This is a genomic window from Streptomyces sp. NPDC001220 (genome assembly GCF_053597895.1).
Genome location: NZ_JBSFJE010000012.1, coordinates 226889 through 342231 on the forward strand (window position 1 = coordinate 226889; position 115343 = coordinate 342231).

General features: G+C 72.0%; 89 protein-coding genes and 4 pseudogenes (1 of these 93 cut by a window edge). 50 read left to right on the forward strand and 43 right to left on the reverse strand.

What is annotated here, in order from left to right; all coding sequences use genetic code 11:
* Positions 1-9: 9 nt before the first annotated feature.
* Positions 10-1722 carry a sodium/solute symporter gene (locus tag ACWDGI_RS28120; protein ID WP_450763569.1) on the forward strand — a complete coding sequence of 571 codons (1713 nt, stop codon included), beginning with the start codon at positions 10-12 and terminating at the stop codon, positions 1720-1722.
* Positions 1719-2900 (forward strand): sensor histidine kinase, encoded by a 1182-nt coding sequence (locus tag ACWDGI_RS28125; RefSeq protein WP_450763571.1) that lies wholly within the window; start codon positions 1719-1721, stop codon positions 2898-2900. The genes ACWDGI_RS28120 and ACWDGI_RS28125 overlap by 4 nt, the downstream gene beginning before the upstream one ends.
* Positions 2901-3021: 121 nt before the next feature.
* On the opposite strand, the gene ACWDGI_RS28130 is transcribed toward ACWDGI_RS28125, so the two are convergent.
* The 5 genes from ACWDGI_RS28130 to ACWDGI_RS28150 all read right to left on the reverse strand — a co-directional run bounded on the left by ACWDGI_RS28130 (position 3022) and on the right by ACWDGI_RS28150 (position 7792).
* The gene (locus tag ACWDGI_RS28130) at positions 3022-3192 is read right to left on the reverse strand and encodes a hypothetical protein (protein WP_450763573.1); all 171 of its coding nucleotides are present in this window, start codon (positions 3190-3192) and stop codon (positions 3022-3024) included.
* Between the two features lie 272 nt (positions 3193-3464).
* The gene (locus ACWDGI_RS28135; RefSeq protein ID WP_450763575.1) at positions 3465-4415 is read right to left on the reverse strand and encodes a cytochrome c oxidase assembly protein; all 951 of its coding nucleotides are present in this window, start codon (positions 4413-4415) and stop codon (positions 3465-3467) included.
* 181 nt (positions 4416-4596) lie between these two features.
* Complete coding sequence (locus ACWDGI_RS28140) at positions 4597-5622, reverse strand: 6-phosphofructokinase (RefSeq protein WP_450763577.1); 1026 nt, start codon at positions 5620-5622, stop codon at positions 4597-4599.
* A 179-nt stretch (positions 5623-5801) separates the two neighbouring features.
* Positions 5802-6530 carry a type 1 glutamine amidotransferase gene (locus ACWDGI_RS28145; RefSeq protein WP_382530072.1) on the reverse strand — a complete coding sequence of 243 codons (729 nt, stop codon included), beginning with the start codon at positions 6528-6530 and terminating at the stop codon, positions 5802-5804.
* Positions 6531-6553: 23 nt separating this feature from the next.
* Positions 6554-7792: a MurT ligase domain-containing protein gene (locus tag ACWDGI_RS28150; protein ID WP_384484402.1), complete on the reverse strand. Its 1239-nt coding sequence runs from the start codon at positions 7790-7792 to the stop codon at positions 6554-6556.
* Between the two features lie 151 nt (positions 7793-7943).
* On the opposite strand from ACWDGI_RS28150, the gene def reads away from it, so the two are divergent.
* Positions 7944-8483 (forward strand): peptide deformylase, encoded by a 540-nt coding sequence (gene def / locus ACWDGI_RS28155; protein ID WP_450763580.1) that lies wholly within the window; start codon positions 7944-7946, stop codon positions 8481-8483.
* Positions 8484-8584: 101 nt separating this feature from the next.
* On the opposite strand, the gene ACWDGI_RS28160 is transcribed toward def, so the two are convergent.
* Positions 8585-9229 carry a TetR family transcriptional regulator gene (locus tag ACWDGI_RS28160; RefSeq protein WP_450763582.1) on the reverse strand — a complete coding sequence of 215 codons (645 nt, stop codon included), beginning with the start codon at positions 9227-9229 and terminating at the stop codon, positions 8585-8587.
* Between the two features lie 172 nt (positions 9230-9401).
* Here ACWDGI_RS28160 and ACWDGI_RS28165 point away from each other — a divergent pair, with 172 nt between their 5' ends.
* The gene (locus ACWDGI_RS28165; RefSeq protein ID WP_450763584.1) at positions 9402-10628 is read left to right on the forward strand and encodes an acyl-CoA dehydrogenase family protein; all 1227 of its coding nucleotides are present in this window, start codon (positions 9402-9404) and stop codon (positions 10626-10628) included.
* A 111-nt stretch (positions 10629-10739) separates the two neighbouring features.
* On the opposite strand, the gene ACWDGI_RS28170 is transcribed toward ACWDGI_RS28165, so the two are convergent.
* Genes ACWDGI_RS28170 through ACWDGI_RS28180 form a run of 3 tightly spaced genes read right to left on the reverse strand, consistent with a single transcriptional unit; the run spans position 10740 to position 13577 of the window.
* Positions 10740-11261 carry a cupin domain-containing protein gene (locus ACWDGI_RS28170; RefSeq protein WP_450763586.1) on the reverse strand — a complete coding sequence of 174 codons (522 nt, stop codon included), beginning with the start codon at positions 11259-11261 and terminating at the stop codon, positions 10740-10742.
* Positions 11262-11268: 7 nt separating this feature from the next.
* A complete protein-coding gene (locus ACWDGI_RS28175) occupies positions 11269-12516 on the reverse strand; it encodes a cytochrome P450 (protein WP_450763588.1) in 1248 nt (415 codons plus the stop codon).
* Positions 12513-13577, reverse strand: coding sequence for a type III polyketide synthase (locus tag ACWDGI_RS28180; RefSeq protein WP_351698390.1), 1065 nt, complete (start codon positions 13575-13577; stop codon positions 12513-12515). The genes ACWDGI_RS28175 and ACWDGI_RS28180 overlap by 4 nt, the downstream gene beginning before the upstream one ends.
* A gap of 185 nt (positions 13578-13762) precedes the next feature.
* Between ACWDGI_RS28180 and ACWDGI_RS28185 the strand changes: the two genes are divergently transcribed.
* Positions 13763-14416, forward strand: coding sequence for a thiaminase II/PqqC family protein (locus tag ACWDGI_RS28185; RefSeq protein ID WP_450763590.1), 654 nt, complete (start codon positions 13763-13765; stop codon positions 14414-14416).
* A gap of 90 nt (positions 14417-14506) precedes the next feature.
* On the opposite strand, the gene ACWDGI_RS28190 is transcribed toward ACWDGI_RS28185, so the two are convergent.
* From ACWDGI_RS28190 to ACWDGI_RS28210, 5 genes are all read right to left on the reverse strand, one after another.
* The gene (locus tag ACWDGI_RS28190) at positions 14507-14743 is read right to left on the reverse strand and encodes a DUF6213 family protein (RefSeq protein WP_450763592.1); all 237 of its coding nucleotides are present in this window, start codon (positions 14741-14743) and stop codon (positions 14507-14509) included.
* A gap of 24 nt (positions 14744-14767) precedes the next feature.
* On the reverse strand, positions 14768-16153 hold the full coding sequence (locus ACWDGI_RS28195; protein ID WP_450763594.1) for an NADP-dependent succinic semialdehyde dehydrogenase: 1386 nt from the start codon (positions 16151-16153) through the stop codon (positions 14768-14770).
* A gap of 75 nt (positions 16154-16228) precedes the next feature.
* Positions 16229-16696 carry an NUDIX domain-containing protein gene (locus tag ACWDGI_RS28200; protein ID WP_450763596.1) on the reverse strand — a complete coding sequence of 156 codons (468 nt, stop codon included), beginning with the start codon at positions 16694-16696 and terminating at the stop codon, positions 16229-16231.
* The gene (locus ACWDGI_RS28205) at positions 16693-18231 is read right to left on the reverse strand and encodes an ATP-dependent DNA ligase (protein ID WP_450763598.1); all 1539 of its coding nucleotides are present in this window, start codon (positions 18229-18231) and stop codon (positions 16693-16695) included. The genes ACWDGI_RS28200 and ACWDGI_RS28205 overlap by 4 nt, the downstream gene beginning before the upstream one ends.
* A 29-nt stretch (positions 18232-18260) precedes the next feature.
* A complete protein-coding gene (locus ACWDGI_RS28210; RefSeq protein ID WP_450763600.1) occupies positions 18261-19190 on the reverse strand; it encodes an NAD(P)/FAD-dependent oxidoreductase in 930 nt (309 codons plus the stop codon).
* Between the two features lie 78 nt (positions 19191-19268).
* Here ACWDGI_RS28210 and ACWDGI_RS28215 point away from each other — a divergent pair, with 78 nt between their 5' ends.
* The 6 genes from ACWDGI_RS28215 to ACWDGI_RS28240 all read left to right on the forward strand — a co-directional run bounded on the left by ACWDGI_RS28215 (position 19269) and on the right by ACWDGI_RS28240 (position 24548).
* The gene (locus ACWDGI_RS28215) at positions 19269-19844 is read left to right on the forward strand and encodes a helix-turn-helix domain-containing protein (RefSeq protein WP_450763602.1); all 576 of its coding nucleotides are present in this window, start codon (positions 19269-19271) and stop codon (positions 19842-19844) included.
* A 91-nt stretch (positions 19845-19935) separates the two neighbouring features.
* Positions 19936-20904, forward strand: a complete 969-nt coding sequence (locus tag ACWDGI_RS28220; RefSeq protein ID WP_450763604.1) for an NADPH:quinone oxidoreductase family protein — start codon at positions 19936-19938, stop codon at positions 20902-20904.
* The gene (locus ACWDGI_RS28225; RefSeq protein ID WP_450763607.1) at positions 20901-22082 is read left to right on the forward strand and encodes an acyl-CoA dehydrogenase family protein; all 1182 of its coding nucleotides are present in this window, start codon (positions 20901-20903) and stop codon (positions 22080-22082) included. The genes ACWDGI_RS28220 and ACWDGI_RS28225 overlap by 4 nt, the downstream gene beginning before the upstream one ends.
* Positions 22079-23161, forward strand: coding sequence for an acyl-CoA dehydrogenase family protein (locus tag ACWDGI_RS28230; protein ID WP_450763608.1), 1083 nt, complete (start codon positions 22079-22081; stop codon positions 23159-23161). The genes ACWDGI_RS28225 and ACWDGI_RS28230 overlap by 4 nt, the downstream gene beginning before the upstream one ends.
* A gap of 226 nt (positions 23162-23387) precedes the next feature.
* Complete coding sequence (locus tag ACWDGI_RS28235) at positions 23388-24251, forward strand: phosphatidylinositol-specific phospholipase C/glycerophosphodiester phosphodiesterase family protein (protein WP_450763610.1); 864 nt, start codon at positions 23388-23390, stop codon at positions 24249-24251.
* A gap of 102 nt (positions 24252-24353) precedes the next feature.
* Complete coding sequence (locus tag ACWDGI_RS28240; protein ID WP_450763612.1) at positions 24354-24548, forward strand: hypothetical protein; 195 nt, start codon at positions 24354-24356, stop codon at positions 24546-24548.
* Positions 24549-24598: 50 nt separating this feature from the next.
* Here ACWDGI_RS28240 and ACWDGI_RS28245 read toward each other — a convergent pair whose 3' ends face one another.
* The 4 genes from ACWDGI_RS28245 to ACWDGI_RS28260 all read right to left on the reverse strand — a co-directional run bounded on the left by ACWDGI_RS28245 (position 24599) and on the right by ACWDGI_RS28260 (position 29391).
* Positions 24599-25771, reverse strand: a complete 1173-nt coding sequence (locus tag ACWDGI_RS28245) for a phosphodiester glycosidase family protein (protein ID WP_450763614.1) — start codon at positions 25769-25771, stop codon at positions 24599-24601.
* 143 nt (positions 25772-25914) lie between these two features.
* Positions 25915-26280 carry a DUF779 domain-containing protein gene (locus ACWDGI_RS28250; RefSeq protein WP_450763616.1) on the reverse strand — a complete coding sequence of 122 codons (366 nt, stop codon included), beginning with the start codon at positions 26278-26280 and terminating at the stop codon, positions 25915-25917.
* 79 nt (positions 26281-26359) lie between these two features.
* Positions 26360-28702, reverse strand: coding sequence for an FtsX-like permease family protein (locus ACWDGI_RS28255; RefSeq protein ID WP_450763618.1), 2343 nt, complete (start codon positions 28700-28702; stop codon positions 26360-26362).
* The gene (locus ACWDGI_RS28260; protein WP_450763620.1) at positions 28699-29391 is read right to left on the reverse strand and encodes an ABC transporter ATP-binding protein; all 693 of its coding nucleotides are present in this window, start codon (positions 29389-29391) and stop codon (positions 28699-28701) included. Before ACWDGI_RS28260 ends, ACWDGI_RS28255 begins: the two co-directional genes overlap by 4 nt.
* A gap of 174 nt (positions 29392-29565) precedes the next feature.
* On the opposite strand from ACWDGI_RS28260, the gene ACWDGI_RS28265 reads away from it, so the two are divergent.
* The 3 genes from ACWDGI_RS28265 (at position 29566) to ACWDGI_RS28275 (ending at position 33000) form a co-directional block, all read left to right on the forward strand.
* Positions 29566-30795, forward strand: coding sequence for a sensor histidine kinase (locus ACWDGI_RS28265; RefSeq protein WP_450763622.1), 1230 nt, complete (start codon positions 29566-29568; stop codon positions 30793-30795).
* Positions 30792-31466 (forward strand): response regulator, encoded by a 675-nt coding sequence (locus tag ACWDGI_RS28270; RefSeq protein WP_450763624.1) that lies wholly within the window; start codon positions 30792-30794, stop codon positions 31464-31466. Before ACWDGI_RS28265 ends, ACWDGI_RS28270 begins: the two co-directional genes overlap by 4 nt.
* A 202-nt stretch (positions 31467-31668) precedes the next feature.
* Positions 31669-33000, forward strand: coding sequence for an enolase C-terminal domain-like protein (locus tag ACWDGI_RS28275; RefSeq protein WP_450763626.1), 1332 nt, complete (start codon positions 31669-31671; stop codon positions 32998-33000).
* Between the two features lie 160 nt (positions 33001-33160).
* Here the strand turns inward: ACWDGI_RS28275 and ACWDGI_RS28280 are convergent, their stop codons facing one another.
* The 6 genes and pseudogenes from ACWDGI_RS28280 to ACWDGI_RS28305 all read right to left on the reverse strand — a co-directional run.
* Positions 33161-34243 carry a hypothetical protein gene (locus tag ACWDGI_RS28280; protein WP_450763628.1) on the reverse strand — a complete coding sequence of 361 codons (1083 nt, stop codon included), beginning with the start codon at positions 34241-34243 and terminating at the stop codon, positions 33161-33163.
* Positions 34244-34292: 49 nt separating this feature from the next.
* A complete protein-coding gene (locus ACWDGI_RS28285) occupies positions 34293-35426 on the reverse strand; it encodes an SPFH domain-containing protein (RefSeq protein WP_450763630.1) in 1134 nt (377 codons plus the stop codon).
* A gap of 340 nt (positions 35427-35766) precedes the next feature.
* A complete protein-coding gene (locus ACWDGI_RS28290; RefSeq protein WP_450763632.1) occupies positions 35767-36516 on the reverse strand; it encodes an SDR family NAD(P)-dependent oxidoreductase in 750 nt (249 codons plus the stop codon).
* An 11-nt stretch (positions 36517-36527) separates the two neighbouring features.
* On the reverse strand, positions 36528-38138 hold the full coding sequence (gene mdlC, locus ACWDGI_RS28295; protein ID WP_450763634.1) for a benzoylformate decarboxylase: 1611 nt from the start codon (positions 38136-38138) through the stop codon (positions 36528-36530).
* Between the two features lie 396 nt (positions 38139-38534).
* Positions 38535-39137: an NAD(P)H:quinone oxidoreductase gene (wrbA, locus tag ACWDGI_RS28300; RefSeq protein ID WP_450763774.1), complete on the reverse strand. Its 603-nt coding sequence runs from the start codon at positions 39135-39137 to the stop codon at positions 38535-38537.
* Between the two features lie 135 nt (positions 39138-39272).
* A pseudogene (locus ACWDGI_RS28305) lies at positions 39273-39731 on the reverse strand (YceI family protein); the annotation flags it as partial.
* 179 nt (positions 39732-39910) lie between these two features.
* Between ACWDGI_RS28305 and ACWDGI_RS28310 the strand changes: the two are divergent.
* From ACWDGI_RS28310 to ACWDGI_RS28325, 4 genes are all read left to right on the forward strand, one after another.
* On the forward strand, positions 39911-40519 hold the full coding sequence (locus tag ACWDGI_RS28310) for a MarR family winged helix-turn-helix transcriptional regulator (RefSeq protein WP_450763636.1): 609 nt from the start codon (positions 39911-39913) through the stop codon (positions 40517-40519).
* 164 nt (positions 40520-40683) lie between these two features.
* Complete coding sequence (locus ACWDGI_RS28315; RefSeq protein WP_450763638.1) at positions 40684-41160, forward strand: MEKHLA domain-containing protein; 477 nt, start codon at positions 40684-40686, stop codon at positions 41158-41160.
* Between the two features lie 162 nt (positions 41161-41322).
* Positions 41323-41775, forward strand: coding sequence for a MarR family winged helix-turn-helix transcriptional regulator (locus ACWDGI_RS28320; RefSeq protein WP_450763640.1), 453 nt, complete (start codon positions 41323-41325; stop codon positions 41773-41775).
* 129 nt (positions 41776-41904) lie between these two features.
* A complete protein-coding gene (locus tag ACWDGI_RS28325) occupies positions 41905-43125 on the forward strand; it encodes a low temperature requirement protein A (RefSeq protein WP_450763642.1) in 1221 nt (406 codons plus the stop codon).
* A 22-nt stretch (positions 43126-43147) separates the two neighbouring features.
* On the opposite strand, the gene ACWDGI_RS28330 is transcribed toward ACWDGI_RS28325, so the two are convergent.
* From ACWDGI_RS28330 to ACWDGI_RS28340, 3 genes are all read right to left on the reverse strand, one after another.
* Complete coding sequence (locus tag ACWDGI_RS28330; protein ID WP_450763644.1) at positions 43148-44704, reverse strand: GMC family oxidoreductase; 1557 nt, start codon at positions 44702-44704, stop codon at positions 43148-43150.
* 77 nt (positions 44705-44781) lie between these two features.
* Positions 44782-45660 (reverse strand): LLM class F420-dependent oxidoreductase, encoded by an 879-nt coding sequence (locus tag ACWDGI_RS28335; RefSeq protein WP_450763646.1) that lies wholly within the window; start codon positions 45658-45660, stop codon positions 44782-44784.
* 364 nt (positions 45661-46024) lie between these two features.
* A complete protein-coding gene (locus ACWDGI_RS28340; protein ID WP_450763648.1) occupies positions 46025-48898 on the reverse strand; it encodes an AAA family ATPase in 2874 nt (957 codons plus the stop codon).
* Positions 48899-48981: 83 nt separating this feature from the next.
* Here ACWDGI_RS28340 and ACWDGI_RS28345 point away from each other — a divergent pair, with 83 nt between their 5' ends.
* The gene (locus ACWDGI_RS28345; protein ID WP_450763650.1) at positions 48982-49431 is read left to right on the forward strand and encodes a MarR family winged helix-turn-helix transcriptional regulator; all 450 of its coding nucleotides are present in this window, start codon (positions 48982-48984) and stop codon (positions 49429-49431) included.
* A gap of 72 nt (positions 49432-49503) precedes the next feature.
* Here the strand turns inward: ACWDGI_RS28345 and ACWDGI_RS28350 are convergent, their stop codons facing one another.
* The 7 genes from ACWDGI_RS28350 to ACWDGI_RS28380 all read right to left on the reverse strand — a co-directional run bounded on the left by ACWDGI_RS28350 (position 49504) and on the right by ACWDGI_RS28380 (position 57604).
* On the reverse strand, positions 49504-50100 hold the full coding sequence (locus ACWDGI_RS28350; protein WP_450763652.1) for a cysteine hydrolase family protein: 597 nt from the start codon (positions 50098-50100) through the stop codon (positions 49504-49506).
* Between the two features lie 91 nt (positions 50101-50191).
* Positions 50192-51631 carry an MFS transporter gene (locus ACWDGI_RS28355; protein WP_450763654.1) on the reverse strand — a complete coding sequence of 480 codons (1440 nt, stop codon included), beginning with the start codon at positions 51629-51631 and terminating at the stop codon, positions 50192-50194.
* 178 nt (positions 51632-51809) lie between these two features.
* A complete protein-coding gene (locus ACWDGI_RS28360) occupies positions 51810-52727 on the reverse strand; it encodes an NADP-dependent oxidoreductase (protein WP_450763776.1) in 918 nt (305 codons plus the stop codon).
* 381 nt (positions 52728-53108) lie between these two features.
* Positions 53109-53732, reverse strand: a complete 624-nt coding sequence (locus ACWDGI_RS28365; protein ID WP_450763656.1) for a DedA family protein — start codon at positions 53730-53732, stop codon at positions 53109-53111.
* Positions 53733-53889: 157 nt separating this feature from the next.
* Entirely contained in the window at positions 53890-54996 is a 1107-nt protein-coding gene (locus ACWDGI_RS28370; protein ID WP_450763658.1) for an NAD(P)/FAD-dependent oxidoreductase, read from the reverse strand.
* Between the two features lie 153 nt (positions 54997-55149).
* Entirely contained in the window at positions 55150-56706 is a 1557-nt protein-coding gene (locus ACWDGI_RS28375; RefSeq protein ID WP_450763660.1) for a glutamate decarboxylase, read from the reverse strand.
* Between the two features lie 301 nt (positions 56707-57007).
* Positions 57008-57604: a TetR/AcrR family transcriptional regulator gene (locus ACWDGI_RS28380; RefSeq protein ID WP_450763662.1), complete on the reverse strand. Its 597-nt coding sequence runs from the start codon at positions 57602-57604 to the stop codon at positions 57008-57010.
* Positions 57605-57700: 96 nt separating this feature from the next.
* Here ACWDGI_RS28380 and ACWDGI_RS28385 point away from each other — a divergent pair, with 96 nt between their 5' ends.
* Both ACWDGI_RS28385 and ACWDGI_RS28390 read left to right on the forward strand, forming a co-directional pair.
* Positions 57701-59914: an MMPL family transporter gene (locus tag ACWDGI_RS28385; protein WP_450763664.1), complete on the forward strand. Its 2214-nt coding sequence runs from the start codon at positions 57701-57703 to the stop codon at positions 59912-59914.
* A 172-nt stretch (positions 59915-60086) separates the two neighbouring features.
* A pseudogene (locus ACWDGI_RS28390) lies at positions 60087-60272 on the forward strand (NAD(P)-dependent oxidoreductase); the annotation flags it as partial.
* 75 nt (positions 60273-60347) lie between these two features.
* Here ACWDGI_RS28390 and dhaK read toward each other — a convergent pair.
* From dhaK to ACWDGI_RS28410, 4 genes are all read right to left on the reverse strand, one after another.
* Positions 60348-61343, reverse strand: a complete 996-nt coding sequence (dhaK, locus tag ACWDGI_RS28395) for a dihydroxyacetone kinase subunit DhaK (protein ID WP_450763666.1) — start codon at positions 61341-61343, stop codon at positions 60348-60350.
* Between the two features lie 74 nt (positions 61344-61417).
* Complete coding sequence (gene dhaL, locus ACWDGI_RS28400; RefSeq protein ID WP_450763667.1) at positions 61418-62074, reverse strand: dihydroxyacetone kinase subunit DhaL; 657 nt, start codon at positions 62072-62074, stop codon at positions 61418-61420.
* A gap of 22 nt (positions 62075-62096) precedes the next feature.
* Positions 62097-62960, reverse strand: coding sequence for an HAD-IA family hydrolase (locus ACWDGI_RS28405; RefSeq protein WP_450763669.1), 864 nt, complete (start codon positions 62958-62960; stop codon positions 62097-62099).
* A gap of 2 nt (positions 62961-62962) precedes the next feature.
* Positions 62963-63823: a class II fructose-bisphosphate aldolase gene (locus ACWDGI_RS28410; RefSeq protein ID WP_450763671.1), complete on the reverse strand. Its 861-nt coding sequence runs from the start codon at positions 63821-63823 to the stop codon at positions 62963-62965.
* 229 nt (positions 63824-64052) lie between these two features.
* Between ACWDGI_RS28410 and ACWDGI_RS28415 the strand changes: the two genes are divergently transcribed.
* Positions 64053-65570: a hypothetical protein gene (locus ACWDGI_RS28415; RefSeq protein ID WP_450763673.1), complete on the forward strand. Its 1518-nt coding sequence runs from the start codon at positions 64053-64055 to the stop codon at positions 65568-65570.
* Between the two features lie 154 nt (positions 65571-65724).
* Here ACWDGI_RS28415 and ACWDGI_RS28420 read toward each other — a convergent pair whose 3' ends face one another.
* The gene (locus tag ACWDGI_RS28420; RefSeq protein ID WP_450763675.1) at positions 65725-66309 is read right to left on the reverse strand and encodes a hypothetical protein; all 585 of its coding nucleotides are present in this window, start codon (positions 66307-66309) and stop codon (positions 65725-65727) included.
* A 510-nt stretch (positions 66310-66819) separates the two neighbouring features.
* Between ACWDGI_RS28420 and ACWDGI_RS28425 the strand changes: the two genes are divergently transcribed.
* The 26 genes from ACWDGI_RS28425 (at position 66820) to ACWDGI_RS28550 (ending at position 112099) form a co-directional block, all read left to right on the forward strand.
* Positions 66820-68025: a glycosyltransferase gene (locus tag ACWDGI_RS28425; RefSeq protein ID WP_450763677.1), complete on the forward strand. Its 1206-nt coding sequence runs from the start codon at positions 66820-66822 to the stop codon at positions 68023-68025.
* A 144-nt stretch (positions 68026-68169) separates the two neighbouring features.
* Positions 68170-68532, forward strand: coding sequence for a signal peptidase I (locus tag ACWDGI_RS28430; RefSeq protein ID WP_365793256.1), 363 nt, complete (start codon positions 68170-68172; stop codon positions 68530-68532).
* 591 nt (positions 68533-69123) lie between these two features.
* Positions 69124-73125, forward strand: coding sequence for a non-ribosomal peptide synthetase (locus ACWDGI_RS28435; protein WP_450763679.1), 4002 nt, complete (start codon positions 69124-69126; stop codon positions 73123-73125).
* On the forward strand, positions 73122-82712 hold the full coding sequence (locus tag ACWDGI_RS28440; protein WP_450763681.1) for an amino acid adenylation domain-containing protein: 9591 nt from the start codon (positions 73122-73124) through the stop codon (positions 82710-82712). The genes ACWDGI_RS28435 and ACWDGI_RS28440 overlap by 4 nt, the downstream gene beginning before the upstream one ends.
* A 128-nt stretch (positions 82713-82840) precedes the next feature.
* Positions 82841-83713 (forward strand): TauD/TfdA dioxygenase family protein, encoded by an 873-nt coding sequence (locus ACWDGI_RS28445; protein ID WP_450763683.1) that lies wholly within the window; start codon positions 82841-82843, stop codon positions 83711-83713.
* An 828-nt stretch (positions 83714-84541) separates the two neighbouring features.
* On the forward strand, positions 84542-86020 hold the full coding sequence (locus tag ACWDGI_RS28450) for a sugar transferase (protein WP_450763685.1): 1479 nt from the start codon (positions 84542-84544) through the stop codon (positions 86018-86020).
* 82 nt (positions 86021-86102) lie between these two features.
* Positions 86103-87428, forward strand: coding sequence for a nucleotide sugar dehydrogenase (locus ACWDGI_RS28455; protein WP_450763687.1), 1326 nt, complete (start codon positions 86103-86105; stop codon positions 87426-87428).
* A complete protein-coding gene (locus tag ACWDGI_RS28460; RefSeq protein WP_450763689.1) occupies positions 87418-88683 on the forward strand; it encodes a glycosyltransferase family 4 protein in 1266 nt (421 codons plus the stop codon). The genes ACWDGI_RS28455 and ACWDGI_RS28460 overlap by 11 nt, the downstream gene beginning before the upstream one ends.
* A complete protein-coding gene (locus ACWDGI_RS28465) occupies positions 88680-90050 on the forward strand; it encodes a YveK family protein (RefSeq protein WP_450763691.1) in 1371 nt (456 codons plus the stop codon). Before ACWDGI_RS28460 ends, ACWDGI_RS28465 begins: the two co-directional genes overlap by 4 nt.
* Positions 90047-91570: a Wzz/FepE/Etk N-terminal domain-containing protein gene (locus ACWDGI_RS28470; protein ID WP_450763693.1), complete on the forward strand. Its 1524-nt coding sequence runs from the start codon at positions 90047-90049 to the stop codon at positions 91568-91570. The genes ACWDGI_RS28465 and ACWDGI_RS28470 overlap by 4 nt, the downstream gene beginning before the upstream one ends.
* A gap of 3 nt (positions 91571-91573) precedes the next feature.
* Positions 91574-93508, forward strand: a complete 1935-nt coding sequence (asnB, locus tag ACWDGI_RS28475) for an asparagine synthase (glutamine-hydrolyzing) (RefSeq protein ID WP_450763695.1) — start codon at positions 91574-91576, stop codon at positions 93506-93508.
* Positions 93509-93523: 15 nt separating this feature from the next.
* Positions 93524-95710, forward strand: coding sequence for a bi-domain-containing oxidoreductase (locus tag ACWDGI_RS28480; protein ID WP_450763697.1), 2187 nt, complete (start codon positions 93524-93526; stop codon positions 95708-95710).
* Positions 95707-97695: an alginate lyase family protein gene (locus ACWDGI_RS28485; protein WP_450763699.1), complete on the forward strand. Its 1989-nt coding sequence runs from the start codon at positions 95707-95709 to the stop codon at positions 97693-97695. The genes ACWDGI_RS28480 and ACWDGI_RS28485 overlap by 4 nt, the downstream gene beginning before the upstream one ends.
* Positions 97696-97703: 8 nt before the next feature.
* Positions 97704-99245 (forward strand): right-handed parallel beta-helix repeat-containing protein, encoded by a 1542-nt coding sequence (locus ACWDGI_RS28490; protein ID WP_450763701.1) that lies wholly within the window; start codon positions 97704-97706, stop codon positions 99243-99245.
* A gap of 13 nt (positions 99246-99258) precedes the next feature.
* Positions 99259-100503, forward strand: coding sequence for an O-antigen ligase domain-containing protein (locus tag ACWDGI_RS28495; RefSeq protein ID WP_450763703.1), 1245 nt, complete (start codon positions 99259-99261; stop codon positions 100501-100503).
* A gap of 2 nt (positions 100504-100505) precedes the next feature.
* Positions 100506-101747: a glycosyltransferase gene (locus tag ACWDGI_RS28500; RefSeq protein WP_450763704.1), complete on the forward strand. Its 1242-nt coding sequence runs from the start codon at positions 100506-100508 to the stop codon at positions 101745-101747.
* The gene (locus tag ACWDGI_RS28505) at positions 101744-102994 is read left to right on the forward strand and encodes a class I SAM-dependent methyltransferase (RefSeq protein ID WP_450763706.1); all 1251 of its coding nucleotides are present in this window, start codon (positions 101744-101746) and stop codon (positions 102992-102994) included. Before ACWDGI_RS28500 ends, ACWDGI_RS28505 begins: the two co-directional genes overlap by 4 nt.
* Positions 102991-103785: a sugar phosphate nucleotidyltransferase gene (locus tag ACWDGI_RS28510; RefSeq protein ID WP_450763708.1), complete on the forward strand. Its 795-nt coding sequence runs from the start codon at positions 102991-102993 to the stop codon at positions 103783-103785. Before ACWDGI_RS28505 ends, ACWDGI_RS28510 begins: the two co-directional genes overlap by 4 nt.
* A complete protein-coding gene (locus tag ACWDGI_RS28515; protein ID WP_450763710.1) occupies positions 103782-104429 on the forward strand; it encodes a PIG-L deacetylase family protein in 648 nt (215 codons plus the stop codon). Before ACWDGI_RS28510 ends, ACWDGI_RS28515 begins: the two co-directional genes overlap by 4 nt.
* A gap of 6 nt (positions 104430-104435) precedes the next feature.
* On the forward strand, positions 104436-105470 hold the full coding sequence (locus ACWDGI_RS28520) for an NAD-dependent epimerase/dehydratase family protein (RefSeq protein WP_450763712.1): 1035 nt from the start codon (positions 104436-104438) through the stop codon (positions 105468-105470).
* Positions 105458-106741, forward strand: coding sequence for a DUF4910 domain-containing protein (locus ACWDGI_RS28525; RefSeq protein WP_450763714.1), 1284 nt, complete (start codon positions 105458-105460; stop codon positions 106739-106741). The genes ACWDGI_RS28520 and ACWDGI_RS28525 overlap by 13 nt, the downstream gene beginning before the upstream one ends.
* A complete protein-coding gene (locus ACWDGI_RS28530) occupies positions 106738-108045 on the forward strand; it encodes a hypothetical protein (protein ID WP_450763716.1) in 1308 nt (435 codons plus the stop codon). The genes ACWDGI_RS28525 and ACWDGI_RS28530 overlap by 4 nt, the downstream gene beginning before the upstream one ends.
* Positions 108042-108989: a glycosyltransferase family 2 protein gene (locus ACWDGI_RS28535; RefSeq protein ID WP_450763718.1), complete on the forward strand. Its 948-nt coding sequence runs from the start codon at positions 108042-108044 to the stop codon at positions 108987-108989. The genes ACWDGI_RS28530 and ACWDGI_RS28535 overlap by 4 nt, the downstream gene beginning before the upstream one ends.
* Positions 108986-110218, forward strand: a complete 1233-nt coding sequence (locus ACWDGI_RS28540) for a polysaccharide pyruvyl transferase family protein (RefSeq protein ID WP_450763720.1) — start codon at positions 108986-108988, stop codon at positions 110216-110218. Before ACWDGI_RS28535 ends, ACWDGI_RS28540 begins: the two co-directional genes overlap by 4 nt.
* The gene (gene rfbC, locus ACWDGI_RS28545) at positions 110215-110766 is read left to right on the forward strand and encodes a dTDP-4-dehydrorhamnose 3,5-epimerase (RefSeq protein ID WP_450763722.1); all 552 of its coding nucleotides are present in this window, start codon (positions 110215-110217) and stop codon (positions 110764-110766) included. The genes ACWDGI_RS28540 and rfbC overlap by 4 nt, the downstream gene beginning before the upstream one ends.
* 7 nt (positions 110767-110773) lie before the next feature.
* Positions 110774-112099, forward strand: a complete 1326-nt coding sequence (locus ACWDGI_RS28550; RefSeq protein WP_450763724.1) for a glutamate-1-semialdehyde 2,1-aminomutase — start codon at positions 110774-110776, stop codon at positions 112097-112099.
* Between the two features lie 2 nt (positions 112100-112101).
* Here ACWDGI_RS28550 and ACWDGI_RS28555 read toward each other — a convergent pair whose 3' ends face one another.
* From ACWDGI_RS28555 to ACWDGI_RS28570, 4 genes and pseudogenes are all read right to left on the reverse strand, one after another.
* Positions 112102-112821 carry a phosphatase PAP2 family protein gene (locus tag ACWDGI_RS28555; RefSeq protein WP_450763725.1) on the reverse strand — a complete coding sequence of 240 codons (720 nt, stop codon included), beginning with the start codon at positions 112819-112821 and terminating at the stop codon, positions 112102-112104.
* A gap of 225 nt (positions 112822-113046) precedes the next feature.
* Positions 113047-113298 (reverse strand): annotated as a pseudogene (locus ACWDGI_RS28560) (PRC-barrel domain containing protein); the annotation flags it as partial.
* A 93-nt stretch (positions 113299-113391) separates the two neighbouring features.
* Positions 113392-113442: pseudogene (locus ACWDGI_RS28565) on the reverse strand (hypothetical protein); the annotation flags it as partial.
* Positions 113443-113678: 236 nt separating this feature from the next.
* Positions 113679-114509, reverse strand: a complete 831-nt coding sequence (locus ACWDGI_RS28570) for an enoyl-CoA hydratase/isomerase family protein (protein WP_450763727.1) — start codon at positions 114507-114509, stop codon at positions 113679-113681.
* 39 nt (positions 114510-114548) lie between these two features.
* On the opposite strand from ACWDGI_RS28570, the gene ACWDGI_RS28575 reads away from it, so the two are divergent.
* Together ACWDGI_RS28575 and ACWDGI_RS28580 are read left to right on the forward strand one after the other, a co-directional pair.
* Positions 114549-114728, forward strand: a complete 180-nt coding sequence (locus tag ACWDGI_RS28575) for a hypothetical protein (protein ID WP_450763729.1) — start codon at positions 114549-114551, stop codon at positions 114726-114728.
* A gap of 141 nt (positions 114729-114869) precedes the next feature.
* On the forward strand, positions 114870-115343 hold the 5' portion of the coding sequence (locus ACWDGI_RS28580) for a maleylpyruvate isomerase family mycothiol-dependent enzyme (RefSeq protein WP_450763731.1). It continues 279 nt past the right edge of the window; only the first 474 of its 753 coding nucleotides appear in the window; its start codon is at positions 114870-114872; the stop codon falls past the right edge of the window.

A 115343-nucleotide genomic window follows, 5' to 3' on the forward strand; every position in this document is an offset into this window, starting at 1 on the left:
CGAGGTCGGATGAACTCCGGTTACGCCGTCCCGGCCGTCGCCCTCGTGGTCGTCGCCACCGTCCTGGTCGGCGCCTTCGGCCTGCGCATCTCCCGGACCACGTCCGACTTCTACGTCGCCTCGCGCACCGTGGGCCCGCGCCTCAACGCGGCCGCGATCAGCGGCGAGTACCTCTCCGCCGCCTCCTTCCTGGGCATCGCCGGACTGGTCCTGGTGCAGGGCCCGGACATGCTCTGGTACCCGGTCGGCTACACCGCCGGCTATCTGGTCCTGCTGCTCTTCGTCGCCGCTCCGCTGCGCCGATCCGGTGCCTACACCCTCCCCGACTTCGCCGAGGCCCGGCTCGCCTCGCAGCCGGTACGACGGCTGGCCGGGGCGTTCGTCGTCGGCGTCGGCTGGCTCTACCTGCTGCCCCAGCTCCAGGGCGCCGGACTGACCCTGGCGGTGCTCACCGGCGCCCCGGACGCACTGGGCGGGCTGATCGTGGCCGTGGTCGTGGTGGCCACCGTCGCCGCCGGCGGCATGCGCAGCATCACCTTCGTACAGGCCTTCCAGTACTGGCTGAAACTCACCGCCCTGCTGGTCCCCGCCCTCTTCCTGATCCTCGCCTGGCAGGGCGCCGGCGCCCCCACCCACGCCTTCGACGAACCGGCTGCCTTCCGCGACCAGCGCACCGTCGCCGTCCAGGACACCCTCGACCTCAGGCTGGACCGCCCCCTCGGGGTCACCGTCACCGGTACCGTCGACGGCCGCCCGCACCAGGACGCCCGGGTCACCCTCCCCGAGGGAACCCACCGCATCACCGCCGGCACCCGTCTGACCTTCGCGAAGGGCACCCGGGTGCCCGCCACCGACCGGGGCACCAACGGCGGCATGTCCACCTCGCTCGCCGAGAGCCGCGAGGAACGCCCGCTGTACGCCACGTACGGGCTGATCCTCGCCACCTTCCTCGGCACCATGGGCCTGCCGCACGTCGTCGTCCGCTTCTACACCAGCCCGCACGGCGTCGCCGCCCGCCGCACCACGGTCGCCGTCCTCGCCCTGATCGGCCTCTTCTACCTGCTGCCGCCCGTCTACGGCGCCCTCGGCCGGCTCTACACCCCCGAACTCACCCTCACCGGCAACGCGGACGCGGCCGTCCTGCTGCTGCCCGACCGGGTCGTCGGCGGCGTCGGCGGCGATCTCCTCGGCGCCCTGGTGGCCGGCGGTGCCTTCGCCGCTTTCCTGTCCACCGCCTCCGGACTGACCATGGCGGTCGCCGGCGTCCTCACCCAGGACGTCCTGCCGGCACGCGGGGTGCGGCACTTCAGACTCGGGACCGTACTGGCCATGGCCGTTCCGCTCGCCGCCAGCGTGGTCGTCGGCGGGCTGCCGGCCGCGGACGCCGTGGGGCTCGCCTTCGCGGTGTCCGCCTCCTCCTTCTGCCCGCTGCTGGTCCTCGGCATCTGGTGGCGGCGGCTGACCCCGCCCGGCGCGGCCGCCGGGATGCTGGTCGGGGGCGGCTCGGCGTTCTGCGCGGTGGCCGCGACGATGGCCGACTTCCCGGGCACCGGGAACCTGCACGCCCTGCTCGCCTGGCCCGCCCTCTGGTCGGTGCCGCTGGGCTTCCTCACCATGATCCTGGTGTCCCTGGCGACGCCGGGCCGGGTTCCGCCGGGCACGGCTGCGATCCTGGCCCGCTTCCACCTCCCCGAGGAACTGCGTGCGGAGGTGAAGGCGTGACCGGATTCCTGGCCGGTCTCCTGGTGGCGGTACTCCCGCTGCTGGCCGCCGGCTTCTGGCTGGGCCGCCGCACCGCACGCCCCGAGAGCCTCGGCGGTCTCGGCACCGCCGTCGAACACGCCACCTTCGAGACCCTGCACACCGCGTCCCTCGCCGCACCCCCGCTGCGCGCGGGCCTGACCGAGGAGACCGCCCGCCGGTCGGCCCGCCGGCTGCGCACCCTGCTGGGCACCGACGCCCTCTGCCTCACCGACCACGAGAACCTGCTGGTCTGGGACGGCGTCGGCGACCACCACCGCACCGAGATCATGGAACGCCTCGCCGGACCGCTGGAGTCCGGCCGCGGCGAGGCCTTCCGCCTGAACTGCGAGCATCCCGACTGCCCGGTCCGCTGGGCGGTGGTCGCGCCGCTCACCGTCGACGACCGCGTCCACGGCACCCTGGTGGCCTGCGCCCCGCGCGAGTCCGCCGTCCTGGTCCGGGCGGCCGGCGAGGTCGCCCGCTGGGTGAGCGTCCAGCTGGAACTGGCCGACCTGGACCGCTCCCGCACCCGGCTCATCGAGGCCGAGATCCGTGCCCTGCGCGCCCAGATCTCCCCGCACTTCATCTTCAACTCGCTGGCGGTGATCGCCTCCTTCGTGCGCACCGACCCCGAGCGGGCCCGTGAACTCCTCCTGGAGTTCGCCGACTTCACCCGCTACTCGTTCCGCAGGCACGGTGACTTCACCACCCTCGCGGACGAGCTCCACGCCATCGACCACTACCTGGCGCTCGTCCGGGCCCGCTTCGGCGACCGCCTCACGGTCACCCTCCAGATAGCCCCGGAGGTACTGCCGGTCACCCTGCCCTTCCTCTGCCTCCAGCCCCTGGTCGAGAACGCCGTGAAGCACGGCCTGGAGGGCAAGACCGGCACCTGTCACATCCAGATCACCGCGCAGGACGAGGGCGCCGAGGCCCTGGTCGTCATCGAGGACGACGGCACCGGCATGGACCCCGGCCTGCTGCGCCGCATCCTCGCCGGCGAGACCAGCCCGTCCGGCGGCATCGGGCTGTCCAACGTCGACGACCGGCTCCGCCAGGTCTACGGCGACGACCACGGCCTCGTCATCGAGACCGCCCCCGGCGCGGGCATGAAGATCACCGCCCGGCTGCCCAAGTACCAGCCCGGGGTGCACTAGCCCTCCGCGGTGTGCGGTGGCCTGCTGCGGCGCCGTCGTGGCTGGTCGCGCCCACGCGGCGGCAGCCGCACATTCAATACAGCCCCGCGCCCCCTTCGGGGCGCTGTGCGCGGCCGGTGTGTCAGTTGCTCTGGGTGACCACCATCGCGAGGGTCAGCAGCCCCAGCACCACCCACCCGAACCAGAGCCAGCCGTTGCTGCCGAGTGCCACCGTGTAGGCCGTCACCACCACGAGTCCGCCTACGGTGAGGACCCCCATCGCCTTGGTGGAACCGTTCGCAGAACCGGGCATCGCGACACCCTCCTCATGGTCCGACTCCCTCCATGGTGCCCCCGTTCTGCCTCCGTACGGCGCACACGACGAAATGAGCCCCTGTCTTCCACATCCCCGCACCGGCCCAGGAGGCCGCCCGGTACCCAAAAGGAGCGAATCCGTACCGCCGGGGGAGAGGCCGCCGGCGGTGACCGGGCGGCCGTCCCGGGCTCGCGCCCGTCACGCGGCGCGTGCACCACGCGAGCGGGCGCGACGGTTCCTGGGACGGCTGCCGCCGACAGGAAGGCCCTTCAGCCCTTGCGTGCGTTCAGTGAGGCCAGATAGGCGTTGTACGCCTCGAGCTCCTTGTCGCCGTCCCGGTCCGCGGCCCGGTCCGTGCGCCGGGCCTGCCGCTGCTCGGAGCCGTACCACTGGAACAGCAGGGCGATCAGCACCAGCACGGAGGGGACTTCGCTGAACGCCCAGGCGATACCGCCGGCCGCGGTCTGGTCGGAGAGCGCGTCGATGCCGAGCGAGGCGGGCGGGTTCTTGAACGTCTCGACCATCGGCTCCGACGCCATCATCAACGCGATACCGAAGAAGGCGTGGAACGGCATGCCCGCGAACAGCTCCAGCATCCGCATCAGGTACCCCGGCCGGTGCGGTCCCGGATCGACACCGATGATCGGCCAGAAGAAGACGACACCGACGGCCAGGAAGTGCACCATCATCGCGATGTGCCCGGCCTTCGACCCCATCAGGAAGTCGAACAGCGGGGTGAAGTAGAGCGCGTAGAGGCTCGCGATGAAGAGCGGGATCGTGAAGGCGGGATGGGTGATGATCCGCATGTACCGGCTGTGCAGCAGGGCCAGCAACAGCTCGCGCGGTCCCTTGCGGCCCTTCCCGGCGACGGGCAGCGCACGCAGCGCGAGCGTGACCGGGGCGCCCAGCAGGATGAAGATGGGCGACAGCATGCTGATGACCATGTGCTGCACCATGTGCACGCTGAACATGACCATCCCGTAGTCGTTCAGCCTGGTGCACATCACCAGCATGATGGTCAGGACGCCGACGACGAACGACACCGTGCGTCCGACGGACCACGCGTCCCCGCGCCGCCGCAGCCGCACCACACCCCACCCGTACAGCGCGAGCCCCGCGACGCAGGCCACGAGAAAGAAGGGATCCGCCGACCACTCCAGCCCCCGCCCCAGCGTGAACGGCGGCAAGTCCATGGTCATGCCGTGCCCGCTGTGATCCATCCGGCGGCTCCTGATTCGTGGGGGGTTGTGCAGTTTCTTCGGTCCCCCAGAGTAGAGCTGCCCCCGGGCGCCGCTGCGACCGGGGGCACTGGAGCGCCCCCTCAGGGGCGCGGGGAACTGCGCGAGCAACCACACACGACCCGCACCCGGCGACGAATCGGCACCCCCTACGGCGCTGCCCCTAAAGCACGGTCTCCGCCTCGTCGTACCGCTCCGCGGGAACCGTCTTCAACGTCTCCACCGCCTCGGCCAGCGGCACCATCACGATGTCCGTGCCCCGCAGCGCGGTCATGTGACCGAACTCCCCGCGATGCACGGCCTCCACCGCATGCCACCCGAACCGCGTCGCCAGCACCCGGTCGTACGCCGTCGGCGTGCCGCCCCGCTGCACATGCCCGAGGATGACCGGCCGCGCCTCCTTGCCGAGCCGCTGCTCCAGCTCGATGGAGAGCTGCCGGGCGATCCCGGCGAACCGCTCGTGGCCGTAGATGTCCTTGCCGCCCTCGTCGAAGGCCATCGTGCCCGCCTTCGGCTTGGCCCCCTCCGCCGCGACGACGATCGCGAACCGCTTCCCGGCCTCGAACCGCTCGCCGACCCGGCGGGCCAACTCCTCGATGTCGAAGGGCCGTTCCGGTACGACGACGGCGTGGGCGCCGGCCGCCATGCCGGAGTGCAGGGCGATCCAGCCGGTGTGCCGGCCCATGACCTCGACGACGAGGACCCGCTGGTGGGACTCGGCGGTGGTCTTCAGCCGGTCGAGGGCCTCGGTGGCCACACCCACGGCCGTGTCGAAGCCGAAGGTGACGTCGGTGACAGCGATGTCGTTGTCGATGGTCTTCGGCACGCCGACGATCGGCAGGCCGGCGTCCGACATCAGCCGGGCCGCCTTCAGCGTGCCCTCACCGCCGATCGGGATGATCGCGTCGAGGCCGAGTTCGGCCACATGGCCCCTGGCCCGCTCCACGCCGTCCCGCAGGTGCGAGGGCTGGACCCGGGAGGAGCCGAGGATCGTGCCGCCGCGGGCCAGGATGCCGGCCACGGCGTCGAGGTCGAGCTTGAGATAGTCGCATTCCAGGAGGCCCTTCCAGCCGTCCCGGAAGCCGATGACCTCGTCGCCGTGGTCGGCGACGGCACGGTGCACGACGGACCGGATGACGGCGTTCAGGCCGGGGCAGTCGCCGCCGGACGTGAGGACACCAATGCGCATAGCCCGAAACAACCTTCTTCACGTGGGCCGAAGACCGGACCACGCTGTCCGGCTGACATCGCCGTCACCCTACCGGCGGGAGGGGGTCCGGCCGTACCGGGCGTCCGCCTGCTGGACGCGCCCGCACATGTGAGCGGACACCCTGTCAGGCGGGCCCGGAATCGACCACTCCGGTCCGGTCAGGCGGGCTGCTGCGCCGACGCGATCCGCTCGGTGCGCAGGGCCTCGTACCACCGGTCGTCGATCGGCGGCAGCGCGTTCACGTCGAGCGCGAGCTTCAGCAGCAGGTCCGCGATGAGCGGGTTGCGGGCGAGCACCGGCCCGTGCATGTACGTGCCGAAGACGGTGTCGTTGTACGCGCCCTCCGTGCCGTCCCCGGTGCCGTTGCCCCGGCCCAGCTGGACGCGGGCGAGGGGACGGGCGGTGGGGCCGAGCTGGGTGACGCCCTGGTGGTTCTCGAACCCGGTGAGCTGGGGCAGCCCCAGACGCGGGTCGATGTCGGCGAGGACGTCGCCGACGCACCGCTCCCCGGTGCCGCGCACGGTCGTCACGTCGAGCAGGCCGAGGCCGGGCTCGCGCTGACCCAGGTCGTTGATGAACTCGTGCCCGAGGATCTGGTAGCCGGCGCACACCGAGAACACGATCGCGCCGTTCTCCACGGCCCGGTACAGGTGCCCGTCGCGGCGCAGCCGCTCGGCGGCGAGCCGCTGCGGACGGTCCTCACCGCCGCCGATCAGGTAGATGTCGCCGGAGGTCGGGATCGGCTGGTCGCTGCGCACGTCCAGCCGGGCCACGTCGAGACCGCGCTGCCGGGCCCGGCGCTCCACGACGAGCGCGTTGCCCTGGTCGCCGTAGGTGCTGAGCAGGTCCGGGTAGATCCACACCAGCCGCAGTTGGTTGTCGCTCATCAATGATCGTCCTTCGGGGTCAGTCAGTTGCCGACGCGGCGGCGCAGATCCTGGAACGCGGTGTAGTTCGCGATGACCTCGATCCGGCCGGGCGGGGCCATCTGCACGGCCTGGTCGAGGGAGTCGCAGACCTGGAAGTGCTGGTTCGCGACCTCGAGACGCACCGCGAGGTCCAGCTTGCGGTCGCCGAGCACGAAGATCGGGTGGCCGGTGAGGCGGGTGTAGTCCACGTCCCACAGCCAGGAGGTGTCGGTGCCGTCCGCGCCGCGCGCGTTCACGGAGAGGATCACCGGGGTCGGCGGCGGGTCGATCAGCGAGAACGTCTCCAGCCAGCCGGCCGGGTTCTTCGCGAGCAGCAGCCGCAGGTCACGTCCCTGGAACTGCACGACGTCGTACCGTCCCGCGACGGCCTGCACCTGGTACATGCGCTCCAGGGCGACCTGCGGCGGCACCCCGAAGACGGCGGCGACGGCGGCCGAGGAGGCCGCGTTGGCCTTGTTGGCGCGTCCCGGCAGCTGGAGGTGGATCGGCCAGGCGGACCCGTGCGGGTCGAGCACGTGGTCCCCGGACAGCACCCAGCTCGGGGTCGGCCGCCGGAACCCGCACTCACCGCAGAACCAGTCGTCGCCCGGGCGCTGCATCACACCGCCGCAGGACGGGCAGGACCAGGCGTCGTCCTTCCACATCTGCCCGGCGGCGACCCAGATCACGTTGGGGGAGGAGGACGCGGCCCACACCACCAGCGGGTCGTCGCAGTTCGCCACGATGACGGCCTTGGAGCCGGCCAGACCCTCCCGCCAGTTCTCGGCGAGCATCCGGGTCTCGGCGGCCCGGTCGAGCTGGTCGCGGGAGAGGTTGAGCAGCGCGATGCACTTCGGGTCGGTGTCCCGGGCGACCCCGGCGAGGTACTTCTCGTCGACCTCGATGACGCCGAACTTGGCGTCGGAGCCGCCGGCCAGTGCCGAGGTGATGCCGGCGGGCATGTTGGCGCCGAGCGCGTTGGAGACGACCGGCCCCGCGGCCTTGAGCGCCTCGGCGATCAGCCGGGTGGTCGTCGTCTTGCCGTTGGTCGCCGAGACGAGCGTGACGTCCAGGTTCTGGGCGAGCCGGGCGAGAAGGTCGGGGTCGAGTTTCAGTGCGACCCGGCCGCCGATCACGGATCCGCTGCCGCGTCCCGCGGCGCGGGACGCCGCCGCGACCGCCTTGCCCGCGGTCACGGCGATCTTGGCCCGCGGCGTGAGCGGGTCCGAGTTGCCTGCCATCAGTTCTCGATCCTCCTTGACTACGCGCCGCGCATCAGCCATCCGGCAACGTGGTGTGCACCTCAGCCTATCGAGATCCATTCGCACACCCGAATTCCGGCCCTCGCCTGCGCGGCGGGCAGGGGCCGATTCGAACCGTACCCTTGCGGCCATGCGACAAGGTTCCATTCCGGGCGCCCGTGGGCGGGTCCGGCCCCTCACCCTGCTCGGCGACCCCGTCCTGCACACCCGCTGCCCGGAGGTCACCGACTTCGGCCCCGAACTCTCCCGTCTGGTGGAGGACTTGTTCGCGACGATGTACGCGTCGGAGGGCGTGGGCCTGGCGGCGAACCAGGTGGGGGAGCCACTGCGGGTGTTCGTCTTCGACTGCCCCGACGACGAGGACGTACGGCATCTGGGCCATGTGGTGAACCCCCGCCTGGTGGCGGCGGACGGCGTGACGATCCGCGGGCCGGAGGGCTGCCTGTCCCTGCCGGGCCTGGAGGCGGGGACGGAGCGCTACGACCACGCGGTGGTGGAGGGGTTCACGGCGACGGGGGAGCCGATCACGATCCACGGCACGGGCTTCTTCGCGAGGTGCCTGCAGCACGAGACCGACCATCTGGAGGGCCGCGTGTACGCCGACCACGTCACGGGCTGGCGCAAGCGCAGACTGATGCGACAGGTGGCGAAGTCCTCTTGGCGCCGGTAAGCGGACGCGCCTCAAAGGGGCGCTGGGGGTACCCCCAGGCCGAAGGTTGGGGGAGGAACAGCGCGACAAGCCCCCACCGGCCGTGAGACGACGTACGGCCTTCAGAACCCAGGACCTCCGATTTTGTCCCCCGCCGCCGCCAGCCGCCCCCACAACAGATCAGCCAAACTCTTCACCAACTCTGCACGAGTGCACGGCCGCTCCCCGAGCCACCAGTCCCCGGCCGCATGCATCATCCCGACGATCCCGTGCCCCCACACCCGCGCCAGCTGCTGACTGTTCGGCCCCAGATCCAGCCGGTCCTCGATGACCTGCGCCAGCTCCTCACTCATCCGCCGCAACAGCGGAGCCGAGTGTTTTCCCACGTCGAACCCCTGGTCGGACCCGGTGCTGCCCTCCGCGGGATGCATCAGGAACCGGTACACCTGGGGCCGCGCCTCGATCGCCGCGAGGTAGGTGTCCAAGGTCGCCTCGACCCGCTCACGGCGCTCCGCGGGAGCGTCCAGCGCGTCCCGGAGCGAGTTCAGCAGCGCGTCCGTGTGCCGCTTGGCCAGGGCCGCGTAGAGGCCGCCCTTGTCGCCGAAGTGGCGGTAGAGGATCGGTTTGGTGATGCCGGCCTCCGCCGCGATCGCGTTCATCGAGGCCTGCGGGCCGTCGCGCAGCACCACCCGGTCGGCGGCCTCCAGCAGCTCCCGCCGTCGACGGTCGGCGGACCTCTGCTGTTCGGTCCGCTGTGTGGTGTCCATGTGCTCTCCCCACCCCGTGCTGTTTCGGTGACGCCTGCGCAAACTAACACCTGACAGCCGACCCATCTCGAACTGGCTGCCGAGGTGACCTTGGGAGTTGACTTTTCCTACCGACGAGTAACAGACTCGGGTTACCGCTAGTAACACATTATGCGCTGCCGCTGGAGGGGTCATGGCCGAGTTCACCATGGAACTCAACGACGAACAGAAGGAGGTCCGGGACTGGCTGCACGGCTTCGCCGCCGACGTCATCCGCCCCGCGGCCGCCGAATGGGACGAGCGTGAGGAGACTCCCTGGCCGGTCATCCAGGAGGCCGCGAAGGTCGGCATCTACTCCCTCGATTTCTACGCCCAGCAGTACTTCGACGCCACCGGTCTCGGCATACCGATGGCCATGGAGGAGCTGTTCTGGGGCGACGCGGGCATCGCCCTCTCCATCGTGGGCACGGGTCTGGCCGCCGTCGGCGTCCTCGCCAACGGCACCGAGGAGCAGATCGGCACCTGGATACCCCAGATGTACGGCGACCCCAACGACGTCAAGGTCGCCGCGTTCTGCTCCTCCGAGCCCGACGCCGGCTCCGACGTGGCCTCCATGCGCACCCGGGCCGTGTACGACGAGGCCAAGGACGAGTGGGTGATCAACGGCACGAAGACCTGGGCGACCAACGGCGGCATCGCCAACGTCCATGTCGTCGTCGCGGTCGTCGACCCGGAGCTCGGTTCCAAGGGCCACGCGTCCTTCATCATCCCGCCGGGGACGCCCGGACTGGCCCAGGGCCAGAAGTTCAAGAAGCACGGGATCCGTGCCTCGCACACCGCCGAGGTCGTCCTGGACGGCGTCCGGGTGCCGGGCTCCTGCCTGCTCGGCGGCAAGGAGAAGCTCGACGAGCGCCTCGCCCGTGCCCGGGAGCGAGCCAGGACGGGCGGCGAGCGGGTCAAGAACGCGGCGATGGCGACCTTCGAGGCGAGCCGCCCCGCGGTGGGGGCCATGGCGGTGGGTACCGCGCGAGCCGCCTACGAGGTCGCCCTCGACTACGCCAAGACCCGTGAGCAGTTCGGCCGGCCGATCATCGACAACCAGGGCGTGGCCTTCCAGCTCGCGGACATGCGGACGTCGATCGACGCGGCCCGGCTGCTGGTGTGGCGTGCGTCATGGATGGCGGTGAACGGGAAGCCGTTCACCGCCGCCGAGGGCTCGATGTCGAAGCTGTTCGCCAGCGAGACCGCGAAGAAGGTCACCGCCCAGGCGATCCAGATCCTGGGCGGCAACGGGTACACGCGGGAGTATCCGGTGGAGCGGATGCACCGCGACGCGGCGATCTACACGATCTTCGAGGGGACGAGTGAGGTGCAGCGGCTGGTGATCGCCCGGACGTTGTCGGGGATGCCGATCCGGTAGCGCCGACGGGGGTACGGTGCGTTGCGGACGGACGGCCGTCGGTGGCCGGTCGCGCCACGCGGCGGAGCCGCATATCGGCAACGCCCCGCGCCCCCAGGCAGGTGGGCCCTGTCACCGGTGTTTCAAAGGCGTGAGTTGCTCGATGTCGTAGCGCTTGCGGAGTTCCTCGATCGCCTCGTGGTCCGGGGGGCCGTCGCCTCCCAGGATCTCCAGGAGTTCCTCGAAGTAGCGCTCGTGCGCGGGGGGCGGGGAAGCCTGGAAGAACATCCGCGCCGGGGTGTCCGTCGGGTTGGCGAAGGCGTGCGGGCAGCCGGGGGGCACGGCGATCAGCGTGCCCGGGGTTGCCCGCACCACCCTCGTGCCCGAGGTCGACTCCCACTTCTGCCAGTTGTCGGGAGTGCGGATGCGGGGCTCGAAGGCGAGAACGTCCAGTTCGCCTTCGAGGACGTAGAACAACTCCTCGCTCTGCGTGTGCACATGGGCGCCCACGTCGAAGCCCGGCGGGACCTCCACCTCGAAGGTGGAGGCCATCCGCGAGTGCGTGCCCGTCACCTTGAAGGTGACGCGCTGGGCCGACGACTGGACCACGCGCCCGTGTCCCGGTGGTACGAGGAGTCCCTCGGTCGTGGTCATGGGCCACTCACCAGGTCACCGGAAGTGCCTCGGGTCCCCGGATCAACGCGCCCTTTCTGAAGGGGACCTGGTCCGGAGGTACGGCGAGCCGCAGTCCGGGGAGCCGGTCGACCAGGGCGTCGACCAGGAGTTCCTCCTCCAGCCTGCCGAGCTGGCCGCCCGGGCAGTAGTGCGGGCCGAACCCGAAGGACACATGCGGGTTGGGACTGCGGGCGAAGTCGATCGTCTCGGGGTCCGGGAAGACCTCCGGGTCGCGGTTGGCGGCCAGGTACGAGACGTAGATCGCGTCGCCCGCACGGATCCGTACGCCCTTGATCTCCACGTCCTCCGTGGCGATCCGGGACAGTCCCACCGCGCTGCGGTGCGGGATGTAGCGCAGCAGCTCGTCGATCGCCCTGGGGCGGATCTCCGGCTCGCTGCGCAGCCGGTCGAGGAGGTCGGGGCGGGTCAGCAGCAGGTAGAACATCTGCCCGCTGTTGTTGGTGACCGCCTCGCCGCCGATCTGGAGGAGGACCGCGAGACCGACGGCCTCCTCCAGCGTGACCTCGCCGCGGCCCACGGCCGCGCCCAGCAGGGAGGCCACGTCCTCGCCCGTACTGCCCTCGCGCAGGGCGATGAGGTCGCCGAAGTAGGCCCCCATCTCGCGCTTGGCCTTCTCGCTGACCTCCTTGCCGTGGCTGGAGGACAGGATCAGCTGGGTCCAGATGTGCATGGTGTGCCGGTCGGCGGCCGGAACGCCCATCACCTCGCAGATCACCGCGATGGGGAAGGGGCTCAGGACCGTCGCCGTGAGATCGGCGGGCGGGCCGTCCAGGACCAGCTCGTCGACGAGCTCGTCCAGCATCCGGCGCGCCTTCTCGCGGACCCGCTCCACGCCCTTGGAGGTGAGCGCGGAGGCCACCGACCGGCGCAGCCGGGTGTGGTCGGGCGGGTCCAGGAAGCCGACCGCGCCACGGTCCGGGATGAAGTGCGGGGCGAGCCGGGTGACCGGCTGCTCCATCACCGCCTCACGGCTGAACCGGGGGTCGTTGGCCACCACCCGCACGTCGTCGTACCGGGTGACCAGCCAGGCCCAGCCCTCGCCGTTGGGCAGTTGGATCCGGGTGACCGGACCCTCCCGCATCAGCTCGGCCAGGGTGGGGTCGAAGTCCACCCCCGTCAGGTCCAGCACCGTCCAGTGCCGGACCGGACAGGTGGCCTCACCGGCCGCCTCGTCGGCGGAGTCGAGTGGTTCGGTGAGCGTCATCTCGGTCAAGCCGCCTCTTCGTCCGAACGCCGCCAGCGACCCAGCGACATTTCCGCGGTGATGCCGGGACCGAAGCCGGCCAGCAGGCCGCGCGCCTGGTGCTCGGCACCGCCCTCGTCGAACATCCGGCGCAGAGCGTCCAGGACGACGGCGCTCGCGATGTTGCCGTACTCGGTGAGCGTGGCCCGGCTGAACCGGAACGCGTGCGGATCGACCTGGAGGAACTTGCTCAGGTCGTCCAGGATTCGCGGCCCGCCCGCGTGGACTATGTAGAAGTCCAGGTCGGACGCGTTCCAGCCGTGCAGTCCCGCGAGGTCCTGGAGGGCCGGCGCGAGCGGCTCCATGGTCGCCGGGACCCGCTTGTCCAGCAGGAAGTGGAACCCGGTGGCCCGGACGTCGTACATGATCCACTCTTCGGTCTTGGGGATCAGGTACGAACCGTTGCGTTCGAGCTCGACGCCGGTGCCGCCCTTGCCGCGGACCACGGCGGCGGCTATGCCGTCACCGAAGAGGCCGTTGGAGAGCAGCGAGCCGACGCCGAGGTCGGTCGGCTGGTAGCACAGCGAGCAGAACTCGCAGGCCACGATGAGCGCGTTGGCGTCCGGGTACGCCGAGCAGAAGTCGTGCGCCCGGTTGATCGCCGCTCCGCCGGCCGCGCAGCCCAGCTGCGCGATGGGGATCTGGCGGGTGGTGGAGTCGAAGTCCATCTCGTTGATCAGCCACGCCGTGAGCGAGGGCATCATGAAGCCCGTGCACGAGACGTAGATGATCACGTCGATGTCGCTGGTGAGCAGCTCGGCGTCGTCGAGCGCTCGTTGGATGACTGCGGGGACCCGGGCCTTGGCCTCGACCTCGTAGAGCTTGTTGCGCTCCTCGAAGCCGGGGTGCTTCAGGGTTTCCTCGATCGGCTGCACGATGTGCCGGGTGCGAACGCCCGTGTTCTCGATCAGTCTCAGCGCCAGTGGCAGCTGCGGGTGGTTCTCGTGGTGGGAGCGCGCCAGTTCCAGCGTCTCCTCCATCGTGATCACGTACTCCGGGACCGACACTGAGGGTTTGCACAAAGTCGCCATGAACCGTGCCTGCTTTCAGCCTTCCGGCGGGTTTGGGCCCGACCGGTCAGAGAGGTGGTTCACCTCAGGAGGTGGTTCCCTCACGATCACCCGTGAGGGCGATGATCTCTCGCCGGACTACTCCGAACCGGTGACCCCGTGTCAGGGTCGGATCAGCGCAGAGGTATCCAGACGAGGAGGACGCGATGCCCGGCACGGCCGCGGAAATGCTGAAAACGACCAGGTCAGAGCTTGCCCCGGACCCGAACGCCAATCCATTGGTCCCCCTCGTCGCCAGCGGCCGGGCGAGCCTGGGGACACTCGCCGCACTTGCCCTGGAACAACACCACGTGATTCCCGCCGACCGGCGCGCGTTCGTGCATCTGGCGCAGCGCGCCGCCGGGGAGCCGGAGGCCGCCGGGTTCTTCACCATGCTGGCCGAGGGCGAGGAACTGGCGGCAGAGCGGCTGGGCGCGTTCACCGAGGCGTGCGAAGTGGATGAGCAGCGCAGGCAAGCGTACGAGCCCCTACCGGGCTGCCAGGCGTACCCGGCGTACATCTCCTGGCTCGCCCTCAACGCGTCCCCGACGGACGCCGTCCTGGCCATCACGGCCAACTTCGCCACCTGGGGCACGTATTGCGCCCGCATCGCCGAGGGGCTCCGCGCCCACTACGGCTTCACGGACCAGGCCTGCGCGTTCTTCGACTTCTTCGCGACACCGGCTCCGGCCCTGGACCAACAGGCGGAGGCGGCGGTGGCGGCGGGACTGAGCACCGGCCGGCTGGATGAGAAGCGGGTGTATGGCTACGGGCGCCTACTCCAGGCGTACGAAATGATGTTCTGGAACTCGCTCAGCTGAACCGACCTGCCTGTAGGGCGCGGGGCTGCATCGATGTGCGGCTACCGCCGCGTGGGCGCGACAAGCCACACTCGACCCGCACCCGCCAACTCAGCTGTTCTGCCCACTGCTGTGGGCGATACAAGCCACGTCGATCCGATCGGCAAGCTTGGCCAGCTCAATGGTCAGCGCGGCCACCGTGTCCTCGTCCAGCCCGCTCTCCCCGGCCTCCACCAGCCGGACCCACCGCCCGCCCATGGTCCGCAACAACTTACTCACGTCGGCGGCGGTCACCTGCAGGGTCCCGCGGTCGTCGACGATCAGAGGCAGAGTCACTTCCCGGTTCACACCCGGATCGTAGCCGCGCAACCCTCACGCACCCTGCCAAACGGTGGTGATGTTGCAGAACTCCCGGATTCCGTGCCCGGACAGCTCACGCCCGTATCCGGATCGCTTCACGCCCCCGAACGGAAACGCCGGGTGGGAGGCGGTCATGCCGTTGACGAACACGCCACCGGCCTCCAGATCCCGTACGAACCGGTCCACCTCGGCCTCGTCCCGCGTCCACACGTTCGAACTCAGGCCGAAGGGGGAGTCGTTGGCGATGAGGACCGCCTCGTCCAGGTCCGCGGCCCGGTAGAGCGTGGCCACCGGCCCGAACGCCTCCTCGCGGTGGATGCGCATGTCGCGGTGGATCCCGGCGAGCACGGTCGGCGGGTAGAACCAGCCGGGCCCCTCCGGCCGCTGCCCGCCGCACAGCACCCGCGCACCCGACCGCTTCGCGTCGTCGACGAGTTCCTCCAGGTCGGCCCGCCCCTGTTCGCTCGACAGCGGCCCGACGTCCGTGCCCTCGTCCATCGGGTCGCCCGTCCGCAGGGCCCGCATGCCCGCCACGAACCGCTCGGCGAAGGCGTCGTACACGTCGGCGTGCACGATGAACCGCTTCGCGGCGATGCACGACTGCCCGTTGTTCTGCACCCGAGCGGTCACCGCGATCCGTGCGGCGCGGTCGATGTCCGCCGAAGGCATCACCACGTAGGGGTCGCTGCCGCCCAGTTCCAGTACCGTCTTCTTGATCATCTCACCGGCGGTGGCGGCGACCGCGCGCCCCGCGGGCTCGCTGCCGGTGAGCGTCGCGGCCCGCACCCGCTCGTCGCGCAGGATGTCGTCGACCGCGCCGGAGCCGATCAGCAGGGTCTGGAAGCAGCCCGCCGGGAAGCCCGCCCGGTGGAAGAGGTCCTCCAGATACAGGGCGGTCTGCGGCACGTTCGACGCGTGCTTGAGCAGGCCCACATTGCCCGCCATCAGCGCCGGCGCGGCGAACCGGATCACCTGCCAGAGCGGGAAGTTCCACGGCATCACGGCCAGCACCGGCCCGATGGGGCGGTAGCGCACCCGTACCCGGGACGCGCCCGACTCCTTCACGTCCGTCTCCGCCGGCTCCTCGTCGGCCAGCAGCTCCTCCGCGTGGTCGGCGTACCAGCGCATCGCCTTCGCGCACTTCGCGGCCTCCGCGCGGGCCTGCGCCAGCGGCTTGCCCATCTCGGTGGTCATGGTGCGCGCGATGTCGTCCTGGTCCGCGTCCAGCAGGTCGGCGGCCCGGTGCAGCAGCCGGGCCCGCTCGGCGAAGGCGCTCGCGCGGTAGGTGCGGAACGTCGCCTCCGCCAGTTCGAGCCGGCGTTCGAGTTCGTCCTCGTCCATGGCCTCGAAGGTTTCGAGCGTCTCGCCGGTCGCCGGGTTCACCGTCGCGATGGGCATGGCTGACCTCCCTGGGAGCGGGTTTGCTTCGACCTTCGCGCGCGTCCCGGTCGACCGCAACGCGTGCGCAGCTGTTCAGTCCGTGTGCTCCGCCAGCCGGTCGAGAAACGCCGCCTGCGCCTTGACGATCACCTCGCGGGCCCGGTCGGGTGCGAGCCAGGCCACCCGGTCCAGCTCGGGGAACTCCTGGACCCGGCCCGAGCGCGGCGGCCACTCCATCGTGAAGGTCCCTGGGTCCAGGGCGGCCGGATCCAGGTCCGCCTCGATCGCCCACACCGTGACGATCTTGCCGTTGCTCTGTCGGACTTCCCCGAGGGCGATCGCCTCGCCGTCCGGCGGCGGCAGCCCCAGCTCCTCCTGGAACTCCCGGCGGGCCGCCTCCCAGGCCGTCTCACCGGGCTCGTACTCGCCCTTGGGGACGCTCCACGCACCCGCGTCCTTCTTGGCGAAGTAGGGCCCGCCCATATGGCCGAGCAACACCTCGACGCCGTGCTCGGTGTACCGGAACAACAGCAGTCCGGCGCTTCGCTTCGGCTCCGTCAACGCCGTACCTCCGGGTGGGCGGCCAGCAGGGTCTCCACCGTATCGGCCTCCTGCGGCCGCTTGTCCTCGCGATAGCGGATGACCCGGGCGAACCGCAGGGTCACACCGGCCGGGTAGCGGGAGGACCTCTGCAGGCCGTCGTAGGCGATCTCGACGACGAGTTCGGGGCGTACGGTCACCACCCAGCCGTTGTCCGAGACCTCCAGTTCTTTCAGCCGGGCGGTCTGCCACTCCAGCATCGCGTCGGTCATGCCCTTGAAGGTCTTGCCGAGCATGGCGAAGCCGCCGTCCGGGGTGCGGGCGCCGAGGTGGAGGTTGGAGAGCCTGCCGGTGCGGCGGCCGTGCCCCCACTCGGCGGCCAGGACGACCAGGTCGAGGGTGTGCACCGGCTTCACCTTCAGCCAGGAGGCGCCGCGCCGGCCCGCGCTGTAGGGGGCGTCCAGGGCCTTGACGACCACGCCCTCGTGGCCGCGTTCCAGGGTGGCGGCCAGGAACTCCTCGGCGGCCGCGGTCCGGCCGGGCCCGGACACCAGCGCCCGGCGGACCCGCATCGGCTCGGGGACCAGCCGGGCCAGTTCCGCGTGCCGTTCGGCGAAGGGGAGGTCGAGGAGGTCGTGGTCGCCGACCGAGAGCGCGTCGAAGAAGACGGGGGAGACCGGCACTTCCCGGGCGGCCTTCGCCACGTCCGTCCGGGAGCCGACCCGGCCCGCCGTCTCCTGGAAGGAGCGCGGGCGGCCGTCGGCGTCGAAGGAGATCACCTCGCCGTCCAGGACGAACCGGTCGCCGCTCAGCTCTGCTGCCGCGGACGTCACCTCGGGCAGCCGTTCGGTGATGTCGTCGAGGGTGCGGGTGAAGACCCGTACGGTGTCCCCGTCCCGGTGGACCTGGACCCGGATGCCGTCGAGTTTCTCCTCGACCACACAGGCGCCCAGCTTGCCGACCGCCTCGGCGACCGAGGAGGCGGTGTGCGCCAGCATGGGCAGCACCGGGCGGCCGACGGTCAGCCGGAAGCGGGCCAGGGCCGGCGGGCCGTCCGCGAGCAGGGCCTCGGCCACCGCCTGGAGGGACCCGGCGAGCATCACCGCCCGGCGCACGTCGGCCGCGTCGGCGCCGGTCGCCTGCGCGAGCCCCTCCACGGCCACCGCGTCCAGGGCGCCCTGCCGTACCTCACCGGTGATCAGCCCCAGCAGGAAGCGCTGCTCGTCGGCGGTCGCCGCGCCCATCAACTCGCCCACGATCCGGGCGCGTTCGGCCTGTGAACCGGGCCCGGCGACCTTGCCCAGCCCGGTCAGCCGGGTATCGACCTCACGGACCGTGAGGGACGGCTCGGCGGCCGGCGGGACCGGTCGGCTCAGCACCTTCCAGCCGACGCCGAGGCGGCCCTGCGGGAGACGGCCCGCCAGATAGGGGATGACGACCGGTACGTCGTCCGGGGCCGTCTCCCGGAAGAGGTCGGCGAGCAGTGCGGTCTTGCGGGACCGGGCCGCGGTGGCGGCGACCTCCCGGGACACTTCGGCGAGCCGGGTCAGCAGCATGCAGCCATGGTGCAACGGCCGGCTCCGGACTACACCCGCACGGCGGCGTCCAGGTCCGCGAAGAGCAGCTCGCCGTTGATCGCCGCGCCGGCGCGGTAGCCCCGGCTGGCCGCGTTGACCACCTGCTCGGCGAAGCCGCTCGCGTTGCCCGCCGCCCACAACCCCGGCACGGTCGTCTGCCCCCGCTCGTCGATCACCGGGTAGGCGCCGAAGGGGGTCTGCGCCAGCTCCGCGCCCAGCCCGACCAGCAGGTCGTTCCGCGGGACCGGGCGCGGGGCGACGAACAGGGCCTCCCGCGCGTGCACGCCGCCGTCCGAGAGCCGTACGCCGGTGAGCCGGTCGTCCTCGACGCGCAGCCCCGCGACCTCGCCGGGCACCACCCGGACCCCGGCCGCGGCCAGCCGCCGCAGGTCGTCGTCGGACAGCTCGGTCCCGGCGAGCTGGTGCAGGAACAGCGTCACGTCCTTGGACCACTGGGTGACCATCAGCGCCTGGTGCACGCTCATCGGGGTGGTGGCCAGTACACCGAAGGCCTGGTCGCGGACCTCCCAGCCATGGCAGTACGGGCAGTGCAGCACATCCCGGCCGAACCGCTCGGCCACTCCGGGCACCGGCGGCAGCTCGTCCTTCAGGCCGGTGGCGACCACCAGCTGCCGGGCCCGGACCTGGCGGCCGCTCGCCAGCGACACCGTGAAGTCGCCGTCCCTGGACGCCTCCACCGCCCGGTCCCGGACCAGCTCCACGCCGTACCGCGCGATCTCCTCGCGGCCGGCGGCCAGGAACTCCCCGGGCGGCATGCCGTCCCGGGACAGGAAGCCCTGCATATGGGCGGCGGGGGCGTTACGCGGCTCGCCCGCGTCGACGACCAGGGTGCGGCGCCGGGCCCGGCCCAGGACCAGCGCGGCGGACAGCCCTGCCGCACCGCCGCCGACGACGACCACTTCGTACGTATCGGTCATGGTGACCACCTCCGTCGGCGACGGTCGCGCACCCGTGTCCGGATTGACAAACCTCTTTGCCGAAACTGCAATACGTCCATGACTACGGACGACGTTCTCGCGGGAGTGGGCCCCCGGCTGCGCAAGCTCCGCAAGGAGCGGGAGGTCACGCTCGCCGCCCTCTCCGAGACCACCGGCATCTCGGTCAGCACCCTCTCCCGGCTGGAGGCGGGGCTGCGCAAGCCCAGCCTGGAGCTGCTGCTGCCGATCGCACAGGCCCACCAGGTGCCCCTGGACGAACTGGTCGGTGCCCCGCCCGTCGGTGATCCCCGGGTGCGGACCAAGCCGATGGAGCGGTACGGCCGCACCTTCTGGCCGCTGACCCGGCAGCCCGGCGGCCTGCAGGCCTTCAAGGTGGTCGAACCGAAGCGGAAACCCGATCCCGAGCCGCGTACCCATGAGGGCTACGAGTGGTTGTACGTGCTGTCCGGGAAGCTGCGGCTGGTGCTCGGCGAGCACGACGTCGTCCTGGCGGCGGGGGAGGCGGCCGAGTTCGACACCCGGGTGCCGCACTGGTTCGGGTCGACGGGGGAGGGGCCGGTGGAGTTCCTCAGCCTGTTCGGGCCGCAGGGGGAGCGGATGCATGTGCGAGCACGGCCGAGAAGTACGGCGTGACGCGTCCGGCGTACCGCCGGCTGTTCCCTCAGCGGCAAGCGACCGCTTAGTATGCGATGGACCCCGACGAAGCAGTCTGTGGAGGCACCGCATGCAGGCATGGCAAGTGCACGAGAACGGCGAGCCGAGCGAGGTGATGCGGCTCGAGGAGGTGGAGCGGCCCACGCCCGGCGACGGTCAGGTCCTGCTCAAGGTGCGTGCCGCCAACATCAACTTCCCCGACGTGCTGATGTGCCGGGGCCACTACCAGGTGCGCCCGCCGCTGCCGTTCACGCCCGGCGTGGAGATCTGCGGTGAGACCGAGGACGGGCGCCGGGTGATCGCCAACCCCGTGCTGCCGTACGGCGGCTTCGCCGAGTACGCGGTCGCGGACGCCGCCGCCCTGCTGCCCGCGCCGGACGCGCTGGACGACGCGGAGACCGCCGCCCTGCACATCGGCTACCAGACGGGCTGGTTCGGACTGCACCGCCGGGCCGGGCTCCAGGCCGGCGAGACGCTGCTGGTGCACGCCGCCGCCGGCGGGGTCGGCAGCGCGGCCGTACAGCTCGGCAAGGCGGCCGGGGCCACGGTGATCGGTGTGGTGGGCGGCGCCGACAAGGCGGCCGTGGCCCGCGAGCTCGGCTGTGACGTCGTCGTCGACCGGCGCGCCGAGGACGTGGTCGCCGCCGTGAAGGAGGCCACCGGCGGCCGGGGCGCCGACGTGGTCTACGACCCGGTCGGCGGCGAGGCGTACACCCAGTCGACCAAGGTCGTCGCCTTCGAGGGCCGGATCGTCGTCGTGGGCTTCGCCAGCGGCACCATCCCGAGCCCGGCGCTCAACCACGCCCTGGTGAAGAACTACTCCATCCTGGGCCTGCACTGGGGCCTGTACGCCACCAAGAACCCCAAGCTGATCCTGGAGTGCCACCGGCAACTCACCGAGCTGGCCGCCAAGGGGGCCGTCAGGCCGCTGGTCAGCGAGCGGGTCCCGCTGTCCGGGGCCGCGGCGGCCGTGCAGCGCGTCGGTGACGGCGTCACCACCGGCCGGGTCACCGTCGTACCGAAGGGAGCCGGGGAATGACCGACACCGCCGAACTCCAGCGCCGTACAGCCGAGTTGCTGGCCGCGCACCCGCCCGCCACGACGGACCGGCTGGACTTCCTCAAGGCCCGCTTCGACGCCGGACTCGCCTGGGTGCACTACCCGGAGGGCCTCGGCGGCCTCGGCGCCCCGCGCTCCCTCCAGGTCGTCGTGGACGCCGAACTGGAGGCCGGCGGCGCCCCCGACAACGACTCGCGCCGCAACGGCATCGGACTCGGCATGGCCGCGCCGACCATCCTCAAGTACGGCACCGAGGAGCAGAAGCAGCGCTACCTTCGGCCGCTGTGGATCGGCGAGGAGGTCTGGTGCCAGCTGTTCAGCGAGCCCGGCGCCGGCTCCGACCTGGCCGCGCTCGGCACCCGCGCCGTCCGTGAGGGCGACCAGTGGATCGTCAACGGGCAGAAGGTGTGGACGTCCGGCGCCCACAACGCCCGCTGGGCCATCCTGATCGCCCGCACCGACCCGAACGTGCCCAAGCACGCCGGCATCACCTACTTCATCTGCGACATGACCGACCCGGGCGTGGACGTCCGGCCGCTGCGGCAGATCACCGGCGAGGCCGAGTTCAACGAGGTCTTCCTCACCGACGTCCGCATCCCGGACTCCCGCCGCCTCGGCGGGACCGGTGACGGCTGGCGGGTCGCGCAGACCACGCTGAACAACGAGCGCGTCGCCATCGGCGGTATGCGGCTGCCCCGCGAGGGCGGCATGATCGGCCCGGTCGCGAAGACCTGGCGTGAACGCCCCGAGCTGCGCACCCACGACCTGCACCAGCGGCTGCTGAAGCTCTGGGTCGAGACCGAGGTCGCCCGGCTCACCGCCGAGCGGCTGCGCCAGCAGCTCGTCGCCGGACAGCCCGGCCCCGAGGGCGCCGGCATGAAACTCGCCTTCGCCCGCCTCAACCAGGAGCTCAGCGGCCTGGAGGTGGAACTGCGCGGCGAGGAAGGCCTGTTGTACGACGACTGGACCCTGCGCCGGCCCGAACTGGTGGACTTCGTCGGCCGGGACGCCGGGTACCGCTACCTCCGCGCCAAGGGCAACAGCATCGAGGGCGGGACCAGCGAGGTCCTGCTGAACATCGTCGCCGAGCGCGTGCTGGGCCTGCCGGCCGAGCCGCGCACCGACAAGGACGTCGCGTGGAAGGACCTCGCCCGATGAGCACACAGCCCGACCTGCTGTACTCGGAGGAGGAAGAGGCGCTGCGGGCCGCGGTGCGGGACCTGCTGGCCGACCACTGCGACGCGCCGGGCGTCATCGCCCGCACCGAGACGGACGCCCCGCACGACCTGGCGGCCTGGAAGGCCCTCACCGAGGGCATGGGCCTCGCCGGACTGCTGGTGCCGGAGAAGCAGGGCGGCCAGGGCGGCTCGCACCGTGAAGCCGCCGTCGTCCTTGAGGAGTTGGGGCGGGCCGTGGCGCCCGTGCCGTATCTGAGCAGTGCGGTGGTGGCCACGGAAGCGCTGCTCGCCTGCGGCGACGAGGAACTGCTCGGGAAGCTGGCGTCCGGGCGGACGATCGGTGCGCTGGCCGTGGGGCTGCATGTCGCTCCGGGGGCCGACTTCAAGGCCGTACACGTCGAACAGGGCCGGCTGCACGGTGAGCTGACCGGGATCGCGGATGCGGTCGCCGCGGACGTGCTGCTGGTGCCGGGGGACGACGGGGGGCTGTACGCCGTCGAGGCGGCGGCGGTCACCGTCACCCCGCAGGTGTCCTTCGACCTGACCCGGCCGCTCGCCTCGGTGACCCTCGACGGGGCCGTCGGACGCCGGGTGGGCGACGCCGAGCCCGCCGTGCGGCGCGCGCTGCGGGCCGGGGCCGGGCTGCTGGCCTCCGAGCAGTTCGGTCTCGCCGAGTGGGCGCTGACCGAGACCGTGCGGTACCTCAAGGAACGCAAGCAGTTCAACCGGCCGGTGGGCGGGTTCCAGGCGCTCAAGCACCGGCTCGCGCAGCTGTGGCTGGAGGTCGTGAACCTTCGGGCTGCCGCTCGGGGGGCCGCCGATGCGCTGGCCTCCGGCGGGGACGCCGATGTGCTGGTGGCCGTTGCGCAGGCCTATGCGGGGCCGGTGGCCGTACACGCGGCCGAGGAGGCGCTGCAGTTGCATGCGGGGATCGGGATGACCTGGGAACATCCGATCCATCTGTATCTGAAGCGGGCCAAGGCCGATTCGATCGCCTTCGGTACGGCCGGGGCGCACCGAGAAGCCTTGGCCGAACTGGTCGATCTTCAGGGGCCGTGATCCAGCGGCTGTTCGGTGTGGGTGCGTGGGGGCTGGTCGGCACACGCGGCGGAGCCGCATGTTCGATACAGCCCCGCCCCCCTCACGGGGCGCCTTCACTGCGGCCCGCATGAAATGAACCGGGGGTGGCAGTCCAGCCAAATCCCTGCGCAGACGCACCAATTGGGCTCTGCTCGAACGCATACTCCCTTCGGTCCCTCAAGGCCCTACAAGGGAGGCAGAGCACATGGCCCTCACCACCCGTCGCAGAGCCCTCACCACCCTCGGCGCCGCCCTCGCGGGTGCCGTCGCGCTGCCCGGCGCGCAGGCCTGGGCGGGCGGCGGTCACCGCGGACCGCGTCCGCTGTGGCGTGCCCACGCCCACAACGACTACGAGCACACCCACCCCCTCTTCGACGCCCTCGACCACCGCTTCGGCAGTGTCGAGGCCGACATCTTCCTCGTCGGTGACCAGCTCCTCATCGGCCACACCGAGGACGACCTCGACCCGAGCCGCACCCTGGAGTCCCTCTACCTCGACCCGCTGGCCCGGATCGTGAAGGCCAACCACGGTTTCGTGTACCGGGGTCGGCGTCAGCCGCTGCAGCTGCTCATCGACATCAAGACCGAGGGATCGTCCACGTACCTCGAACTCGACCGGCATCTGCGGCGCTACCGGCACCTGTTCACGACGTACGCCCACGGCCGCGTCACCCCCGGTGCCGTCACCAACGTCATCTCCGGTGACCGTGCCGCGCGTACGCCGATGGAGGCACAGGCCGTGCGCCGGGCCTTCTACGACGGCCGGCTCACCGACCTGGGCACCGCGGCGCCCGCCTCCTTCGTCCCGCTGATCAGCGACAACTGGCAGCTCAACTTCAGCTGGCTCGGGGAGGGCGCGTTCCCCGAGGCCGAGCGGCAGAAGCTGCGCGCCATCGTCGGCCAGGCGCACGACCGCGGCCAGACGGTGCGTTTCTGGAACACCCCCGACGTGGCCGGGGCCGCCCGCGACGCGCTGTGGAGCGAGCTGCTCGCCGCCGACGTCGACTACTTCAACACCGACGACCTGGCAGGCCTGGAGAACTTCCTGGACACCCACCGGGCGTCGTAACACCACCCGATCGGGGGACGTGTCGACCGCACGGGCCTCCCCTCCGCTACGCCACACTTGCGGCCGAACGCCCCGAAACGGGCGTGGCGGAGGAGGTTCGCGATGGCCGTTTCCATCTCTGTGGTGCTGCTGCTTCTGTTCCTGGCGGTGCTCTTCATGCGCCAGGGCGGGCTGAAGATCTCGCACGCCCTGGTCTGCATGCTGCTCGGTTTCTACCTGGCCAGCACCAGCATGGCGCCCACCATCAGCAGCGGGCTCACCGCGACCGCCGACCTGGTGAGCAGTCTGAAGCCCTGAGCCGGCGGTCGGAGGCCGCCGGCTCAGGGCTTTCGGTCCGTGGCTTCCGGTCAGGGTGTCGAGAAGACCCCGATCCCGTTCGCCACGGGGCGTTCCGGGCTCTCGGTCGGGTGGTTGAGCACGCTCACCGTGCGGTCGCCCGGGGAGCGGGCCACCAGCGTCGTGGAGCCGCCGCCGTCCAGGCTGAACGCGTCGGCCGCACCCAACCTCCGCATCTCGTCGGCCACTTCGGCGATGGTCATGCCGCTGCGGTAGGCCGCCGCGCCGTCCAGCGCGAGCAGCAGGAGCTCGCGTCCACCGCTCGTGTAGCCGGCGGCGGTGCGGACCGCCGTGGTGGTGTCGTCGAGTCCGGCCGGCGGTTCACCGTTGCGCAGCACCGGGTAGCCGCCGACCGCGAACCGGTAGGGGACCTTGGAGGCGGACGCCACCATCTGCCTGCGCACGGTGACCCGTTCGCCCTTGGTGAGCTCGCGCAGCTTGTCCGCGCCGGCCTCCCGGCCCAGCAGGACCGTCGTACCCGCCGCGATGGCACCGCTGCCCGGGCTGTCGGCGGTGGCGACGACCCTGCCGCCGCGGATCCGCACCTCGTAGGTGTCCGTGCTGCAGCCGGCCGCCCGGCTGGTGTCCGAGCCGCAGGTGGCGCGCTTGCGGGAGGCCGAGCCCCAGGCGGCGGTGTAGGCGCCGACGGAGTCCTGCGCCAGCGCGTACTGGTTGAGCCCGCGCAGCGCGAGGTTCCCGCCGGGGGTGCGGACGGTGCCGGTGAGCGTCAGCCGGTCCAGCCGGGCCCGGCGGTCCACGCCGACGCCGAGCACGTCGGTGGTGTCGGTGCCGGGCGGCAGCGAGGGGCCGAACCGCTGGGCCGTCGGCACCGCCGCCTTGAGCACCCGGCCGTGGGCGATCGCCGGGCCGACGCTCGCGCCGGTCGCCTCGACGCCCGGGTGCTGGGTCTCCGTGATGTTGAAGAAGTCGCCGTTCACGCCCGCGACCGCGCCCGCCGTGTCCGCCATCGTGGACACCGGCGACCGGGCGGCCACCGCGCCGGGGTCGAGGAGGTCCACCCGGACGTGCGGATCGGTCAGGTCGACGGTCAGCAGATGGGCGTGGACCGTGCCCTTGGCCGCCGGCACGTCGAACTGCCGGTAGGTGACGCCGGACGCGATCCGTCCGGTGTCCGACACGGCGCCGGCCGGTGCCGCCCCCGCGAGGGCCGCACCGGCCAGCACGCCGGACGTCGTGAGAAGGGTGAACAGAGTTCGGGTCGTTGCTGCGTAGCGTCTCTGACGATGCGTCACCGCACCCCCTGATGTCTCGTCAAGTACCTCAGGACTCAGGGAAGTGCAGCAGACGGGAGTGACCGGCGGGGCCGCTAGACGTCGACTACGCGAGAACGGGTGAGGAAACGCACCCCCTCGGGTGCCTCCAGCGAGAATCCGCTGCCCCGTCCGGGGACCACGTCCACGATCAGCCGGGTGTGGCTCCACACCTCGTACTGGCTCCGGGACATCCAGAAGGTGACCGGCTCCTTGACGCCGTCCACCGCCAGCTCGGCCAGCAGCACGTCGGAGCCGCCGGTGCGGAACTCGCCGTCGGGGTAGCACATCGGCGCGCTGCCGTCGCAGCAGCCGCCGGACTGGTGGAACATCAGCGGGCCGTGCTCGGTGCGGAGCCGGCGCACCAGCTCGGCGGCCTGCGGGGTCAGCTCGACACGTGGCGGCGCTGGCCGGTCTTCCATGGTCACCCTCCTGGGGCCGGGGTGTCGGATTCCCCCAGTCTCACCTCTCGTCACCGACCGGTCCAGAAGCGGTCGTTGACTACTCGGTGCGCAGCGCCGTCGCCGTACGGACCCGGGCCGCCCAGCCCGCCGGGAGCAGCGCGCCGAAGACCGCGATCACCGTGCCGCCCAGGGCGAGGAGGAGCAGTTCCGGTGTCCGGTAGACGTCCAGGACCACGTCCGGCAGGCGCAGTCCGGCGCTGTCACCCATGGCGGGCATGACCGTACGGTGCACGGCGAGACCCAGCGGGACCCCCAGCGCCCCGCCCGCCAGCCCCGGCAGCACGACCGAGGCGATCACCAGCGTCACCGTCTGCCGGGGTGTCATCCCGAGCGTCTTGTGGATGCCCAGGTCCCGGATGCGCTCATGGGTGTCGAGCACGACCCCGCCCAGCACCCCGAGTCCGGCCACCGCCACCAGGATCAGGGTGAGCGTGGCCGCCAGCGTGTCGAGAGCGACCACGCCGTCGCTGCCGTTGACCGACTTGGAGTCGGTGGCCGTGACGTCGAACGGCTCGAGCGCCGCGTCGAGGTGAGCCAGGTACGCGTCGGCGTCGGTGCCCGGGACGAGCCGCACCGCGTGGTCGGACGGGTGCAGGTCCGGCGCGGCCGTCCGCAGGGTGGCCAGGTCGGTGAAGACCCGCATGCCCTGCTGGCCGATGTCGAAGACCTCGCCGACGATCCGAATCCGCACCGGCGTGCCGTTCACCGTGACCGTGACCGTGCCGCCCACCTCGGCTCCGCTCGCGGTCAGGAACGGGGCCGGTACGACCGCCTCGCCCGCCGCGTGGATCCATCGGCCGGAGACCATGGTGAACCCGCCCCAGGAGGCGTCGCCGTCGTAGGCGAACACCGGCACGTCCCCCGTCACCCCGGCGACCTTCGCCTCGGCCGTGACGCTGCCGTACTGGTCGCGGGTGCCCGGCTGGGCGGCGATCGCGGCCCGCACGGCGGCGGCCTCGTCCGCCGTCACCCGTGTGCTGCCCGGCGGCACGCGCCCCGGACCTCCCGGCTGCCGGGCGGTCACGGTCACGTCGGCCGCGTTGTGGTTCTTGGCCGCGATCACCTCGCCCAGGGACGCGGCCATCCCGACGGCGAAGGTGACCGCCGCCGTGCCGAAGACGACCGCCGCGACCATCGAGGCGGCGCGGGCGGGCCGGTGGAAGGGCCGGACCAGGCCGAGGCCCACCGCCCGCGGTACCGGCAGCCGCGCGGCCAGCCGTGCCGCCGTACGGCCCCGGCCCGCCGCCGGCGTGCGGCCCACGGCCAGCGCGTCGACCGTGCGCAGCCGGCCGGCCCGCCAGGCGCTGAGCCACGCCGTGCCGGCCACCACGCCCAGCACCCCGCCCACGACCGCCAGATCGACCCCGGCGGAGACCCCGAGCCCGACCGACCCGTACACGGCCGAGGTGTCCGCCAGTAGCGGGGTGGCGAGCAGGTGCCCGGCGGCCAGGCCCAGCCCGGTGCCGATCCCGGCGGGCACGAGCGCCTGCGCCACATATGCCCGGACGACCTGCCCCGGAGTGCAGCCGACCGCCTTGAGGACGCCGATCCGCCGCAGCCCGGTGCCCACCGCGCCGGCCACCACGTTCCCGACGACCAGCGCCGACATCACCAGCCCCAGCACCCCGAAGGCGACGAGGAACGGCACGTACAGGGCGGTCTCGCGGGTCGCGAACTGCCGTACGGCGAGCCAGGACCGGGCGCCCGAGAGCGCTCCCGCCGGTACGGCCGCCGCCACCGCCGCACGGTCCCGGGCCACCTGCGCCTCGGTGGCGGCGTGGGCGAAGCGGTACAGCACCTGATAGCCGTCGGCACGACCGGACGCGGTGAGCCCGGCGATCTGCGCCGGCACCACCCACGCGTCGGCGGTACGGCTGACCGAGCGGGCCGTGCCCACCACGGTGAGCGTCGGACTGCCGGGCAGGTCCGGGAAGTCCAGCCGTTGCCCGAGCCGTACGGGCGGTCCGTCCGGGTCCGTCGCGAGCACGATCTCGCCGGTCCGCCGCGCCCACCGGCCCGCGGTCACGGTGAGCCGGTCCACCGCCCCGCCGGGTCCGGCCCGACCGACGACCGACAGCGCGCCCGCGCCGTCCGGCGTGGCGGTCGCCGTCGGGAACGGACCGGACGACCCCGTCACCCCGGACGCGTGTGCGGCGGACGCGAGTTGGGCCGGGCTGGCCCGGTGCGCGTCGAACTGCGCGGTGAGCTGGGACCCGTGCTGCTTCCCGAACGCCTTGTCGAAAGGCGCGCGGGAGGCCACCAGCAGCGCACCGGCCAGCACGGACGCCGTCACCGCCAGCAGCGCGGCCAGGGCGATGACCAGCGTCTGGGTACGGCGCCGGGCCATGCCCGACCGCACGACCCGGACCAGGGCGCTCATCGGACCGCCTCCGTCCTGACGTCGGTGCTGATCCGGCCGTCGGCGAGGTGTACGGTGCGCCGGGTGCACGCCCTGGCCAGATCGTGGTCGTGGGTGACCAGGACCAGGGTCTGGCCGTCGGCGTTGAGTTCCCTCAGGAGACGGCTGACGTCCGCGCCGGACGCGGAGTCCAGCGCACCGGTCGGCTCGTCGGCCAGCAGCAGCGCGGGCCGGTTCATCAACGCCCGGGCCACGGCGACGCGTTGCCGCTGGCCGCCGGAGAGCCGGCCCGGGTAGGCGGTCGCATGCGCCGCGATGCCCAGCGCTTCGAGCAGCTCCGCCGCCCGGCGGGCGGCCTCCCGCCGTCCCGTTCCGGCGAGTCGGGCGGCCAGCACGACGTTGTCGGCGACGGTCAGGTCGTCCAGCAGGTTGAAGAACTGGAACACCATCCCGACCCTGGTCCGCCGGTAACGGGCCGCGCCCGCCTCGCCCAGCCGGTCCACCCGGACGCCGTCCACGGTCACCGTGCCCTCCTCAGGACGGTCCAGGCCGGCGATCAGGTTCAGCAGCGTCGACTTGCCGCTGCCGGAAGGCCCCAGCACCGCGACGGCCTCCCCGGGTGCCACGGTCAGGGTCACGTCCAGCAGCGCGGCCGGTCCGGCGTCGTAGCGCCTGGTCACGCCCCGCAGTTCGATCAGCGGTGTCGTCATCGGTGGGTCTCCGTCCCTCGGTGGCCGCCGACGCTAGGGAACGGGCCGCGCCGGGCACGACGGGCGCGGGGCGTAATCGCCGTACCGCGTCGGAGGTAGCGGCGGCGGGGTCATCCGCGAGATGTAGTCCGGGGAGGGATGCCAGGGGCCCTGGGGGGTGCCGAGAATAGGAGGATGACGACGACCTGGGCGCCCGGCCCGCTGGTACGACTGCGCGCACTGGCGGAGCCGAGCGGTCCCGTGCCCGAACCCACCGTGCGCGGGCGGCTCTTCGACGCCGCCCTCGCCCTGCTCGTCCTCGTCTGCGAGGTCCAGTACGCGGTGGACCCGGACGACCCGACCGGGCGGCACAGCACGGTGGGTCTGATCTGCCTGGCGTTCCTGGCTTCCGTGCCGCTCGTCTGGCGCCGCCGCCACCCACTGGCCGTGCTCTGGATCGTGCTGGCGGCGAACGCGGCCACCCCGGGTGACGTCACCCGGCTCACCTTCTACGCCTGTGTCGTCGCCGCCTACAGCGCCGCCGCCTACAGCCGTTACCGGGCGGCGGCGAGGGCCTCGCTCGCGTCCGCCGTGCTGCTCAGCCTCACCATCGGCAGATCGGTGCCGCACACCCCGTTCGGCGTCGAGCCCACCGTTCCCACCCAGTACGTGCCGCTGATGATCTCCGCCCCGCTGGTCCTGGCCACCCTCGGACTGCGCACCTGGAAGGTCCGGGCCGAAGAGAGCCGGGCCCGGCTGGCGGAGCTGGAGCGGCGGCGGGCGGAGGAGACGCGCCGGGCCGTGGAGCACGAACGGGCCAGGATCGCCCGGGAGTTGCACGATGTCGTGACCCACAACGTCAGCGTGATGGTCATCCAGGCCGGGGCCGCCCGGAAGATCATGGACAGCTCGCCCGAGCAGGCGCGCGAGGCGCTGCTGGCGGTGGAGGCGGGCGGGCGTACGGCGATGGGGGAGCTGCGGCAGGTGATGGGACTGCTCACCATGGACGATCCCGGCGCGGCGGCCCTCGATCCGCAGCCGGGCCTCGACCGGCTCGGACCGCTGATCGACCGCACCCGCGACACCGGAACGCCCGTCGAGCTCACGGTGTCCGGGACGGTCCGGCCGCTGCCCGGTGGCGTGGAGCTGACCGCCTACCGGGTGGTGCAGGAGGCGCTGACCAACGCCCTGAAGCACGCGGCCGGTGCGAAGGCGAGCGTGCGCGTCGAGTACGGCGACGACGAACTGCGGGTCGAGGTCACCGACTCCGGCGGCACCCGCGGACCGGGCGCCGCCACGGGCAACGGGCGCGGCCTGATCGGGCTGCGTGAGCGGCTCGCCGTGCACGACGGCACCCTGAGCGACGGACCGCTACCGCTGGGCGGTTACCGGGTCCGCGCCCTGATTCCCCTGGAGAGCGCGTGAGTTCATCGGTGAGTCCGCCACGGGTCGTCGTCGTGGACGACCAGGCTCTGGTGCGCACCGGCTTCCGGCTGATCCTCACCGCCGACGGCATCGAGGTGGTCGCCGAGGCCACCGACGGCCACCAGGCCCTGGACGCGGTCCGGCGTACCCGGCCCGACGTCGTCCTGATGGACATCCGGATGCCCGAGCTGGACGGCCTGGAGGCGGCCCGCCGGATCCTCGCCACCCCTGAGCCGCCCCGGATCCTGATGCTGACCACCTTCGACCTCGACCGGTACGTGTACGCGGCGCTGTCCGCCGGAGCCAGCGGCTTCCTGCTCAAGGACGTCACCCCCGAGCACCTGACGGCCGCGGTCCGCACGGTCAGGGACGGTGACGCGCTGCTGGCGCCCGCCATCACCCGCCGCCTCGTCGAACGCTTCGCCCGCGTCGGCGCCGACAGCGCCGCACTCCATCGCGACCTCGGCCAGCTCACCCCGCGCGAACTCGACGTCCTGCGCCTGCTCGCCCAGGGGCTGTCCAACGCCGAACTCGCCGCCCGCCTCCACCTCTCCGAGGCCACCGTCAAGACCCATGTCTCCCGCGTCCTCGGCAAACTCTCCCTGCGCGACCGCGCCCAGGCGGTGGTCGTCGCCTACGAGACGGGACTGGTCACGCCGGGCGGCCGGTAGGAGCCCCGCCGCACAGCGCCGTGGACTCCGCCAGCCGGGGTGCCAAGCCTCCGTCTCCGTATGTAGACGTAGTCTCTGTACACGGGCATCATTCATGGACATGGATGTGGCGCCCGGTTCACCAGGGGAACCGGCACGCCTCCACTCATGGCCGTCGGCGTGGCCGTGGTGTGCAAGCCCCTCTCCGGTAAGGACGTTCCCCATGAGCCAGCCCGTCGTCACCCGCTTCTCCGTGTACCCGGTGGCGGGCCGGGACTCCATGCTGCTCAACCTCTCCGGTGCCCATGCCCCGTTCTTCACCCGCAACGTCCTGGTCGTCGAGGACTCCGAGGGCCGGACGGGGCTCGGTGAGGTGCCCGGCGGGGAGGCGATCACCCGAACGCTGCGGGATGCCGAGTCCCTGGTCGTCGGCGCGCGGCTGGGTGACCACAAACGGGTGTTGCGGGCCATGGGGGAGGCGTTCGGCGGCCGGGACGCCGGGGGCCGCGGCGAGCAGACCTTCGACCTGCGGACGACCGTGCACGCCGTCACCGCCGTCGAGTCCGCCCTCCTCGACCTGCTCGGCCAGCACCTGGAGGTACCTGTCGCCGCCCTGCTCGGCGACGGCAAGCAGCGCGACTCGGTACGCGTCCTCGGCTACCTCTTCCACGTCGGCGACCCCGACCGCACCGACCTGGACTACCTCCGCGAACCCGACGCCGACGTGGACTGGTACCGCATCCGCCGGGAGGAGGCCCTGACCCCGGAGTCGATCGTCCGGCAGGCGGAGGCGGCCTACGACCACTACGGCTTCCGGGACTTCAAGCTCAAGGGCGGGGTCCTGGCGGGCGCCGAGGAGGTCAAGGCCGTACAGGCGCTGAAGGAACGCTTCCCCGAGGCCCGGATCACCCTCGACCCCAACGGCGCCTGGTCCCTGCGGGAGGCCGTCGAGCTGTGCCGGCCGCTGCTCGGCACCCTCGCGTATGCCGAGGACCCCTGCGGGGCCGAGGGCGGCTACTCCGGGCGGGAGATCCTCGCCGAGTTCCGCCGGGCCACCGGACTGCCCACCGCGACCAACATGATCGCCACCGACTGGCGGCAGCTCACCCACGCCCTGGCCCTGCAGTCGGTCTCCATCCCGCTCGCGGATCCGCACTTCTGGACCCTGAGCGGTTCGGTACGGGTGGCACAGCTCTGCCACGAGATGGGGCTGACCTGGGGATGCCACTCCAACAACCACTTCGACATCTCCCTGGCCATGATGGCCCACTGCGGCGCCGCTGCCCCCGGCGACTACAACGCCCTGGACACCCACTGGATCTGGCAGGAGGGCCGGGAGCGCCTCACCGTGGCGCCCCCGAGGATCGTCGACGGCGAGGTCGCCGTCACCGACGCCCCGGGGCTCGGCATCCGCCTCGACCAGGACCGGCTGCTCGCGGCCCACGCCCTTCACGAGGAGCGGAACCTCGGCGCGGGCCGGGACGACGCGACCGGGATGCGCTACCTCGTGGACGGCTGGACCTTCGACGCCAGGCGGCCCTGTCTGGTGCGCTAGCCGCACGAGGGCTGTCAGCCCGGCAGGCTGGGGCGGGCCGACCTGCGTGTAGCGCCCGGACCGGGGCCGGGAGCCGTCGATGTCGGTGACCCCGAGCAGCGCACCCGGCCCGGCTCCGATCAGTGCCCGCCCGTCCGGAGCCCGGCCGCCGCCGGCGTCCTCAGTTGCGCAGCATCACCACGAGCAGCACCACCAGGGCGATCAGCAGCGCGCCGCCCACCGATGCCAGGGTGATCTTCACCGCGCTGTACGGCCGTTCGCCGATGACCTCGCCGGTACGGGCGTTGACCATCACCGGCCACGCCTTGCCGGCGTGGAGGTAGGTCAGGAACCAGACGGGCAGCAGCACCAGTTTGTAGGTGAGGCCGCTGTAGGAGGTGGACATCGAGTGCACCCGCTGCTCGTCGCCGCCGATGTCCCGCCGGCAGTCGGCGCGGATCACCGGCGCCATCCGCGCCTTCGCCGACTCCAGGCCGGCCTCCGGCTCGACGTCGTACCGGACGGTACGGAAGCCCGCCAGGTACTCCTCCTGGTAGGGAACCGTCTCCTCCAGCGGCCAGGGGGCCAGCTTGTCCAGTTCCTTCTCCGGCACCTGGCCGCTGCCGGGCACCAGCACGTCGTCGAAGAACCGGCCGACCGTTCCGGACCTGCGGTGCCAGCGGGTGTGCCGCACCCGCCGGGTGTTGCCCTCGGAGTCCTTCTCCTCCACCCAGTAGTACTCGCCGCGTTCGCCGGTGTACCGGGTGGTGGTCTCGGCGTCGTACGTCCAGTGCGGCAGATAGCTGCCCCGGAAGGTCTCCGCCTCGGTGACCTTCTTCAGCTCGTCGGGCGCGAACCAGCGGGATCTGGTCCACTGCGCCAGCGCGTCACGGGCCTGCTCGCGGCCCACCCCGAAGGGCAGTACCGCCTCGGGTACCACGCGCTCGGTGGCGGAGGCGTCCGCGACCAGCGGGGTGGCGCAGAACGGGCACTTGTCGCTGAGCGTGTCGCTCTCGGTCACCGCATGGCAGCCGGGGCAGGCGTACACCTTCACCCGGCCCGGCGCGGATGCCCGGCGGGGCAGCGCGGCCAGCTCCTCGATCGGGTGCTCGGTCACCTGCCGCGGTACCGGCGTGATGTCCTGCTCGTGCTCGCAGTACGGGCAGCGCAGCGCGTACGTCCCGGGCGCGTACTCGCTGACCCCGCCGCACGCCTCGCACTGGAACGCCCGGTCGGGCGCCGGCGCGACATCCTGATCCGTCAACTCACTTCTCCTTGTGCCCTGGTGCCGGGAGGTTTCCGGAGGGCGGATCTCAGCCCTGCGGGGGCAGCGGCGGCGGGACGTCGGCGAGCAGCGACGCCAGCTCCGGGACCTGGTCCGCGGGCTGCCAGGCGGCCTGCCCGCTGCGCCAGACCAGCGTCGTACGGGTCAGATTGCCGGTCGCCACCTGCCCGGCCAGCGCGCTCTCGTCGTACGGGCCCTGCTGCTGTCCGCCGACGGCGATGAACCAGCGCGGTGCGGTGGGCAGCGGCGGCGGGACGTCGGCGGGGGCGGGTGCGGGCTGCGCCGGGGCCTGCGTCACCGGGACCGGGGGAGCCGCCGTACCGGACGTGCTCTGCACGATCCGCTGGCCCAGCGCCATGCCCACGCCCAGCCCGAGGGCGTCGCCGCCGGTACCGGGGTTGGCGGCGGCGATCGGAATCGCGTCGGCCGCCTGGAGCTTGGCGTAGTCGTCCAGATTGCCGGTGATCGTCATCCGGGAGCGGGTGTCGATCGCCGCCTCGACCTCCGGCGGGACGCTGATGTTCTCGATGTAGAAGCGGGGGATGGCGATGCCGGTCGAGGCCAGCTCCAGGGTCAGCGCCTTGGCCAGCTGCTGCCCGATGCCGTCCTGCCGGGCGGCGAGGTCCAGCAGGGGCACGCCCGACGAACCCAGCGCGGAGCCCAGCTTGGAGACGATCAGCTGCCGCAGGTGCTCGCCGACCTCCTCGGTGCGGAACTGCGGGTCGGTGCCGACCAGTTCGCGCAGCAGTGCGGCGGCGTCCACCACCTGGGCGGCGAAGGTGCCGAAGGCGCGCACCCGGACCATGCCGAACTCGGCGTCCCGCAGGATCACCGGGTTCTGGGTGCCCCACTTGAAGTCGGTGAACTGCCGGGTGGTGACGAAGTAGACCTCGGCCTTGAACGGCGACTCGAACCCGTGCTTCCAGCCCTTCAGCGTGGACAGGACCGGCATGTTCTGGGTCGAGAGGGTGTACGTGCCGGGCGGGTAGACGTCGGCCAGCCGCCCCTCGTTGACGAAGACGGCCACCTGCGACTCGCGCACCACGAGCCGGGCGCCCATCTTGATCTCGTTGCCGTAGCGCGGAAAGCGCCACACGATGGTGTCCCGGCCGTCGTCGGTCCACTCGATGATGTCGATGAACTCACCGCGGATGCGGTCCATCAGCCCCACAGCAATCCCCCACTCCCCGCGCTCCGGAGACCGCCGCTCCCCGGCCGGCCCCGGAACGGCGGCGGCGCGGTGATCAGGCGATCAGCCGACAGTATGCCCAACGGGGTCGGCGCGACTACGGGCGGGTGGGGACCGGCCCCGGCCGGGCGGAGTCCCCGGAGCACGACCGACACGGGAAGCCGCCGGACCCCGTGCATCAGCAGGCCCGGTGCCCACTCCAGGTCGGCCTCGGCTCCGCGTCCTCGACTTCTCCCGCCGAACCAGTTGCTCCCTTCGGCAAGCATTATGGTCAAGTGGGATTGCGCCAAGGAGAGTTGACCGTGAGGAGCGGCTAGAAACTGGCCCGCGTTCCGCCGTCGACCGTCACCATGGCGCCCGTCACGTACGACGCGGCGGGCGACAGCAGGAAGGCGGCGGTGCGGCCGAACTCCTCCGGGGTGCCGAGGCGTCGCAGCGGAATGCCCGCGGCGGTGCTGTCGGCGTCACCGGTGATCGACTGGAGTTCGAGGGTGCGGTCGGTCCCGATGTGGGCCGGCACCAGGCCGACCACGCGGACGCCCCGGGGGCCGAGTTCCCCCGCGAGGGTCTTCGCGTAGCCGGCCAGCGCCGGGCGCAGGGCGTTGGAGACGACGAGGCCGGGGATCGGCTCGTACACCGAGGTGGACAGGACGAAGCCGATCACCCCGCCCTCGCCGAGCTGCGCGGCGACCGCCCGCGACAGCCGCACCGCGCCCAGGAAGCCCGACTCGAAGGCCGTACGCCACTGTTCGTCGTCGATGGCGTCCGTGGTGCCCGTCGGCGGGCCGCCGACGCTGATGAGCACGCCGTCCAGCCCCTTGAACGCCTCGTGTGCCGAGGTGATCAGCCGGTCCGGGGCCCCGGGGTCGGCGTTGTCGGCGACGACGCCGACGGCCTGCCCGGGGCCGCCGAGCTCCGCCTCGGCCGCGGCCAGCGAGTGCGTGCTGCGCCCGCTGACCACCACCTTCGCCCCGCCGGCGGTCAGTTCGCGGGCGGCGGCCAGGCCGAGGCCGCGGGTGCCGCCCGTGACGATGTAGACGCGGTCCTCGAGTCCGAGATCCATCACTGCTCCCGTTACAGCATCGCCTTCTGGGGCTGGGTGGCCACCACGATCACGGTGGTGGTGTCCGCGCTCAGGGCCGCCTTGAACTCGCGCTGCAGGTCCTCGGTCGTCTCGACGTCGACCGCGTGGCAGCCGAAGCCGCGTGCCACGCCGGCGATGTCCAGGCCGGGCAGGTCGAGGCCCGGGACACCCGGCGTCTCCTCCAGTACGGCGAACGACTTGAGGATCGAGTACTCCTGGTTGCGCATCACGACGTAGACGATGGGCAGCCCATGCTGCGCCGCCGTCCAGACGGACTGCACGGAGTACTGGAAGGAGCCGTCGCCGATCAGTCCGACGACCGGCCGGGTCACGCCCCGGTGCCGGTCTGCCAGGGCCACGCCCACGGCCGCCGGCGCGCCCCACCCGATGCCGCCGCTGGCCGTGGCGAAGAACGAACCGGTCCGGGTGGTGGGCAGCCACTCGATCTGCTGGGCCATCGTGGAGGTCGACTCGTTGACGATGACCGCGTCGGCCGGCTTGACGCTGCTCAGGGCGGCGTAGACCTCCGGCGGGGTCAGCGGGCTGTTCGGCGCCTCCGGGAGCACCCGGGGACGTTCCATCGGCTGCGGGGCGGTCCGGGCGGTGCCCTCCTCGACCGCGTCCAGGAGCTGCTCGATCGCCGCCTTGGGGTCGCCCAGCAGGCTGTCGCCCACGCGCGCGGACGCGGCGACGTCGGGGTTGCCGGTGATCTGGAGGAGCTCGGTGCCCTCCGGCAGGTAGGGGCCCGGGACGTAGGGGTAGTACCGGAACACCTCTGCGCCGATCACGACGACCAGGTCGTGTCCCGCGAGTCGGTCGCTGATGGTCTTCACCGACATGCCGAGGGGGCCGCGGAAGAGCGGGTGGTCCTCGGGGAAGGAGGCGCGGTCCAGCAGCGGGGAGCCGTAGACGGCCGCGCGCAGTCTCTCCGCGAGCGCGACGGCCACGTCCCAGCCGCCGGCCTTGTCGACCTCCGGCCCGAAGACCAGCGCGGGACGGCTGCTGGCCGAGATGCGGTCGGCGAAGGTGCGCAGCCGGTCCGGGTCGGGCAGCACCCGGTCGCTGAAGGTCCGGGTGCGGGTGAAGCCGGACAGCGGCCGCTTCCAGTCGTCCATGGGGATCGACAGGTAGACGGGACCGGCGGGCGGCTGCAGTGCCATCGCGTAGGCCCGCAGGAAGGCCTCGGGCACGTCCTCGGCGCGTGCGGGTTCGTACGACCATTTCACCCACGGCTTGGGCAGCGTGGTGGCCTCCCGGTTGCCCAGGTAGGGCTCGCCGATCAGCAGTTCCCGGTGCTGCTGCCCCGAGGTGACGATCAGCGGGGTGCTGCCGTGGTAGGCGGCCACCAGATTGCCCACGGCGTTGCCCAGCCCGGCCGAGGAGTGCACGTTGACCAGCGCGGGCCGGCCGGTCACCTGGGCGAAGGTGTCGGCCATGGCGATCACGGAGGCCTCCTGCAGGGCCAGTACGTAGGTGAAGTCCTCGGGGAACTCCTGCAGGAACGGCTGCTCGGTCGAACCCGGATTACCGAAGACGGTGGTGAGTCCGAGGGAGCGCAGCAGGTCGTAGGTCACGCTGCGGACGGTGGCTTGCTCGGTCATGGCAACCTGCCGGTTCTCGTGGCGGGCCCGATATCGGGATGATCACCCCCATACTGGCCGGGGTGCGGCCGCCACGCCTTCCGTCCGATGACTGAAGCGTCTGCTGAGACGACGGCTCCGGCCCGGCTCGGCCGGACGCGGGCACCCGTCGCAGTTCGGGCGTCAGTCGGATGACCGAAGCCGGATCACCTTGGGCCGTCGGAGTGTGGACTCAGCCGTCGGGTGCTACGAACACCTTCATGACCTCGGTCGATCGGAGGGTGCCGACGGACCGCAGCGCCTCACCGACCGGGACGATCTCGGCGAGGCATGACCGCGGTCAGGCATCCACCGTGACCCGGCCGGGTGCCGGCGGCAGCTCCGCCGCCGGCACCCGGCCGTCCGCGTCACCGACGGTCACGCGGCCTTGAAGCGCGCGGTGACGGAGGCGACCCGCTTGCCCTGGTATTCGGCGGCGCTCCGGGCGGTGTCGTCGACCGGGATCGCGCCCTGGCCGTTGACGTGGCTGGTGCCGTAGGGGTTGCCGTCGACGAACTTCACCGGGTCGGTGTAGCCGGGGGTCACCAGGATGCCGCCGAAGTGGTGGACGGAGTTGTAGAGCGCGAGCAGCGTGGACTCCTGGCCGCCGTGCGCGGTGGCCGTGGCGGTGAAGCCGCTGTAGACCTTGTCGGCCAGCTTGCCCTGCGCCCACAGGCCGCCGAGCGTGTCGATGAACTGCTTCAGCTGGCTGGCGATGTTGCCGAACCGGGTGGGGGTGCCGAAGACCACGGCGTCCGCCCACTCGATGTCGGCCGCGGTGGCGACCGGGATGTCCTTGGTGGCCGCGGCATGCGCCGACCAGGCGTCGTTGCTCGCGATGGCCTCCTCGGGCGCCAGCTCGGACACGCGCAGCAGCCGTACCTCCGCGCCCTCCTTGCGGGCGCCGTCGGCGACCGCCTCCGCCAGCTCGTGGACGGTACCGGTGGACGAGTAGTAGATGACGGCGACCTTGGGAGCCATGGGGAATTCCTCTCGCTGTGCTGTGGTCTCGGCGGCGGACGCCGCCTTGCTTCCGGCGGCGTGAGCCGCCTCGGTGCCGACGGCGGAAGCCGTCGTGGCGCCGGAGGTGGGATGGGCGGTGGCGGACAGGGAGAGCCGCAGGTGACGTGCCGCGAGCCCCTTCGCCGCGGTCAGCCCGTGGCGGTACCGGTCGACGGTCGCGGAGGCCGAGATCTTCAGCGAGCCGCTCTCGACGGACAGCGCGTCCACCGTCAGCTCGACCGGCGCGCGGTGACCGCGGACGGTGAGGTGGCCGTGGACCACCCAGACGCCGGCCGTGTCCCGGCTCACCCCGGTCGACTCGAACCGGATCCCGGGGTGGCGCTCCGCGTGCAGAAAGGCGGGGGAGCGCACGTGGTCGTCCCGGCGCGGAGTCCCGGTGTGGAAACTGCCCGCGTCGACGACGGCGGTCACGGCCGACTCGGTGACCGGCTCGGCGATCGTGATGCTCGCCGACTCCACCCGGAAGGTGCCGTCCACCCTGCCCAGGCCGAACATGTGCCGCGTGCTGAAGCCGATGGACGACCGCTCCGGATCGACCGCGTAGGTCCCCAAGGGGGGGCAATGGGACGTTCATGCCCTGCTGGCCTCTCGGTTGGCGTCGCGCGGCTGGTCCGCTACGGCGCTGTTGCTTGCCTTGGCAAGCATCCTGGCGCGCCCCTAAATGCTTTGTCAAGCAAGTAATGATGTGCTTCAGTGGTAGGACCGGGGCACTACGGAAGGGAGGCCGGTACATGTCCGCACAGTCACCCGAGCCCAGCTGTCCGCTGAACACCGACGAGGAGCGACTCTGGCGTGCGCTGCAGAGGATGCTGGTCGCTCTTCCGCGGGCGCTCGACGAGGACCTGCTCTGCGCCACGGGCCTGTCGCTCACGCAGTACATCGTCCTGATGCATCTCTCCGAGGCCGAGGACGGCAGCATGCGGATGACCGAGCTGGCCTCGGCGGCCGCCCTGTCCGCGAGCCGCATCACCCGGGTGGTGGAGAACCTGCGCGACCAGGGCCTGGTGACCAAGCGGCGGCACTGCACGGACGCCCGCGGATACGTCACCGCGCTCACCGAGGCCGGCCGGCAACGGCTGCTCGGCGCCTATCCGGCGCACCTCGCCAGTGCCCGCAGGCGCGTCATGGACCAGGTCGATCCCGCTCTGGTGCGGCGGCTGGCCGACCAGGTGGGGTCGCTGGCCGAGCCCCTCCTCTCCCCGTACGAACGGGGCGCGGGCCGCAAGGAGAGTCCCGCGAACTGGGTCGCGGCCGAGGCCGAGGCGGCCGCGGCGGCCGACGCCGAGGAACCCCCCGGGTACCCGGCGGCGGCCTCCGGCTACCGGGAAGCAGTCATCTGACCCAAGCCGGGACCGGGGGGCCGAGTACAGCTCGACCTCCGCCCTCTGGAGGCACCCTTGCTGAAGGGGCTGCACCCACCCGCTGTCACCGCGCGGCCACGGGTCGGTCGCCTTGGCCGCGCTGTGGAACCATCCCGTCGGGAAACGACGAAAGGTGGTCACCGATGGTCCGGAACTTGCATGAAGAGCACCGGCGGGGGCCGGGCTTCGCACACCTTCTCCTCTCCAGTCATCAGCGGTTGACCGGCACCCCTTTGTGTCCCTCGGTGTTCCCCGACCCGGAGGAAGCGGCCCGCCGGCTCTACGAGTCCGCGCCCTTCGGGCTGCTCGCACACGACGCGGGTGCGGATCCGGTCTTCGTCTATGCGAACAGGACCGCGCAGAAGTGCTTCGAGTACGGCTGGGAGGAGTTCGTCCGGCTCCCGTCCCGGCTGTCCGCCGACCCGGACCGGCAGGGTGACAGGAACGCCCTCGTGCGATCGGTGACGGAGCGCGGATTCGCCTCCGGTTACCGAGGGGTGAGGATCGCCCGGTCCGGCCGCAGGTTCTGGATAGAGGACGTCACGATGTGGAACCTCCTCGACCTGGACGGCACCTGCCACGGCCAGGCGGCGGTCTTCCGTTCGTGGACGGACATCTGACGGGCGGCCCGCGGGGCGCCCGGTCCCCTTTCGGCTCCGTCGCCGAGATCGTCGAGCAGGCCCCGAGCGCCTCGGCCGGAGGCTGTCCGGCCGGCCCCCGAACAGCCCCTGACGTGGTCCGCAAGGTTGAGACTCCTTGCTTGAGCACGCTATCGTGATGTGATGAGTGACGAGGATCCGCTGACCGCCCAAGAAGAACGCTTCTGGCGTGCCCTGATGCGCGTCATCGTCGCGCTGCCGCGCTCGCTGGACGACGATCTGCTGCGGTCCACCGGACTCACGCTCACCGAGTACGTCGTCCTGATGAACCTCTCGGAAGCCGAGAACCAGGAGCTCCGGATGACGGACCTCGCCTCGGCCACCGCCCTGTCGGCGAGCCGCATCACCCGGGTCGTGGAGGCGCTGCAGAACCGCGGCCAGGTCGTCAAGCGGCGCTACGAGGGTGACGCCCGCGGCAATGTCGCGACCCTCACCCCGGAAGGGCTCAAGCGCCTCCAGGACGCCTACCCGGTGCATCTGGCGAGCGCCCGCAAGCGGGTCGTCGACCTCCTCGACGGCAGGTCGGTGCCGGCCATGGTGCGGCAGTTCGAAGCGGTGGTGGAGAAGCTCGACTGAGCTTCGCGGGCCGGGATCGGTCGACCCCCGGCTGCTAATATACGGGTGTAAAACAGCGCCGGAAGCGCACCTCCGGCCCGCGACCCGGAGAGAAGTCATGCAGCAGCGACCTCGGCCGAGACCCCGGGCATGACCCCGAACCCGGAGAGCCAGGAGCGGTGGGCCCGGCTGCGACGCCAGTTGTGGCGGCCGCCGAGGGTCCACGGCGACCAGCCCCGGCACCGGGTGGTCGGCCCGCTGGAACTCTTCTACGACCTCGTCGTCGTCGTCCTGGTCGCCCAGGCCGCCCACCATCTGGCTGCGCATCTCTCCTGGCACGGTCTCGGCGAGTTCGCCGTGGTCTTCGCGCTGGTCTGGATCGCCTGGCTCAACGGCACGCTCCACCACGATCTGCACGGCCACGACGACGCCAGGGGCCGCAGCCTCTTCCTCCTGCAGATCCTCGTCCTCGTCCCGCTCGGGGCCTTCATCCCCGAGGCCGGCGGCGCGGAAGGCGCCCACTTCGCGATCAACGCCGGCATCCTGTTCGCCGTCCTGGCCGCGCTCTGGTTCCTGGCCGGACGCGGCAGCTCCGCCGAGTTCCGCAGACCCACCCGGCTGTACGTGATCGGCACGGCGGCCTGCGCGGTCGTCCTCTTCGCCAGCGCCGGCCTGCCGGCCGACACCCGCCTGCTGACCTGGGGACTGCTGGCCCTCGCCTTTGTCGCCGGGTTCGCCTGGATGCTCCTCGCGGCCGCTCCGGCCCAGGAAACGGCGCTCGCCCTCACCGACGCGCTCGTCGAGCGGTTCGGGCTCCTCATCATCATCGTGCTCGGCGAGACCGTGACCGGTGTCGTGGACGGGCTGGCGAGCGAGCCGACCACCGTCATGAGCCTCGCCGTCGGGCTCGTGGCGGTGGTGGTCGGATTCGGTGCCTGGTGGACGTACTTCGACTTCGCCGGCCACCGTCCGCCCCGGCGCACCCGCACGGTGACCCTGGGCTGGATGCTCACCCACCTGCCGCTGACGGCGGCGGTGACCGCCATGGGGGCCGCGATGGTCGGCCTGGTCGAGCACGCCCACGCCGACCGCACGCCCGTCGCGACGGCCTGGGTGGTGTGCGGGGGCGTGGCCGTCGTACTGGCCGCGACGATGCTGCTCGCGTCCGGCCTGGAGGCCTGGCGGGACGAGCGGGAGCTCTACCGTCCGCTCGCCGGCACCTGTGCCGCCGTGGCCCTCGCGGCCCTGGCCCTCGGCGCCGCCCGTCCCGCACCGCTCCTGCTCGGGTCGGCGCTCGTCGTTCTCCTGGGCGTTCCCTGGGGCCTCGCCGTGGCCCGCCGGCTGGGCCGCGACGAGACACCGGACCGCTGACCCGCGGCGGCCGACAGCGTCCTCAACCGCCGTACACCCGGCGGGCGATGTGCTCCGCGATCATGATCGTGGTCGCGTTGGTCACGGTCGACGGCACCTCCGGCATGATCGAGGCGTCCACCACCCGCAGCCCGGCCAGCCCCTTGACGGCGCCGGTCTCGTCGACGACGGCCCACCGGTCCTCGGGTCCGCCCATCGGGGCGGTGGACGTCGGGTGGCCGTAGGTGGCGACACCGGTCTCGATCGCCGCCGCCAGCTCCTCGTCGCTGCCCACGGCATCGCCCGGTACCAGTTCCGCCACCACCGCGCCCGCGAGGGGCGCGCTGCGCGCGAGGCGGCGCACCAGCCGCACCGCCTCCAGCATGCGACGCCGGTCCCGGTCCGTCGCCAGGTAGTTGTCGTCGATGACCGGGGCGGCGTGCGGATCACGGCCCGCCAGCCGCACCGAGCCGCGCGACTCCGGCCGGGTGACGGCCGCCGCCAGCACCATCGCCCCGCCGGTCGGGCTGAACGAGCCGTCCAGCAGATGGGTGCCCACGACGGCCAGGTCCAGCTCACCGGGGAGCGCATCCCGCGAGGCGAGCCACAGATGGGCGGCGAACGCGGACGTCATGCCCTGGTGCTCGGGCGCGAGCGCGAACAGCGAGTGGAAGAACGGGTGGTCCTGGAGCCGGCGCCCGACGGGAAGGTCGGCGACCACGTCGATGCCGAGGTCCCGCAGATCCTCGGCCGGGCCGACTCCGGAGCGCAGCAGGATGGCCGGGCTGCCGTACGCGCCGGCGCTGAGCACCACCTCGCCGGCCCGGTGGACGGTGCCCGACGCGTCGACGACACCGCGCGCCCTGCCGTCCTCGACGAGCACCCTGTCGATTGTGAGGCCGCTCAGCACCGTCAGATTGCGGCGGCCGCGCACCTGCGGCGTCAGGTACACCAGCGCGGTGTTCTGGCGCACCCCGTCGACGATGTTGACCGGGTAGGCGCCGGTGCCGTCCTGCCGGTCGCCGTTGAAGTCGTCGTTGCGCCGGAAGCCCAGGCCGGCGGCGCTGTCGACGAACGCCCGCATGGGGGAGGTGAGTTCCTCGTAGGTCCACTGGCGGATCGGGAGGGGGCCGGTCCGTCCATGGTGGGCGTCGGCGCCGGACGGTGTGTTCTCCAGGTCCCGGAAGGCCGGCAAAACCTCCTCGTAGGACCAGCCCTTGATGCCGTACCGCTCGCTCCAGGCGGCGAAGTCCGCGGCCCGCGCCCGGATCGCCACACCGGCGTTCACCGCGGAGCTGCCGCCCATGACCCGGCCGCGCGGCGCCGCGATGCCCGGGGCGCGGTCGGTGGCCCGCGCGCTGTAGCCCCAGTCGTGGTCGGGGTCCGCCAGCAGGTGCGGGGTCAGCAGTCCCGCGGGGACCCGGCCGGCGGGGTAGTCCGGCCCCGCCTCGATCAGCAGGACGGTGCGCCGCGGGTTCTCGCTGAGCCGGGCGGCGAGCACGGCGCCCGCGGAGCCGCCGCCGACGATGACGACATCGGTCTCGGGGCGGCCGGGGTGGCCAGGGTGGCCGGGGTGGTCGGGGTGGTCGTTCGTGGTCATCTGAATCTCCTTGTCATGTGTATTGCTTCGGCAAGCAAATAAAACACTGTACGGGGCTCTCGCGGTGTGACCGGTGGTCAGATCCGCGCCGCTTCCGGTACCACCCGCTCGCCCAGCAGCCGGAGGGCGGCCTGCTGGTCGGCGCCGCGGACCGGGCCGATGACGTGGCCGATGCCGATGCGGTCCAGCCGCCGCAACTCCGCCAGCAGCGCCGGGACATGCTCGCCGTGCGCTCCGGGGTCGAGGGGGAGCAGGACCGTCTTCTCGATCTCGGCGTAGTCGCGCCCGACCTCGTCGCAGTGCCGGCGGAGCACGTCGAGTTTGCGTGCGAGGTCCGGGCCGTGGAAGAGGTTGCAGGCGTTCCCGTACTCCGCGACGAGCCGCAGCGTCTTCCGCTCGCCGGAGCCGCCGATGAGGATCGGCGGATGGGGACGGCGCAGCGTGCCCGGGGAGTTGAGGGTGCGTTCGAGGCGGTAGTGGCGGCCGGCGAAGGGCTTCTCGTCGTCGCTCCACATCTGCAGGCAGATCCGCAGGGTCTCCTCCAGCCGCTCGAACCGCTCCGCGACGGGCGGGAACGGCAGCCCGAGTCCGCGCGCCTCGGCGAGGTTGAAGCCCGCGCCGACCCCGATGCCCAGGGCGGCGCGGCCTTCGGAGAGGACGTCGAGCGTGGTGATCATCTTGGCCAGCAGGCCGGGTTCGCGATAGCCGGCCGAGGTCACCAGGGCGAGCAGCTCCGCCCGCTCGGTGGCCGCGGCCAGATAGCCCAGCGTCGTGTACGCCTCCAGCATCTCCTGCTCGGAGGGGCCCACGATCCCGATCTGGAAGAGGTGGTCCATGACGGCGATCCGGGTGAAGCCGAACTCCTCGGCGTTACGGGCGAGTTGTGCCACGTGACGGGCGATGCCCGCCGGGCCGCCGGGCTGGGTGAAATCCGCGATGGCGATGCCGAGGTTCATGCGGGCCTTCCGTGCCGTGGGCCGCCAGGGCTGTCGCCGTCGAGTATGCCGGGGCCACTATGTGCTTTGTCAAGCAAGGAAATTGGATGATCGGTCAGCCGCCGAGCGGCTGCGTGCGGTGCCTGCGGCGCACCTCCGAGGAGGCGAAGACCGCCGAGATGCCGTGGACGATTGGCGACGGCCAGCAGGCCGCGCGAGAGCAACGCGTTGGGCGAACTGAGCATGGAGTCCTCCGCGAACGAGGGTGCCGTGGCGCCGACTTCGCCTCGGCCTGGGAGCGCGTGACGGGCGGAGGCTGTCGGCGTCGCGGTCCGGTACCACCCGTCATTCGACTGGTTCCGCTACTGCGACCGCGACGCGTGCGCTACGGCGTCTCGTCGTCCTGTTCCGCGGCGGACATCGCCTCCAGCGCGCCGCGCAGAGCTGCGCGTGAGGTGATACCCAGTTTGGGATACACCCGGTACAGATGGGAGCCGACCGTGCGGTGCGAGAGGAACAGCCGCTCGCCGATCTGCTTGTTGCTCAGGCCGGTCGCCGCGAGCTCGGCGATCTGCAGTTCCTGGGCGGTGAGCTGATCCGGCGCCGTGTCGGGCCGGACGACGGAGACGCCGGTGGCGCGCAGTTCGGCGGCGGCCCGCTGGGCCATCGTCTCGGCGCCGATCCGGTCGAACGTCTCCAGGGCCGCACCCAGTTGGGTCCGGGCCCCGGCCATGTCGTGGGTGCGGCGCAGCCACTGGCCGTACGCGAACTGGATGCGCGCGTGGTCCCAGGGCCAGCGCGCGGTGTCGGGAAGGGCCAGGGCGGCCTCGAACAGGGCGCCGGCCTCCGCGTCGTCGGCGGCCACGGCGGCCGCCCCCGCCGTGATCAGCTCGGTACGCGGCCCGATCCGCGGAATCCCGGCCTCCTGGGCGGCCCGCACATGCGCCCGGGCGTCCTCGACACGGCCGGTTCGGACCGCCGCCTCCACGAAGTCCAGGACCATCCACCGGCCCGGCACGCCGGAGGTGGGGGCACCGGGCGGCCCGATCCGCGCCGCCTGGACGAGGGCCTCCTCGTAGTCGCCCTGCCCCATGGCCGCGAGATTGCGCGCCGACCGCGCGTAGCCCTCCGTCACGTCCATGCCGCGCGGCGCCGCCCAGGTCGTGGTCTCCTCGCTGCGGACACGGGCGAGATCCGCGTTGCCGCGCAGCGCCGCGCCCGAGGCCAGCACGGCCCGGAGCTGCCGTTCCCAGAACTGGTACCCGTACGCCGAAGCCAGGTCCAGCCCCTCCTGGGCGAGCCGTTCCGCCTCGTCCCACTGCCCGTGCACGTAGGAGTCCTGGCAGAGCAGCAGCAGCGCGGGGATCACCATGCCGATCGCGCCGCCGTCCCGCTCCCGTTCGATCATGCGCAGCAGCAGGCACCGGTAGTCGGACAGGGCGTCGAGGGCGACGGCGGCGAAACCCAGCGGGACGATCTGCCAGGGGGCCGCGTCGACGGGCAGCTCGGCGAACGCGTCCGCGAGGCCCTCCCGGATCGCGTCGGACTTGCGGGTGGGATCGACATACGCGTCGTAGCACAGCCGGAACGTGCCGACCGCCGACGGCGGGAACCGGGCCATCGCGGTGTCGAGCAGCTTCCACGGCTCGGGTCTGAGGGTGAAGAGGCTGACCAGCAACAGGGTGTACAGGATCCCCAGCCGGTCCCAGTCGCCCTTGTCCGTCTCGCAGGCGACATGGTCGAGGGCCTGCGCCAGCAGCCGGTAGGCGGTGTCGACATCGCCTCCGTCATGGGTGAGCAGATGGGCGGTGGCGGCGAAGACCAGCCCGGTCGGGGTGTCCGGGGTCTGCCCCGCGTCCGCCAACAGCCGGTTCACCTGGTCGAGTTGGCCGGTCATGGTGGCGAGGAAGGCGGCCTCGACCAGACGGCGGGACCGGTCGACCGGATGCGGACTGAGCTCGCCGGCCCGCACCAGCGCCGTGACCGCGGCGGACGCGGCGATCCGCCGCCGGTCGGAGAGCAGTGCGCCGGCCGGCGCCGGCCGGTCGGCGGGGGATCCGGTGCCGCGCCGCCAGGCGGTCAGCGCGGCCTCGTCCAGCGCCCGCGCCACCGACTCGTCGGGCGCGGCGGCGGCCTCCGCGAGATGCCAGGCCCGGCGTTCGGGATCGTCGGCCAGGGCGGTGGCCAGCGCCTCGTGCGCGGCCCGGCGTTCGCGCGGCGGAGCCAGCTCCCTCAGGGCCGTGCCGATCAGCGGGTGGCAGAACGTGAGACCGCAGCCGGCCGCGGGCGCGCGGACCAGACCGGCCCGCTCGGCCGGGACCAGGTCGTCGAGGTCGGCCGAGCCCTGCGCCGCGGAGCGCAGCACGGTGAGCCCGGCATCCGCGTCCAGGGCGGCCAGCAGCATGAGCCTGCGGGTCGGCGCGGGCAGCTCGGCGAGCAGCCCGGCGCAGGTCGCCGCCAGGCGTCGGGACAGCGGGAGGCGGTCGGGCAGTGGATCCTGGCCGGCGCGCTGCCGCTCGGTGAGCGGCACGGGCAGTTCCTGGAGCGCCAGCGGGTTGCCGTCGGCCTCGGCCAGCAGCCGTCGGCGCACCACGGGGGCCAGCCCGGGGGAGCAGGCGTCCAGGACGGCGCCCGCCGATCGGGTGTCGAGCGACTCGACCGTGCGCTCGGGAAGTCCGGACCGGCGGAAGAGGTCCTCGGTCCCGGTCCGGGAGGCGGCCAGGAAGACGATCGGGGCATCCGCGATCCGTCGTACGGCGAATCCCAGGACGGCCGCGCTGGCCTCGTCGAACCAGGCCACGTCGTCGGCGATCAGCAGCAGCCCGCGCTCCGCGGTGGTCAGCTCCAGGAGGGCGAGCAGCGCCGTCGACACCAGGGGCTCCGGAGCCGGACTCCGGGCCAGATCGAAGACCTGGTGGAGGGCGTCCCGATGGTGTTCGGCCAGCCGGTCGACGTCGTGGCGGACCGGGTACAGCAGCTGGTGCAGCGCCGAGAACGCGATCTTGACCTCGGCCTGTGATCCGGCGGCGCGCAGCACCCGCATCCCGTACGCCGTGGCCCGTGCCGCGGCGGCGTCCAGCAGCGCCGTCTTTCCCACCCCCGGCTCGCCGTGCAGCAGCAGACCGGAGCTGCCCTGGCCGGGACCGGCGAGCAGCGAGTCGATCAGTGCCAGTTCGGCCTCACGCCCGAGCAGCTGGACCCCGCTCGACGGCGATCGGCACGGCTCCTCGGTCTGACGACGCCTTTCGGAGGTGCTCACCGTTCGAATATAGCCCTCGCAAAATGCTTGACGGCGCAAATAGTTGATCAAAATGCCGGGTGGGCGCTGGGTAGGGTGGACCGATGACCAGTGACCCAAGGCCCGAGGCCGAGGTCGCCGCCGAGTTGATGAAGGCGATGACCCGGCTGCGCGCCCGGCTGCGCACCGAGTCGGCCCCCAGTGACATGCGGTGGAGCTGGTCGCAGTTGACCACGCTGGGCCGCATCGTCGAGGAGGGTCCGGTCACTGCCAGCGAGCTGGCGCAGGCCGAGCACGTGCGCCGCCAGTCGATGGCCGAGACGCTCGCGTCGCTGCGCGCCGGGGGCCTGATCGCCAGCAGCAAGGACCCGGGCGACGGCCGTAAGACCCTCATCCACGCCACGCCCGAGGGGCGGGCCCTGTTCGGGATGATCCCGGTCGCGCGGGCGACCTGGCTCGGCGCGGCGATCGACGCGCATCTGCGGCCGGAGGAGCGGGAGACCCTGCTCCAGGCCGCGGCGATCATGAACAGGATCGCGGACAGCGGGCGGTGACGGCCGAGCAGGCAATCCGGGACACGGCAGAGGTGCCCCTCCGGACGGGAGGGGCACCTCCGCCGTCCGGCCTCAGGCGGACTTGGTCAGTGCCTGCAGCTCACCGGTCTCGATGACGTGTGCCTGGCTCGGGAAGACCTTCTCCGTCAGGACCCGGTGGACCTCGGGGTCCGGGTCACCGGTCGCGTCCTTGAGGACGTAGAGCCCGAAGTCGTCGTCGGCCGCCTGCCGAAGGGTCGTCAGCACCACCCCGCCGGTGGACAGTCCGGCGAGTACCAGGGTGTCTATGCCCTGCTCGCGCAGCAGTTCACGGACGTCGGTGGTGCCGGCGAAGGCGCTGATACGGGTCTTGCGCACGGTGATGTCCCGCTCCCGCACCTCGAACGACTCGTGCAGCGCGGCCTCGGGGCTGCCGTCGGCGAGGAACCCGCTCCGCGCGACGGGGGTGAAGGACTTGTTGAGCTCGGGCACGGCGGCGAAGTCCGCCGGGGCGAAGGCGACCCGGACGTGGACGACCTGGACGTCGTTGGACCGGGCCCAGGACAGGGCCGCGTGGGCGCGGGCGAGCGCCTGGTCCGGGTCGGGGACGGCGGCGAGGACGGCCGGCTGGAAGTCCATGAGGAACAGGGCCGTGCGGGCGGGGTCGAGGTGCGGGACGGTGGTGGTCATTACCTGAACTTTCTTGTCTTGCCGGGCGGTTACGGGCGGTTACGGGTGGTTTCGGGTGGTTCCGGAGGGTTCGGCCGGTCGGGGAGAGTGGTCAGGGGGTGGGGTGCCGGTCGGTGTGTGCCAGCTGCCGGTCGAGGACCGTCATCACGAGGACGACGGCGGCGATGCCGACCAGCGCCCAGGAGATGTGCCGCAGGCCCGTGTCGTCGACGTGCGTGTGGAACGCGGTGCCGGTGATGGCCGCCGAGGCGATGGAGCCGATGTAACCGAAGGTGCGCAGCAGTCCGGACGCGGTGCCGACGCTGTCGTGCGGCGCCTCCTGGTACAGGACCGTCTGGTTCGCCACCGTGCCGGCCCCGGAGGTGAGGCCGAACACCGCGGTGATCGCGACCACCACGGCCACGGGCGTGCCGCCGTCCACGAACACGGTGGCGACGGCCCCCACGAGCAGCAGCACCGCGGAGACGACCAGCGGTGCGCGGACCCGGCCGCGCCGGGACACGACCCGGGCGGAGACCGCCGACAGGACTCCCATCGGGACGAGGACCAGGCCCGACTGGTAGGCGGTGAGTCCCCGGGAGGCCTCCAGCCACTGGGTGAGCCCGTAAAGGATCACGTAAGTGCCCAGCAGGGTCAGGCCGTTGCGCAGGTAGGTACGGGTGAGCGCGAGGTTCGAGGCGAGCAGTCGGACGTTCAGGAACGGGTTGGCGGCGCGCAGCTCCCAGGCCACGAGGACGGCGGCGATCACGACGGACAGGCCGAGGGCCGGCCACTCCGGGCTGGGCAGCGAGGACAGGAACACCAGCAGCGCGGTGAGCGCCCCGCCGAAGCCGGCGATGCCGGCCAGGTCGAGACGGGAGACGAGGGTGCGCGCCGACCGCCCGCGCACCCGGTCGGTGTCCTCGGGGATCCAGACCGCGACCATGACGAAGGCGGCCACGGCCACGGGGACGTTGATCCAGAACGCCGTCTGCCAGCCGAGCCGGCCGATCAGCAGGCCGCCGACGGCGGGTCCGACGGCGACGGTGGCGGCGCCCGCGATCGCCAGACCGCCCAGGACGCTGCCGGGCGGATCCTGCATGCCGGTGTCCCGGGCCCGGCGGCGGATCAGCAGCATCGCGGAGGGGTAGCCGGTGGAGGTGCCGGCCCCGATGAGCACCCGGGCCGCGACCAGGGACGGCATGTTCCGGGCGGCCGCGCCGAGGACACCGCCGGCCAGGACGAGGAGGATGCCGGCGAAGAACACCCGCCGGGGCCCGAACTCCTCGGCCAGCCGGCCGGCCGCGGGCTGGGCTATCGCGCTGGTCAGATACAGGCTCGATATCAGGATCGCGGTGCCGCCCACGGAGGTGTGCATCGCGGCCGCGATCGCGACCAGGGCCGGCGCGATCACCGAGCTGTTGATCGGGTTGAGTACGGCGCCCATGTACAGCGGGGTCACGAAGGAGGCCCCGAAGGGCTTGCCCGGCGGAGCCTTCTCCTGCTGTGCCTTCCCCTGCTGTACGGAGGCGGCGTCGGCGGTGGTTCCCAAGGTGCTGCTCCTCCCGTCCCGCATGTGCGGCCCGCAGAGTTAGGCAGGCTACCTGTCAAACTATAGCAGGCTGCCTGCCTATCTCGGTGGGAGGAGACCCCCGGCCGTCCGCCGGGCCCGCGAGCACGGGCCGGGTCCCGGCGGGGTCAGGGCCCGTCCGGCGGACCAGGTCGCGTCCCTAGGGCCGGAGCACGATCTTGCCGTGGGTGTGCCGTCGTTCCAGGTCGCGGAAGGCGTCCCGCACCTGCTCCAGCGGGTAGACGCGGGCGATCGGCACCTCCAGCTCCCCGCGCGCCGCGAGCCGGGCGAGTTCGCCGACGACGACCGCGGACGCCGCCGAACCCTCCCCGTAGGTCCGCGCGCCCACCTTGGCCGCGGCCTGCCAGTCCCGGATCGTGTTGATCCGCTCGGGCCGCACACCCAGCTCCACCGCCAGCTCCACATAGCCGTCGCCGAAGGTGTCGACGAAGGCGTCGATCTTCCCGCCCGCGGCCCGCCGGATCCGCTCGGCGACGCCTTCCCCGTACGTGACGGGGACGACGCCACGCTCCGTCAGCCAGGCGTGGTTCCGCTCGCCCGCCAGCCCGATCACCGTCGCGCCCCGCCGCCGCGCCAGCTGCACGGCCAGCGACCCCACGCCGCCCGCCGCACCGGAGACCACGACCGTGTCCGCCGGCCCTGGATCCACCGCGAACACACTGGCGTACGCGGTCGTGCCGGCCACGTACAGCGACCCGGCCACGTCCCAGGACAGCCCCCGCGGACGGGAGACCACGTTCACGTCGTCGACCACGACGAACTCGGCGTGGCTCGCCCGGCCGTGGGTGAAGCCCAGGACCTCGTCGCCCACCGCGAAACCGCGTACCTCGGGGCCGACCCCGGTCACCACGCCGGCCAGATCGCTGCCCTGCCCGGAGGGGAACGACGCCGGCCAGCGTCCGTGCCGTGCGCCCTCGCGGATCATCACCTCACCGGGCTGGATCCCGGCCGCGCGGACCTCGACCAGCAGCTGTCCGGGGCCGGGCTCCGGCCGCTCCACCTCCTCCACCCGCAGCACATCGATCCCGCCGTACGTGTGGAACCGCACCGCCTTCATCGCGTGATCACCGCTCTCCTCCGGTTCGGACAGGCCTCGACGGCCCTGTGCCGCATGCCGCACAGCGACCGTGCCGGCGCATTCAACGGCCCGGGGGCGGGGCTGTCTTCCCGGAAAGGTGATCCGATGACGGCGGTGGCGCGGTCGGGCCCCGGTGCCGCCGGGCGCGGTCGCGAACGAGATGGTGCGCCGGGTGAACGAGGTGGTGCGCCGGGTGAACGAGGTGGTGCGCCGGGTGAACGAGGTGGTGCGGGGGGCGAACGAGCGGGTGCGCCGGGCGACCGCTTCGACGCCGGGCCGCGCGCCCTGCTCGGCGCCGACCGCCTCACCGACACCGCCACGGCTCCGCACAGCCCGGCCCGCTGCGGACCCTGGGCCGGGTCACCGGGGGCGTCGTGACCGGCGCGCCTCGGCCAGCGCGGGCAGCAGGGACAGGACGACGATCACGCCGATCAGCGGCAGCAGATAGCGGTCGATGTGCGCGACCGACGAGCCAAGGGCGAACCCGGCGAGTACGAAGGTCTGCGACCAGAGCACACCACCGACGGCCTGCCAGAGGGTGAACGGCCGCACCGGCACCCCGAGCGCCCCGGCCGCCGGATGCAGCACCGACCGCAGCAGCGGCACGAAGCGGCCGATCACCAGCGCCTTGCCGTACCCGTAGCGGGCCAGCAGCCGCTCCGCGCGGGCCGCCCCGGACTTCACCCGCCGACTGGAGGTCCGGGCCAGCAGCGGCCGCCCGCCGTGCCGCCCGATCAGATAGCCCACCTGGCCGCCCGCCACCGCCCCGACGGCCGCGCAGACCAGCACCTGCCACAGCTCCAGCCGGGGCGGCTGGTCCGCGGTCGCCGCGCACAGCACGCCGGCCGGGAAGAGCAGGGTGTCTCCCGGCAGGAAGAACCCGACGACCAGCAGCCCCGACTCGGCGAAGATCACCACCAGTACGGCCAGCGCACCGAAGGCGGCGAGCAACGAGGCACTGTCCGTCGGATTGACGGCGATCACCGTCCTCGCCTCCCCGTCCCGTTCGCCGGTCGCTTTCCCTCAAGTGTCACGTGACGGCCGCCGGGGCGCCCGGAAGCGGGCGGGGAGTCCGCCCGGCGTACGCCCGTACGACGACATGGCCGGGGGCGCCGGGCGTCGTACGGGCGTCCGGGTGCGGTCAGGTCGAGGGGTAGCCGAGCTGGCGTCTCATATAGGGGGTCATCAGTGTCTTGGCCTTGGCCATGGCGGTGGCCCGGGTGCCGAGGACCGCGCTCTCGCCGAGCGGTACGGGCAGCACGGTCACCCCGTCGGCCGGGCCGAAGGGCACGATCAGCGGGGTGCGGCGGACGGCCCGGTAGGCGCGCGGCTTCTTGCTGTGCCGTCCCGAACTGCGCAGGTAGGAGAGGATGTTGTGGGCCGCGACCTCGGCCTGGGCGAGCGCGGCCGGGGTGACCTTGAGCTCGCTGACGTCGTTCACGTCACCGACCGCGAACACGTCCGGCCTGCCCTCGACCCGGAGCGTCCGGTCGACCTTGACGTGTCCCGTCCCGGTCAGCCAGTCGCCGTGCCCGGCCAGGCGCAGCCAGAGCGTGTTGGGGGTGGTGCCGGTCGCCCAGAAGGAGAGGTCCGCGGAGAGGACCTCGCCGTGGGCGTCGCGGTAGGTGCCGAATTCGGTGCCGGGGGACATGAAGGCGTTCAGCCGGACCGTCACGTCGTGGGCCGCCAGCCAGGTCCGGGCCTTGCGGCCGGCGCGGGCGCTGCCCGTGGAGTGCAGCAGCTCCTGCCCGGAGTGCGCGAGGGTGACCCGGGCGTCCGGCCGGGCCAGCCGGATCTCGGCGCTGAGTTCGACGCCGGACGGCCCGCCGCCGACGACCAGGACGTGGTCGGCGGCGGCGATGTTGTGCTGGTGCTCGGCGAAGGACTTCGCCGCCTCGTCGGGGGTGGAGCCGACGAAGCGGGCCGGTTCGGGATAGTCGGCGCCGGTGGCGACGACCAGCACGTCGTACGGCAGCCGGTCGCCCGTGGCGAGGGTGACCCGGCGCTCGACGGTGTCGACGCGGATCGCCTTGCCCACCACCACACGGCCGTTGGCCAGCAGCCTGTCGTACGGGATGAACGGGGCGCCCGTCCACTCCGGGCGCACACCCGCGCGCAGGGAGGCGACGCGGTGGAAGAAGACCTCCTTGCGGTCCACGAGCGTGACATGTGCAGCCGTGTCCAGCTTTTTCGCCAGTCGTATGCCCGCGTAACCGCCGCCTATCACCACGACGTTGCCGTCCCGCACAGTGATTCTCCTGAGGCAGGTGGGGGGAATGGCGGCGAGCCTAACACTTGAAACATCAAGTGCAGGGTGGGTTCTGTGAGAGTGCTGTAAAGACGCCCGCGGGCGGTGCGGTCCGGCTGTCCGGCGGCGTCCGCCCGCCGTCTCGAACCGCCGTCAGGGGGCGGCCGGCACGGCCGGCGGCGGCGTGGGTGCCGGGCGTCCGCCGTGCAGCCGGCGGGTGACCTCGGTCAGGTCGGCGATGAACATGCCCGCGAGTTCGGCCGTGAACCCGGTGCGTACGACGAGACGCAGCACGGAGACGTCCTGGCAGGGCGCGGGGAAGGTGTACGCGGGCAGGTGCCAGCCGCGGGCGCGCATCGCCTGGGAGACGTCGAAGACCGTCAGGCCCTCGGTGCCGGGCGCCAGGCGGAAGGCGAAGGCGGGCAGTTCGGACCCGTCGGTGACCAGTGCGTAGGGCGGGATGCCCTGGATGCGCATGGCCAGGGCACGGGCCGTCGTACGGTTCTGGGCCGCCAGGTTGCGCAGCCCCTCGAAGCCGTACCGCAGAAAGCTGTAGTACTGCGCGACGACGTGCGCGCCCGGGCGGGAGAAGTTGAGGGTGAAGCTGGGGGAGCGGCCGCCGAGGTAGTCGACCTCGAAGACCAGGTCGTCGGGGAGGGCCTCGGCGTTGCGCCACAGGGCCCAGCCCAGTCCGGGGAAGACGTGCCCGTACTTGTGCCCCGAGGTGTTGATGGAGGCGACGCGCTCGAGCTGGAAGTCCCAGAGCAGCCCCGGGTCGAGGAAGGGGGCCACCATGGCTCCGGACGCGCCGTCGACATGGACGGGGATGTCGGTGCCGGTGGCGGCCTGGTATCCGTCCAGGGCCAGGCAGATGTCCGAGACGGGCTCGTAGGAGCCGTCGAAGGTGGACCCGAGGACGGTGACGACCCCGATCGTGTTGTCGTCGCAGTAGGCGGTGAGCGTGTCCGGCGTGAGGTGGTAGCGGCCCGGCTCCATCGGGACGTAACGGGGCTCCACCTCGAAGTAGTTGGCGAACTTCTTCCAGCACACCTGGACGTTCGCGCCCATCACGATGTTCGGGTGCGCGGTGTCCTTGCCCTGGGCCCGTCGACGGTCCTGCCAGCGGCGCTTGAGCGCGAGGCCGCCGAGCATGGCCGCCTCGCTCGAACCGGTGGTGGAGCAGCCGCGGACCTGCTCCGGGTACGGCGCGTGCCAGAGCCGGGCGAGCATCCGTACGCAGCGCTCCTCCATGGCGGTGATCTGCGGGTACTCCGCGCGGTCCGCGAGGTTCTTCTCCGCGGTCTCCGCCATCAACTGCCGTGCCTGCGGTTCCATCCAGGTGGTCACGAAGGTGGCGAGGTTGAGCCGTGCGTTGCCGTCGAGCATGAGCTCGTCGCGCACTCGACGCCCGACCAGCTCGGGCGAGGACGCGTTCGCGGGCAGTTCGTCGACCGGCAGGAGCAGGTGGTCGACGGGCGGGAGCAGGTGGTCGACGGGCGGCAGCGGGTGGTCGACGGGCGGGAGCAGGTGGTCGACGGGCGGGAGTTGGCGGTCGGCGCGCGGGAGCGCGTGATCGACGGGCGGGAGGCGGTGGTCGGCGGGCGGGCGGGTGGCTTCGGGTTCGGGTTCGGGTTCGGGTTCGGGTTCGGGTGTAGCGGTCAGGGTGTCGAACTCGGGTGCGGTCATGACGTCGGTATGCGGGATGGGCATGAGTGCCTCGATGCCTTTCTGGTCCGTACGGCCCCGTGCACTCCGAAGCTAGATCGCTTTTCGGTCCGGCATCTGTGCCGATTACACCGATCCAGTGATCGATTTGCGGACTGATGAACTGGATTTTCCCATCCACATACTGGCCGGGCCGGCAGCGTGCCCCGACAGGCCGAACGGCGGTCCCGGGCACCGGGACGCGGCCACGGCACACGCGGCCGTCCGCTTCGGACCGCTCCGGGACACGGCGTCGCCGGTCCACGGCCGCAGGCGACCGGGCGGGTCGTTCGCGCCGTGCCGGCGTTCAGGCGCTCGGGTCGGTGACCCGGCGGGGTGCGGGGAGGGCGGTGAGGCCGGCGCGCAGGAAGGACATCGCCGTCTCGATGTCGCGCTCCTGCGGGGTGTGGCACATCACCTCGCAGACGACGGCCGCCGCCGCGGCGGCAGCCATGCGCGGGCCGAAGTCGTCCGGCGCGTCCCCCCGCTCCTCGGCGAGGATGCGTGTGCCCTCCTGGATGACCTCCGTCAGGCGGGTGTTGGCGACCGCCTTGACCTGCGGGTTGAGATCGAGCATGCGGTCGTAGAGATCGTCCAGCTCACTGTGGTCGGCGGCCTCGGTCCGCAGCCAGCGTTCCAGCGAGTCCACGATCGTGTGCCCCTCCGCGCGCTCCCGCAGCGCCGTGCCCAGCCGGTCGGTGAACGCGTCGAACCGCGAGGTCGCCAGCTCCAGCTTGGAGGGGAAGTACAGCGTGACCGTGCGCGGTGAGACCTCCGCCGCCTCGGCGATGTCAGCGATCGTCGTCGCCTCGAAGCCGCGGTCGGCGAACAGCCGGTAGGCCGACCTGAGGATCGCCTCCCGGCGGCGCGCCTTGGAACGCTCTCGCAGACCCTCGCTCATCATGACCGGCACTTTACCATCGGACGCGTATTTACAGTCCGCTGTAAAAATGCCGTACGTTGTCACTGGCCGAGTGGGCGAGTGAGAGGGAAGAGGAACATGGCGTCACGCCTGTACACCTGGGGGCGATGGGCAGTGCGCCGTCGCGGCCGGGTCATCGCGGTCTGGGTGCTGCTGCTCGCCGTCGTCGGTGGTCTCGGAATCACCCTGCACGGCAAGGCGACCACCGAGTTCTCGGTGCCCGGGATCGAGTCGCAGCAGGCCCAGGAGCTGCTGAAGAAGGAGTTCCCGCAGGCCTCGGGCGGCGTGGCCCGGGTGGTCTTCGCGGCCCCCGAGGGCGGTCGGCTCACCGCACCCGGGACCCAGGCGGCCCTGGAGGCGAGCCTGAAGAAGGCGGCACGGGTGCCCGGCGTCCTGGACGTCTCCGACCCGCTCAAGGCCAGGACGGTCGCCGCGGACCTGCGCATCGGCTACGCGGACGTCCGCTTCCGCCGGCAGGCCAGTGACGTGCCGCAGACGGCCAAGGACGCCCTGGACCGCGCGATGTCCCAGGTCCGCCACGCCGGTCTCACCGTCGAGTTCGGCGGCTCGGCGATGGACGCCAAGACCGAGGTCGGCGGACCGGCCGAGGTGGTCGGCGTCGTGGTCGCCTTCGCCGTACTGGCCCTGGCACTCGGCTCGCTCGTCGCCGCCGGACTGCCGCTGCTGACCGCCCTGGTGGGCGTGGCCATCGGTGTCCTCGGCGTGCAGTTCGTCTCCCGCTGGGTGGAGATGACCAGCACCGCCACCGTGCTCGCCCTGATGATCGGGCTGGCCGTGGGCATCGACTACGCGCTGTTCATCATCTCCCGCCACCGCGAGCAACTCGCCGATCCCGAACAGGAGGTGGCGGACTCGATCGCGCGTGCCGTGGCCACGGCCGGCGGGGCGGTCGTCTTCGCGGGGGCGACGGTGATCATCGCGCTGGCCGCTCTCGCGGTCACCGGCATCCCGTTCCTGACCGTCATGGGCCTGGCCGCGGCGGCCACGGTGCTGCTCGCCGTCCTCGTCGCCGTCAGCCTGGTACCCGCCGTCCTGAGCCTGTTCGGCGAACGGCTGCGGCCCCGCGCGCGGCGGACCGAGCCCGCCGACGGCCGCCCGGGGCGGCAGCGCGTCCCCGGCTCCTGGGGTCTGGCGTGGGGCCGCGCGGTCACCCGCAAGCCCCTGCTCGTCCTCCTGGCCGGCACCGTCGGGCTGCTCGCGCTCGCCGTGCCCGCCCGCGATCTGCGCCTCGGCCTGCCCAGCAACGCCTCGCAGCCCGTCGACAGCACCCAGCACAAGAGCTACGACCTGCTGACGGAGGGCTTCGGGCCCGGCTTCAACGCCACGCTGACCGCCGTGGTCGACATGAACGGAATCCCGGCCGCCGACCGCACGTCCACCGTGAAGTCGCTCAGCAGGACCCTCGCCGGTGACCGCGGGGTGGCCGTCGTCGCCCCGGCGGTCACCAACGCGGACTCGACCCTCGCCGTCGTCGCCGTGGTCCCCAGGACCGGCCCGGACGCCCAGGCGACCACCGACCTGGTGCACCGGCTGCGCGAGAACGCGGCCACCGTCGGCAGGGCGGGCGGCACCCTCTACATCGCCGGTACGACGGCCGCCGCGATCGACGTCGCGGGCAAACTGTCGGACGCGCTCCCGCTGTTCGTCGCCATCATCGTGATCCTGGCGCTGCTCCTGCTGACCGTCGCCTTCCGGTCCCTGCTCGTCCCCGTCAAGGCCGCCCTCGGTTTCCTGCTGTCGGTCGCCGCCTCCCTGGGCGCCACCGTGTGGGTCTTCCAGGAGGGCCACCTCAACGGCGTCCTCGACATCCCCTCGGCCGGCCCGGTCACCAGCTTCCTGCCGGTCCTGCTCATAGGCGTGCTCTTCGGACTGGCCATGGACTACGAGGTCTTCCTGGTCAGCCGCATGCGGGAGCACCACGAGCACACGGGGGACGCCGCCGGGGCGGTCACCCAGGGCGTGGCCCGCAGCGGCCGGGTGGTGAGTGCCGCCGCCCTCATCATGGTCGCGGTCTTCGGCGGGTTCGTCTTCAACCACGATCCGATCATCAAGTCCATCGGCTTCGCCCTGGCGTTCGGCGTCCTGGTCGACGCGTTCGTGGTCCGCATGACGCTCGTACCGGCGGTGATGGCCCTGCTCGGCCGCCACGCCTGGGGCCTGCCCGGATGGGTCGACCGCATCACGCCGGACGTGGACATCGAGGGCGCGAAGCTGCCGCGCCACGCACCCGTGGAACCGGAGCGCAGGGAACACGAGGTGGCCGCGGGCTGACCCGGACTCCATGACGGGGGCCGAACGGCAGGCGGCTCGGTCCGTTCGCCCCCTGGGCGGTGGGTACCCTGATCGCCGCGCAGATCATCGCCTTCCGCACGCTCCCCGGTGGAGTCGCCGCCCCCGCCCGCCAGTTCGGCGCCCGCGTGCTCGCGGGCGACACCCTGTTCCCGACGTGTTCGAAACCGAGCCGCTGCCCGCCGACGACCCCTTGCGTTCCCTGCCGAACGTACTCGCCACCCCGCACCTGGGTTACGTCAGCGAGAGCAACCACCGCACCTTCTACTCGCAGGCGGTGGCGGACATCACCGCCTTCCTCGCCGGTACCCCCGTCCGGCAGCTGACGGCGTCGGGGTGACGGTGAGGTCGCCGGACGGCCCCCCGGTTGGGTCCTCCGGCTCGCGTCGTGGGCGCAGTCGTCGACCGCGCGAGTTCAGAAGACCCGGATCGGGATCTCGGCGGGGTCGGTGAGCAGATCGAAGATCTCGTCGTCCAGCCGGACAAGGGTGACGGAGGCGCCGGCCATGTCGAGCGAGGTGCAGTACTCGCCCACGTAACTGCGCCCTACCTCGATGCCACGCTCGGCCAGCTGTTTGTGGGCCAGGCCGTACACCAGGTACAGCTCGCCGATCGGGGTGCCGCCGAGGCCGTTGACCATCAGCGCGACGCGGTCACCGGAGGAGAACGGCAGGTCGTCCACGACCGCGCTGACCAGCTCGCGCACCATCGCGTCCGCCGACCGCAGCTTCTCGCGCCTGCGGCCCGGTTCGCCGTGGATGCCCACGCCCATCTCGACCGAGTCGTCGGGCAGTTCGAACAGCGGTGAGCCCTTCGCGGGCGGTGTGCAGGCGGTGAGCGCCATGCCCATGGTGCGGGTGACGGAGTTGACCTTCTCCCCGATCCGGTACACCTCGTCGAGGTCCGCGCCCCGCTCGGCGGCCGCGCCGACGGCCTTCATCACGAAGAAGTTGCCGGCCACCCCGCGCCGGCCGACGGTGTACGTCGAGTCCTGTACGGCCACGTCGTCGTCGATGAAGAGGGTACGGACGGTCACCCCGTCGGCCTGGGACAGCTCCTCGGCCATCTCGAACGCCATACGGTCCCCGGTGTAGTTGTTGACCAGCAGCAGCACGCCCCTCGGGGAGGCGACCAGCTTGACCGTCTCGTAGACGAAGTCGGCGGGCGGCGCGGCGAACACGTCGCCCGGACAGGCGGCGTCGAGCATCCCCTTGCCGACGGTCATCACGTGCGCCGGCTCGTGACCGGATCCGGAGCCCTGCACGATCGAGACCTTGTTCTCCTGCGGGGCATCGGCACGCATGATCAGGTTGTACTCGGGCACGTACTTCAGCGTGCCGGGGTTGGCCAGGGCCAGTCCCTCCAGCATCTCCGCGACGTAGTCCTTCGGGTCGTTGACGAACTTCTTCATGCCGTAACTCCTCCTGGTCCTGCCGGTCCCGGGTGCCGGGCGGCGGTCCGGGCGCCCGGGTCCGGTGCCCGCGGTCAGTCGCGTGCGTCCCACTCGGCGGCGACGCGCTCCGCCATGACCGCGACCGCCACCGCACCCGGGTCCGGCGAGCCGATGCTGCGCTCACCGGTGTAGCTCTGGCGGCCGCGTCGGGCCTGCATGGGTGCCGTCGCGTCGGCCGCGGCACGGGCGGTCGTGGCGGCCAGGGCGGCCAGCTCCGCACCGCCGGCCGCCGGTTCCCCGTCGGCCAGTCGCCGCTCGAGGGCGTCGGTCATCGGTATCAGCGCGTCGAGCAGCGTCTTGTCACCGACGTCGGACTTGCCCCGCGCCTTGATTCCCTCGGCGGCGGCCCGCAGCATGGCCACCGCGTCGGCGGCGCTCAGCTCCGGCCGGTCCTTCACGGCCCCGGCGGCCCGCAGGAAGGCGGTGCCCCAGAGCGGCCCCGAGGTGCCGCCCACCCGCTTGGAGATCACGAGGGCGACCTTCTTCAGGAGTTCGGCCGGCGGCTCCGAGACGAGGGAGTCCCAGTCGGCGAGCACGATCTCGAAGCCGCGGGCGAGCGAGTATCCGAAGTCCCCGTCGCCCGCGACGGCGTCGAGGTCGCTGAAGGCCCTCTCGTTGTCCACCGCGGTCCGGGCCAGGGTCCGGACGACGAAGGCGAGGTCGTCTGCGGGCGTCGATGACGATGGCATGACTCTCCTGACTGCCGCGACGTCAGTGCGGTCGGGGACGGGGAGCGGGCTGTCCGGAGGCGGGCGGGGCGGCCCTGGGCGGATCCGCTGGGGAGCTGCCCGCGTCGCCACCGGTGCCGAGCAGCGCGGCGAGGTCGGCGAGCCCCACCCAGGGCCCCGGGCGGACACCGAGCGGATCACTCAGCACACGGCTGACGACCTCCTCCGGCGGCGGATCGCCCAGCGAGGTGACCACCAAGGAGGCCCCGGTGAAGTCCTCCTGGCCCGTGTAGGCGCTGGTCGTGACCGCACAGGCGAGCCCGGCGCCGAGCGCGGCCAGCAGCCCGTTACGGCTGTCCTCGATCACGACGACGGTCGCGGGGTCCAGGTCGAGCCGCTGCAGGACGCATGCGTAGATGTCCGGGGCCGGCTTCTTCCGCTGGACCACGTCCCCGGCGAAAACACCGAAGTGAGGGACCAGTTCCGGGCCCATGGCGAGTTCGAGCACGCTGCGGACGGACGCCTCCGCCGAGGTGGAGGCGACCGCGAGCGTCCACCCGGCCTCGTGTGCCGCCGCGGCGACCCGCCGCACGCCGGGCCGGGGCGGAATGCTCCCGCCGCCGATGATGGCCGTATAGATCTGGGTCTTGCGCCGGTGCCAGGCCGCGACCTGCTCGTCGAGTGCGGCCGGGTCGGAGGGCAGACCGGCGGCGGCGACGAAGTCCGGGGTCAGCAGCGTGCGCATGCGCTCCTTGCCGCCGCCGATCTTCACCTTCTCCGCGTACTCCTCGTCGCTCCACCGCACCGGCAGGCCGAACTCCTCGAACGTCCGGTTGAAGGCGGGCAGATGACCGTCGCGTTCGGTGTCGGCGAGAACGCCGTCGCAGTCGAAGACGAGCGCGGGCACGGCTACCTCGCCTGCCCGGCACTGCCGAAGAGCCTCATCAGCGAACCGGCCAGGTCGATGACGTCCTGGCGGACGTCCCGGAAGAGCGACGGCGGATCCCACTTCTGCCGCTCCTCCGCCGTCCGCAGGAAGGCCAGGTTCGACTTCATGTACGTCTCCTTGAGGGCGGTGGAGATGTTGACCTTCGCGCACCCCCGGGAGATCAGGTCGCGGAACTGCTCGTCGGAGAGCCCGCTGCCGCCGTGCAGTGCGATGGGTACGGGGTAGGCCGCCACGATGTCGGACACGCGCTGCGCGTCGAGCACCGGCGCCTGCTTGTACGACCCGTGCGCGTTGCCGATCGCCGGTGCGAAGACGTCGACCCGCGTGGTCCTCAGGAACTCCAGCGCGACCGCCAGGTCCTGCCGCTCGGCGGCGGTGTCGCTGCCGACCCCGTCCTCCACGCCGGTGATCGACTCGATCTCGCCCTCGACCGCGGCGCCGAACGCACGAGCCTCCGCGACGACCTCGACGGTCTGCCTCATGTTCTCCTCGACCGGCAGCCTGGAGGCGTCGAAGAGCACCGAGTTCCATCCTTGCCGCAGGCACTCGGTGATGACCTCGCGCTCCGGACAGTGGTCCAGGTGCAGGGTCACGGGCACCTCGATGCCGGCGGTCATCGACGTCCACATGGCATGGAGCACGTCGCTGCCGATGGACCTGACCGTCTTCACCGAGGTCTGCACGATGAGCGGCGAGGCGTTCTCCACCGCGGCCGCCAGCACGGCCTCCAGCGTGAGGTCGTTGAACACGTTGATGGCCGGTACGGCGTAGCGCTCCTCGAAAGGCTTGGCGAGGATCTCGGTCAGCGGTGTCACACCCACGACGCCTCCACGTCTTCGCCCCCGCCCTCCCATTCCACGTCAGCCCCTCACCCGCCGCCACTTTTGGCCATCCCGGCATCGAGGCCCCGGGTCCGGATTCTCGGGCGGGGCAGGGCACAACCCTCGGGCCCCGTCCCCGGTCCAACATCGCGGCGGTGGGGCAAGGGCCCTCGCCGTACCCCCGCGACTCCATCCCGACCGGCCATGCCGAGATCTCAGGAGCCACGAAGTGCGCAGTACGCGTTCCACCACGAGAACGTCCAGAACCCCCCGCGGCCGAGCGAGCCTGCTGTCCGGGCCGGCCGCGGCGACCGTACTACTGACCATCGGCGCCACGATCACCGTGACCGCCACTCCGGCGGCCGCCGCTCCCGCGGCCGTGGCGGCGGCCCATGACGACTTCAACGGCGACGGCTACCCCGATGCCGTGATCTCCGCCCCCGGCGGCACCGTCAGCGCCCAGAAGGGTGCCGGCTACGTCGCCGTGCTGTACGGGTCCGCGAGCGGCCTGTCCACCTCCCGCCGGGCGACGTTCAGCCTGAGCACCCCCGGCATACCGGGGCTCGCCCAGACCGACGACGGTTTCGGACGGACCACCACCTCCGGAGACCTGGACGGCGACGGCTACGCCGATCTCGTCGTCGGCATGCCCGGCAGGGACATCGGGACCACCACCGACGCCGGGGCGGCGGTCGTGCTGTGGGGCTCCGCGAACGGGCTGCAGGCCACCGGCGCCCAGCTGCTGCAGGACAGCGCACCGTCGGTGCGCGGACACTTCGGACTGGGCCTGGCCACCGGCCGCTTCCACGGCTCCGGCACCGAACTCGCCCTCCTGACCGGCAAGGCTCTGCAGACCTACGACTTCGAGACCGGCGCCGGCGGCACACACACCTTCCAGGCCACTCCCATGGACTGGAGGTGGTCGGAGGACTTCACCCCCACCGGCCTCACCTCCGGCGACTACGACCAGAGCGGCTCCGACGACGTGGTCCTGCTCGGCACCCTCACCGACTGGGAAACGGTGAATCCCGTGGCGACGTTCGGCGCGGCCAGCTACCTTCGCGGCGGCCCTGACGGGCTGACGTACGGCCGCGGGCTGCGCGGCGGCCCGGTGGGTGCCTCCGGCGACATCAACAACGACGGCTACCCCGACGTGGTCTTCGGTTCCCCGACCGACAGTGACGACCTCAACGAGGTCCTGGTCGACGGCGGCACCGTCGACGTCTTCCTCGGCGGGCCCGGCGGCCTGAGCGGTCCGGACGCCGACCAGCACTTCGACCAGACGACCATCGGCGCCTCCGGCGACGACAAGATCGGTGACCGCTTCGGTGGTGCCGTCACCGTGGCGGACGTGAACGGCGACGGCTACGCCGACGCCGCGATCGGCGCACCGGGCAACGACATCAACAGCCTCACCGACCCGGGCACGGTGTGGGTGGTGCGCGGTACCGCCAACGGACTCACCCCGCGCGGCCTCGTCAGCTACAGCCAGAGCACGCCGTCCGTTCCCGGCGACAACGAGGACGGCGACTGGTTCGGTGGCGCCCTCCGGCTCATCGACGCCAACAAGGACGGCAAGGCCGAGCTGATCGCCTCCGCGCCCGGCGAGGACACCAACGACGGCGCCGCCTGGGTCTTCCCCGGCACGAGCAACGGCCCCGCCGGCAGCGGATCCTGGTCCTTCGGCGGCGGCGCCCTGAGCGCCCCGGTGCCCGACGCCCGTTTCGGGGACACCCTGGCCCCGTAGCGGTGGCCGAGGCTCGATCCGACACCGCGCTCGGGCCGACACCCTGATGATGAGGCGGCCTCCCGCGTCGCGTTTCCGGGAGGCCGCCTTGCCCATTCGCCACGGGGGGTTTCGCGAGCCGCGTGCGGGAGCCGTCGAACGCCCCGACGGGGAGTCAGCCCGAGGGGGTGTTGTAGTTGACGATTCCGTCCACCATGAGGGCGACCGCACCGGTCAGAGGGCTGGCCGTGCCATTGGCCACGACGTCGGGCAGTCTGTGCGCCTCGCCCTCGGTGACCGCCACCATCCCCCAGAACGCGTTGAACCCCGAAGGATCCGCCGGCTTGTCGGCAGCCGCCCCCACGGTCAGGACGCCGCCCGCCTCGGCCACCGCCAGCGCGCCCATCTGCCGCAGCGTGTCGGGATCCCGCTCCTCGGTGGCCACTACGCTCCACCCCGTCCTCTCTGTGTGCCGCAGCGCGGCGAGGAGCTTGCCGGCCGTGTCCGAGCCGGTAACAACGATGTCAGGAAGGACGAGGGCCACCGGTCCGTGCGTCATCGGCAGGGCAGAACGGATCGCACCGTCGAGACCTGGTCCGAACGACTCGTCCTGGAAGACGAAGACCATCTGGAAGGTCTCGGCATAGCGCGCGAGATGACTCACCGTGTCCAGCTTGTGCGTCCCGAACACGACGACCAGACGCACTCTGAGCCCGCTTTTGGCCAGTTCGACGACGGATTCCAGACTGCGGTCGAGCACGGTGACCCCCGGAGCCAGACAGTGCAGCTCCTTCGGGTAGGGCGCCCCGAAACGTGCTCCGAATCCGGCGCAGGGCAGGATGACCGAAACATCAGGGGCGGGCACGGACGAACTGTGCATCGGGTAGCTCTCCGGTGGTGTTGACGAGCGGGGGGACCTTGCGCACCTCGTCGGGCGCGGGCGACCCCGAGCAGACCGACGCTGCACCGTCTGCCCCCCAAGGCACCCTGGCGCTCACCGTAACCACTGAGGACGGCCCCCAGGAGAGAAACGCAGCGTTGATCGGCCGGACCGTCCGCGATGTGGCCCGGCGGACGCCCGCCACTGCCCCCGAGGACACAAGTCCGCGCCGGAGCGGCCCAGTTGACGCACCGCCAGGTTCAGCACCACGCGACCTACACTGCTGCCGCATACCCGTCCCCACCTACGCGTCGCGGCGACGGGCAGCGCTCGACGCCTGGGCGGAAACGGGCTGAAACGCATGGCAGGCACGACGAAGGAGGATGCGGAATGCGGGTGCTGTTGTCCACGTACGGGACACGTGGCGATGTCGAACCGCTGGTGGCACTCGCGGTGCGGCTACGGGCGCTCGGTGTGGGGGTGCGGATGTGCGCCCCACCGGACGAGGAGTTCGCCGAGCGGCTGGCGGGTATCGGGGTGCGACTGGTGCCGGTCGGGCCACCGGTGCGGGAGTTGATGCGCGGGACGACCCTGCCGTCGGCGGCGGACCTGTCCCGGTACCGGACGGAGTTGGTCGAGGCACAGTTCGACGTGTTCCCCGAGGCGGTCGACGGTTGTGACGTGCTGGTGGCGGCCGGCCTGGCACAGGTCGCCGCACGGTCCGTGGCCGAGGCCGCCGGCATCCGCTACGTGTACGCGAGCTATGCCGCGGTCCACCTGCCGTCGCCGCACCATGCGCCACCACCACGGCCGGGCTGGCCGGAGCCGGCGGTGACGGACAACCGGACCCTGTGGGCGCTGGACGCCGAGCAGGTGAACGCACAGTTCGGCGAGGCGCTCAACGGCCACCGGGCGGCGATCGGTCTGCCACCGGTGGACAACGTCCGCGACCACGTCTTCACCGACCGGCCGTGGCTGGCGGCGGACCCGGTCCTGGGACCGTGGCGGCAGGCCCCGGGCCTCGACGTCGTACAGACGGGTGCATGGAACCTGGCGGACGAACGCCCGCTCCCGGCCGACCTGGTGACGTTCCTCGACGCGGGCGAGCCGCCCGTCTACGTGGGCTTCGGCAGCTTGCGCCCGTCGCCGGACATCGGCCGCATGGCCGTCGAGGCGATCCGCGCCCAGGGGCACCGCGTGCTCGTGTCCCGAGGCTGGGCGGACCTGGATCTGGACGACGACCGGGACGACTGCTTCGCCGTCGGCGAGGCCAACCACCAGCGCCTGTTCGGCAGGGCGGCCGCCGTGGTGCACCACGGCGGCGCGGGAACGACGTTGACGGCCGCCCGGGCGGGCACGCCACAAGTGGTGATACCTCTCCAGCTGTCGGACAACCCGTACTGGGCCGGCCGGGTGGCGGACCTGGACATCGGTGCGGCGCTCGACGGTCCGTCTCCGACCGTCGAATCCCTGGGCGTCGCGTTCAAGACGGCCCTGTCACCCGAGACCCGGGCGGGGGCGAAGGCTCTGGGCGGCCGGATCCGTACCGACGGAGCGGAGGTGGCCGCGAGCCTGCTGGCCGAAGCGCTCCGGTAGGCGAGGCCGGACCGACGGGAAGAAGCCCTGGCCGGGGCGAGGCGGATCCGGCCGGGGCTGCGACATGCGCCGAACGTCGCCCCGTTCCGGAAGCGTTGATCGCGCCGCGGCCGACGCGGTGGACGGCTGCTAGCGTTCCGGCGCATGGAAGACGGCGTGTACGTGGGCAATGCGGGCAAGGACGCGACGGTGGACCGGGGATGGCTGCTCGGGCACTTCAAGGAGCACGGCGATCCTCGCCACAGTCACGCCGTCGAGGTCAAGTGGGGTGTCCACCCACGGGGTGAGCGACGGGTTCAGTGGGTGAAGGGCGAGGTGCGGACAGCTCTCCTGGTTCTCATCAGCGGCCGCTTCCGCGTGGAGTTCCCCGGTCGTAGCGTGCTGCTGGAAGAGCAGGGCGACTACGTCGTCTGGGGCCAGGGAGTTGATCACTCCTGGGCCGCCGAGGACGACTCCGTGGTGCTGACCCTGCGCTGGCCTTCTGTGTCCGGCTACGCCGCACCATAGGAAGCCCGAAGAACCTCACGTTCGTCAGGTCGGACAGCGAAAAGCCGCACTTCTGTCCAAACATCTGTGAAACCGATGGCCGGCGCCTGTTCGGGCATTGAGAGTACCCAAATTTTCTGTCAATAGCGCATTGCGATCGGCTGTTTTCGGGTCGGCCCTTGATGTCTTCCGTCGGCCGGACGTGGGGTCCCCGTGCCGCCGACAGAGTGTGGCGCGGGTCACTGTTGACCACCTAATCGGTATCCATTTAATATCGGCGGAAATGAGCCACCGCCGGGGTGGCCGGAAAAGACGGACACTTCCTCAACCGCTCCTTCGCATGCAACTGACGCAGTTTTATGGAGTTCTGGCAAAGGAAAGGCGCTGCCCCAAGGTACGCGCGAGGCGCCGCAACCCGCGAGGATATCGACCCTGAACCCGGCGTGGGGCGCCGTACTTCTCGCGCATCGGCTCCGCAAGGGAATTGCCCGCGCCGAATCGCTCGAAAATGACCATGCCGGGCCCACCCGCACGCGATTTGCGTGAACCATTGATCCTTCGGGGACGCGGAATCCGATTTCCGCCGCGTTCTCTTCTCGTGAAGGGTAATCCGTGTCTTCCCCACGAATCACAGTCACCCATCACCCGGACAAAGGAACACCTTCCGCCCCCCTGTCACTGGCGCAGGAGCGGCTGTGGGTCATGGCGCGCATGGACGGAGACGCCAGCGCCGCCTACAACGAGCCGATGCCCTTCGACATCCGGGGGCCGCTGGACCGGGACCTGCTCATCCAGGCGCTGCACCGGCTCGCGGCCCGGCACGAGGCCCTGCGTACCCGCCTGGTGCCCGCCGGCGGGTCGGCGCTCCAGGTCGTGGATCCGCCGGAGACCGGGTTTCCGGTGACCGTCGAGGATCTGACGGGACTGCCCGACACGGCCGAGCGGTTCGCGCGGATCCGGCAGGAGGTGGAAGGCACCCCGTTCCGCCTGGGCGAGGAGCCCATGGTGCGCGGCTGCCTGGTGACGCTCGAACCGGACCACCACGTACTGCTTCTGATGGCTCATCACATCGTTTTCGACGGCTGGTCCCGTTCCCTGCTGCTGCGCGAGCTGGGCCTGGTGTACACCGCGCTCCAGCAGGGGCGGGACGCGTCGCTGCCGGAACTGACGTGGCAGTACAGCGACTACACCCGCTGGCAGTGGGACTGGATGTCGGGGGAGGAGCCCGCCGCGCACGCCGACTACTGGGCCGCCGCGCTGGCCGACGCCCCGGCCGTGCTCTCCCTGCCCACGGACCGGCCTCGCCCGCCCGAGCAGGTCTTCCACGGCGACCGGCTGCCCGTGACCGTGGACGAGGAACTGACACAGGCTCTGCGCGACCTCGCCGCCGACAACGATGTCTCCCTGTACGCGACCGTTCTGACCGGCTGGTCGGTGCTGTTGTCCCTGCTCTCCGGGCAGGACGACATCGTGGTCGGCGCCCCCACGTCGAACCGCCGACGCGGCGACGTCGAGGGCCTGATCGGCTTCTTCGTCAACACCCTCGCCCTGCGCGCGGACCTGTCCGGCTCGCCCAGCGTCAGCGACGCCCTGAAGCGGGTGAACCAGCGGATCCGTGACGCCCTCGCCCACGTGGACCTGCCCTTCGAACGGGTCGTGGAGCTGGTCAACCCGCCGCGGAGCCCTGCCTACACGGCACTGTTCCAGACCATGTTCGCCTGGGTCCCCTCCATGCGCAGGGAGCTCGAACTCCCGCACGTGAAGGTCGAGTTACGACAGGACGCGGCCCATGTCCCGGCGAAGTTCGACCTGGTCCTGGCCCTGGCCGACGAGGGCCGGCAGCTTACCGGGGAGATCGACTACGCGGTGGCGCTCTTCGACCGGGCGACCGCCGAACGGTACGTACGCCAGTTCCTGCGCGTGCTGCGCCTCATGACCCAACGGCCCCAGGCCGGGATCGCCGACCTGACCCTGCTGGACGAGGACGAGCAGCGCGAACTCCTCGCCACCTTCAGCGCCGGGCCCGCCCCGGCCGTAGCGGCACCGACGGGCCTGCTGGAGCGGTTCGAGGCGCAGGTGCGCGAACGGCCGCGGCAGCCCGCCGTGGTGGCCGACGACGCGGAACTGGACTACGCCACGCTGGACCGCCGGGCCAACCGGCTCGCCGCCGCGCTGATCGCCCGCGGTGCTGGGCCCGACCGCGTGGTGGGCCTGCACGCCGGACGCACGGCCGAACTCGTCGTCGGTGTCCTGGGCATCCTCAAGGCCGGGGCCGCCTACCTGCCCCTCGACCCCGGACAGCCCCCGGAACGGCTCACCGCCATGGTGAGCGACGCCGCACCGGTGGTCGTGCTGACCGACCAGGCGGACGGCGCCGGCGGTGACCTGCAGCGGTGGGAGAACCTGGCGAAGGTGGAGGCCGAGGGAGCGCGCGACGAGGCGCCGGGCGTCGACGCGGACCCCACCCGGCTCGCCTACGTCATCTACACCTCGGGATCGACCGGCCGCCCCAAGGGCGTGGCGGTGACGCACGGCAGCGTCGTCAATCTCTTCGACCACTGGCGTGAACTCATGGGAGACGCCTCCGGTGAGGCGTCATCGGCCTGGTCGAGCATCGGCTTCGACGCGTCGGTCCACGAGCTCCTCATGCCGTTGACCACCGGCGCGGTGCTCCACCTGGTTCCCGACGCGCTGCGGGGCGATCCCGGAGCGCTGATGGGCTGGCTGCGCGAACGCGAGATCACCCAGGCGTTCCTGCCACCGTCCTACGTCCTGTGGATCGACGAGGATCCGGCCACGCGACTGGCCGGGCTGAGCCTGCGTCAGCTCCTCACCGGAGTGGAGTCCCTGCCCGAGAGCGCCTTGCACCGCATGCGCGAGGCGCTGCCAGGCCTGCGCGTCTGCTTCGGCTACGGCCCGACCGAGGCGACGCTCTACTCCACCGCCTACACCGACCCGCAGCCGTACGAGCGGTCGTGCCCCATCGGACGGCCGCTGCGCGGCACACGCCTGTACCTGCTCGACGACCGTATGCGCCCGGTACCGGTGGGGGTTCCCGGTGAGGTCTACCTCGGCGGAGCGAGCCTGGCCCGCGGATACCTGAACCGGGCCGACCTCACCGACGAGCTTTTCCTGCCCGACCCGTTCGTGACGGGCGAACGCGTCTACCGCACCGGCGACCTGGCGCGCTGGCTGCCGGACGGCAACGCCGAGTACGTCGGCCGCCGCGACGACCAGCTCAAGCTGCGCGGCTTCCGCATCGAACCCGGCGAGGTCGAGGCGGCCCTGTTGGCGGTGCCCGGGGTGCGGGAGGCGGTGGTGCTGGCCGACCGCGACACACCGGGCGGCCCCCTCCTGGTCGCCGGGGTGGGATGTGACGCCGAAGCCACCCGGACGGCGTACGAGTGGCGCGCGGCCCTCGAAGACCGCCTGCCGGACTACATGATCCCGGTCGTGGTGGCCGAGTTCCCGCGGCTGCCGTTGAACGGCAACGGCAAGGTGGACCGGGCGGCGGTGCTGCGCGCCGCGGCAGCAGCCCGCTCGGAGCGGGTCAACACCGCCGCGCCCCGCGACCACGTCGAGATGGCGCTGTACCGGATCTGGCGGCGGGTTCTGCTGCACCCGGCCATCGGAATCGGCGACAACTTCTTCGAGCTCGGCGGCACGTCGATCTCGGCGATCAAGATGGCGTCCGCCGTCCAGGAGCAACTCGGCGTGACACTGCCGGTCCGGGACGTCATGCTGCACCCCACCATCGAGGCGCTCGCCGAGCGGGTGCGCGGCAACGGCGCCGAGGCCTCGCCGTCCGCCGAGCCCAGCAGCCTGGTGGAGTTCCGCGCCGGCAACGGCGGACAGCGCGTGGTGTGCGTGCATCCCGCCGGCGGCACGGCGTTCTGCTACCTGCCGCTGTCCACGGAACTGCCCGACGACGTCGGGGTGGTGGGACTTCAGGCGCCCGGCATCAACCCCGGCGAGTCCACCCTGCCCGGTGTCGAGGCGATGGCCCAGGAGTATCTGCGGCTCGTCGACCCCCACCCGGACGAGGCACTGGTGCTGTGCGGGCTGTCCTACGGGGGCCTGATCGCGTACGAGATGGGCCGCCACCTGGTGGCGGCCGGACACGAGAGGGTGAGCGTGGTCCTGCTCGACACCCATGGCGCGCAGGACGAGGGGCAGCGTGCTGCGATCGCGCCGGTCGGCATGGCGGAGTTCCGGGAGAAGCTGGTGCGCTTCAACGGCATGTACCCGGGTATCGACGACGACCAGGTGGCCCGCTACCTGACCGTGTACAACCACCACCGGGAGACGGCGCGCGACTACGCCGTACCCGAATCGCCGGCCCGTGTCGTGCTGATGCAGGCGACGGCCGTGGAGGACGAGGACGGCGGGGACGGCGGGGGCGCAGCCGCCCGCCTGCGCGCTTTCTGGCGGCACCGCGTCCGCGGTCCCTTCGTGGTCGAGCCGGTGGCCTGCGGTCACTGGGACATGTTGGAGAGCGACGAACTGCCACGCGTCGCCGCCGTCCTCGCCGCCGAACTGGACCGGCCGGCAGCCGCGCCGGGTGGCACCGGGACGGCGCGCACGACACTTTCCGGCACGTCGGAGGCACGATGAAACCGCGCGTCGAAACCTCCTCCGCCGACGTGGCCGAGAACCCGGGCGATCCGGTCGGGCTCGCCCTCGCGATACACCGTCAGGCCCTGCGCTCCCCACAGGCGGAGGCGGTCGCCGACGGCGACGTGCGGCTCGACTACGCGACACTGAACGCGGCGGCCGCCGCCGTCGCGCAGGCCCTGGGCCGCCAGGGCGTGACTCCCGGGCAGGCCGTGGCGGTGGCGCTGCCGCGCTCGTGGCGGCTGGTCTGCGTGATGCTGGGCATTCTGCGGCTGGGCGCCCAAGTGGTCCCGCTGGACACCCAGAGTCCCGCCGAACGCCGCCTCTTCATCCTGCGGGACTCCGGAGCGGCCGCCCTGGTGCACGCCGTCCCCGAGAGCGGCGCCGAGCCTCCGCCCGGCGTCAAGGCGCTGGCCGTGGACGCTCTGCTGCCCGAACTCCCGTACGCGGCCGCCGCCGTGCAGGATCCGGCCGAAGCCGACGAGGTGTCCTTCCTGTTCTACACCTCCGGAACGACCGGACGGCCCAAGGGCGTCGAGGTCCGCGACGCCGGAGTCATGCGGCTGGCCCGACCCGGCTACATCCGTGTCGAGCCAGGCCTGCGCTATGCCTGTCTGGCGAATCCGGCGTTCGACGCGCTGAGCTTCGAGGTCTGGGCGCCCCTGCTGACCGGTGGTTGCTGCGTGGTCCTGCGCGACGGGGACGTGCAGAGCCCCGAGCGGCTCGCCGCGGCACTGCGGCGCGAGCGCGTGGACACCGTCTTCATCACCACCGCGCTGTTCAACGCGACGGTCACGGCCGTGCCGGACTGCTTCGCCGCGGCCGGCGAGGTTCTGGTGGGCGGTGAGCAGCTCGACCCCCGGGTGATGCGCCGCTGGTACCGGGACAACGCCGGCGGCGACACCCGTCTGTTCAACATCTACGGGCCGACGGAGTCCAGCACCTTCGCCCTGTGCCATCCGATCCCGCGGGACTTCGACGGTGACGTGGTGCCGATCGGCCGGCCCCTGCCGGGGACCGACGCCGTCCTGGTGGTGCCGGGCCAGGAGAGGCTCGCCGCGCCCGGTGAGGTCGCCGAACTCCTGCTGAGCGGCGCCGGACTCGCGGCCGGGTACCGCAACCTCCCCGAGGAGACCGAGCGGCGCTTCGTGCGGCTCGCCTGGCTCGACGGCGGCAAGGAGCGGTACTACCGCACCGGTGACCTCGTACGGGCCGACGACGAGGACCGGGTGGAGTACGTCGGACGAACCGACCGCCAGGTCAAGGTCCGTGGTTTCCGGATCGAGCCCGGCGAGGTGGAACGGCATGTTCTCGCCCACCCGGCGGTCCGGCGGGCCCACGTGTGCACCCGGCGCGCGGGCCAGGAGGGCCCGAACGAACTGCTGGCGTTCGTCGTCCTGCAACAGGAGCTGTCCTACGAGGAGTTCGACAGCCACCTCGCGGCCCACCTGCCCGCCTACATGCGCCCGCACCAGATCCATCTCGTGGCGGAGCTGCCGCTCAACGCCAACGGCAAGGTCGACCAGGCCGCGCTGCTGCGGCAGGCCGGCCGGCCCTGGCGGCCGGCCGCCTCCGACGGACCGGCCCCGACGGAGACGGAGCGCGAGGTCATCGAGCTGGCCGAGGAGATCCTGGGCACCACCGGTATCGGGCTCGGTGACCGGTGGATCGCCGCCGGCGGCGACTCGTTGAAGGCGCTGCGGTTCTGCTTCGCCGTCCGGCAGCGGTGGGGCCGCGACCTGACACAGGCGGCCGTCCTGCACGGCGACCTGGCCGCGATCACCCGGGCCGTCACCACGGCCGGCCCCGGCGGGGCAGGCGCCTGTCCGGCACCGGTGGTCGCGGGTGCCCGCTCGGCGTCCGCGACGAGCGAGCAGCAGCGGCTGTGGCTCCTGCAGCGCCGCGCGCCGGGCTCCCGGGCGTACTCCGTCAACCAGGCCTTCCGCGTCGACGGGCCCGTCGACACCGCTGCCCTCCGGCGGGCACTGCGGACCCTGGTGGCACGCCACGCGGCACTGCGGACGGGCTTCGCCCTCGGGCGGCAGGGACTGCGGCAGACAGTCGGTGAACCGTACGACCCCTGGCACGAGCCGGGCGCGCAGCAGGCATGGGACGAGGAAGAGGCGCGACGCTTCGCCGACACCTTCTTCACCGAGCCCTTCGACCTCGCCGTGCCCCGGATGCTCCGGGCCTGCTGGCTGCCCCGTGCCGGCGGCGGCACGCTTCTGCTGCACCTGCACCACATCGCCGTCGACGGCTGGTCGCTGAGCATCCTGCTGCGGGACCTGTCCGCCGACTACGCCACGGCCATCGAAGCCGATGCCGATGCCGGAGCCGAAACCGGAGTTGATGCCGATGCCGATGCCGATGCCGATGCCGATGCCAAGGCCGATGCCAAGGCCGATGCCAAGGCCGATGCCAAGGCCGGAGCCGGAGCCGGAGCCGGAGCCGGAGTCGATGCCGAAGCCGATGCCGATGCCGATGCCGAAGCCGAGGCCATTGCCGAAACCAACGCCGAAACCGGTCGGGACACGGCCCCGGCGCCGACCCCACTGGACTTCGCCGCCTGGCAGAGCGGCTGGTTCGCGAGCGCGGCCTACCAGGCACAGCGCGACGAACTCCTGGCCTATTACCAGGCCTTGGCGGAGCCCCGGGAACCGCTGCCCGCCCAGGACGCGGACCCGGCACCGCGGGCGCGGCTGCTGCACACGTCGCTCGACGTGGTGCGCCGGGCCCAGGTGGACCGGCTCTGCGCCGAGTTCGGGCTGACCCGCTTCCAGGTGCTGCTGTGCGTGTTCTCCTGGAGTCTGTACGGCGTGACCGGCCTGGTCCGCCCGCGTGTCGCCGCCCCGGTCGCCAACCGCCCGGTACGCGAGTTCGCGGACAGCGTGGGCATGATGGCCAACACCGTGCTGCTGCCGGTGGCCGTGGTGCCCGGTGAGGACCTGCGCTCGCACCTCGCCCGGGCCGGGACCGGCACGGGGCAGGTGCTGCGGCGCCAGGACGTGGCGCTCGCGGACGTCCTGACCGGCTGGGAGGCCGTCGGCGACGACACCCCGTTCGATCTCCTGTTCGTCCTGGAGAACACCGACTTCGGGGCGCTGCGGCTGCCCGGCTGCGTCCAGCGCCCCCTGTGGTGGGCCGCGCCGGAGGCCAAGTGCCCGCTGACGGTCTCCGTGGTCGAGCATCCCGACGGACTCGACGTGCTGTGGGAGTACGCCGAGGACCGGTTCACCGGTGAGGCCGTCGAGGCGATGGCCGAACTGTTCCGGCGGGGCGTGGACGCGCTCGCATCCGGTGGCCGCTCCACCGCGCGGGAGCTGGTCGCGCCGTACCGGCGGTCCCTGCCGGAGCACGGGCGCGGACCTGCCCCGGAACCGGGCTTCACCACGATCGCCGAGGGCTTCGCACGGCAGGTCGCCCTAACCCCGGACGCTCCCGCGTTGATCACGGCCGACGGGAGCACCCTGAGCTACGCGGCGCTCGACTCCCGCGCCGCGAGCCTCGCCGCGGAACTGGCCGACCGTTACCCGATCCCGGCCGACGGCAGCCCCTGCCGGGCGGCCCTGTACCTGGACCCGTCCGCCGAGCACGTGGTGGCCCTGCTGGCACTGGCGCGGCTGAACGTCACCGCCGTCCCTCTCGACCCCTCCTACCCGGTCGAAGCGCTGCGCCGCGTCCTGGAGCGGGTCGACCCGCTGTGCGTCCTGGCCACGCCCGGCGGCACGGCGGCGCTGGAGGCGCTGCTCCCGGACGGCGTGGTGTCCCACCTCGTCGCCCTGGCGGACCCGGCGCCGAGGGAAGGTCACGGCGCGGGCGCGCCGTACGACGGCCGCACGCACGAGGGCCGCACGTACGACGGCCGCACGCACGAGGGCCGCACGTACGACGGCCGCACGCACGACGGCGCCCGACCGCTGTACACCCTGTTCACCTCCGGCTCCACCGGCGTCCCCAAAGGCGTCCAGATCCACGACCGCACGTTGTGCGACCTGATCCGGTGGCAGTCCGGCCCCGGCGGCCTGACCGCCCCGGCGGCCACCCAGCAGTTCTCGATGCTGGCGTTCGACGTCTCCTTCCAGGAGATCTTCGGGACGCTGTGCACCGGCGGCAGCCTTCAGCTCGTACGCCCCGAGTGGCGCCAGGACGTCCCCGCGCTTCTGGAACGCCTGGAGTCCGCGGGCACCGAGCGGATCTTCATGCCCTACGTGGCCCTGCAACTGCTCGCCGAGTACGCGGTGCGTCTGGGCAGCTTCCCCTCCCGGCTGCGCGAGGTCGTCACCGCGGGCGAGCAGCTGGTGTGCACCGACACCATCCGTCGCTGGTTCGCCGGACTGCCCGGCGCCCGCCTGTTCAACCACTACGGGCCGACCGAGACACACGTCGTCAGCGCCCTGTGCCTGGAGGGCGACCCGGGGCAGTGGCCCGAGCGGCCCGCCATCGGACGCCCGGTGGCCGGCGCCGACCTGCGCGTGGTGGACGCCCAGGGCGACCCGGTTCCGGCCCGGTGCACCGGTGAGCTGCTGATCGGCGGCACCATGGCGACCCGCTGCTACCTCGACGAACCCGCTCTCGACGAGGCCCGCTTCGTCGAGGTGCCCGGTGCGGGCCTGTTCTACCGCAGCGGCGACCGGGCGTGGTTCGACAGCGAGGGCCTGCTGCACTACGCGGGCCGCGACGACCAGCAGATCAAGGTGAGCGGGCACCGGCTGGAACTCGGCTCCGTCGAAGCGGCCCTGCTGCGCCATCCGGCGGTGGTCAACGCCGTCGTCGCGCGTGACGGCGACCGGCTGACGGCCTGTCTGGAGGTCCGCGGCGAGACCCCGTCCGCCGACGAGCTGAGCGCGCAACTGTCCGCATCGCTGCCCTCCTACGTCCGTGTGGACCGCTTCCGGAGACTGCGGACGCTGCCGCGCACCCCCAGCGGCAAGCTGGACCGGCAGGCGGCGCTCCGGGCACCGGGCGAGGAGATACGCCGTTCGGTCCGCGCCCGCACCGGGCTGTCGGCCGAGGAGCAGCGGCTGACCGCGGCCTTCGAGGAGGTCACGGGGGCGACGATCGAACCGGACCAGACCTTCTTCGAGGCGGGCGCCTCCAGTCTCGCCCTCATGCGCTTCCATCTGCGCTGCACGACGGAACTCGGTCTACGCTTCGGGGTCGCGGACCTGTTCGAGCACGTCACGGTCCGCTCCCTGGCCCGCCACCTCGCCGCCGGCGACCTCACCGGCCCCCGGACACCTGCCGTGCCGGCCGGGGAAGACGGTCGGACCCCGGAGCCCGGCGAACCGATCGCGGTCGTCGGCATGGCGGTGCGGGTGCCCGGCGCCCCGGACCTGGCGGCCTTCTGGGACCTGGTGGTCTCCGGCGGCACCGGTATCCGCCGTGTCGACGCACCGGAGGGCGTCATCGGCGCGCACAGCACCCTCGACGGGCCGCTCGACTTCGACCCGGGCCACTTCGGCATCAGTCCCCAGGAAGCGCGCCTGATGGACCCCCAGCAGCGCCACCTGCTGATGGCCTGCGTGCAGGCACTGGCACACGCCGGGGTCGGGGACACGTCGGCCGCGCGCGTGGGCCTGGTGGCCGGTGCCGGGGAGAACACCTACTTCCGGTCCCTGCTGCGCGAGGCGGACCCCGGCCGGCTGCCCGACGGATTCGAGCTCGCCCTGCACCACGAGAAGGACTTCCTGACCACCAAGGTGGCCTACCACCTCGGGCTGACCGGTCCCGCCTTCAGCGCCCAGACGGCGTGCTCCAGTTCCCTGGTCGCCGTGCACCTCGCGGCCGGCCTGCTCAGGCAGGGCGAGGCCGAGGTGATGCTCGCCGGGGGAGTGCTCGTCGACCCCGGTCTGACCGGCGGCTACCGCTACCGCCCGCAGCACATCTTCTCCGCGGACGGCGACTGCCGCCCCTTCAGCGACGACGCGACGGGGACGGTCGGCGCGAGCGGCGTCGGCGTCGTGGTCCTCAAACCGCTGCGGCGGGCACGGCGCGACGGCGACACCGTCTACGCACTCGTCACCGGCTCCGCGATCAACAACGACGGCGCGGCGAAGATGAGTTACACCGCGCCGTCCCTGGTCGGGCAGCGCGAGGTGATCCGGACCGCCCTGGCCCGCGCCGGACGCACGGGTGCCGACCTCGGCTACGTGGAGGCGCACGGAACCGGAACCCGGCTCGGCGACCCGATCGAAATGGCCGCGCTCCGCCAGGCGTTCGACGTGAGCGAGTCCGGCCGCTGCGCGCTCGGCTCGGTCAAGAGCCAGCTCGGCCACATGGGAGCGGCCGCCGGGGTGGTGGGCCTCGTGCGCGCCGTCCTCGCCGTGCACCACGGGAGCGTCCCGCCCCACCGCAACTTCCGCGCCTTCAACCCGGAGATCGGCCCCGACCCCACCCCCTTCCACGTTCCGGCCCGGGCGACGTCCTGGCCGGGAGGACGCGCACGGGTGGCCGCGGTGAGCAGCTTCGGGATCGGCGGCACCAACGCCCACGTCATCGTGGAACAGGACACCGGGACCGGGACCGGCACCGCCGCGACCGGCGTCGTACCGAAGTGCCTGGTGCTGTCCGCCTCCAGCGTGGAAGCCCTCGCCCTGGACGCCGCCCGGATCGCCGACTACCTCCGGCTGCGGCCCGACCTCTACGACTCCGTGCTGCGCCATCTGCAGAGCGGACGTGCGGCCCGGCGGCTGCGGACCGCGGCGCCCCTCGCGGACGCCGCCGCCGCCGAGCACTGGCTGCGCGCGGTGGCCGCGGGAGAGGTCCCGCACGGCACCGCGGACCCGGACGCCGCGCCGGTCTCCGCCGTCGGCCGCTCGGCCCACGACCTCGCCGGGGACTGGACCGCCGGAAGACCCGTCGACTGGCAACAGGGTCCCGCCCCGGCGCCCTGGGACTTCCCGCCCCCGTCCTTCGCGCTCGCGGAGTACGACTTCGACCGCACCCCCAAGGCCCTGCCCGCGCGACCCCGGCGGCTGCCCCGGGCCGACTGGCTGCACCAGCCGCACTGGGTCCGGCTGCGCCGCGCCGCCGCCGCGGGCACCACCGCACCGGAAAGCCGCGCGCCCCTCGTGGTCGTGGTGGCCGCCGAGAGCACGCCGCAGGCGGCGTTCGCGCCGTTCGAGGCCGTGGCGTCACGCGTGGTACGGGTACACCCGTCCAGTGCCTTCGCCCGCAGGGGGCCCGACGTCTTCGACGCCGACCCGGCCGACCCGGCGTCCCTGCGCCTGCTGTTCGACGCGCTGTCCGGAGCCGGACCCGACGACGCCCTGGCCGACGCGGAGTGGGTACACGCACTGCCGTTGCAGGTGACGGGGCGGGTCGGCCCCGACACGCTGGAACACGCCCGCCACGCCTGCCTGGACACCACGGCGGCCCTGGCCCGGGCACTGTCCGGGCGGACCGGCTCCCCGCGCGTGTGGTGGCTGTCGTACGGCGCCCGGCCCGTGACCGGGACGGTCGACCGGCCCGAACTGGCGCTCCTCGCCGGGCCGGTCGAGGTCGCCCCCCAGGAGGGGGCCCTGGACGGCCACTGGCTGGACCTCCCCGACGGCGACCTCACCCGCTGGGCCACTCACGTGGCCTCGGCCGTCGCCGCAGCACGCCCAGCCGCGCATCCCGGCGGCCCGGCCCTGCCCCGGCAGCTCGCGCTGCGGCAGGGCTACTGGTGGCGACCGGGCACCACGCCCGTACCGGCGCCGTCCGGCACCGGGCCCCTCGTACCGTCCGGTGCGGACACGGTCCACCTGATACTGGGCGGCACGGGCGGCGTAGGCCGCGCCGTCGCCGCCTCGCTGCTGGAGCACACCGGCGGCCGGGTCCTGCTGCTGTCGAGGAATCCGCGGCTGCCGGCGGAACTGACCCGCTGGGCCGACCGCGTCCGCCTCGTCCCCGCGGATCTGGCGGCGCTCCCCGTCGACGAGGTGACGGCGGCCGTCGCCGGGCACACCGCGCGGCTGGACGGCGTGATCCACGCGGCGGGCCTCGGATTCGGGGGGCTGCTCGTCCGACGCGACGGCACGGCGATGCGCGACGCCGCCGCGGCCCGGGAGCGGGGCGCACTCGTCATGGAGCACCTGATCGAGACCTTCCGTCCGGAGACCGCGGTCTACTGCTCCTCGATGTCCGCCCTGCTCGGCGGCGTCGGCCAGAGCGACTACGCGGCCGGCGCGAGCCTCCTCGACGGCTTCGCCCACCACCGCGCCCACGAGACGGAGACGACCGTCCGGATCGGCATCGACTGGGACATCTGGAGCGAGACCGGAATGGCGACCCGGGTCCTGGACACGGACAGCCGCCATCAGGCCCACCTGGCGGTCGGTCTGACCGTCGAGGAGGGCAAGGCGGTCTTCGCCCACGCCCTGGCCCTGCAGCTGCCGCAGCTCCTCGTCTCCACCACCGACATCGATGTCTCCCGCGCGTTCTACACACCCTCCGCGGGCGACCCGGCGGAACCGCTCACCCCACGGCCCGGGCCGGCGCACCGCACGGACGGCGAGGCGGGTGCCCCGGAACCGGACAGCGCCGGGGAACGGGCGGCCGCGATGGCTCGGGTGATTCAGGATCTGCTGGGTGTGGACGAACTGGACCCGGACGACTCGCTGTACGACCTCGGCGCCGACTCGCTGACCCTGATCAGCGTGATCGCCACCATCGAGGAGGACTACGGAGTCGAGTTCGACCTGGCCTCCTTCAGCCACCGGGTCAGCCTCACCGAGATCCTCAAACACATCGAGACGGCCCTCACCTCCGCCGACCCCGCCACCGGCGTGGCCGGGAGCAGCGCCCCCCGGGTCGTCCTCGACATCTGGCAGGAGGGAACCGGCTCGGCGGTCCTGTGCCTGGTGCACCCCGTGGGCGGAGACATCCAGGCCTACCGGTCCCTGGTGGCGGCGCTCGGGCCGGCCCCGACCGTGTGCCTCATCGCCGATCCGGCACTGCGCGACGCCGCGATGCCCGCCTGGTCACTGGCCGAACGCGCCCGTCACTACGACACGGAACTCCGTGACCGCTTCGGCGGCTCCGACCACCGGCTCCACCTGGCCGGGTGGTCCTACGGTGCCCGGGTGGCCATGGAGATGGCCGGCCTGGCGGAGTCGGCCGGGCGGCCGTTGGAGGCGCTCCACCTGCTGGACCCGCCCCCGCCGCGGGCGGACGCGCTGGTCGCCGCCTACGACGAGGCCCACCTCGAGAAGGTGTTCGCCGCCGAACTCGGCACCGGTGCCTCATCGATGCCGGCGGAACACGCGCAGGCGTACGCGGAACGACTGGCCCGCTGCTGCCGGGCGAACCTGCGCAGCCTGGGCGAGCACCGGGTGCGGCCGCTCGCCTTCGTCCCCACGTTCCTGTGGCTGGCCGGACAGCCCACGGCCGGCCTGCCCGCACCCGGCGACCCGCACGAGACGGACCGGCAGTGGAGCGCCTGTCTGCCCCCCTCCGCGGTACGGCGATACCTGCCCACCGACCACTACGGCATCGTGGCGGCACCTCATGTGCACCGGGTGGCCGAGACCATCAGGGCAGCTCTGGCGGCCCCGGCGGCCGGTGCCCGGACCAGCCGCGAGCAGGAATCGGAGCGCGTCCGGTGAACCCCTGGCTCGATCCCGACGCCCTGCGAGGCGGCCGACGGGATCCACGGCAACCCCCGCCCTCGGCCGCGTGATCCTTGCCGAACCGCCCGGCCACGGCCGGTAACCCCACCCCCTCTGGAGGCGTCATGGAGTCATACGAACGCGAAGCACTGGAAGCGGTGACCACGCGTCCGGTGCGCGCCCACCGCACGCTCACGGTCGAACGGATCACCCCCGTCCTCGGTGCGGAGGTCTCGGGCGTCGACCTGTCGCAGGAGATCCCGGCGGAGCAACTCGACGAGATACGCGCGGCGTTCCGCGATCACCACGTCCTCGTCTTCCGCGATCAGACGATCACCGCCGAGGACCACAAGCGTTTCGCCGCCGCCTTCGGTGAGCTGCGTCCCGTCAACCCGCCGCCGCCCGAGGGCGATCCCTGCATCCTGGAGATCCGCACGACGTCGGCCGCGGCGGACGTGGCGGGCAACGGGTGGCACGCCGACGGCACCGCCGACGCCGAACCGTCGTTGGGGTCGATGCTCTACATCACCGAGATCCCCGAGCCGGGCTGCGGCGGCGACACCCTCTTCGCCAACATGCACCTGGCCTACGAGATGCTCTCGCCGGCCATGCGCTCCCTGCTGGACCCGCTCACCGCCATACACGACGGCGCCCAGGCCCTGGCCGGTTACACCCCGCCCGCGGACTACGTCATCCCCAGAAGCGAGCACCCGCTCGTCGCCCGGCACCCCGAGACCGACCGCAAGCTGCTCTACGTCAACAGGGCCTATACCAGCCGCGTTCCGCAGCTCTCCGCCCAGGAGAGCCGGGCCCTGCTCGACATGCTCTTCGACACCATCGCGTGCCGGCCGGTCCTGCACTGCCGTGTCCGCTGGGCCCCGGGCACCCTCGTCTTCTGGGACAACCGGTGCGTCCAGCACCACGCGACGTACGACTACTACCCCTACGCCCGCTACGGCCAGCGCGTCGCCATCAACGGCGGCCCCGTCAAGGGCTGACGGTGCGCCCGGCGGCGGCGTCGTGCCGGGCCCGGCCGACGGCGTGCCGGTGCGCGCGCGATCGCGGAGCCGACGGCGCCGACCCGGTCGAGGTCGGCCTCGGTCGCTGCCCATGCGAGCAGAGATGTGAAGATCGGTTCACATGTGCCGTCGCCCGTCCGCTCCGCATCCGTCGCCCCGTGCCCACCGACGGAAATCCGCCGAACAGGCGCTGAACATGGCCGAGTTGGCGGTCCCGGGACGCCCGGGGGTTTCGCCGGTGCCGGCAGCTCGGTGAACTCGTGTCGTCCGAGGTCACACGGCATGTCTCCGGTCGCCGAGTCCTCCACGGGCGGCTGCCCGTTTGTTGACTCGGCTTCAAATCTTGAGCACAAATTCCACACGGCCCTCTCTTCAGACGGGCATTGATGGTCTAGATTGACCGTGCTTCGCATGCTGGGACACGAGGCGACAAATGATGATCTATGGGTCGGTCGATACAGACGGCCAGTGGCAGCGTGTCCGGTGCCAGACGTGGGGGTGATCAACTCCTGGGGCCCGAGAGGGGCTTCGGGTGCGGGGAGCACCCGAGGTCTCGACCGGCTCCCGCGCACCTCGGGAGCCTGGCACGGCATGCAAGTCCGCCGCGACAAGGGCGGGTTGTTCGAGTAGCGCTGAAGTAGCCGGGATGTCATACGCGGGGGGCGGGGGCCACCCGTGGAAGGAACGGCGCGGCGCGGGGAGCCGGGGGGCTTTCCGGGGGCGGAAGCATACGGGGGGAGGGGGCCTCCCGACGGTGGGAACCGTGTCAGGGCACCATGTCGAACCACTGGGGACCGGGGGGTTTCTGTGCGGCAGGGGGGACTAGTCGGCCCTTTTCCGTCGGCGCGCGAGCGTCTGGCGGACGGGTCAATCAGCAGGCCGGCGATCGAGTGGGAACAGCGGTACCGCCGTACCGTGATCATCAGCGACACCGTGGCCACCGCCTTCGTGGTGGCGGGGATCGGCGAATTCTTCGGGGCCCGGGACGCGGCCAACTGGCACGAGAAGTGGGGGATCCTCGCCTTCGGCACCGAGCTGCTGGTGCTGTCGGCGCTCGCGGTGGGAAGGTCGTGGGCTCCGGCCGTGCTCGGTCAGGGCGCCGAGGAATTCCGCCGGCTCGGACGCTCACTGTTCGCGGCGACCGTCGTACTGGCGCTCGGCGGGATCGCCCTCACCTCGCGCAACATCAAGCTCTGGATCTTCGTCGCGATCCCCGCGATCGCGCTCGTCACCATGACCGCGCGGTATCTGCTCCGCCTCTGTCTGCACAAGCGGCGGAAGGAAGGGCGGTGCCTGAGACCGGTGCTCGCTGCCGGAAGCCCGGCCACCGTGTGCGACCTGATCAGCCGAACCCGCAAGTACCCGCACATCGGCTGGCGGGTGGAGGCGGTGTGCACGACGGACGGTCGCGGGCTCGACGGTGACGAACTGGACGGAGTGCCGGTCGTCGGCCGGCTGTCGGACGTCGCCAAGCATGTCCGCCACGACGGCTACCGTGTCGTCGCGGTGACACCGGACCCGCACTGGACACCGGAACGCCTGCAGCGGCTGGCCTGGAACCTCGAAGGCAGCGATGCCGAGATGGTCGTGGCCCCGGTGCTGATGGAGGTGGCCGGTCCGCGGCTGCACGTCGACGCGGTGCTCGGGATCCCGCTGCTGCGGGTCAGCCTGCCGACCTTCACCGGGGGCCGCCGGGCGATCAAGGAGGTCGTCGACCGGGTGGGCGCGGCGGTCCTGCTGATGCTGTTCGCGCCGCTGATGGTGGTCGCCGCCCTGCTCGTGCTGGTGGACAGCCGGGGCGGGGCCTTCTACCGCCAGCGCAGGGTCGGCAAGAACGGCCGGGAGTTCACGATTCTCAAGTTCCGCACCATGGCCGTAGGGGCCCACCGGGCACGTGCCGAGCTCGCCGACCGCAACGAGGGCGCGGGACTGCTGTTCAAGCTCCGCCGGGACCCGCGGGTGACCCGGGTGGGAGCGGTGCTGCGCCGGTACTCGGTCGACGAACTCCCGCAGCTTTTCAACGTGCTCACCGGAGCGATGTCGCTCGTCGGGCCGCGGCCTCCGTTGCCGGAGGAGTGCGCCGAGTACGGCCCGGACATCCGGCGGCGGCTGCTGGTCAAGCCCGGGCTCACCGGCCTGTGGCAGATCAGCGGACGCAGCGACCTGCCGTGGGAGGAGGCGGTCCGCCTCGACCTGCGGTACGTGGAGGACTGGTCGCTCGCCCTCGACACGGTGATCTTGTGGAAGACGATGCGTGCGGTGCTCCACGGGCAGGGGGCCTACTGATGCGCGGGGGGCTGCGGCTCAAGGGTTCCGCCGACGCGCGGACCGCAGGCCACAAGGGCCTGCCTGGGGGGAGAGACGGGTCATGAGAGTCAGCGTTTTCGGGCTCGGCTACGTGGGCTGCGTGTCAGCCGCGTGCCTGGCCGGCATGGGGCACGAGGTCATCGGGGTGGACGTGAACCAGGTGAAGGTCGACCTGGTCAACGACGGCAAGGCCCCGGTGGTGGAGGAACGTATCGGCGAGCTCATCGCCGAGGTCGTGCGGACCGGAGCGTTGCGCGCCACCTGCGACGTCCGCGAGGCGATCATGGACAGCGAGGTGTCACTGGTCTGCGTGGGTACGCCCTCGGAGCCCAACGGCAGCCTGTGCACCACGTACCTGGAACGGGTCGCCGAGCAGATCGGCGCGGTGCTGGCCGAGGGGGCCGAACAGGGGCGTCGGCACACCGTCGTGTTCCGCAGCACCATGCTCCCGGGCACCTGCCTGAACCTGCTGGTACCGATCCTGGAGAAGAACACCGGCGGCACCGCCGGGGTGGACTTCGGGGTCGCGGTCAACCCGGAGTTCCTGCGCGAGGGCACGAGCGTCCGGGACTTCTTCGACCCGCCCAAGACCGTCATCGGCGAGCTCGACCCGGCGAGCGGCGACACCGTGCTGTCGCTGTACGAGGGCCTGCCCGGCGAGGTGTTCCGGGTACCGGTCCCGACGGCCGAGGCGATCAAGTACGCGGACAACGCCTTCCACGGTCTCAAGATCGGCTTCGCGAACGAGCTGGGCGCGGTGTGCCAGGCGCTCGGGGTGGACTCGCACCAGGTGATGGACGTGTTCCTGGCCGACCGCAAACTGAACATCAGCCCCGCCTACCTGCGGCCCGGCTTCGCCTTCGGCGGCTCCTGCCTGCCCAAGGACCTGCGCAGCCTGGTCCACGCGGCCCAGCGGGCCGACGTCTCGGTCCCCATCCTCGCCCACGTGCTGACCTCCAACTCCGACCATCTGCAGCGCGCGGTGGACCTGGTCGAGCGCACCGGCAGGCGCCGGGTGGGCCTGTTCGGGCTGTCCTTCAAACCCGGCACCGACGACCTCCGCGAAAGCCCGCTCGTCGAGCTGGCGGAGAGGCTCTTCGGCAAGGGATACGACATCAAGATCTACGACGCGAATGTGAGCCTCTCCCGGCTGCTCGGCGCGAACCGCGAGTACATCGAGAGCCGGCTGCCGCACCTCGCGCAGCTGCTCGCGGACTCCGTCGACGAGGTGCTCGAACACGCCGAGGTGTGCCTGGTCGGGACCAGGGACCCGGCCGTGCTGTCGGCGCTGCCCCATGGCGAAGGACCGGTGATCGTCGACCTCATCCGCCTTCCCGACGCGGAGACGCGCCGGACCGAACCGGGGTACATGGGCCTTGCTTGGTAACGCAGTCAGCGGCGACGGTTCCGGCCGGCGCGCGCTGATCCTGGTGGAGAACCTGTCGGTGCCCTTCGACCGGCGGGTGTGGCAGGAGTGCACGACGCTGCGCGACGCGGGCTGGACGGTGCACGTCATCTGTCCGCAGGGGAGCAAACGGGACACGGAGCCGGAGGCGGAGATCGACGGGGTGCGGATCCACCGCTACCCGTTGCGCGCGGCCACCGGAGGGCCGGCCGGTTACCTGAAGGAGTACGGATCGGCGCTGTGGCACACCGCCCGGCTGGCCCGCAAGGTCGGCCCGGTCGACGTGGTCCACGCCTGCAACCCGCCCGACCTGTTGTTCCTGCCCGCCCTGTGGCTGAAGCGGCGCGGCGCACGGTTCGTCTTCGACCAGCACGACCTGGTACCCGAGCTGTACCTCTCCCGGTTCGACCGCGGCGAGGACCTGCTCTACCGCGCCGTGTGCGCACTGGAACGACGGACCTACCGGGCCGCGGACGTGGTCCTCGCCACGAACGAGAGCTACCGGGACGTCGCGGTGCGCCGTGGCGGCCGGCGGCCGGAGGACGTCTTCGTGGTGCGCAGCGCGCCCGCGATCGAACGCTTCCAACCGGTGCCGCCGGAGCCGGAGTTGAAGAACGGCAAGCCTCATCTGCTGTGCTACCTCGGTGTCATGGGCCCTCAGGACGGCGTCGACTACGCCTTGCGGGCCCTTGCCGAGCTCCGCGACGGGCTCGGCCGGACCGACTGGCACGCGGTGTTCGTCGGCTCCGGCGACGCCTTCGACGCGATGGTGGAGCTGTCCCGGCGGCTCGGGCTCGGCGACCAGGTCCAGTTCACCGGGCGCATCCCGGACGAGGAACTGGTGCGCTACCTGTCCACCGCGGATGTCTGCCTTTCCCCCGACCCGCGCAATCCGCTGAACGACGTGTCGACGATGAACAAGGTCCTCGAGTACATGGCGATGGGCCGGCCGATCGTCTCGTTCGACCTGAAGGAGGCGCGCGTCTCCGCCGGAGACGCCGCCGTCTACGCGCCTGCCAACGACGAGGCCGAGTTCGCCGAGCTCATCGCGCTGCTCCTGGACGATCCGGAGAAGCGGACCCGGATGGGCAAGATCGGCCAGGAGCGGGTCAGCGGACCGCTCTCCTGGCAGAACTCGCAAGCGTCGCTGCTCGCCGCCTACGCCGCCGCCTGCCGAGACCACACCCCGGTGCCGGCGGCCGATCCGGTTCGAACAGGGAAGAGGCAGCGCAGTTGAGCGAGGAATCGATACGTCTGGTCACCATCGGACGGATTTTCCGTCGGCGCTGGCGGCTTCTGGCCGTCTTCGCCGTCGTGGGCGCGCTCGTCGGCTATGGCGCCTCGGTGGTGTTTCCGCCGCGGTACACGACGTCGGCGTCGGTCCTGCTGCCCGGGCAGTGGGAGGAGCGCGAGCTGCTGACCCAGGTCGACGTCGCGACCAGTTCGACGGTGGTCGACCGTGCGGCCGCCTCACTCGGCTGGAACGGCGTCAGCGGTGCCGATCTGCGGGACCGCGTGACCGCCACGGCCGCCGACGGGAACATCATCAAGATCTCGGGTACCGCCGAGACCCCCAAGCGCGCGCAGCAGCTCTCCGACCAAGTTGCCCAGCAGTTCGTCAAGTTCGCCGCGCGGATCGTGGGCGGCGGCACCGACTCCGCGGCCGCCACGGAGTCCGAGGCGCTGCGGAAGCAGGTCGAGGAGACCAACCGCCGCATCACCGACCTGGCCGACGCGGCCGATCCGGGACAGACCGTGGAGGGCGTGCAGGCCCGGACGGAGCTGGAGAAGCTGAGCACCTCGCTGGAGGAGGCCATCACGAAGCTGGACGAGGCCGACCCGGCGACCAACAAGGCCGGCATGGTCGTCATGGGCCCGGCGGCCCGGCCGACCGGCGAGGCCCCGCCGACCAGGATCCAGCTCATCGTCGCGGGAGCGCTGCTGTTCTTCCTGCTCGCGGTCATCGGCCACCTCGCCGCCGCACGGATGAATCGCCGACTGCGCACCGAAACGGAGATCGCCGCGGCGCTGGGCTCGACGCTGCTGGGCACCGTCGACGTGCCCGGTGAACGGCGCGGCGCGCAGCGGCCGGACGGCGGTGGCCGACCGGGCTGGATCCGCCGACTCCTCGGCGTCGGCACCCCGTGGGACCTGCCGACCCCGCAGCGGTCCGACGACGAGGCCGGCCGACGGATCCGCTACCGGCGGGTGTGCGCTCGTCTCCGGGACCAACTGTCCTCCCCCCGGCGGCTGCTGGTGGTCGTACCGGACGGTGACGAGATCGCCCGCCGGGCCGCCGGACAGCTCGTCGCCGAGGCCAAGGGCGATCCGCAGCTGCGGGTGGTGGAGGTTTCGGCGGACCGGCCGATCGTCCCGGACCGCGACACCGAGTCCGGTGCCCTGGTCGTCCTCAGCCCGGGCAGCTGGACCGCGGAGGAGCTCGCCGGGATCGCCGAGGCATGTGCGGACGGCAGGCACGAGGTCCTCGGCATCGTCGTCGCCGACCCGGTCCGCGCCCGTGAGACACGGTCTGCCGGCCCACCTCCGGACGACGCCACACTCGCGCTCGCGGTCCGCGGCCAGGCAACGGGAGGTTCAGCGTGACGACGAGCACGACTGCGGAGTCGTCGGCCGCGACTCCGCTTCTCGACCTGCAGGCGCTGGTGGTGGCGGTGCGCAGGCGCCGCCGTCTCTGGTACGCCATGGCGTTTCTCGGCCTGCTGGCCGGCGCCGCGCTGGCGGTCCTGATGCCGCCGTCGCCGACCGCGGTGACCGAAGTGCTGGTCGCGCACGCGGAGGACCAGCCGAACGACACCGGAACCCTGATCCGCACCGACGTCCAGCTGCTGGGCACCACGCAGATCGCCGGCAAGGCCCTGCAGTCCCTCAAGTCCCCGGAGAGACCCGAGGACTTCATGCGGGACTACCGAGGCACCGGGCTGACCAACAACCTGCTGCAGATCACCGTGACAGGCGACAGCGACGCCCAGGCGGTGGCCCGCGCCAAGGCGCTGGCCGACGCGTTCGTCGCCGACCATGTGCAGCGGATGCAGAAGACCGCGCAGGCCGAAGCCCAGGCCCTGCTCGACCAGCGTGACCGTATGCGGGACGAACTCGCCCAGGTCAACAAGGAGATCGGAGGCCAATCGGCGGACAGCGACCCGAAGGTGTCGGCGAGCCTCGAGTCGCTCTTCGCCCGCCGCGCCGAACTCAACTCGCGCATCGCCGACTTCGACGAGCGCGCCGCGGACGCGCGGACCGGCACACCCCAGGTCGTCGCCGGCACGCAGATCGTGGACAACCCGCGCGCGCTGCGGCACTCCCTGCCCAAGGCCCTGGCCACCGACGCCGCGATCGGGCTCGTCCTCGGGCTCGTCCTCGGGCTCGCGCTGGCCGCGGTCGGCACGGTGGTGGCGGACCGCCCGGTGCTGCGCCGGGACATCGCGGCGAACCTCGGCGCCTCGGTCATCGCGGAGCTGCCCCGCCGGAGGGGAAGGCCGTGGCAGCGCCGCCGCACCCGGTTGACCCGCGAACGGCTCACCGCGACCCTGGCCCGCACCACGCTCGGTTCCACGGAACCGGTGTCGCTGCTGGAACTGGGCTGCGCGCGCGGTACGAGCGTGCTCGCCCTGGATCTCGCCAGGACCGTGGCGGCGGAGGGACCGGTGACCGTCATCGACGGTCTGCCCCGCCCGCAGCTCGCGGGCCGCCGCCAGAAGCCGGGAGACCCGAACGTGGTCGGCGGCGAGCGTGCCGCGACCCTGTCGCCTCAGGAGCGCCGGATCGGCGTCGGCTCGGTGGCACCCGGAACGGCCTGGACCGACCTCCGGTACCTCGGCACCCGGACCGTGCTCGTGGTGCGTGCCGGACACGGCAGCGCCGCATGGCTGCACACCGTCGCCCGACAGCTCGCGGACCAGCGCATTCCGGTGATCGGGGTGGTGCTGATCGACCCCGATCCGCGTGACCGGACCGACGGCACCCTGTGGGACGGGCTGGGAACCGCGCTGCGCGGCCGGAGCGAGCGGCCGGCCCGGCAGGCGGGGGCGGCGGCCCAGCGGCGGACGGAGCGGCAGCCGGTGTGGGCCGCCCGGGGCCCGGACAACGACCAGGAGGTGCGGTAGGACATGTGTGGCATCGCAGGCACCTACCGGTGGCCGGACGGAAAGGTCGTGACCGACCGGCTCACCGACACCCTCGCCCACCGCGGTCCGGACGGGGCGGGCAGGTACAGCCACCCCGTACGTGACGGCGAAGTGCACCTCGGGCACCGCCGGCTGGCCATCATCGACCTGTCCGACACCGGCGCCCAGCCGATGGTCTCGGACGGCCTCGTCCTGACCTACAACGGCGAGCTGTACAACGCCCCCGAACTACGTGCCGAACTGGCGGCCACCGGGGTGCGCTTCCGCGGTACCTCCGACACCGAGGTACTCCTGGAGGCCTGGCGGCGCTGGGGCACGGACTGTCTGCCCCGGCTGCGCGGCATGTTCGCGTTCGGCATCTTCGACGAGCGCACCGGTGACCTGGTGCTCGCCCGCGACCAGCTCGGCATCAAGCCGCTGTTCCTGCTCCGGCGCGGCGGGGGCCTGGTGTTCGCCTCCGAGCTCAAGGCGCTCGCCGTCGCGACCGGTCGGTCGCTGGAGGTGGACCACGCGGCGCTGGTGGCCTCGCTGCTGTACTACTGGGTGCCGGACTCACGGTGTGCGTTCCGCGAAGCGGAGAAGCTGCCGCCGGGGAGCTGGCTGAGGTGCCGGCCCGACGGCCGGGTGGAGCGCGGCCGGTTCTGGAACCTGAAGGACGTCGCCGCCGAGGGCCGGGAGCGGGCCCGGGCCGGCGAGCAGCCGGACCTGGCCGCCATCGTCGAGGAGTCGACCCGGCGCCACCTGCTCTCCGACGTCCCCGTGGCGACCTTCCTCTCCGGCGGCCTCGACTCCAGCTACCTGACCGCACTGGCGGCCCGCCACCAGCCGGGGATCTCCGCCTACACGATCGGGTTCCGCGCCGAGGACGCCAGGTTCGAGGCGATGCCGGACGACCTGCGGTACGCCCGGCAGGTGGCCGAGCGGTTCGGCGTCGACCTGCACGAGATCGAGATCGCGCCGAACGTGCTCGACCTGCTGCCGCGGATGACGTACCACCTGGACGAGCCGATCGGCGACCCCGCCGCCATCAACACGTACCTGATCTGCTCGGCCGCGAGAGAGGCCGGGGTGAAGGTGATGCTCTCGGGGATGGGCGCGGACGAGCTGTTCGCCGGCTACCGCAAGCACCTCGCCAACCTGATCGCGCTGCGCTACCAGCGCGTCCCGGGGCCCCTGCGGCGCGGGGTGTCCGCGGCCGTGGACCGGCTGCCGGTCGCCACGGCCCGCCGGGGGTACCGGTCGGTGCGGTTCGCGAAGCGGTTCCTCTCGTTCGCAGGTCTGCCGGAGGAGACCGCCTTCCGGCGCAGCTACACCATGTACGACCAGGACGAGTTGCTCGCCCTGCTCGATCCGGACCTGGCCGGTACGGTCCAGGACGTGCTGACCGAGCACGCGGACGTCTACCAGGACAACGACCTCGACGACTTCGTCAACCGCATGTGCCTCACCGACGCCCGGATGTTCCTGCCGGGCCTGAACCTCACGTACACGGACCGCTCCAGCATGGCCGCCTCGACCGAGGTACGCGTGCCGTACGTGGACGTCGAGGTGGTCAGGGCGGCGTTCGCCGTCCCCGGCGATCGCAAGATCGTCGGACGGCAGGGCAAGGCCGTCCTCAAGGAGGCGGCCACCTCGATCCTGCCCCGGGAGATCGTGTACCGGCCCAAGGGCCTGTTCAGCGCCCCGCTGCGGGCCTGGATGAGCCGGGACCTGGCACCGCTGGTGCGCGAGGTGGTCGACGACGGTGTGCTCGTCAACTCCGGTTTCCTGCGCCGCGACGCGCTGGCGCGCATGGTCGCCGAGGACGCCGCCGGGCAGCGGGACTACTCCAAACATCTGTGGCACGTACTGACCCTCGAGTACTGGTATCGCGACGCGACCTCTGGCTCCGCCCAGAGCACTCGGTCGACGGCTTAGGAATCAGGAGTTCCGGTGAAGCAGGTTGTACAGAACTACAAGAGCGGCGAGCTGGCGGTGCTCGACGTTCCGGTACCGGGGTGCAAGCCGGGCGGAGTGCTGGTCCGCAGCGCCTACTCGCTGATCTCCACCGGGACCGAGCTCATGAAGGTGTCCGAGGCCGGCATGTCGATGCTGGGCAAGGCCCGCTCCCGGCCGGACCAGGTGGCCAAGGTCATGCAGAGCGTGGCCACCAACGGGGTGCCCGCCACCTACCGCAAGGTGATGGGCAAGCTGGACTCCTACACGCCGCTGGGCTACTCGCTGTGCGGGGTCGTCGAGCAGGTCGGCGCCGGCATCGACGACGTGAAGGTCGGCGACCTCGTGGCCTGCGCCGGCAACGAGCACGCACTGCACGCCGAGCTGAACTGGGTGCCGAAGAACCTCTACACCCCGGTGCCGGACGGTCTCGCGCCGCGCCACGCCGCCTTCGGCACCGTCGGGTCGATCGCGATGCAGGGCGTCCGCCAGGGCGAGCCGCAGCTCGGCGAGGTGGCCCTGGTCATCGGCCTCGGCCTGATCGGGCAGCTGGTGGTCCAGCTCCTCGGCGCCTCCGGGGTCCGCGTCGTCGGCGTCGACCCGGACCCGACGCGCTGCGAACTCGCGGAGCGCCTGGGCGCCGCGGCCTGCGGCGACCCCGCGTCCGCGGCCGTGGAAGCCGCCGTCGCCGAACTCACCGACGGGCACGGCGTGGACCAGGTGTACCTGGCCGCCGGCGGCGGCAGCAACCAGCCCGTCGAGCTGGCCGCCCGGCTCTGCCGGGACCGCGGCCGGGTCGTCGACATCGGCAAGTGCCGCCTGGACCTGCCGTGGAACGCGTACTACGAGAAGGAACTCGACGTCCGGTTCTCCCGCAGTTACGGCCCCGGGCGTTACGACCCCGAGTACGAGCTGGAGGGACGCGACTACCCGATCGGCTACGTGCGCTGGACCGAGCGCCGCAACCTCGCGTGTTTCCTCGACCTCGTCGCCCGCGGCAGCGTCGATGTGGAGCCCCTGGTCTCCCACGTCGCCGACTTCGACGACGCGGTCGACACGTACCGGCGGCTGAAGGACGGCGAACTGAAGGCCGTGGCCGTGCTGTTCCGGTACCCCGAACCGGCGGCGGAAGGAGAGGCGGAGGCCCCGTCGGTGGCCGTGCCCGCGGTCCCCCGCAGCGGCGGAACGTCCGCCCCGGCCCGGGCCGCCAAGTCACCGGTGCGCCTCGCGTTCGTCGGCGCCGGAAACTACGCGACGTCGATGCTGCTGCCGCACCTGGCACAGCGCGACGGGGTCGAGCTGTCGACCGTCGTCACCACGACGGCGCTCTCCGCGGCCAACGCGCAGCGGAAGTTCGGCTTCGCCGAGGCGACCACCGACCTCGACGCCGTGCTCGGCGACAAGTCGATCGACGCGGTGTTCGTGGTCACCCGGCACAGCTCGCACGCCGAACTGACCCGCAAGGCACTGCTGGCCGGCAAGACGGTGTTCGTGGAGAAGCCCCTGGCCCTCACCGAGGACGAACTGGCCGGGGTACTCGCGGCGGTGGAGGAGTCGGGCAACGACCGGCTGCAGGTGGGCTTCAACCGGCGGTTCGCGCCGCTGCTGCAGGAGGCCAGAGGGCGGTTCGGCGTCCGGACCGGTCCGGCGAGCCTGCGCTACCTGGTCAACGCCGGCCGGCTGCAGCACGGCAGCTGGTACCTCCAACAGGGCACGGAGGGCTCGCGGTTCGGCGGCGAGGGCGGCCACTTCATCGACACGGCGAGCTGGCTGCTCGAGGCCGACCCGGTCTCGGTCTACTCGGTGGCCACGTCCGGCAACGACGACCTGCAGGTCGTGCTGCGCTACCCGGACGGGTCCACGGCCACCATCAGCTACGTCACCACCGGCGCGCCCGGCTTCCCCAAGGAGACCCTGGACCTGGTCGCGGACGGCAAGGTGCTGCGGCTCGACGACTTCGTCCGGGCCTCGGTGTATGACCGCAAGCGGTGGGTCAGTTCACGGCTGCCCAAGGCCCGGGACAAGGGCCAGAACGCCGAGCTGGCCGCGTTCATCAAGGCCGTGCGGACCGGCGGCCCGATGCCGGTGCCGCTCGAGTCGCTGGTCGCGACCACGGCGGCCACCCTCGCCGTGCGGACCGGCCTGGCCGGCGGTGCGCCGGTGACGTTGGCGAGGGCACGATGACCATGAGCGCGGGCTGGTACCTGCGGCGGCTGTCCCGGATGGGGCCGCGCGAGGTCGCGGGCCGGGCGGGCGACACGCTGCGCAGACGGCGGTGGCGGTCCGATCCGCCGGACTGCCCGAGCGTGACCGGCGCCCGGTTCACCGCCGTACTGCCCGCCGGGACGATCGCCGCGGTGCCACCGGACGCCGCGAAACGTCTCGTCGCCGAGGCGGACCGGCTGATGTACGGGCACGTCGAGTATTTCGGGGTGGTCCGCGACGACCTCACCGACCCGGACTGGTGGTGCGACCCGAAGACCGGGCGCCGGGCTCCGTGGGGCTACGCCTTCGACGTGCCGTACCGCGACGAGGACGCGGTCGGGGACATCAAGCAGATCTGGGAGCTGTCCCGGCACCAGTACCTCACCGTGCTCGCCGCCGCCTACGCGGTCACCGGGAACGAGCGGTACGCCGAGCGCGTGGCCGAGCATCTGCGGTCGTGGTGGACGGCCAACCCCCCGCTGCGGGGCGTGCACTGGATCAGCGGCATCGAGCTGGGCATCCGGCTGCTGTCCTGGGTGTGGATCCGCCGGCTGCTCGACGACTGGCCGGGTGCGGCCGGACTGTTCGAGGACAACCCGGTGGCGCTGAACCAGATCTGGCACCACCAGCGCTGGCTGGCCGCCTTCCCCAGCCGGGGGTCCTCGGCGAACAACCACGTCATCGCCGAGGCCGCCGGGCAGCTCGCGGCGGCCTGCGCGTTCGGCTGGTTCCCCTCCTCGGGGCGCTGGCGGGCCGACGCGCTGCGGTCGCTGGAGCGGCACCTGCGCGGCAACACCTTCGCCTCGGGCCTCAACCGCGAGCTGGCCACCGAGTACCACGGACTCGTGCTGGAACTCGGCCTGGCCGCGGTGGCCGAGGCGGATGCCGCAGGCGTGCCCGTCCCGCCGTCCGTCCGGCTGGTGCTGCTGCGGATGACCGACGCCCTCGCGGCCGTCGTGGACAGCCGGCTCCGGCCGCCGCGCCAGGGGGACGCGGACGACGGGCACGGTCTGGTCGTGGACGGCACGGGCACCGACCGCTGGGCCTCGCTGCTTGCCACCGGCGACGCCGTGTTCGGCCGGCTCGACTGGTGGCCGGCGGTGACCGGCACCGATGTGCGCACCCCGCTGCTGGCCGCGCTCGTCCGGCCGTACCCGAAGGACGGAACCGTACCGGCCGCGTCCCGCCCGGCTCGCCGGCCCGGCCACTTCGCCGACGCGGGGGTCACCATCCTGCGCGGTCCGGAAGAGATCTGGTGCCGCTGCGACGGTGGTCCGCACGGCTTCCTGTCCATCGCCGCGCACGCCCACGCGGACGCGCTGTCGGTGGAGGTCCGGCACGACGGGGTCGATGTGCTCGCCGACCCGGGAACGTTCTGCTACCACGGGCAGCCCGCGTGGCGGCAGTACTTCCGGTCGACCCTCGGCCACAACACGCTGCGGTTGGACGGCGTTGACCAGTCCGTCTCCGGCGGCCCGTTCCTGTGGACCCGGCATGCCCGCACCCGCGTCCTGGCCGCGGACACCTCCGGCGAGGGCGTGGCTCGCTGGTGTGCCGAGCACGACGGGTACCAGGGCGCCGTGCACCGCCGCCGGGTGGAGCTGACGGCCGCGAGCCAGGAGCTGAAGGTGGTCGACGAGGTGCGCGGCCCGTACCGGGCCGTGCAGTTGGCGTTCCACCTCGGCCCGGCGATCGCCGCGGACCTGGTGGGGAACCGGGCGGTGCTCACCTGGATCCGGGACGGCGAGGGGCGTTCCGCGGTGCTCGACCTGCCCGGTCAGCTGTCCTGGCGGGCGCATCGCGGCGAGACCGACCCGCCGCTGGGCTGGTACTCCGCGGGATTCGGGCGCAAGGAACCCACCACGACGCTGGTCGGCACCGGCACAGGCACCGGCACCGGCCCTGCCACCGGCTCCGCCGAGGGCGCGGACGGGTTCACCACCGTGCTCAGGTTCCGCGGCTAGGGGGACGCGTGGGGATCAAGAGGCGGCACTGGGCGTGGGCGGCGGCACCGCTGGCGCTGGCCCTGCTGACGGCGACCGGCTGCGAGAGCACGTCGGACGCCCCGGCAGCGCGGCCGACCGCCGCGCCGTCCACGTCCACGTCCGCGGCCCGAGCCGTGGCCCGGGTGTGCGCCAACCCCGCGGCCGGGCCGGCGAAGGCGCCGGCGGGCGCGGTGACGGTCGACCCCGCGGTGGTCGGTGACCTGGCGTCGAAGACCAAGACCAGCCCCGAGAACACCACGTTCTGGCTTCGACCGGGCAAGCACCGGCTCGACCCGGACCGCTACGCCCAGGTCATCCCCAAGAAGGGGGACCGCTACCTCGGTGCGCCGGGCGCGGTGCTCGACGGCGGGAAGAAGAACCAGTACGCGTTCGCGGGCACCGCCCGCGACGTCACCATCCGCTACCTGACCGTGCAGCATTTCGTCGCACCGCAGAACGAGGGCGTGGTCAACCACGACTCGGCCGACGGATGGGTGATCGAGCACGCGACGATCCAGGACAACTCCGGGGCGGGGCTGATGGCCGGCGCCCACCAGGAGGTCCGCGCCAGTTGCCTGCGCGACAACGGACAGTACGGAATGAACGCGTACAAGGGCGGTGGCGGTATCAGCGGCCTGGTGGTCGAGGACAACGAGATCGTGGGCAACGACACCGACGACTGGGAGCGGCGGCAGGAGGGCTGCGGCTGCACCGGAGGCATCAAGTTCTGGGCCGTCGACGGCGCTGACGTACGCGGCAACTGGGTGCACGACAACCGCGGAGCGGGGTTGTGGGCGGACACCGACAACAACGACTTCCTCATCGAGAACAACGTGCTGGAGGCCAACGACGGTGCCGCGCTGATCTACGAGACCAGCTACAACGCGGTCGTCCGGGACAACACGATCCGGCGGAACAACTGGGTCGAGGGCCGCAGGTACGCCGACCGCGGCGACAACTTCCCCTACGCGACGATCTACCTGTCCGAGTCCGGCGGCGAACCACGGATCCCGGCCCGCACCGACAAGATCAAGATCTACCGGAACGTGCTGGAGAACAACTGGTCCGGGATCACTCTGTGGGAGAACGCCGACCGCTTCTGCAACAGTCCGGCCAACACCTCGTCCGGTGACTGCACGCTGCTGGTGAAGAACGCCGACCGCTGCGCGAAGCCGGCGATCGCCAAGGCACCGCTCTACGCCGACTGCCGGTGGAAGACCCAGCGGGTGGACATCCACGACAACCGCTTCGTGCTCGACGAGTCCGTGGTCAGGTGCACGCAGATGTGCGACCGCATGGCAGTGCTGTCCAACTACGGCACCTACCCGGACTGGTCGCCGTACAAGGGCGAGAAGGTGGCTGAGGCGATCACCCACAGGCAGGACAACCGCTGGCACGACAACGTCTACCTCGGACCGTGGAAGTTCGTCGCCTACGACCCGAGCCGGGTGCTCGACTTCGCGGAGTGGCAGGGCACGGACTACCGGCAGGACGCGGGCAGCACCCTCGACCCACGGGCCGGTGGTTGAGATGGACACACGGATGGACACGCAGATGGACACGCAGTCCGGTGCCCGGCCGGGCGCCGCCGGCACACCGCGGATCATCGGGGTCGTCTGGGGGCTGCTGGTCCTCAACACGCTCGGCTCCGCAGGGGCGAAGACCATCGTCCCGCTGCCCCGCTCCCTCATCCAGATGGTCACCATGGGCGCCCTGGTCGCCGCGTTCGCACTGGCGCTCGCGGTCAACCTCCGGCTGCGCATCCGGCCCAGCGCCTACCTGCTCCTGCTCACCCTGCTGCTGGTGAGCAGCGTGATCTCCAGCGCCAACCTGGAGTCCGGGTTCGGCGCGCTGTTCCGCTGCTTCCGGCTGGCTCTCTTCGTCGGCACCCTGTGGCTGCTCAGCCGCTGGTGGGACGGCAGCATGACGTTCGTCCGGTACCACATACGGGCGTACTTCGCGGTGCTCGGATCGGTGGCCGCCGGCCTGGTCGTCTCACCGGGCGCGGCCCTTCCCGATCTCTACGGCGGACGCCTGGTCGGCGCGCTGTGGCCGCTCACCCCGCCGCAGATCGGGCAGTACGCGGCGGTGATCATCGGGCTCACCGCGCTGCTCGTGCTGGGCCGCCGGACCGACCGGACCAGCGCCGTGGTGGTCATCGTGCCGTCCTTCGTGCTGCTCGCGCTGACCCATACCCGCACGGCCACGCTCGGCCTGTTCGTCGGACTGGCGCTGGCGATCGGCTCGCTCATCCTGACCAGCGCGGCCGCCCGCCGGTTCTTCACCTGGGCGGTGCTGTGCGCCGTGGTGGCCGCGGTGGGGTTCGCCTCCGCCCTGCAGACATGGTTCCTGCGCGGGCAGAGCAAGGAGAACTTCTCCAGCCTCACCGGCCGGGCCAAGGTCTGGGACGCCCTCCTCGCCGCGCCCCGGTCGACCTCGGAGCAGTTCCTCGGCGTCGGCCTGGGCGACAAGTCGTTCGGCGGGCTGCCGATCGACAACAGCTGGCTGGCTGTCTACAACGAGCAGGGGCTGATCGGCGTCACCCTCGTCGCGGTGATCATCGTCGTGCTGGGCGCCGTCGCGTTGCTGCGGCCGCCGTCGCTGCAGAGGGCCTGCGCGATCTTCCTGATCAGCTACTGCGCGGTCGCCTCGTACACCGAGGCCGGTCTGGGCGACGCCTCGCCGTATCTGCTGCATCTGGCCGTGGCCGCCTCGCTGCTGGCGGCACCCGCCGCGACGGCACCCCTCTCGACGCCCGAACTCGCCAGCCGATCGGAGGTGACCTGACCATGCACGTCCTCGTGGTGCACAACCGATACGCCTCCGCGCAGCCGAGCGGGGAGAACAAGGTCGTCGACCAGGAGGTGGAGCTGCTGCGCGCGGCCGGCCACCGGGTCGACGTGTTCGAGCGGCGCAGCGACGACATCGCCGCCCGGTCCCTCCTCGGCAAGGTCGCGGTGCCGCTCCTGGTCCCGTGGAACCCGGCGGTCCGCACGGAACTCGCCGCCCGGCTGCGTACCGAGCGGCCGGACGTCGTGCACGTCCACAACGTCTTCCCGCTCCTGTCGCCCGCGGTCCTCGCCGCATGCGCCGACGCCGGGGTGCCCGCCGTCGCCACGCTGCACAACTACACCCAGGTCTGCCCGCCCGGCACGCTGCAGCGGGACGGCCGGCCGTGCACCGAGTGCGTCGGCTCCGCACCACTGCCCGCCGTCCGGCACGGCTGCTACCGGGGCTCCCGGCTCGCCACGGTGCCGCTGGCCGTCAGCCTGTCGGCCAACCGGCGGCGGTGGTGGACTGGGGTGGAGCGGTTCCTCTGCATCTCCGCGGCCCAGCGCGACGTCCTGGTGCGGTCCGGCATGCCGGCCGAGCGGCTGGCCGTGAAGCACAACTTCGTGCCCGACCCCGGAAGTTGCCGGGAGGACGGGGGAGAGCACCTGCTCTATCTCGGCCGGCTCGCGGAGGCCAAGGGCGTACGGCTGCTCATGGCCGCGTGGGACGAGATCACGGCGAGCGGCGGTGTGGGCGTGCCGCTCGTGATCGCCGGCACCGGGCCGCTGGAGCCGGAGGTGACCGCCTGGGCGGCGGACCGGGACGACGTGCGCTACGTCGGCCTGCTGGATACGGCGGAGTGCCGGAAGGCCGTCGAACGGTCGGTCGCCGTGGTGGCTCCCTCGACGTGGCTGGAGGCGTTCGGCCTGGTGGTCGTCGAGGCGATGGCGGCCGGGGTCCCGACCGTCGCCGCCGGCCACGGCGCCTTCGTCGAACTCGTCGAGGACGGTGTCACCGGGCTGCTGCACGAGCCCGGCGAGGCGGGCTCGCTCGCTTCCCGCATACGCCGGATCGCGGCCGAACCGGACCGCAACCGGGAGATGGGCCAGGCGGCCCGCCGCCGCTACGAGCAGGGATTCAGCCCGGCCGTCGGCCTGGAGCGCCTGCTGGAGGAGTACCGCACCGCGATCGCGGGACGGTCAGCACAGGCTCGTGGCGGGGACACCCGCGCGAGCAGGGGGGATGGGGACAGCAGATGACACGATGCCGACTCTGCGGCTCGGAAGCGATGGCGAGCGTCGTCGACCTGGGGGCGACGCCGCCGTGCGAGAGCTTCCTCGCCGCGGACCAACTGGACGAGCCGGAGCCCGCGTACCCGCTGCACCTGCGGGTCTGCACCGACTGCTGGCTCGCGCAGATCCCGCCGCTGATCACGCCGGAGGAGACGTTCAAGGAGTACGCGTACTTCTCCTCCTTCTCGACGTCGTGGGTGGAGCACGCGCGCACTTTCGTCGCCGACGCCGCGGAGCGGCTTCCGCTCGGCCCCGACGCCTTCGTGGTCGAGGTGGCGAGCAACGACGGGTACCTGCTGAGGCACGTCGTGGACCGCGGGATCCGCTGCCTGGGCATCGAGCCGTCGGTGAACGTCGGCGCCACGGCACGGGAGGCGGGCGTGCCCACGCTCACGGAGTTCCTCTCCCCGGAGACCGGCGCCGCGGTCCGCGAGGAGCATGGTCCGGCGGACCTGGTCGTGGCCAACAACGTGTACGCGCACATCCCCGACGTGGTCGGGTTCACCCAGGGGCTGCGCGCCCTGGTCGCCGACGACGGCTGGGTCTCCATCGAGGTACAGCACCTGCTGACCCTGATCGAGGAGAACCAGTACGACACGATCTACCACGAGCACTTCCAGTACTACACGGTCGCCTCCGCGATCCGGGCCCTGGCCAGCGGCGGACTCACGCTCGTGGACGTCGAGTTGCTGCCCACGCACGGCGGCTCCATCCGGCTGTGGGCCCGCCCGGCCGAGGCGGCCGGCGAGCCGACGCGGCGGGTGGCCGACGTACTGGACCGGGAGAAGGCCGCCGGGCTCCAGGAGCTGTCCGGGTACGCCGAGTTCTCCGCCCGGGTGGCCAAGGTCCGCCGGGACCTGCTGCGGTTCCTCGTCGAGGCGGCCGAGCGCGGTGAGACCGTCGTCGGCTACGGCGCCCCGGGCAAGGGCAACACCCTGCTCAACCACTGCGGCATACGCCCCGACCTGCTCGGCTACACCGTCGACCGCAACCCCTACAAGCACGGCAGGTTCACCCCGGGCACCCGCGTCCCGATCCTGCCGCCCGAGCGGATAGCCGAAGACAAACCCGACTACGTCCTCGTCCTCCCGTGGAACCTGCGCGCCGAACTCGTCGAGCAGCTGTCCTACGTGCACGAGTGGGGCGGCCGGCTCGTCTTTCCCATCCCGGAACTGACCGTCGTCGAGGGCGTCGTGAAAGAGGTCACAGCATGAAGGTCGTCCTGTTCTGCGGCGGTTACGGGATGCGGATGCGCAACGGCACCTCCGACGACGTGCCCAAACCGATGGCGATGGTCGGCCCCCGACCGCTGATCTGGCATGTCATGCGCTACTACGCGTACTTCGGGCACAAGGAGTTCATCCTGTGCCTCGGGTACGGCGCCCACCACATCAAGGACTTCTTCCTCAACTACGAGGAGACGACGTCCAACGACTTCGTGCTGCGCGGCGGGCGGACCGAGCTGCTGTCCACCGACATCGCCGACTGGACGATCACGTTCGCGCAGACCGGCATCGAGTCACCCATCGGGGAGCGGCTGCGCCGGGTGCGGCACCACCTGGACGGCGACGAGATGTTCCTCGCCAACTACGCCGACGTGCTCACCGACGCCCCGCTCCCGGAGATGATCGACCGGTTCGCCGCGCGCGACGCCGGCGCGTCGATGATGGTGGTGCCGCCGCAGTCGTCGTTCCACTGCGTGGAGCTGGGCGAGGACGGCCTGGTGGGAGGCATCACCGCGGTGAGCGAACTGCCGCTGTGGGAGAACGGCGGCTACTTCGTGCTCCGCCAGGAGGTCTTCGACCACATACCGGAGAACGGGGACCTGGTCGCCGACGGATGCGCCCAACTGGCCAAGCGGGGGCGGCTGGTGGCCCATCAGCACCGCGGTTTCTGGAAGCCGACCGACACCGTGAAGGAGCGGGCCGCGCTCGACGAGGCCTACACCCGGGGCGACCGTCCGTGGGCCGTGTGGGAACGGGACGTCGCGGGGGTGCGTGCGTGATCCGGCTCGGGGCCGGTCGTCTCGACCGGATCGTCGCGGTGGGCGCGCACTGCGACGACATCGCCATCGGCGCCGGCGGCACGCTGCTGACGCTGTGCCTCGCGCGGCCGGGTGTCCGCGTCGACGCACTGGTGCTCACCGGAGGCGGCAGCGAGCGCGAGCAGGAGGAGCAGGCCGCGCTCGCCGCCTTCTGCCCGGGCGCCGACCTGCGGCTGACCGTGCACAAGCTGCCGGACGGCCGGTTCCCGGCCCACTGGGAGGAGGCCAAGTCCGCGGTCGAGGAACTGCGCGCGCAGACCGACCCGGACCTGGTCCTCGCGCCGCGCACCGACGACGCCCACCAGGACCACCGCGGCCTGGCCAAGCTGATGACCACCGCGTTCCGCGACCACCTCGTGCTCGGCTACGAGATCGTCAAGTGGGACGGCGATCTCGGCCGGCCGGCGGCGTACCAGCCGCTGGCGCCGGAGACCGCCGAACAGAAGGTGCGGCTGCTGCAGGAGCACTACCCCTCGCAGCGGCACCGGGCCTGGTACGACCGGGAGGCCTTCCTCGGCCTCGCCCGGATCCGCGGCATCGAATGTCACGCGCGCTACGCCGAGGCGTTCGCCGTCACCAAACTCACGCTCAACCTGGGGGGTTGAACAACCTTGCGCGTACTACTGACCGGACACCAGGGCTATCTGGGCACCGTGATGGCCCCGGTCCTCAAGGCCGCCGGGCACGAAGTCGTCGGCCTCGACGCCGGCCTGTTCGCCGACTGCGTCCTTGGCCCGCGGCCCGCGGACCCGCCGGGGCAGCGGGTGGACCTGCGCGACGTCACGGCCGACCACGTGGCCGGGGTGGACGCCGTGATCCACCTGGCCGCGCTCTCCAACGACCCGCTCGGCTCGCTGGCACCGGAACTCACCTACGACATCAACCACCACGCGTCCGTCCGCCTCGCCCGGCTGGCCCGCGACGCCGGGGTGCGGCGCTTCCTGTACGCGTCGACCTGCTCGGTCTACGGCGCCGCCGGCGACCCCGACTTGTCGAACCTGGTGGCCGAGGACGCCCCGCTGCGCCCGGTGACGCCGTACGCGGAGTCCAAGGTGCGGGTGGAGGACGACCTGCACGAACTCGCCGACGACGACTTCACCCCGGTGTTCATGCGCAACGCCACCGCCTTCGGCTTCTCGCCCCGACTGCGCGCCGACATCGTGCTGAACAACCTGGTGGGACACGCGCTCCTTTCGGGCGAGGTCCTGGTGCTCTCCGACGGCACCCCCTGGCGGCCGCTGGTGCACGCCGCCGACATCGCGCGTGCCTTCACGGCCGCGCTGACCGCGCCGCGCGAGGCGGTGCACGACCGGGCGTTCAACATCGGCAGCGAGATCAACAACGTCACGGTCGCCGAGATCGCCGAGCAGGTCGCCGAGGCGGTGTCCGGCGCGAAGGTGGTGATCACGGGGGAGAACGGCGCCGATCCGCGGTCGTACCGGGTGGACTTCGCCCGGTTCCGCGCCGCGATCCCCGGCTTCGACTGCGAGTGGACGGTGCAGCAGGGCGCACTCGAACTCGCCGACGCCTACCGGAAGTTCGGACTGACCCGCGAGGACTTCGAGCAGCGCTTCACCCGGCTCGCCGTGCTGCGCGCGGCGTCCGACGCCGGTGCCGTCGACGACACCCTGCGGTGGCGCCGGTGACCGACGTGAGCGAGGAGATGTACGCGCTGGTGGAGCGGATGTACCCGCTCTGCCGCAGCATCACCGGCGACGGTGTGCGCGCCACCCTGGACATCGTCGGGGAGTACATCCCGCTGCAGGTGTACGAGGTGCCGACCGGCACGCAGGTGCTCGACTGGACGGTCCCGCAGGAGTGGAACATCCGGGACGCGTACATCGCCGACCCCACCGGCCGGCGGGTCGTCGACTTCGCCGCGTCCAGTCTGCACGTGCTCGGCTACAGCGTGCCGGTGTCCGCGACCATGCCGCTCGCCGAGCTGCGCGCACACCTGCACACCCTGCCCGACCACCCGTCCTGGGTGCCGTACCGCACCAGCTACTACAAGCCGGAATGGGGGTTCTGCCTGGCCCAGGAGACCTTGGACGCGCTGCCCGACGGCGAGTACGAGGTACGCATCGACTCCACGCTCGCCGACGGCCACCTCACCTACGCCGAGTACGTGGTCCCCGGGCAGGTCGCCGACGAGGTGATCGTCTCCTGCCACGTCTGCCACCCGTCGCTGGCCAACGACAACCTGGCCGGCATCGCCGTGGCCACCTATCTGGCCCGGGCCCTCGCGGAGCAGACGGCGTACTACACCTACCGGTTCCTGTTCGCGCCCGGCACCATCGGGGCGATCACCTGGCTGGCCCGCAACGCGGAGCGGGTGGACCGGGTCAAGCACGGCCTGGTGCTGGCCTGCGCCGGGGACCCGGGCCGACTGACGTACAAGCAGAGCAGACGCGGCGACGCGGAGATCGACCGGGTGCTGCAGCACGTGCTGACCGCGTCCGAACGCCCGCACCGCGTCACCGAGTTCACTCCGTACGGATACGACGAGCGGCAGTTCTGCTCGCCCGGGTTCAACCTGGGCGTGGGTTCGCTCACCCGGACCCCGTACGCCGGCTACCCCGAGTACCACACCTCGGCGGACAACCTGGACTTCGTCTCCCCGGAGGCGATGGCGGACACCCTCGCGGTCTGCCGCGAGGCGTTCGGCGTCCTCGAGCGCAACCGGCGGTACCTCAACCTCAGCCCCTACGGCGAACCGCAACTGGGCCGACGCGGGCTGTACGACGCGCTCGGCGGCCGCAGCGACACCAAGCAGGCCCAGATGGCCATGCTCTGGGTGCTCAACCTCTCCGACGGAGAGCACAGTCTGCTGGACGTCGCCGAGCGGTCCGGGCTCCCGTTCGACACCGTCGCCGACGCGGCAGGCGCTCTGCTCGGCGCCGGGCTGATCAAGGAATGACGCGGATGACCACCGAGGGGGAGAATCCGCGGAAGACGGCGCCACCGGCCGTGTCCGCCAAGCGCGCCCTCGTCGGCCGGCTGTCCTGGGGACTGGCCGACCAGGCGGCCTCCAGCATCAGCAACTTCGCGGTGGGCATCTACGTGGCCCGCTCGCTCGGGGTGACCGCGTTCGGCGTGTTCAGCCTGGCCTGGGTGACCTACGGCGTGGTGCTCAACGTCTCCCGCGGCCTTGCCACCGACCCGCTCGTGGTGCGCTTCAGCGGCGTGCCGGACGTGTCCTGGCGCGGGGCGGTGGCCCGGTCGACCGGGACCGCGATCGGCGTCGGCTCCGCCATCGGCGCGGTGTGTCTGGCGGCCGGACTCGGTCTCGGCGGCGCTTTGGGGGCCGCGTTCGCCTGCCTCGGCGTCATGCTGCCGGGGCTGCTGCTCCAGGACGCCTGGCGGTTCTCGTTCTTCGCCGCCGGCGCCGGGCGGAAGGCGTTCGTCAACGACGTGGTGTGGGGCGTCGCGCTCGTCCCGGCCATGGTGGTGGCGGCCCATGTGGGCAGCGTGGCCGCCTTCGTGCTCGCCTGGGGCGCGTCCGCCACGGTGGCGGCGGGATACGGCTACCTCCAGTCCGGCATCCGGCCCCGGACGGCACAGGCCCGCGGATGGCTTCGCGAGCAGCGTGACCTCGGCTACCGGTACCTGGTCGAGAACGTCAGCCTCAGTGGCGCGAGCCAACTGCGGGCGTACGGGCTCGGCGCGATCGTCGGCGTGAGCGCGGTGGGCGCGGTGCGCGGCGCCGAGCTCCTGCTGGGCCCGTTCCTCGCCGTGCTGATGGGACTTTCGCTGGTCACCGTCCCGGAGGCGGCACGGGTGCTGCGGCAGGCCCCGCACCAACTGGGCAGGTTCTGCCTCCTCCTCGGCGGGGGGCAGGCCACCGGAGCGCTGCTCTGGGGCTCGGCGCTGCTGCTCATGCCGGACCGGCTCGGCGAGCTGGTGCTCGGCGACGTCTGGCACTCCTCCTCGCGGCTCATCGTGCAGATCACCCTCAGCGTCGCGGGAGCGGGCCTCGGCACCGGCGCGGCGGCCGGGCTGCGCGCGCTCGGCGCGGCCCGGCGCAGCCTGCGCTGCCAGCTGTTCGCCTCCGCCTGCTACGTCGGCGGCGGCCTCGGCGGGGCGGCCGTCGCCGGCACGGCCGGCTCGGCCTGGGGCGTCGCCGCCGCGACCCTCAGCGGCTCGGCCGTGTGGTGGCTGCAACTCCGGTCCGCCCTGCGCGAGCGCGACCGCAATCCCATCCCCGAAGTGAGGACCGCATGACCGACCGACCCAGGCTGAGCATCGGCCTGCCCGTGTACAACGGCGAGGAGTACCTGGCCGAGTCGTTCGACGCCCTCCTCGGCCAGACCTACGAGGACTTCGAACTGGTCGTCTCCGACAACGCCTCGACCGACGGGACCCAGGACATCTGCCGCAAGTACGCCGCACAGGACTCACGCATCCGGTACCTCCGGCTGCCCCGGAACATCGGCGCCACGCCGAACCACAACCATGTGCTGGCCGAGTCCCGGGGCGAGCTGTTCAAGTGGGCCTCGCACGACGACCTGTACGGCCGCGACCTGCTGCGGCGCTGCGTGGAGGCGCTGGACGAGCGGCCGGACGTGATCCTCGCGCACACCGGCCAGGCGGTCATCGACGGCGACGGCCAGGTGACGGTCCCCTACGAGTACACGCTCGCCACCGACTCGCCGCACGCGCCGGAGCGCTTCCGCAGTCTGCTGTTCGAGCCGGGCGGCGACGACTTCTACGGGGTGATGCGGGCCGACATGCTGCGCCGGGTGAGACCGATGGACAGCTACCACCACGCGGACCGCACCTACGTCGCCGAGATCACCCTGCACGGCCCCTTCCACCAGGTGCCGGAGCTGCTGTACTTCCGCCGCGACCACCCCACCCGCGCCGAGCGGGCGAACCCTTCCAAGCGCTCCCGGTGCGTCAACCTGGACCCGCGCCGGGCAGGCCCGCTGCACCCGACGCCCCGGCTGCTCGCCGAGTACGTCTGGGGCTTCGCCTCCGCGATCCGGCGGGCGCCGCTGTCCCCGGCCGACCGGCGCGCCTGCTACCGCCACCTGACCGCCTGGATGACCAGCCGGATCCGGCCGGGCGCCGGCGAGCGGGTGGAGGACCGCGCCCCGGTCGACCCGGCCCTGCTCACGGTCTCCGTCGACGCCCTGGTCGCAGGCCGTGAGGGGAGGCAGGCATGACGTCCGCGGACGGAACGCCGGTGCGCGTCGGGGTGTTCGGGCTGCTCGGCTCCGGCAACCTCGGCAACGACGGATCGCTCGAGGCCGTCCTCGGGTACCTCCGCGCCGAGCACCCGGAGGCGGTCGTGGACGCCCTGTGCGGCGGACCCGAGGCCGTGACGGCCCGGTTCGGGATCCCCGCCACCCGGCTGCACTGGAACCGCGCCGAGTACCGGACCGCGTCCCGCGCGGGCGCGATCGCGTCCAAGGGGCTCGGCAAACTCGTCGACGTCTTCCGCACCGCCGCCTGGGTGCGGAAGCACGACGTGGTGATCGTGCCGGGCATGGGCGTCCTGGAAGCGACCCTGCCGCTACGGCCGTGGGGCTTCCCGTACTCGTTGTTCCTGCTCTGCGCGAGCGGCCGGCTGCTGCGCACCCGGGTCGCGCTGGTCAGCGTCGGCGCCGCCGAGATCCGCGACCGGCCCACCCGGGCCCTGGTCCGCTGGTCGGGGCGCCTGGCCGCCTACCGGTCCTACCGGGACGCCCAGTCCAGGGACGCGATGCGGGCGATGGGCGTGGACACCACGCGCGACGAGGTCTACCCGGACCTCGCCTTCTCCCTGCCGACACCGCCGGTGAGCGCACCCTCCGGCGCGCCGGGCCGGGTCTGCCTCGGTGTCATGGACTTCCACGGCGGCAACGACGACCGGGACCGGGCGGACGAGATCCACCGGCGCTACCTCGACGGGACGATCCGGTTCGTCCGCACCCTGGTCGGGGAGGGCAGGCCGGTCCGGCTGCTCACCGGCGACCGGTGCGACGCCACGGTGGTCGACGCGATCCTCGACGCCGTGGACTCACCGCTGGTCACCGCCGCGGAACCGACGTCACTCGCCGACCTGATGCAGGAGATGGCGGCCGCCGACACCGTGGTGGCGGTCCGCTACCACAACCTGATCTGCGCGCTGAAGACCGGCACACCGGTGCTCGCGCTCAGCTATGCGGCGAAGAGCGACGCGCTCATGGCCGGGATGGGCCTCGGCGCGTACTGCCACCCGGCGCGCGAGGTCGACGCCGACCGGTTGCTGGAGCAGTTCCGAGCGCTGGAGAAGCGAGCGCCCGAACTGCGGGGGACCCTCACCGAGCGGAACCGGGCCGCCGCTCGCCAACTGCAGGACCAGTTCAGCTCGTTGACCGCAGCCGTCTTCCCCGCGACCCACCACACCCACGCCCGGCAGGAGTCTCCATGAAAGCGACCGAAGTCCCGGAGATCGCCGGTGCGTTCCTCTTCGAGCCGACGCCGTACACCGACGAACGCGGCTTCTTCTGCCGCACCTTCGACGCCGACGTGGTCCGCTCGGTGGGCCTCGACCCGGACGCCTTCGTCCAGGACAGCCTGTCCCGCTCGGTGCGGGGTGTGCTGCGCGGCCTGCACCTGCGCTCGGGCGCCGGCGAGGCCAAGTTGGTGCGGTGCTCGTACGGGCGGATCTTCGACGTCGTCGTGGACCTGCGGCCGGATTCGCCGACTTACCGCCATTGGGCCTCCTTTGAACTCACAGGAGAATCACAACCAACTCTTTACATTCCGGCGGGATGCGCGCACGGTTTTCAGGCACTGACCGATATCGCCGACACCTCGTACCGGATCGACCGCCCGCACGATCCGGCCGAGGACGTGACGATCGCCTTCGACGACCCGGAGCTCGCCATTCCGTGGCCGCTGCCGGTTGCACTGATGTCCCGACGGGACCGGGAGGCGCCGAGCCTCGCCGAGGTCCTGAAGCACAGAGAAAGTTGAGGTCCCCGTGGACACCGAAGTGCTTGACCTGCCCCTGTCGCGGACAGCCAACGAGCGGCTGCACGCCATGATCCCCGGGGGCGCTCACACCTACGCCAAGGGCGACGACCAGTACCCCGAGAACCTGGCCCCGGTCATCAGCCACGGCAGCGGTGCCCACGTGTGGGACGTCGACGGCAACCGTTACATCGAGTACGGCTCCGGCCTGCGGTCGGTCAGCCTCGGCCACGCCCACCCGCGCGTGGTCGAGGCGGTACGGCGGGAAATCGACCGCGGCAGCAACTTCGTCCGGCCGTCCATCGTGGAGGTAGAGGCCGCCGAGCGCTTCCTGGCCACGGTGCCGACCGCCGAGATGGTGAAGTTCGCGAAGAACGGCTCCGACGCCACCACGGCCGCGGTACGCCTCGCCCGGGCCGTCACCGGGCGCCCGCGGGTGGCCGTCTGCGGCGACCACCCGTTCTTCTCCGTCGACGACTGGTTCATCGGCACCACGCCGATGTCCGCCGGCATTCCGGCGGCGACCAACGAGCTCACCGTGTCCTTCCCGTACGGAGACCTCGCCGCCACGGAGGAACTGCTCGCCCGGTACCCGGACGACATCGCCTGCCTGATCCTGGAACCCGCCACCCACACCGAGCCGCCGCCCGGTTACCTCGCCGGCCTGCGCGAGCTGGCCGACCGGCACGGCTGCGTACTGATCTTCGACGAGATGATCACCGGCTTCCGCTGGTCCGAGGCGGGTGCCCAGGGGCTGTACGGCGTCGTCCCCGACCTCTCCACGTTCGGCAAGGCGCTGGGCAACGGATTCGCCGTCTCCGCGCTGGCCGGACGCCGCGACCTGATGGAGCGGGGCGGACTGCGCGGCTCCGGCGACCGGGTGTTCCTGCTGTCCACCACGCACGGTGCGGAAACGCACTCCCTGGCGGCCGCGATGGCCGTGCAGGCCACCTACGTCGAGGAGGGCGTCACCGCGCGGCTGCACGCCCTGGGCGAGCGGCTGGCCGCCGGTGTCCGCGACGCGGCGGCCGCCATGGGCGTCGGCGACCACGTCGTCGTCCGGGGCCGGGCCAGCAACCTGGTCTTCGCCACCCTCGACGAGAACCTGCAGCCCTCACAGCAGTACCGCACCCTGTTCCTGCGCCGGCTCCTCGCGGGCGGGGTGCTCGCCCCGTCGTTCGTGGTGAGCAGCGCACTCGACGACGCGGACATCGACCGCACCGTCGACGTGGTCGCCCAGGCCTGCGGGGAGTACCGGAAGGCACTGGACGCCGCCGACCCCACCCCCTGGGTGTCCGGGCGAGCGGTGAAGCCCGTGTTCCGCCGCCTGGCGTGACGTCAGCGGCGCTCCCGCCGCCCCACGTCGGTCATCCCGTCGCTCACCCGGTCGGCCGTCCGGTCGGCCATCCCGTCGGCCGCCCGGTCGACCAGCCACGCGGTCGCCGGTATCACCGCCAGCGCGGTGCACCAGCCGCCGAGGGCGTCGGTCGGGTAGTGCGCGCCCAGGCGGACCTCCGCCCAGCCCATGGTGGCGCCGGCGACCAGCGACGCGGCGAGCACGAGTGACGTGCCGGCCGTCCTGCCGAGGCCGAGCCGACCGGCCGCGAGCAGCGCCGCCATGAGGGCGAGCGCGGTGAAGAAGGCGGTGTGCCCGCTCGGGTAGGACAGGTTGCCGGCGCCGTGGATGGTGCGTCCCACCAGATGCTTGAGCAGCGTGGTCGTCCCCACGGTCATGCCGGTACCGGCGACGACGAGCACCGCCGCGCGGGGACGCCGAAGCAGCAGGCAGCCCGCCGCACCGGCCACGACCAGCAGCGCGGATCCCGCCGGTTCCCCCAAGAAGTCCAAGGCCAGAGCGACGTACCGCCACGGCGGCGGCACGCTGTCCGCGGTCGGCCGGATGATCCATCTGTCCACCCTGCTGGGCTCGCTGTGGCCGGCGAACAGGACCCCGAGCGCGACGACCACCAGCGCGGCGAGCGCCGCGATCAGCCCCAGCCAGGTGCGCAGCGACGGGGGCAGCACCGAGCGCGCCGCTCCTGCCAGGCGATCCAACACGAGCCCCCCGTGGTGTCCGACCCGCCCTCCAGCGACCACAACCGCCCCGCATCAGGCCCTGCTTTTCACCCTAACCAACAATCCGCGAACACATACGAGCAGTGCCGAAACAACCCCGCGGCGCACGGAGGGGCAGAGCTCCCACCGGGCAACCACGCTCGCCGCCCCCGGCCAACGACGGCCACGAGAATCAGGAGCAGAAACAGCCTCGTCGGCTTCGATGGTTCAACGGCGGGCGAGGCGGCGCTCGCCGCCCCCGGCGCGTAGTCGAGTTCCTAGTGGGCGAATACCGCCGACTCGTCCGACGCGGACAGCTCATTCGTCCGTGTCGATCGCCGGGGCCCTCTTGACCACGCTCTTGTCGTACGCGATCTTCAGGTACCCGGGGCCCACCGTCGCGGCTTTGAGGGGCACGAAAACCAGGCGGCGCCGGTTGGGCGGCCCGACGGTCACCGTGGCGAAGAAGTGCTGGTCGGTGACTGCCGCCTCGAACTCCTCCAGATTCATCGGCCTGGCCTTGAGGTTGGATGCGACTCCCAGTGCCGACCGGATTTCGGTGAAACGGTGTCTTCCGCTGAAGATCTCGCGGATGATCAGCAGGCTCCAGCGCTCGCCGAGCACTTGCAAACTGCGTTGTATGGAGCACCACGGTTCGTCGGATGCCGTACTTTTCTCCCTTCTCGCCGGCCGACCGGACCCCAGGTCGGAGGCTGCCCAGGGCCCGGCCAGGACTGGTTACGGCGACCTCGGAGAGGTGCTTTCCCGGCTGTGGTTTCCACGTCGCCTGTCGTGCTCACTCATGCCGGACTCCGCCGGCTTCGGTGAGGGTCAGGTCCCGCTCTGCTGTGTCGCGGGCGTCAGCTCCGGTCGCTCTCTGCGACCTGCTTGCCGAGGTCGAGTTCGATGCCGTCCGGCTTCTGCAGGCCTCCTTCGAAGAGGCGCCGGACGCGGTGTTCGTTCACGGGCCGCCCTACCGTTTGGAAGTAGGCGGACAGGGCGGATCCGAACTCTTCGTCCGGAATCCGGGCGCTCTCGTCGATGAGGGCCTTGGTTCCGGCTACGGCGACCTTGTCGAACCCTGCGATACGGCGGGCGAAGGCATCGACGAAATCGTCCAGCTCGCCCTCGGGGAGGACGCGATTGACGTAGCCGTATTCCGCCGCCAGTTCCGCTGGGAAGTCGTCGGCTCCGAGCAGGATCTCCATCGCGCGGTCTCGGCCCACCAGCCTGGCCAGGTGCCCCGTCGCGTTTCCGCCGGGCACGGCCCCGACACCGACCTCGAACTGCCCCAGGATCGCGCGGTGTCCGGCGAAACGGATGTCCGTTGCCAGCGCGAACTCACTTCCCGCTCCCCGGGCGCGTCCCTTGATCGCGGAGATCGTGACAGCCGGAACCCTGCCGAGGCGGATGAAGTTGTCCGCGTAGGGGTGGAGTCCTGTGGGGCCGGGCTTCATGGCGGCTATGCGCGACTTGTCCGCCAGGAAGTCGAAGTGCGCCATGAAGAAGTCGGGGTTGTCGCTGTCGAAGACGACCACGGTCAGGTCAGGCGCCTGCTCGATGCGGTCCACCAGCGCGCCGAGTTGCTCGATGGTGTCCACGTCCATGAGGTTGATCGGGCCGTTGGAGAAGGTCACCTTCCAGTAGGACGGCGATGCTTCGGCAACGTGGAACTGCTGTGCGTTTGTCATGCGCCGCAACGTAGCTAACTATAATTTCGAAAGTCAACTATGGCGGACGAAGAGTCGGTGGGTGTCCTGATGCCGCTCGCCGTTGACGCGGTGGGCGCACCGCACGTGCGGGCGCGGCTGACCGGTGTCGAAGCGCTGGAGCGAAACCTCGGCCGGGTCGAACGGGGGAGTCGGGGTTCGCCCTCCGCGTCCGCCGCCGAGCTCACCGGGAAACTCTGACTTGCAAAACACTATCCTGCCGTGCATGCTTCCTTCCGGCCCCAGGGGCGGCGATCACCCGATCGCTTCCTGAAAGCAGGTCTCGTTCCCTGGCGGTCGAGGCAACCGCCGTCATCAGGTCCCGCCTTACCGGAGGTCACCGTGAATCAGCCCCCCGCTCCGCTGCCTCTCGCCACCGGCACGTATGTGGCCACCCTGCGTAAGGAGGCGGCGGCACTGGAGCAGCTGCTGCGCATCGCGGACCCGGCCACCCCGGTGGCCACCTGCGGCAGTTGGAGCATGCACGACCTGGGCACCCATCTGGGCCAGGCGTCCCGCTTCGCCGCGGCCCTGCTGCAGACCGGGCAGTTGCCCCGCGAGCAGTTCGCACCGCCGGCCGGGCAGGAGATCGCCGACTGGTACGCCGGGGGCGCGGCCGCAATCCTGGCCACCCTGGAGGAGACGGACCCCACCACACCGGCCTGGGCGTTCGGCTTCGAAGACGCGGTGGCGGCGCTCTGGTTCCGCCGCGTCGCCCAGGACACGGCAGTGCACCTGGTCGATGCCCAGCTGGCCACCGGGGCCGACGCGCACGTCGATCCGCTGATCGCAGCCGATGGCATCGACGAGGTGTTC

Bases quoted from the DNA above. Each gene is read 5' to 3' on its own strand.
- ACWDGI_RS28575 (WP_450763729.1), top strand. From the start codon at position 114,549: ATGGCGGACGAAGAGTCGGTGGGTGTCCTGATGCCGCTCGCCGTTGAC.
- ACWDGI_RS28250 (WP_450763616.1), bottom strand. From the start codon at position 26,280: ATGGAAGACCGGCCAGCGCCGCCACGTGTCGAGCTGACCCCGCAGGCC.
- ACWDGI_RS28235 (WP_450763610.1), top strand. From the start codon at position 23,388: ATGGCCCTCACCACCCGTCGCAGAGCCCTCACCACCCTCGGCGCCGCC.
- ACWDGI_RS28195 (WP_450763594.1), bottom strand. From the start codon at position 16,153: ATGCCCATCGCGACGGTGAACCCGGCGACCGGCGAGACGCTCGAAACC.
- ACWDGI_RS28505 (WP_450763706.1), top strand. From the start codon at position 101,744: ATGACACGATGCCGACTCTGCGGCTCGGAAGCGATGGCGAGCGTCGTC.
- ACWDGI_RS28455 (WP_450763687.1), top strand. From the start codon at position 86,103: ATGAGAGTCAGCGTTTTCGGGCTCGGCTACGTGGGCTGCGTGTCAGCC.
- ACWDGI_RS28260 (WP_450763620.1), bottom strand. From the start codon at position 29,391: ATGACGACACCGCTGATCGAACTGCGGGGCGTGACCAGGCGCTACGAC.
- ACWDGI_RS28240 (WP_450763612.1), top strand. From the start codon at position 24,354: ATGGCCGTTTCCATCTCTGTGGTGCTGCTGCTTCTGTTCCTGGCGGTG.
- ACWDGI_RS28205 (WP_450763598.1), bottom strand. From the start codon at position 18,231: ATGCTGCTGACCCGGCTCGCCGAAGTGTCCCGGGAGGTCGCCGCCACC.
- ACWDGI_RS28315 (WP_450763638.1), top strand. From the start codon at position 40,684: ATGGTCCGGAACTTGCATGAAGAGCACCGGCGGGGGCCGGGCTTCGCA.
- ACWDGI_RS28255 (WP_450763618.1), bottom strand. From the start codon at position 28,702: ATGAGCGCCCTGGTCCGGGTCGTGCGGTCGGGCATGGCCCGGCGCCGT.
- asnB (WP_450763695.1), top strand. From the start codon at position 91,574: ATGTGTGGCATCGCAGGCACCTACCGGTGGCCGGACGGAAAGGTCGTG.
- ACWDGI_RS28385 (WP_450763664.1), top strand. From the start codon at position 57,701: ATGGCGTCACGCCTGTACACCTGGGGGCGATGGGCAGTGCGCCGTCGC.
- def (WP_450763580.1), top strand. From the start codon at position 7,944: ATGCGACAAGGTTCCATTCCGGGCGCCCGTGGGCGGGTCCGGCCCCTC.
- mdlC (WP_450763634.1), bottom strand. From the start codon at position 38,138: ATGACCGAGCAAGCCACCGTCCGCAGCGTGACCTACGACCTGCTGCGC.
- ACWDGI_RS28290 (WP_450763632.1), bottom strand. From the start codon at position 36,516: ATGGATCTCGGACTCGAGGACCGCGTCTACATCGTCACGGGCGGCACC.
- ACWDGI_RS28535 (WP_450763718.1), top strand. From the start codon at position 108,042: ATGACCGACCGACCCAGGCTGAGCATCGGCCTGCCCGTGTACAACGGC.
- ACWDGI_RS28140 (WP_450763577.1), bottom strand. From the start codon at position 5,622: ATGCGCATTGGTGTCCTCACGTCCGGCGGCGACTGCCCCGGCCTGAAC.
- wrbA (WP_450763774.1), bottom strand. From the start codon at position 39,137: ATGGCTCCCAAGGTCGCCGTCATCTACTACTCGTCCACCGGTACCGTC.
- ACWDGI_RS28220 (WP_450763604.1), top strand. From the start codon at position 19,936: ATGCAGGCATGGCAAGTGCACGAGAACGGCGAGCCGAGCGAGGTGATG.
- ACWDGI_RS28350 (WP_450763652.1), bottom strand. From the start codon at position 50,100: ATGACCACCACCGTCCCGCACCTCGACCCCGCCCGCACGGCCCTGTTC.
- ACWDGI_RS28185 (WP_450763590.1), top strand. From the start codon at position 13,763: ATGCCCGGCACGGCCGCGGAAATGCTGAAAACGACCAGGTCAGAGCTT.
- ACWDGI_RS28380 (WP_450763662.1), bottom strand. From the start codon at position 57,604: ATGATGAGCGAGGGTCTGCGAGAGCGTTCCAAGGCGCGCCGCCGGGAG.
- ACWDGI_RS28320 (WP_450763640.1), top strand. From the start codon at position 41,323: ATGAGTGACGAGGATCCGCTGACCGCCCAAGAAGAACGCTTCTGGCGT.
- ACWDGI_RS28345 (WP_450763650.1), top strand. From the start codon at position 48,982: ATGACCAGTGACCCAAGGCCCGAGGCCGAGGTCGCCGCCGAGTTGATG.
- ACWDGI_RS28485 (WP_450763699.1), top strand. From the start codon at position 95,707: ATGACCATGAGCGCGGGCTGGTACCTGCGGCGGCTGTCCCGGATGGGG.
- ACWDGI_RS28495 (WP_450763703.1), top strand. From the start codon at position 99,259: ATGGACACGCAGATGGACACGCAGTCCGGTGCCCGGCCGGGCGCCGCC.
- ACWDGI_RS28445 (WP_450763683.1), top strand. From the start codon at position 82,841: ATGGAGTCATACGAACGCGAAGCACTGGAAGCGGTGACCACGCGTCCG.
- ACWDGI_RS28285 (WP_450763630.1), bottom strand. From the start codon at position 35,426: ATGGACCGCATCCGCGGTGAGTTCATCGACATCATCGAGTGGACCGAC.
- ACWDGI_RS28165 (WP_450763584.1), top strand. From the start codon at position 9,402: ATGGCCGAGTTCACCATGGAACTCAACGACGAACAGAAGGAGGTCCGG.
- ACWDGI_RS28540 (WP_450763720.1), top strand. From the start codon at position 108,986: ATGACGTCCGCGGACGGAACGCCGGTGCGCGTCGGGGTGTTCGGGCTG.
- ACWDGI_RS28375 (WP_450763660.1), bottom strand. From the start codon at position 56,706: ATGCCCATCCCGCATACCGACGTCATGACCGCACCCGAGTTCGACACC.
- ACWDGI_RS28135 (WP_450763575.1), bottom strand. From the start codon at position 4,415: ATGGATCACAGCGGGCACGGCATGACCATGGACTTGCCGCCGTTCACG.
- ACWDGI_RS28570 (WP_450763727.1), bottom strand. From the start codon at position 114,509: ATGACAAACGCACAGCAGTTCCACGTTGCCGAAGCATCGCCGTCCTAC.
- ACWDGI_RS28275 (WP_450763626.1), top strand. From the start codon at position 31,669: ATGAGCCAGCCCGTCGTCACCCGCTTCTCCGTGTACCCGGTGGCGGGC.
- ACWDGI_RS28265 (WP_450763622.1), top strand. From the start codon at position 29,566: ATGACGACGACCTGGGCGCCCGGCCCGCTGGTACGACTGCGCGCACTG.
- ACWDGI_RS28510 (WP_450763708.1), top strand. From the start codon at position 102,991: ATGAAGGTCGTCCTGTTCTGCGGCGGTTACGGGATGCGGATGCGCAAC.
- ACWDGI_RS28310 (WP_450763636.1), top strand. From the start codon at position 39,911: ATGTCCGCACAGTCACCCGAGCCCAGCTGTCCGCTGAACACCGACGAG.
- ACWDGI_RS28120 (WP_450763569.1), top strand. From the start codon at position 10: ATGAACTCCGGTTACGCCGTCCCGGCCGTCGCCCTCGTGGTCGTCGCC.
- ACWDGI_RS28130 (WP_450763573.1), bottom strand. From the start codon at position 3,192: ATGCCCGGTTCTGCGAACGGTTCCACCAAGGCGATGGGGGTCCTCACC.
- ACWDGI_RS28210 (WP_450763600.1), bottom strand. From the start codon at position 19,190: ATGACCGATACGTACGAAGTGGTCGTCGTCGGCGGCGGTGCGGCAGGG.
- ACWDGI_RS28325 (WP_450763642.1), top strand. From the start codon at position 41,905: ATGACCCCGAACCCGGAGAGCCAGGAGCGGTGGGCCCGGCTGCGACGC.
- ACWDGI_RS28425 (WP_450763677.1), top strand. From the start codon at position 66,820: ATGCGGGTGCTGTTGTCCACGTACGGGACACGTGGCGATGTCGAACCG.
- ACWDGI_RS28180 (WP_351698390.1), bottom strand. From the start codon at position 13,577: ATGGCGACTTTGTGCAAACCCTCAGTGTCGGTCCCGGAGTACGTGATC.
- ACWDGI_RS28215 (WP_450763602.1), top strand. From the start codon at position 19,269: ATGACTACGGACGACGTTCTCGCGGGAGTGGGCCCCCGGCTGCGCAAG.
- ACWDGI_RS28160 (WP_450763582.1), bottom strand. From the start codon at position 9,229: ATGGACACCACACAGCGGACCGAACAGCAGAGGTCCGCCGACCGTCGA.
- rfbC (WP_450763722.1), top strand. From the start codon at position 110,215: ATGAAAGCGACCGAAGTCCCGGAGATCGCCGGTGCGTTCCTCTTCGAG.
- ACWDGI_RS28430 (WP_365793256.1), top strand. From the start codon at position 68,170: ATGGAAGACGGCGTGTACGTGGGCAATGCGGGCAAGGACGCGACGGTG.
- ACWDGI_RS28230 (WP_450763608.1), top strand. From the start codon at position 22,079: ATGAGCACACAGCCCGACCTGCTGTACTCGGAGGAGGAAGAGGCGCTG.
- ACWDGI_RS28145 (WP_382530072.1), bottom strand. From the start codon at position 6,530: ATGAGCGACAACCAACTGCGGCTGGTGTGGATCTACCCGGACCTGCTC.
- ACWDGI_RS28150 (WP_384484402.1), bottom strand. From the start codon at position 7,792: ATGGCAGGCAACTCGGACCCGCTCACGCCGCGGGCCAAGATCGCCGTG.
- ACWDGI_RS28225 (WP_450763607.1), top strand. From the start codon at position 20,901: ATGACCGACACCGCCGAACTCCAGCGCCGTACAGCCGAGTTGCTGGCC.
- ACWDGI_RS28360 (WP_450763776.1), bottom strand. From the start codon at position 52,727: ATGAAGGCGGTGCGGTTCCACACGTACGGCGGGATCGATGTGCTGCGG.
- ACWDGI_RS28170 (WP_450763586.1), bottom strand. From the start codon at position 11,261: ATGACCACGACCGAGGGACTCCTCGTACCACCGGGACACGGGCGCGTG.
- ACWDGI_RS28335 (WP_450763646.1), bottom strand. From the start codon at position 45,660: ATGAACCTCGGCATCGCCATCGCGGATTTCACCCAGCCCGGCGGCCCG.
- dhaK (WP_450763666.1), bottom strand. From the start codon at position 61,343: ATGAAGAAGTTCGTCAACGACCCGAAGGACTACGTCGCGGAGATGCTG.
- ACWDGI_RS28440 (WP_450763681.1), top strand. From the start codon at position 73,122: ATGAAACCGCGCGTCGAAACCTCCTCCGCCGACGTGGCCGAGAACCCG.
- ACWDGI_RS28500 (WP_450763704.1), top strand. From the start codon at position 100,506: ATGCACGTCCTCGTGGTGCACAACCGATACGCCTCCGCGCAGCCGAGC.
- ACWDGI_RS28330 (WP_450763644.1), bottom strand. From the start codon at position 44,704: ATGACCACGAACGACCACCCCGACCACCCCGGCCACCCTGGCCACCCC.
- dhaL (WP_450763667.1), bottom strand. From the start codon at position 62,074: ATGCCATCGTCATCGACGCCCGCAGACGACCTCGCCTTCGTCGTCCGG.
- ACWDGI_RS28530 (WP_450763716.1), top strand. From the start codon at position 106,738: ATGACGCGGATGACCACCGAGGGGGAGAATCCGCGGAAGACGGCGCCA.